108 protein-coding genes and 1 tRNA gene (2 of these 109 running past the window's edge) are annotated in these 111,525 nt (G+C 59.9%); 58 read left to right on the forward strand and 51 right to left on the reverse strand.

The genetic code is table 11. The features are described from left to right. On the reverse strand, positions 1–384 hold the 5' end (the start) of the coding sequence (locus BGE01nite_RS00375; RefSeq protein WP_170266493.1) for a carboxypeptidase regulatory-like domain-containing protein. The gene continues 4,974 nt to the left of window position 1, outside the view; only the first 384 of its 5,358 coding nucleotides appear in the window; the start codon lies at positions 382–384; its stop codon lies off the left edge, out of view. A gap of 148 nt (positions 385–532) precedes the next feature. Next, on the reverse strand, positions 533–1,132 hold the full coding sequence (locus BGE01nite_RS00380) for a hypothetical protein (protein ID WP_146848275.1): 600 nt from the start codon (positions 1,130–1,132) through the stop codon (positions 533–535). 111 nt (positions 1,133–1,243) lie between these two features. Here BGE01nite_RS00380 and ruvA point away from each other — a divergent pair, with 111 nt between their 5' ends. Beyond that, positions 1,244–1,858, forward strand: a complete 615-nt coding sequence (gene ruvA, locus BGE01nite_RS00385; protein ID WP_146848276.1) for a Holliday junction branch migration protein RuvA — start codon at positions 1,244–1,246, stop codon at positions 1,856–1,858. A 156-nt stretch (positions 1,859–2,014) separates the two neighbouring features. Here the strand turns inward: ruvA and BGE01nite_RS00390 are convergent, their stop codons facing one another. The 3 genes from BGE01nite_RS00390 to nuoB form a co-directional block, all read right to left on the reverse strand. After that, the gene (locus tag BGE01nite_RS00390) at positions 2,015–2,740 is read right to left on the reverse strand and encodes a hypothetical protein (protein ID WP_146848277.1); all 726 of its coding nucleotides are present in this window, start codon (positions 2,738–2,740) and stop codon (positions 2,015–2,017) included. A 115-nt stretch (positions 2,741–2,855) separates the two neighbouring features. Next, complete coding sequence (locus tag BGE01nite_RS00395) at positions 2,856–3,434, reverse strand: NADH-quinone oxidoreductase subunit C (RefSeq protein WP_146848278.1); 579 nt, start codon at positions 3,432–3,434, stop codon at positions 2,856–2,858. A 46-nt stretch (positions 3,435–3,480) separates the two neighbouring features. Beyond that, the gene (nuoB, locus tag BGE01nite_RS00400) at positions 3,481–4,014 is read right to left on the reverse strand and encodes an NADH-quinone oxidoreductase subunit NuoB (RefSeq protein WP_146848279.1); all 534 of its coding nucleotides are present in this window, start codon (positions 4,012–4,014) and stop codon (positions 3,481–3,483) included. Between the two features lie 213 nt (positions 4,015–4,227). Between nuoB and BGE01nite_RS00405 the strand changes: the two genes are divergently transcribed. The 12 genes from BGE01nite_RS00405 (at position 4,228) to BGE01nite_RS00460 (ending at position 12,160) form a co-directional block, all read left to right on the forward strand. Beyond that, complete coding sequence (locus tag BGE01nite_RS00405; RefSeq protein WP_146848280.1) at positions 4,228–4,605, forward strand: VOC family protein; 378 nt, start codon at positions 4,228–4,230, stop codon at positions 4,603–4,605. 169 nt (positions 4,606–4,774) lie between these two features. After that, the gene (locus BGE01nite_RS00410; protein ID WP_146848281.1) at positions 4,775–5,347 is read left to right on the forward strand and encodes a DUF4256 domain-containing protein; all 573 of its coding nucleotides are present in this window, start codon (positions 4,775–4,777) and stop codon (positions 5,345–5,347) included. 151 nt (positions 5,348–5,498) lie between these two features. Beyond that, on the forward strand, positions 5,499–5,966 hold the full coding sequence (locus BGE01nite_RS00415) for a hypothetical protein (RefSeq protein WP_146848282.1): 468 nt from the start codon (positions 5,499–5,501) through the stop codon (positions 5,964–5,966). Next, a complete protein-coding gene (locus BGE01nite_RS00420) occupies positions 5,950–7,026 on the forward strand; it encodes a hypothetical protein (RefSeq protein ID WP_146848283.1) in 1,077 nt (358 codons plus the stop codon). The genes BGE01nite_RS00415 and BGE01nite_RS00420 overlap by 17 nt, the downstream gene beginning before the upstream one ends. 92 nt (positions 7,027–7,118) lie before the next feature. Further along, positions 7,119–7,736, forward strand: a complete 618-nt coding sequence (locus BGE01nite_RS00425; RefSeq protein WP_146848284.1) for a hypothetical protein — start codon at positions 7,119–7,121, stop codon at positions 7,734–7,736. Between the two features lie 58 nt (positions 7,737–7,794). After that, entirely contained in the window at positions 7,795–8,202 is a 408-nt protein-coding gene (locus BGE01nite_RS00430; RefSeq protein WP_146848285.1) for a hypothetical protein, read from the forward strand. Positions 8,203–8,225: 23 nt separating this feature from the next. Further along, on the forward strand, positions 8,226–8,825 hold the full coding sequence (locus BGE01nite_RS00435; protein ID WP_146848286.1) for a glycerophosphodiester phosphodiesterase: 600 nt from the start codon (positions 8,226–8,228) through the stop codon (positions 8,823–8,825). A gap of 22 nt (positions 8,826–8,847) precedes the next feature. Continuing rightward, positions 8,848–9,156, forward strand: coding sequence for a hypothetical protein (locus BGE01nite_RS00440; protein WP_146848287.1), 309 nt, complete (start codon positions 8,848–8,850; stop codon positions 9,154–9,156). Between the two features lie 173 nt (positions 9,157–9,329). Continuing rightward, positions 9,330–10,706 (forward strand): dihydrolipoyl dehydrogenase, encoded by a 1,377-nt coding sequence (gene lpdA, locus BGE01nite_RS00445; protein ID WP_146848288.1) that lies wholly within the window; start codon positions 9,330–9,332, stop codon positions 10,704–10,706. 196 nt (positions 10,707–10,902) lie between these two features. After that, on the forward strand, positions 10,903–11,139 hold the full coding sequence (locus BGE01nite_RS00450) for a hypothetical protein (RefSeq protein ID WP_146848289.1): 237 nt from the start codon (positions 10,903–10,905) through the stop codon (positions 11,137–11,139). A 66-nt stretch (positions 11,140–11,205) separates the two neighbouring features. After that, the gene (locus BGE01nite_RS00455) at positions 11,206–11,799 is read left to right on the forward strand and encodes a hypothetical protein (RefSeq protein WP_146848290.1); all 594 of its coding nucleotides are present in this window, start codon (positions 11,206–11,208) and stop codon (positions 11,797–11,799) included. Beyond that, on the forward strand, positions 11,789–12,160 hold the full coding sequence (locus tag BGE01nite_RS00460; RefSeq protein ID WP_146848291.1) for a hypothetical protein: 372 nt from the start codon (positions 11,789–11,791) through the stop codon (positions 12,158–12,160). The genes BGE01nite_RS00455 and BGE01nite_RS00460 overlap by 11 nt, the downstream gene beginning before the upstream one ends. A 295-nt stretch (positions 12,161–12,455) precedes the next feature. Here the strand turns inward: BGE01nite_RS00460 and BGE01nite_RS00465 are convergent, their stop codons facing one another. After that, positions 12,456–13,601 carry a 6-phosphofructokinase gene (locus tag BGE01nite_RS00465; RefSeq protein ID WP_146848292.1) on the reverse strand — a complete coding sequence of 382 codons (1,146 nt, stop codon included), beginning with the start codon at positions 13,599–13,601 and terminating at the stop codon, positions 12,456–12,458. Between the two features lie 143 nt (positions 13,602–13,744). On the opposite strand from BGE01nite_RS00465, the gene BGE01nite_RS00475 reads away from it, so the two are divergent. The 6 genes from BGE01nite_RS00475 (at position 13,745) to BGE01nite_RS00500 (ending at position 21,953) form a co-directional block, all read left to right on the forward strand. Then, entirely contained in the window at positions 13,745–15,415 is a 1,671-nt protein-coding gene (locus BGE01nite_RS00475; RefSeq protein WP_170266494.1) for an FMN-binding protein, read from the forward strand. A 145-nt stretch (positions 15,416–15,560) separates the two neighbouring features. Next, positions 15,561–16,052: a hypothetical protein gene (locus BGE01nite_RS00480; RefSeq protein WP_146848295.1), complete on the forward strand. Its 492-nt coding sequence runs from the start codon at positions 15,561–15,563 to the stop codon at positions 16,050–16,052. A gap of 198 nt (positions 16,053–16,250) precedes the next feature. Beyond that, the gene (locus tag BGE01nite_RS00485; RefSeq protein ID WP_146848296.1) at positions 16,251–18,263 is read left to right on the forward strand and encodes an FAD:protein FMN transferase; all 2,013 of its coding nucleotides are present in this window, start codon (positions 16,251–16,253) and stop codon (positions 18,261–18,263) included. Further along, positions 18,260–18,832, forward strand: coding sequence for a YceI family protein (locus BGE01nite_RS00490; protein ID WP_146848297.1), 573 nt, complete (start codon positions 18,260–18,262; stop codon positions 18,830–18,832). Before BGE01nite_RS00485 ends, BGE01nite_RS00490 begins: the two co-directional genes overlap by 4 nt. Positions 18,833–18,834: 2 nt before the next feature. Further along, positions 18,835–19,992, forward strand: a complete 1,158-nt coding sequence (locus BGE01nite_RS00495; RefSeq protein WP_146848298.1) for a type III polyketide synthase — start codon at positions 18,835–18,837, stop codon at positions 19,990–19,992. Then, positions 19,989–21,953, forward strand: coding sequence for an FAD-dependent monooxygenase (locus BGE01nite_RS00500; protein ID WP_146848299.1), 1,965 nt, complete (start codon positions 19,989–19,991; stop codon positions 21,951–21,953). Before BGE01nite_RS00495 ends, BGE01nite_RS00500 begins: the two co-directional genes overlap by 4 nt. 196 nt (positions 21,954–22,149) lie before the next feature. On the opposite strand, the gene BGE01nite_RS00505 is transcribed toward BGE01nite_RS00500, so the two are convergent. Genes BGE01nite_RS00505 through BGE01nite_RS28835 form a run of 4 tightly spaced genes read right to left on the reverse strand, consistent with a single transcriptional unit; the run spans position 22,150 to position 24,451 of the window. Continuing rightward, positions 22,150–22,521, reverse strand: a complete 372-nt coding sequence (locus tag BGE01nite_RS00505) for a sulfite exporter TauE/SafE family protein (RefSeq protein ID WP_170266495.1) — start codon at positions 22,519–22,521, stop codon at positions 22,150–22,152. A 34-nt stretch (positions 22,522–22,555) separates the two neighbouring features. Then, the gene (locus BGE01nite_RS00510) at positions 22,556–23,083 is read right to left on the reverse strand and encodes a dihydrofolate reductase (protein WP_146848301.1); all 528 of its coding nucleotides are present in this window, start codon (positions 23,081–23,083) and stop codon (positions 22,556–22,558) included. A 44-nt stretch (positions 23,084–23,127) separates the two neighbouring features. Further along, positions 23,128–24,273, reverse strand: coding sequence for a GH32 C-terminal domain-containing protein (locus BGE01nite_RS00515; RefSeq protein ID WP_146848302.1), 1,146 nt, complete (start codon positions 24,271–24,273; stop codon positions 23,128–23,130). 10 nt (positions 24,274–24,283) lie between these two features. Further along, complete coding sequence (locus BGE01nite_RS28835) at positions 24,284–24,451, reverse strand: hypothetical protein (protein ID WP_170266496.1); 168 nt, start codon at positions 24,449–24,451, stop codon at positions 24,284–24,286. 114 nt (positions 24,452–24,565) lie between these two features. Here BGE01nite_RS28835 and thiH point away from each other — a divergent pair, with 114 nt between their 5' ends. Next, positions 24,566–25,705: a 2-iminoacetate synthase ThiH gene (thiH, locus tag BGE01nite_RS00520; RefSeq protein WP_246145626.1), complete on the forward strand. Its 1,140-nt coding sequence runs from the start codon at positions 24,566–24,568 to the stop codon at positions 25,703–25,705. A 413-nt stretch (positions 25,706–26,118) separates the two neighbouring features. On the opposite strand, the gene rnc is transcribed toward thiH, so the two are convergent. Together rnc and BGE01nite_RS00530 are read right to left on the reverse strand one after the other, a co-directional pair. Next, positions 26,119–26,859 (reverse strand): ribonuclease III, encoded by a 741-nt coding sequence (rnc, locus tag BGE01nite_RS00525; protein WP_146848303.1) that lies wholly within the window; start codon positions 26,857–26,859, stop codon positions 26,119–26,121. Positions 26,860–26,904: 45 nt separating this feature from the next. Beyond that, a tRNA-His gene (locus BGE01nite_RS00530) sits at positions 26,905–26,979 on the reverse strand. 517 nt (positions 26,980–27,496) lie between these two features. On the opposite strand from BGE01nite_RS00530, the gene infA reads away from it, so the two are divergent. Both infA and BGE01nite_RS00545 read left to right on the forward strand, forming a co-directional pair. Continuing rightward, positions 27,497–27,694 (forward strand): translation initiation factor IF-1, encoded by a 198-nt coding sequence (gene infA / locus BGE01nite_RS00540; protein WP_146848478.1) that lies wholly within the window; start codon positions 27,497–27,499, stop codon positions 27,692–27,694. A gap of 15 nt (positions 27,695–27,709) precedes the next feature. Then, complete coding sequence (locus BGE01nite_RS00545; protein WP_146848304.1) at positions 27,710–28,258, forward strand: ribonuclease H-like domain-containing protein; 549 nt, start codon at positions 27,710–27,712, stop codon at positions 28,256–28,258. A 4-nt stretch (positions 28,259–28,262) separates the two neighbouring features. Here BGE01nite_RS00545 and BGE01nite_RS00550 read toward each other — a convergent pair whose 3' ends face one another. Beyond that, positions 28,263–29,183, reverse strand: a complete 921-nt coding sequence (locus BGE01nite_RS00550; RefSeq protein ID WP_146848305.1) for an endonuclease/exonuclease/phosphatase family protein — start codon at positions 29,181–29,183, stop codon at positions 28,263–28,265. Positions 29,184–29,198: 15 nt separating this feature from the next. Then, a complete protein-coding gene (locus BGE01nite_RS00555; protein WP_146848306.1) occupies positions 29,199–30,191 on the reverse strand; it encodes a DUF5077 domain-containing protein in 993 nt (330 codons plus the stop codon). 128 nt (positions 30,192–30,319) lie between these two features. On the opposite strand from BGE01nite_RS00555, the gene BGE01nite_RS00560 reads away from it, so the two are divergent. Together BGE01nite_RS00560 and BGE01nite_RS00565 are read left to right on the forward strand one after the other, a co-directional pair. Continuing rightward, positions 30,320–31,084: a fibronectin type III domain-containing protein gene (locus tag BGE01nite_RS00560; RefSeq protein ID WP_146848307.1), complete on the forward strand. Its 765-nt coding sequence runs from the start codon at positions 30,320–30,322 to the stop codon at positions 31,082–31,084. An 8-nt stretch (positions 31,085–31,092) separates the two neighbouring features. Next, entirely contained in the window at positions 31,093–31,362 is a 270-nt protein-coding gene (locus BGE01nite_RS00565) for a hypothetical protein (protein WP_146848308.1), read from the forward strand. Positions 31,363–31,382: 20 nt separating this feature from the next. Here the strand turns inward: BGE01nite_RS00565 and BGE01nite_RS00570 are convergent, their stop codons facing one another. Beyond that, positions 31,383–32,147 (reverse strand): platelet-activating factor acetylhydrolase IB subunit, encoded by a 765-nt coding sequence (locus BGE01nite_RS00570; protein WP_146848309.1) that lies wholly within the window; start codon positions 32,145–32,147, stop codon positions 31,383–31,385. Between the two features lie 58 nt (positions 32,148–32,205). After that, the gene (locus BGE01nite_RS00575; RefSeq protein ID WP_170266497.1) at positions 32,206–32,865 is read right to left on the reverse strand and encodes a murein hydrolase activator EnvC family protein; all 660 of its coding nucleotides are present in this window, start codon (positions 32,863–32,865) and stop codon (positions 32,206–32,208) included. Positions 32,866–32,943: 78 nt separating this feature from the next. Between BGE01nite_RS00575 and BGE01nite_RS00580 the strand changes: the two genes are divergently transcribed. The 6 genes from BGE01nite_RS00580 to BGE01nite_RS00605 all read left to right on the forward strand — a co-directional run bounded on the left by BGE01nite_RS00580 (position 32,944) and on the right by BGE01nite_RS00605 (position 47,050). Beyond that, positions 32,944–35,172, forward strand: a complete 2,229-nt coding sequence (locus BGE01nite_RS00580) for a BamA/OMP85 family outer membrane protein (RefSeq protein ID WP_170266498.1) — start codon at positions 32,944–32,946, stop codon at positions 35,170–35,172. A 261-nt stretch (positions 35,173–35,433) separates the two neighbouring features. Further along, positions 35,434–35,886 carry a GatB/YqeY domain-containing protein gene (locus BGE01nite_RS00585; protein ID WP_246145627.1) on the forward strand — a complete coding sequence of 151 codons (453 nt, stop codon included), beginning with the start codon at positions 35,434–35,436 and terminating at the stop codon, positions 35,884–35,886. Positions 35,887–35,892: 6 nt separating this feature from the next. Beyond that, entirely contained in the window at positions 35,893–36,561 is a 669-nt protein-coding gene (ispD, locus tag BGE01nite_RS00590; RefSeq protein WP_146848312.1) for a 2-C-methyl-D-erythritol 4-phosphate cytidylyltransferase, read from the forward strand. Between the two features lie 123 nt (positions 36,562–36,684). Continuing rightward, positions 36,685–37,683, forward strand: a complete 999-nt coding sequence (locus tag BGE01nite_RS00595; RefSeq protein ID WP_146848313.1) for a YheT family hydrolase — start codon at positions 36,685–36,687, stop codon at positions 37,681–37,683. Positions 37,684–37,799: 116 nt separating this feature from the next. Next, positions 37,800–38,645: a sugar phosphate isomerase/epimerase family protein gene (locus tag BGE01nite_RS00600; protein ID WP_146848314.1), complete on the forward strand. Its 846-nt coding sequence runs from the start codon at positions 37,800–37,802 to the stop codon at positions 38,643–38,645. A gap of 278 nt (positions 38,646–38,923) precedes the next feature. Continuing rightward, positions 38,924–47,050, forward strand: a complete 8,127-nt coding sequence (locus BGE01nite_RS00605; protein ID WP_146848315.1) for an autotransporter-associated beta strand repeat-containing protein — start codon at positions 38,924–38,926, stop codon at positions 47,048–47,050. 178 nt (positions 47,051–47,228) lie between these two features. On the opposite strand, the gene BGE01nite_RS00610 is transcribed toward BGE01nite_RS00605, so the two are convergent. From BGE01nite_RS00610 to BGE01nite_RS00645, 8 genes are all read right to left on the reverse strand, one after another. Further along, positions 47,229–49,121, reverse strand: a complete 1,893-nt coding sequence (locus BGE01nite_RS00610; RefSeq protein WP_146848316.1) for a hypothetical protein — start codon at positions 49,119–49,121, stop codon at positions 47,229–47,231. A 21-nt stretch (positions 49,122–49,142) separates the two neighbouring features. Next, on the reverse strand, positions 49,143–50,120 hold the full coding sequence (locus tag BGE01nite_RS00615; protein WP_146848317.1) for a magnesium transporter CorA family protein: 978 nt from the start codon (positions 50,118–50,120) through the stop codon (positions 49,143–49,145). A 62-nt stretch (positions 50,121–50,182) separates the two neighbouring features. Then, positions 50,183–50,962 (reverse strand): polysaccharide deacetylase family protein, encoded by a 780-nt coding sequence (locus BGE01nite_RS00620; protein ID WP_170266499.1) that lies wholly within the window; start codon positions 50,960–50,962, stop codon positions 50,183–50,185. Positions 50,963–51,012: 50 nt separating this feature from the next. Further along, entirely contained in the window at positions 51,013–51,345 is a 333-nt protein-coding gene (locus BGE01nite_RS00625; RefSeq protein WP_146848319.1) for a hypothetical protein, read from the reverse strand. Continuing rightward, complete coding sequence (locus tag BGE01nite_RS29860) at positions 51,329–51,541, reverse strand: addiction module protein (protein WP_146848320.1); 213 nt, start codon at positions 51,539–51,541, stop codon at positions 51,329–51,331. The genes BGE01nite_RS00625 and BGE01nite_RS29860 overlap by 17 nt, the downstream gene beginning before the upstream one ends. 36 nt (positions 51,542–51,577) lie before the next feature. Continuing rightward, positions 51,578–52,516, reverse strand: coding sequence for an LpxL/LpxP family acyltransferase (locus BGE01nite_RS00635; RefSeq protein ID WP_146848321.1), 939 nt, complete (start codon positions 52,514–52,516; stop codon positions 51,578–51,580). A 199-nt stretch (positions 52,517–52,715) separates the two neighbouring features. Further along, positions 52,716–53,753 carry a Gfo/Idh/MocA family protein gene (locus BGE01nite_RS00640; protein ID WP_146848322.1) on the reverse strand — a complete coding sequence of 346 codons (1,038 nt, stop codon included), beginning with the start codon at positions 53,751–53,753 and terminating at the stop codon, positions 52,716–52,718. A 74-nt stretch (positions 53,754–53,827) separates the two neighbouring features. Further along, a complete protein-coding gene (locus tag BGE01nite_RS00645; RefSeq protein ID WP_146848323.1) occupies positions 53,828–54,109 on the reverse strand; it encodes a hypothetical protein in 282 nt (93 codons plus the stop codon). 33 nt (positions 54,110–54,142) lie between these two features. Here BGE01nite_RS00645 and BGE01nite_RS00650 point away from each other — a divergent pair, with 33 nt between their 5' ends. Next, entirely contained in the window at positions 54,143–55,120 is a 978-nt protein-coding gene (locus BGE01nite_RS00650; protein ID WP_146848324.1) for a CPBP family intramembrane glutamic endopeptidase, read from the forward strand. 83 nt (positions 55,121–55,203) lie between these two features. Here BGE01nite_RS00650 and BGE01nite_RS28840 read toward each other — a convergent pair whose 3' ends face one another. Both BGE01nite_RS28840 and cdaA read right to left on the reverse strand, forming a co-directional pair. Next, entirely contained in the window at positions 55,204–55,374 is a 171-nt protein-coding gene (locus BGE01nite_RS28840) for a hypothetical protein (RefSeq protein ID WP_170266500.1), read from the reverse strand. Beyond that, positions 55,355–56,146: a diadenylate cyclase CdaA gene (gene cdaA / locus BGE01nite_RS00655; RefSeq protein ID WP_170266501.1), complete on the reverse strand. Its 792-nt coding sequence runs from the start codon at positions 56,144–56,146 to the stop codon at positions 55,355–55,357. Before cdaA ends, BGE01nite_RS28840 begins: the two co-directional genes overlap by 20 nt. Before the next feature lie 258 nt (positions 56,147–56,404). Between cdaA and BGE01nite_RS00660 the strand changes: the two genes are divergently transcribed. From BGE01nite_RS00660 to BGE01nite_RS00670, 3 genes are all read left to right on the forward strand, one after another. Continuing rightward, positions 56,405–57,562 carry a Gfo/Idh/MocA family protein gene (locus BGE01nite_RS00660; protein ID WP_146848326.1) on the forward strand — a complete coding sequence of 386 codons (1,158 nt, stop codon included), beginning with the start codon at positions 56,405–56,407 and terminating at the stop codon, positions 57,560–57,562. Positions 57,563–57,695: 133 nt separating this feature from the next. Then, positions 57,696–58,613, forward strand: a complete 918-nt coding sequence (locus tag BGE01nite_RS00665; RefSeq protein ID WP_146848327.1) for a hypothetical protein — start codon at positions 57,696–57,698, stop codon at positions 58,611–58,613. Between the two features lie 643 nt (positions 58,614–59,256). Further along, the gene (locus BGE01nite_RS00670) at positions 59,257–61,176 is read left to right on the forward strand and encodes a tRNA uridine-5-carboxymethylaminomethyl modification enzyme MnmG/GidA (protein WP_146848328.1); all 1,920 of its coding nucleotides are present in this window, start codon (positions 59,257–59,259) and stop codon (positions 61,174–61,176) included. A gap of 4 nt (positions 61,177–61,180) precedes the next feature. Here the strand turns inward: BGE01nite_RS00670 and BGE01nite_RS00675 are convergent, their stop codons facing one another. Further along, the gene (locus tag BGE01nite_RS00675; RefSeq protein ID WP_146848329.1) at positions 61,181–62,266 is read right to left on the reverse strand and encodes a tetratricopeptide repeat protein; all 1,086 of its coding nucleotides are present in this window, start codon (positions 62,264–62,266) and stop codon (positions 61,181–61,183) included. On the opposite strand from BGE01nite_RS00675, the gene BGE01nite_RS00680 reads away from it, so the two are divergent. Beyond that, positions 62,265–63,014, forward strand: a complete 750-nt coding sequence (locus BGE01nite_RS00680; RefSeq protein ID WP_146848330.1) for a phosphodiester glycosidase family protein — start codon at positions 62,265–62,267, stop codon at positions 63,012–63,014. The genes BGE01nite_RS00675 and BGE01nite_RS00680 overlap by 2 nt on opposite strands. A 165-nt stretch (positions 63,015–63,179) precedes the next feature. Here the strand turns inward: BGE01nite_RS00680 and BGE01nite_RS00685 are convergent, their stop codons facing one another. Beyond that, positions 63,180–65,345, reverse strand: coding sequence for a RecQ family ATP-dependent DNA helicase (locus BGE01nite_RS00685; protein WP_246145628.1), 2,166 nt, complete (start codon positions 65,343–65,345; stop codon positions 63,180–63,182). A gap of 110 nt (positions 65,346–65,455) precedes the next feature. Here BGE01nite_RS00685 and BGE01nite_RS00690 point away from each other — a divergent pair, with 110 nt between their 5' ends. Beyond that, positions 65,456–66,328 carry a DUF3108 domain-containing protein gene (locus BGE01nite_RS00690; RefSeq protein ID WP_146848331.1) on the forward strand — a complete coding sequence of 291 codons (873 nt, stop codon included), beginning with the start codon at positions 65,456–65,458 and terminating at the stop codon, positions 66,326–66,328. 183 nt (positions 66,329–66,511) lie between these two features. On the opposite strand, the gene BGE01nite_RS00695 is transcribed toward BGE01nite_RS00690, so the two are convergent. The 4 genes from BGE01nite_RS00695 to leuC form a co-directional block, all read right to left on the reverse strand. Next, the gene (locus tag BGE01nite_RS00695) at positions 66,512–67,630 is read right to left on the reverse strand and encodes a hypothetical protein (protein ID WP_146848332.1); all 1,119 of its coding nucleotides are present in this window, start codon (positions 67,628–67,630) and stop codon (positions 66,512–66,514) included. A gap of 53 nt (positions 67,631–67,683) precedes the next feature. Next, positions 67,684–68,076 carry a hypothetical protein gene (locus BGE01nite_RS00700; RefSeq protein WP_146848333.1) on the reverse strand — a complete coding sequence of 131 codons (393 nt, stop codon included), beginning with the start codon at positions 68,074–68,076 and terminating at the stop codon, positions 67,684–67,686. Positions 68,077–68,078: 2 nt separating this feature from the next. Beyond that, positions 68,079–68,372: a hypothetical protein gene (locus BGE01nite_RS00705; protein WP_146848334.1), complete on the reverse strand. Its 294-nt coding sequence runs from the start codon at positions 68,370–68,372 to the stop codon at positions 68,079–68,081. A 77-nt stretch (positions 68,373–68,449) separates the two neighbouring features. Beyond that, on the reverse strand, positions 68,450–69,865 hold the full coding sequence (leuC, locus tag BGE01nite_RS00710; protein WP_146848335.1) for a 3-isopropylmalate dehydratase large subunit: 1,416 nt from the start codon (positions 69,863–69,865) through the stop codon (positions 68,450–68,452). A 217-nt stretch (positions 69,866–70,082) separates the two neighbouring features. On the opposite strand from leuC, the gene BGE01nite_RS00715 reads away from it, so the two are divergent. The 4 genes from BGE01nite_RS00715 (at position 70,083) to BGE01nite_RS29675 (ending at position 75,952) form a co-directional block, all read left to right on the forward strand. Then, a complete protein-coding gene (locus BGE01nite_RS00715; protein ID WP_146848336.1) occupies positions 70,083–71,102 on the forward strand; it encodes an AAA family ATPase in 1,020 nt (339 codons plus the stop codon). Next, the gene (locus tag BGE01nite_RS00720) at positions 71,099–72,916 is read left to right on the forward strand and encodes a hypothetical protein (protein ID WP_146848337.1); all 1,818 of its coding nucleotides are present in this window, start codon (positions 71,099–71,101) and stop codon (positions 72,914–72,916) included. The genes BGE01nite_RS00715 and BGE01nite_RS00720 overlap by 4 nt, the downstream gene beginning before the upstream one ends. A gap of 181 nt (positions 72,917–73,097) precedes the next feature. Beyond that, a complete protein-coding gene (locus BGE01nite_RS00725) occupies positions 73,098–74,165 on the forward strand; it encodes an ABC transporter ATP-binding protein (protein ID WP_218032855.1) in 1,068 nt (355 codons plus the stop codon). 236 nt (positions 74,166–74,401) lie between these two features. Continuing rightward, positions 74,402–75,952: a glycerol-3-phosphate dehydrogenase/oxidase gene (locus tag BGE01nite_RS29675; protein ID WP_146848338.1), complete on the forward strand. Its 1,551-nt coding sequence runs from the start codon at positions 74,402–74,404 to the stop codon at positions 75,950–75,952. Positions 75,953–76,068: 116 nt separating this feature from the next. Here BGE01nite_RS29675 and BGE01nite_RS00735 read toward each other — a convergent pair whose 3' ends face one another. Beyond that, a complete protein-coding gene (locus BGE01nite_RS00735) occupies positions 76,069–77,418 on the reverse strand; it encodes a hypothetical protein (protein WP_146848339.1) in 1,350 nt (449 codons plus the stop codon). A 166-nt stretch (positions 77,419–77,584) separates the two neighbouring features. Between BGE01nite_RS00735 and BGE01nite_RS00740 the strand changes: the two genes are divergently transcribed. The 3 genes from BGE01nite_RS00740 to BGE01nite_RS00750 all read left to right on the forward strand — a co-directional run bounded on the left by BGE01nite_RS00740 (position 77,585) and on the right by BGE01nite_RS00750 (position 79,135). After that, positions 77,585–78,187: a leucine-rich repeat domain-containing protein gene (locus BGE01nite_RS00740; protein ID WP_146848340.1), complete on the forward strand. Its 603-nt coding sequence runs from the start codon at positions 77,585–77,587 to the stop codon at positions 78,185–78,187. 71 nt (positions 78,188–78,258) lie between these two features. After that, positions 78,259–78,528 (forward strand): hypothetical protein, encoded by a 270-nt coding sequence (locus tag BGE01nite_RS00745; protein WP_146848341.1) that lies wholly within the window; start codon positions 78,259–78,261, stop codon positions 78,526–78,528. Positions 78,529–78,673: 145 nt separating this feature from the next. Beyond that, positions 78,674–79,135 (forward strand): hypothetical protein, encoded by a 462-nt coding sequence (locus BGE01nite_RS00750; protein WP_146848342.1) that lies wholly within the window; start codon positions 78,674–78,676, stop codon positions 79,133–79,135. 339 nt (positions 79,136–79,474) lie between these two features. On the opposite strand, the gene BGE01nite_RS00755 is transcribed toward BGE01nite_RS00750, so the two are convergent. From BGE01nite_RS00755 to BGE01nite_RS00770, 4 genes are all read right to left on the reverse strand, one after another. Continuing rightward, entirely contained in the window at positions 79,475–80,212 is a 738-nt protein-coding gene (locus tag BGE01nite_RS00755; protein ID WP_146848343.1) for a metallophosphoesterase family protein, read from the reverse strand. Positions 80,213–80,440: 228 nt separating this feature from the next. Then, positions 80,441–81,202 carry a hypothetical protein gene (locus BGE01nite_RS29240; protein ID WP_174770030.1) on the reverse strand — a complete coding sequence of 254 codons (762 nt, stop codon included), beginning with the start codon at positions 81,200–81,202 and terminating at the stop codon, positions 80,441–80,443. Between the two features lie 393 nt (positions 81,203–81,595). Next, the gene (gene hflX / locus BGE01nite_RS00765; protein ID WP_146848344.1) at positions 81,596–82,894 is read right to left on the reverse strand and encodes a GTPase HflX; all 1,299 of its coding nucleotides are present in this window, start codon (positions 82,892–82,894) and stop codon (positions 81,596–81,598) included. A 72-nt stretch (positions 82,895–82,966) separates the two neighbouring features. Next, positions 82,967–83,368 carry an outer membrane protein assembly factor BamE gene (locus BGE01nite_RS00770; RefSeq protein WP_146848345.1) on the reverse strand — a complete coding sequence of 134 codons (402 nt, stop codon included), beginning with the start codon at positions 83,366–83,368 and terminating at the stop codon, positions 82,967–82,969. A 190-nt stretch (positions 83,369–83,558) separates the two neighbouring features. On the opposite strand from BGE01nite_RS00770, the gene BGE01nite_RS00775 reads away from it, so the two are divergent. Continuing rightward, the gene (locus BGE01nite_RS00775; protein ID WP_170266503.1) at positions 83,559–84,485 is read left to right on the forward strand and encodes an SGNH/GDSL hydrolase family protein; all 927 of its coding nucleotides are present in this window, start codon (positions 83,559–83,561) and stop codon (positions 84,483–84,485) included. A 182-nt stretch (positions 84,486–84,667) separates the two neighbouring features. Here BGE01nite_RS00775 and BGE01nite_RS00780 read toward each other — a convergent pair whose 3' ends face one another. Both BGE01nite_RS00780 and BGE01nite_RS00785 read right to left on the reverse strand, forming a co-directional pair. Further along, on the reverse strand, positions 84,668–86,107 hold the full coding sequence (locus BGE01nite_RS00780; RefSeq protein WP_146848347.1) for a Gfo/Idh/MocA family protein: 1,440 nt from the start codon (positions 86,105–86,107) through the stop codon (positions 84,668–84,670). Between the two features lie 249 nt (positions 86,108–86,356). Continuing rightward, complete coding sequence (locus BGE01nite_RS00785) at positions 86,357–87,613, reverse strand: leucine-rich repeat domain-containing protein (RefSeq protein WP_146848348.1); 1,257 nt, start codon at positions 87,611–87,613, stop codon at positions 86,357–86,359. A gap of 246 nt (positions 87,614–87,859) precedes the next feature. Between BGE01nite_RS00785 and BGE01nite_RS00790 the strand changes: the two genes are divergently transcribed. The 3 genes from BGE01nite_RS00790 (at position 87,860) to BGE01nite_RS00800 (ending at position 90,189) form a co-directional block, all read left to right on the forward strand. Continuing rightward, on the forward strand, positions 87,860–88,261 hold the full coding sequence (locus BGE01nite_RS00790; RefSeq protein WP_146848349.1) for a hypothetical protein: 402 nt from the start codon (positions 87,860–87,862) through the stop codon (positions 88,259–88,261). Between the two features lie 57 nt (positions 88,262–88,318). Then, positions 88,319–89,218, forward strand: a complete 900-nt coding sequence (locus BGE01nite_RS00795) for a TIGR01777 family oxidoreductase (RefSeq protein WP_146848350.1) — start codon at positions 88,319–88,321, stop codon at positions 89,216–89,218. Between the two features lie 92 nt (positions 89,219–89,310). Continuing rightward, positions 89,311–90,189, forward strand: a complete 879-nt coding sequence (locus tag BGE01nite_RS00800) for an HAD family hydrolase (RefSeq protein ID WP_146848351.1) — start codon at positions 89,311–89,313, stop codon at positions 90,187–90,189. Positions 90,190–90,263: 74 nt separating this feature from the next. Here BGE01nite_RS00800 and BGE01nite_RS00805 read toward each other — a convergent pair whose 3' ends face one another. From BGE01nite_RS00805 to BGE01nite_RS00815, 3 genes are all read right to left on the reverse strand, one after another. Next, positions 90,264–90,764 carry a DUF7868 domain-containing protein gene (locus BGE01nite_RS00805; RefSeq protein ID WP_146848352.1) on the reverse strand — a complete coding sequence of 167 codons (501 nt, stop codon included), beginning with the start codon at positions 90,762–90,764 and terminating at the stop codon, positions 90,264–90,266. Positions 90,765–90,858: 94 nt separating this feature from the next. Then, positions 90,859–91,659, reverse strand: a complete 801-nt coding sequence (locus tag BGE01nite_RS00810) for a DUF2182 domain-containing protein (RefSeq protein WP_146848353.1) — start codon at positions 91,657–91,659, stop codon at positions 90,859–90,861. Positions 91,660–91,675: 16 nt separating this feature from the next. Further along, entirely contained in the window at positions 91,676–93,283 is a 1,608-nt protein-coding gene (locus BGE01nite_RS00815) for a DUF7868 domain-containing protein (protein WP_146848354.1), read from the reverse strand. Positions 93,284–93,624: 341 nt separating this feature from the next. Here BGE01nite_RS00815 and BGE01nite_RS00820 point away from each other — a divergent pair, with 341 nt between their 5' ends. The 3 genes from BGE01nite_RS00820 (at position 93,625) to BGE01nite_RS00830 (ending at position 95,960) form a co-directional block, all read left to right on the forward strand. Next, positions 93,625–94,650: an endonuclease/exonuclease/phosphatase family protein gene (locus tag BGE01nite_RS00820; RefSeq protein ID WP_170266504.1), complete on the forward strand. Its 1,026-nt coding sequence runs from the start codon at positions 93,625–93,627 to the stop codon at positions 94,648–94,650. A gap of 149 nt (positions 94,651–94,799) precedes the next feature. Then, complete coding sequence (locus tag BGE01nite_RS00825) at positions 94,800–95,069, forward strand: hypothetical protein (RefSeq protein WP_218032856.1); 270 nt, start codon at positions 94,800–94,802, stop codon at positions 95,067–95,069. Positions 95,070–95,384: 315 nt separating this feature from the next. Beyond that, positions 95,385–95,960 (forward strand): hypothetical protein, encoded by a 576-nt coding sequence (locus tag BGE01nite_RS00830; RefSeq protein ID WP_218032857.1) that lies wholly within the window; start codon positions 95,385–95,387, stop codon positions 95,958–95,960. Positions 95,961–96,595: 635 nt separating this feature from the next. Here BGE01nite_RS00830 and BGE01nite_RS00835 read toward each other — a convergent pair. From BGE01nite_RS00835 to BGE01nite_RS00845, 3 genes are read right to left on the reverse strand one after another with little or no spacing between them, the layout of a single operon-like run. Continuing rightward, a complete protein-coding gene (locus tag BGE01nite_RS00835; protein WP_146848357.1) occupies positions 96,596–97,672 on the reverse strand; it encodes an MlaD family protein in 1,077 nt (358 codons plus the stop codon). Between the two features lie 37 nt (positions 97,673–97,709). Next, on the reverse strand, positions 97,710–98,504 hold the full coding sequence (locus tag BGE01nite_RS00840; RefSeq protein WP_246145629.1) for an ABC transporter ATP-binding protein: 795 nt from the start codon (positions 98,502–98,504) through the stop codon (positions 97,710–97,712). 32 nt (positions 98,505–98,536) lie between these two features. Next, positions 98,537–99,340 (reverse strand): MlaE family ABC transporter permease, encoded by an 804-nt coding sequence (locus tag BGE01nite_RS00845; RefSeq protein WP_246145630.1) that lies wholly within the window; start codon positions 99,338–99,340, stop codon positions 98,537–98,539. Positions 99,341–99,590: 250 nt separating this feature from the next. Here BGE01nite_RS00845 and ahcY point away from each other — a divergent pair, with 250 nt between their 5' ends. From ahcY to BGE01nite_RS00860, 3 genes are all read left to right on the forward strand, one after another. Further along, entirely contained in the window at positions 99,591–100,994 is a 1,404-nt protein-coding gene (ahcY, locus tag BGE01nite_RS00850; protein ID WP_146848358.1) for an adenosylhomocysteinase, read from the forward strand. Between the two features lie 147 nt (positions 100,995–101,141). Continuing rightward, positions 101,142–101,360 (forward strand): addiction module protein, encoded by a 219-nt coding sequence (locus BGE01nite_RS00855; RefSeq protein ID WP_218032858.1) that lies wholly within the window; start codon positions 101,142–101,144, stop codon positions 101,358–101,360. After that, complete coding sequence (locus tag BGE01nite_RS00860; protein WP_146848359.1) at positions 101,357–101,656, forward strand: type II toxin-antitoxin system RelE/ParE family toxin; 300 nt, start codon at positions 101,357–101,359, stop codon at positions 101,654–101,656. Before BGE01nite_RS00855 ends, BGE01nite_RS00860 begins: the two co-directional genes overlap by 4 nt. A gap of 141 nt (positions 101,657–101,797) precedes the next feature. Here BGE01nite_RS00860 and trpS read toward each other — a convergent pair whose 3' ends face one another. From trpS to BGE01nite_RS00875, 3 genes are all read right to left on the reverse strand, one after another. Next, positions 101,798–102,763, reverse strand: a complete 966-nt coding sequence (trpS, locus tag BGE01nite_RS00865; protein ID WP_146848360.1) for a tryptophan--tRNA ligase — start codon at positions 102,761–102,763, stop codon at positions 101,798–101,800. A gap of 83 nt (positions 102,764–102,846) precedes the next feature. Next, positions 102,847–103,584, reverse strand: coding sequence for an ATPase (locus BGE01nite_RS00870; protein ID WP_146848361.1), 738 nt, complete (start codon positions 103,582–103,584; stop codon positions 102,847–102,849). Between the two features lie 45 nt (positions 103,585–103,629). After that, the gene (locus BGE01nite_RS00875; protein WP_146848362.1) at positions 103,630–104,373 is read right to left on the reverse strand and encodes an MIP/aquaporin family protein; all 744 of its coding nucleotides are present in this window, start codon (positions 104,371–104,373) and stop codon (positions 103,630–103,632) included. 164 nt (positions 104,374–104,537) lie between these two features. Between BGE01nite_RS00875 and BGE01nite_RS00880 the strand changes: the two genes are divergently transcribed. Further along, positions 104,538–105,086 (forward strand): DUF4339 domain-containing protein, encoded by a 549-nt coding sequence (locus tag BGE01nite_RS00880; RefSeq protein WP_146848363.1) that lies wholly within the window; start codon positions 104,538–104,540, stop codon positions 105,084–105,086. A 95-nt stretch (positions 105,087–105,181) separates the two neighbouring features. Continuing rightward, positions 105,182–106,267, forward strand: a complete 1,086-nt coding sequence (locus tag BGE01nite_RS00885; protein ID WP_146848364.1) for a YifB family Mg chelatase-like AAA ATPase — start codon at positions 105,182–105,184, stop codon at positions 106,265–106,267. Between the two features lie 59 nt (positions 106,268–106,326). Here BGE01nite_RS00885 and BGE01nite_RS00890 read toward each other — a convergent pair whose 3' ends face one another. Both BGE01nite_RS00890 and BGE01nite_RS00895 read right to left on the reverse strand, forming a co-directional pair. After that, positions 106,327–107,226: an ImmA/IrrE family metallo-endopeptidase gene (locus BGE01nite_RS00890; protein WP_146848365.1), complete on the reverse strand. Its 900-nt coding sequence runs from the start codon at positions 107,224–107,226 to the stop codon at positions 106,327–106,329. A gap of 47 nt (positions 107,227–107,273) precedes the next feature. Continuing rightward, positions 107,274–107,774, reverse strand: coding sequence for a helix-turn-helix domain-containing protein (locus tag BGE01nite_RS00895; RefSeq protein WP_146848366.1), 501 nt, complete (start codon positions 107,772–107,774; stop codon positions 107,274–107,276). Between the two features lie 11 nt (positions 107,775–107,785). Between BGE01nite_RS00895 and BGE01nite_RS00900 the strand changes: the two genes are divergently transcribed. The 3 genes from BGE01nite_RS00900 to BGE01nite_RS00915 all read left to right on the forward strand — a co-directional run bounded on the left by BGE01nite_RS00900 (position 107,786) and on the right by BGE01nite_RS00915 (position 111,115). After that, positions 107,786–108,031 carry a hypothetical protein gene (locus BGE01nite_RS00900; protein WP_146848367.1) on the forward strand — a complete coding sequence of 82 codons (246 nt, stop codon included), beginning with the start codon at positions 107,786–107,788 and terminating at the stop codon, positions 108,029–108,031. A gap of 321 nt (positions 108,032–108,352) precedes the next feature. Next, positions 108,353–110,164 carry a DUF2779 domain-containing protein gene (locus BGE01nite_RS00910; protein ID WP_146848369.1) on the forward strand — a complete coding sequence of 604 codons (1,812 nt, stop codon included), beginning with the start codon at positions 108,353–108,355 and terminating at the stop codon, positions 110,162–110,164. Positions 110,165–110,203: 39 nt separating this feature from the next. Continuing rightward, the gene (locus tag BGE01nite_RS00915; protein ID WP_146848370.1) at positions 110,204–111,115 is read left to right on the forward strand and encodes an SLATT domain-containing protein; all 912 of its coding nucleotides are present in this window, start codon (positions 110,204–110,206) and stop codon (positions 111,113–111,115) included. Between the two features lie 4 nt (positions 111,116–111,119). Here the strand turns inward: BGE01nite_RS00915 and BGE01nite_RS00920 are convergent, their stop codons facing one another. Then, a protein-coding gene (locus tag BGE01nite_RS00920; protein ID WP_218032859.1) for a family 16 glycosylhydrolase crosses the window boundary here: on the reverse strand, positions 111,120–111,525 show its 3' portion. 980 nt of this gene lie beyond the right edge of the window; the window shows 406 of its 1,386 coding nt (coding positions 981–1,386); its start codon lies beyond the right edge, outside the window; it ends in the stop codon at positions 111,120–111,122.

The following is a 111,525-nucleotide window of genomic DNA, read 5'->3' on the forward strand; positions in this document are numbered from 1 at the left end:
AAAGGTCAGGCGCCCAGCAGCCAGATAACCCGCCGGAATGGGGGTGGCCAGGGTGAAGTCCGGGGTGAACCCGGGCGTGACGGCCTGCACCGCCGTGATGAAGGCCGAGGTGGCCAGCAAAATACGCGCCCCAGAGCTGGCGACGCTCACATTGGTGCCCATATCCAGGACGGTCACGGGATTCGCGCCGGCCGCGTCCCAGGCGCGCACACGTGTGGAACTCACCAGGTTCTGACCCCCTGAGCGCATGCGCAGCTGAATGGCCTGCGCCGCCGTGTTGCCATTCACGGATCCGATGATCTGCTCCACCTGCATCAGGTGGAAGGAGGCATAGGCAGAGGGCACCAGGAAGGTCGCCGCGATGAACAGGAGAAACGCTTTCATGATTTTCATGACGCTTGAGGTTAGGCCGCCAGTGCTTCATGAGCATCGTCAAAGCTCATTTCAGCTCAACGGAGTCGTGCACTCAATGCCACGACAGGAGTGTGGCGGAACCCGGACATGAAGTCGAGCCTCTTCTTGGCGCGCTGTTCTACCGGGCAAAAGCCGCCACCACCCGTGGAGCCTCGCCCTTTTTCAGGGCAAAGATCTCCGGGCTCGCCGCGTGCGGGTTCTCTTGGTAGCGCTCCGCCAGATCCGCGATGAACTCCTCCACGACCTCCTTCTTCGCTGGAAAGACGAACAAAGAATGCCGGTCCGGCAGCGCCACCCAGATCTCCGCGCCAAACAGGTCCTCAAAGATCACCGGAAGCGAGGGCGCGATCATTAGCGAGGCCATCACCGGCCGCTCACCGCGATAGACCGCATACGCTGCCTTGCCATCCGCGCCCTTGATCACGTCTGGCTTGATCTCCGTGAGCAGCTTCTCCGCCGTCTTCTTTGACCGTTCGGCAAAGGTCTCCGGACTCAGCCCCAGCTTGGCAAAATCCTCCTTCGGATAGACCTCGATCCCCGGCACATCCGCGATCTCCCGCGCCGGTGTCAGCACCGTGGCCTGCGCACCTTCCGGCACCACCGACCGCTCCGTGCGCATCTCCTTCGGCTCCGGCAGCATCAGCAGCGTCTCCAGCTTCGGCTTCTCCTGGGCGGAGGCAGTGACGATGAGCAGAAAGAGAGCGAGGAGAGGTTTCATCCGCTCTGAAGATGGCATGAACTGCCGGGTGAAGCAATGCGGGCGGCTATGGAAGCGCTGCGAAGCTCTCAAACCCCTTGCGCCACCTCCTGACCCCGCCTTCATCACCTCATGATCGCATTCCTCCGGGGCAAGCTCGTCGAATCTATGCCGCACCAAGCCATCGTCGATGTCGGCGGCGTGGGTTATCTCACGAACATCCCGCTGACCACCTTTGACCGCCTCCCCCAGCAGGGTGGCGAGGTGACCCTGCTCACGCACTACCACGTGACGGACCGCGACCACACCCTCTTCGGCTTCTTCACAAATGATGAGCGCGATCTCTTCCGCCTCCTCATGGACCGCGTGTCCGGCATCGGCCCCAAAATGGCCCTCTCCGTCCTCAGCGGCATGCCCGTCCCCGCCTTCAAAGATGCCGTGATCCGCAACGACACCGCCGCCCTGGCCCGCATCAAGGGCGTGGGCAAAAAGACCGCCGAGCGCATCGTGCTCGAGCTGAAGGACAAAGTCGGTGTCGTCGATGCCTGGCAGGCCGCGAAGGTCGCCAAAGGCACCCACGATCCCAAGCAGGAAGCCATGAGCGATGCCGTCCTCGGCCTCATCGCCCTCGGTTACAAGCAGAGCGAGGCTCAGAAAGCCGTGAACGAAGTCGTCAAACAACCCGGCTTCGACACCGCCACCTCCTCCGACAAAATCATCCGCGAAGCTTTGCGCGAGCTGCAGTGACGTAGGACGAACGTGTCCCGCGAAGCGGGTCCGCTCGTCCCCCACAAGATGGCAAACTTCAAAGACCTGCGAACTCAGCCTTTGAGTTGATTCGCCAGTCTTGATGCGCATCACCTCCCTTGAGACGAGCGGGCTCCGCCACGTTCGTCCTACGTCTCAAAACCCAAACACCATCGGCCCAGGGATGATCTGCACCCCGCCGGAACCCAGGGGATTCCCCTTCGTTTCCTCGATGGTATCGACCACGTTGTCCTTCAGGTTCACGGCCAGACTTCCAGTCTCCACTTTGATGTAGGTCACGGTCTGAAAGGCACGGCCAAAAGCGTCCACGCTGGTGTTGTACTGCGGCACGCGCTCATAGATCACATACTCCAGTTTCTCCTCCTTGCCGCCAGCGCTCAGCTTGCTGGACTTGCGCGTCGGCTTGCCCATGGAGGCCGCCACTTCATCCCCCGTCATGCCGAGGGCGATCTGGTGCGCCACGATCAGCGCCTCCACCTTCGTCTGGCGCTCATGCAGCTTCTTCAGGTTCGTCACCAGATTCGGATCTGGATGCGCCACCGCTGCGGCCGGCAGCCAGCCGGAGGTATCCCCATGCCGGGCCTTCCCGCGCACGCGGAAACCCGTGTCAGACATGCCCACCAGCTTCACGATCGTCCCCGGAGCCATGGAGCCCGTGGCACGGTCCAGCTTGGACGTGGCGTAGATTGGCGAATCCTGCATCACCTTCATGAAGATGGCCTTGGGCAGGATGTCCTCCACATGGATGGTTCCGGGCTCAACTGCGAGACGCGAGGAGGGGCGCTTGGCCGTTTGGGCAGGGGCAGAAACCGCACTGATCGTGAACGCAGCAGCAGTCAGCAGCAAAAAGGTCGTTTTCATGGCGATGGGAGCAGATTACCAGATTACGACGCAACCGCCTCGAACTTTGTTCGACTTCGTTGAATCCCAAGCTCTGCCATCACTCGAAAGAGGCACTTTGCCTCAGTGGTGCTGCTTACTTCTCGTCTTCCGTGCGCTTCGCACGCGGCTCACGGGAGACCGTGTCCGCCGCACCCGCGCTGGTCACGAAAGGACCGTCCGCCATCGGCGCCACCTTCGTGAAGCCCACTTCCGGGAGATCGCTCGGCTTGCCAGCCAGCGGGAATTCCTTGCGCAGGGGGAAGAAGGGATAGCCCTCCCACATCAGGATGCGGCGCAGGTCCGGGTGACCGGAAAACTTCACGCCCATCATGTCCCAGGCCTCGCGCTCATGCCAGTTGGCACCTGCCCAGATATCACAGACAGACGGAGCATCCTCACCATCTGGGATCTTCGACCGCACGCGCAGATGCGCATGGTGGCCATACCCGTAAAGCTCATACACGACCTCAAAGCGGGGCTCCTCGCCCATGTGGTCCAGGGTGGAAAGGTCCACCAGGTAATCAAAAGCCAGCTCGTCGCGGCAGTACTTCAGCAGCGCCTTCACAGAGGCGATCGAGACATGCACCGTCTGCTCACCGCGGAACTCGGTCGTGCTCAGCACGGCTTCACCGAACTTTTCCTTCAGGGCATTGACCATCTGCGCGGCGTTCATGGGAAAATCTTATTCTTCTTGAGGTTCAAACCTGGGGCAGTGTCCGTCAACCGGCCATGTCGGCGATCATCGTCCTCTTCTGGTCCTCAATCGCGTGCTCGCCCTCGATCTTCTTTTGCAGGCGCATCAGGCCTTCCAGAAGGGCCTCCGGGCGTGGAGGGCAGCCGGAGATGTACACATCCACCGGGATGAGATTGTCGATCCCCTGGAGCACCGCGTAGCTGCGGTACATGCCGCCACTAGAGGCGCAGGCCCCCATGGCGATGCACCACTTCGGCTCCGGCATCTGGTCCCAGATGCGCTTCACAGCAAGAGCCATCTTATAAGTCACCGTGCCGGCCACGATCATCACGTCCGCCTGGCGGGGGGAAAAGCGCATAACCTCCATGCCGAAGCGGCTCAGGTCATAACGGCTGCAAGCCGCCGCCATCATCTCGATCGCGCAGCAGGCCAGGCCCATCGGCATCGGCCAGAGCGAGTTCTTCCGCATCCAATTCGCCGCCGCATCCAGCTTTGTGAAAACGATGTTACCCTCGATCTTCGAGTCGTAGGCGGCATGAGTTTCAGCAGGGGCGACCATGGTCTTGGGGGAGGGGCAGAGCTTTGCCAAAACGGATACGCCCCCGCCACCCCCCCGGCAACCCCTTTGTGAAAGTTTTCACAAGCTCGCCAAACCGCCCTTAAGGCGGCAAAAGACACTTAATTAGCTTCCCTCTAGGCTCTGTCGGCCTGGCTCAAAACCACCGCCAACCACTGTAAACAACCGCCAACCACCGCAAACGGCTCCCCTCCCATGCCCCCCTACGAAGCCAAAACCCTCAGCCCCATCCTCCCCGTGGCGGACATGCAGCGCAGCATCCGCTTCTACACCGAGGTCCTCGGCTTCGCCCCCGGCCTCCAGTCCGACACCTACTCCATCGTCACTCGGGGCGGTGCCTCCCTGCACCTCACCCTCGCCGCAGACGACTCCGTCCTCGAGCGCACCCGCGGCCACATGTCCTTCTACCTTGAGGTCGCCGGCATCGACTCCCTCTGGCCCCACGTCTCCCAGTTTAAAGACAGCTATAAAACCCGCGACCTCTTCGACCGCGACTACGGCATGCGCGAGTTCCACATCCTCGACCCCGATGACTGCCTCATTTTTGTGGGCGAGGAGATCCAGAAGGAATAGCAGGCTGTGGAAAGTCGAGGCCGTCTGCCGCTTCTTCTCACAAAAAAAACCGCCTGACGATCCTCAAGAGCAGAGCTCCTGTCCCAGACATCTGCGTCCCTCTGCGTTATCTGCGGTTAAATTCAGTGCTCGCCTAACCAAAAAGTTTCACTCAACTAGCCAACGTTCCATGAAAGCCTCCGAATCTAAAAAGAAGCTCGCTGCTGCCGACAAGAAGGAACTGCTCGCCACCCTGCAGGCGCGTTTTGAGAAGAACATGAAGCGTCACGAAGGCCTCAAGTGGGCGGACGTGCAGGCACGCCTGGAAGATCATCCCGCGAAGCTCGCCACCCTCCATGAGATGGAGCAGACCGGCGGCGAGCCCGATGTCGTCAGTCACGACAAAAAGAGCGGCGAATACATCTTCTTCGACTGCTCCCCCGAGACACCGAAAGGCCGCGTGAGTGTGTGCTATGACCGCGCCGGCTGGGAATCGCGCAAAGAGCATCGCCCCGCCAACACCGCCGTCGACATGGCCACCGAGATGGGCATCGACCTCCTCACCGAGGAGCAGTATGAGGATCTGCAGAAGCTCGGCAGCTTCGACACGAAAACCTCAAGCTGGATCAAAGCCCCCGCCGACATCCGCAAGCTCGGCGGCGCCCTCTACGGCGAAAAGCGCTACGGCCGCATCTTCCTCGGCCACAACGGCGCGCAGTCCTACTACGCCGCGCGTGGTTTTCGTGGGGTGTTGAAGGTTTGAACTGGCCTAACCACATCTAAAACCACAGAGAGCACAGAGGAACACAGAGTCCCCATCGAAGACCTCTGTGCTCCTCCGTGCCCTCTGCGGTGAATTCAATGGACATCCCTTCCTCGGATTGCACTTTGATTGGACCAGCGTCTCTCTAAGCATGGCTCACAGTGTTACAGCGATCATCGCAGCCTCTTCAGTGGCGGACCACCTTCTCAACGACCGCACTCTCGTCGCTGTGGATCTGCGGGATGGACATCGTCTCATCCCTTTGGAGGACGATGATCTCGATTCTCTCGGTCTCGATCTCAGCCAGTCCTTGGAAGGCTTTACTTACTTGTCGCCATCCCTGATCCAGTTCTGCGCCGAGCACTCGCATCACGGCCCACTGGTCTACCTGGAGACCGAATACTTCGGCGGCATGGGCACCCAGAGTGCCGCAGCATTTTCAAATGGAGCACTCATCGCACCCACACCGCTCGTTGGCATCGGCGCCATCAACACCGCCTTGAGAAGCATCGGCATCATCGCCACGTCGGCCCCGGATGAGTTTGATCACATCGGCCTTTCACGCCATCGTCACACCTTCAGATGGAAGGAAGCCGCCCTTAATGAACGACAACTCTGAAAACGAGATCATCTGGACCGGTGATCTCAACGATGACTGCACCGCCAGATGGGCAGGTCTCATGCTGCGTGCCGAATGGATGGATGGTCCCCACTGGTGGTGGGCCGTGTCCGACATGGCCACGGGCGAGCAGATCATCTCCTCCAACAACGATCCTCAAGAATGCACCTCAGGCACCAGTGCGCGTGAACGTGCGGAGAAAGCCGCCAGAGAATGGTATCCGCGCATGACGAACTGGAAGCCCGCAGTTCCAGAACTCCAGCATAGCTCTCCGCCTTTTTTGACCCACGGACTGCCCACAGAACTGACACGTGTGATGGCCGGGTACGGCTTTCGACCGGTCGCCGATCTCTCAGGGATTCCAGATGCTGTGCTGCTGCTTAAACGCCAGACATGGAACACGAATCGAGCCATTGTGGTTGTCTGTCCGGGTAGTCCACCCACCAGTTTACACGACTACATGAGACAACTCCGAAGTTCGGTTGCTTTTCGCTGCCGATTTCTCCCCGTCCTTTGGGGCATTGGCATTCAGGTTGTCCTCATATCACCCGGTTTGGCTCAAAGAGGAATCGACCCATCCCAGCACGTAGCACGCTTCGACAATCAATGGGCAATCGTGCAAAGCATCTTTCTCGTAGACCCTGACGCTGGCACCCACCAAGAGGCCCGGAGCTGGGGCCAGTATGTCACGGGCAAATTTCAGGACGCCATTTCCAAAATCTTGTTCCTCCGCCATGCCAAGGCGCTATTCATCCAAGCCGTTCGCGCAACAGCGCATCTACCCTCAATGCTTCGCGAGCGGGCAGCCGATGTCACCGGGTTGGAGATGCATAGTTTTGACGCATCCTATCTTGAATTTCTCGACACACAGATCCTCCTGAGTCCACGAGGTCCAGAGTGGACAGCGCTTCTTCGTGCTCGCCGTGCCGCGCTGCAGCCGTTCTGCGACATCTCTTTGCTGCGCGGCCGGGTGCATATCGGTGACACGGATTTCACCGTGCAGATTCATCCGCAGACAAAAGCCGTGGTTCATTGGGAGCAGCACGACAATGCTGCCTGAAGCATCCGAGAGGTCAGATCGGACTTCACGTCGGCTCATAAATGCCGCTCAAAGCTTGCTTCCATCAGTCCCTCGAACCAGACTCAATTCTCATGCGAAATCCCATTCGCCGAAGCAAAAAGATCGGCCTGACCCAAGGCGGTCGTGTTCGTGATGGTGACGCATCGCAGAAACGTAGTCGTGTCCGCCAGATCGATGCTATTTGGACAAAGCTCTCCGAGCGCCCGGATGATGGCGAGATCCTCTTCATCACAGAGAATCCTTCACGGGACTACTACCATCCATGCGATGAGAAGGACATTCGCAAGGTACTGGCTCATCTGCCCCGCAGACATTGGAGACATCTTCGTGCGGTGGTGTTTCGTCGTTCCAGCGCACGAGACCGGGCAAATGGCGTGGAAGCCCGCCGGCGGTATCTTTGTGTCATTCTCAATCCCTTCCCCGTTTCCAATGAAGTGGACTGGGGCATACGACCTCCTTCCTTGAAGGTGCGCAGTCACTATGCTCCATGGTGCGACCGCTGGGAGGTGCGGGACGGCCGCCATTTCCATGTGTGGACAGCGGAACAAGTGCGCCGGTACTATCGCTATCACCTTTTCCTTCATGAGATGGGCCATCTCAACCAGCCCGCCTTTCACAGCCTGATGCGTCGCGAAGATTTTGCCGAGGACTACGCCCTGACATGGGCGCGAAAGCTGGGTCAGCTATGATAAGACGTCGGCTGCTTGCGTGCTCGTATTCCATGCTATTCAACCATCATCTCTTCACATGACGTTTGACGAAAAATACGACCACATCGCAGACCGCTTTGAGGCTTTGGAAGGTAACTCCATTCACTCAACCTCGTGGAAGGAATGGCAAATCGACGGGCGCACGCTCTACTTCGTGCACGACGTTTACAACATCACGATCAATGCTGGCTTGCCGACCTGGATCTCTTATCATGGCCAGAGTTTTGAGCATGAAGATGTTCATGAAGCCATTGCCTCTTTCCGCCGCTTGCACCTTGATGACGCTGCGAACGCCATAGAGGCCTGCTTCAAAGTCTACAAGGAACACGGAAACCGATTTCACGACGACTTTGAAGGCTACGAATTCAGCGACGAGATCTGGGACCACGGAGAGGAGATTTACAACGCACTGTATGCTTACCTTCAAGAGTTTTCCGGTAGCTAGAACTAGCTGTATCACCACCATCCATGAAGATCATCGCCCATCGTGGAGGCATGCAGAGCGGGTTCCAAAACTCTCCCGAAGGCGTGCGCTTGGCGGCCCGGCATGGTGCGGATTTCGTGGAGCTTGATGTCGTCATGAGTGCCGAATGCACGTTTCATTGCGCGCATGGACTGGGCCGTCAGAACACTTTGCACGACTGCCTCGCGGAGATGCCCGACGGTTTGGGGTTGATCGCGCACCTCAAAGGTCCTTATGCGGAGGCAGAACTTCAGCAATTGATAGAAGCCATCACCTGCCATCTACCCCTCAGCCGGGTCATCTTTGCCTCGCATCGCTCCAGCGTGCTCATCGCGTTGCAGCGGACAGTTCCCGAGGCGCAATTGGCGCGGTTCGGTCTGTTTCCGGCCATCGTCGCGCTCTGGAAGCAGCAGCCCTGGAAGCACTGCCTGATCAACCAGTCCGTGCTGCTCAGGTGGCACGTCCTCAGACTTCAGCAGAAGGGCTATGTCGTCTTCGCCAGTTGTGTGTGGGAGTTTCGCAGCCGTCGCGCCGTCCAGGACCTCGGCGTCGACGGTGCCTTTGTGAATCTACATCAGACGCCAAAGAGCAGGGCAGCGGCGTAACCTAGGTGTCACCCCGCACACCATGCCAGGCGCCCTATCCATCATCATCGGCATCCTCGCCGTTGCGTTTTTCGTGTGGTTGTTCATCCCCACCAAGTCTACGGCTCCGCCGTCGGATGCCGCCGGAAACCCGCTGATCGATCCGGACGACTCCTACCAGATCGGCATGCTGGTGGGACTGACGGGCGGCTCTATTCCAGACGCGGCGGTCATGCGCTATGCCCTCAGCCGCTTCAAGGAGATCCACGGCAGACCCGCCACCACCCAGGACATCGGCATCGTCCTCGGCCTCATCTCCTCCCAGAACGGCGGAGATGGCACCGAGGTCTAGGCGGGGCCTCGCGGAACCTGTCCTTGAGGTCCTTTTTGTCCTTCCTCAGGGCATCGCTGTCATCCAAAGCCCCGTCTCACGCGCCCCTCCCCTGCGCACGGGGGCATTCTACGGTTGAACTGCCCCAGCCCCTGCGCTTTTCTCAGGCTGTCATTTCCCCCAACACACCTCACATGAACTACGACCTCATCGTCATCGGCGGCGGGCCTGCGGGCTACGTCGGAGCCATCCGCGCAGCGCAACTCGGCAAAAAAGTGGCCTGCGTTGAAAACGACCGCGCAGGGGGCACCTGCCTGAACTGGGGTTGCATTCCTACCAAGGCCCTGCTGAAGAACGCTGAGCTGTACCATACCCTCACGCATCGCGCGGACGAGTTTGGCCTGAAGATCAGCGGCCTGGAGTATGACTGGTCAAAAGTCATCGGCCGCAGCCGTGGCGTCTCTGACAAGCTGAACAAGGGTATCGAGTTCCTCTTCAAGAAAAACAAAGTCGACTACCTCAAGGGCACCGGCAGCATCCCTGCCGCTGGCAAGGTGGAAGTGACCGCTGCCGACGGTAAAAAGGAAACCCATGAGGCTGCGAACATCCTCATCACCACCGGTGCGAAGACCCGCCCCATGCCCGGCTTCCCCTTCAATGGCACCACCGTCATTGGCAGCAAAGAGGCCATGACCCTGGCGAAGCAGCCGAAGAGCATCATCGTCATCGGTGCCGGCGCCATCGGCATCGAGTTCGCCTACTTCTTCAATGCCTACGGCACCAAGGTGACCGTCGTCGAGATGATGCCTGACATCCTCCCGGTCGAGGACACCGAAGTCAGCAAGACCGTCGAGAAAAGCCTGACCAAGGCCGGCATCCGCATCCTGACCAACACCAAGGTCACCGGCACGTCTGAGGACGGCAAAGGCGTGAAGATCACCGTCGAAGGCGCCGCCAATGAAACCCTCGAGGCCGAAGTGGCCCTCGTCGCCATCGGCGTGGCCCCCGTGCTGCCCGGCGGCATGGAACTGAAGCTCAGCGATCGCGGCTGGCTGCAGACCGACGCCCGCTACCAGACCAACGTCAAAGGCATCTACGGTGCTGGCGATATCATCGGGCCGCCCTGGCTCGCCCACGTGGCCAGCTATGAGGCCGTGCAGGCGGTCGAAGGCATGTTCACCAAGCACACGCCGAAGAAGGTCGACGTCTTCCCAGGCTGCACCTACTGCCATCCGCAGGTGGCCAGCATCGGCCTCACCGAGCGCGCCGCGAAGGAAAAGGGCCTCAAGTACAAGGTGGGCAAGTTCCCTTACCAGGCCAGCGGCAAGGCCCTCGCAGCCGGCGAGCCGGAAGGCTTCGTGAAGATCATCTACGGCGAGCCGCATGGCGAGATCATCGGCGCCCACATGGTCGGCAGTGAGTGTACGGAAATGGTGGCCGAGATCGGCCTCGCCATGAACCTCGAAGCCACCTGGGACGAGATCGAAGCCACCATCCACGCCCATCCGACCCTGTCGGAAATGGTCAAGGAAGCCACCGAAGTGGCCAAGGGGCATCCGATCCACGTTTAATTCTCAGTTTAAAACCCTCCTCAAACGGCCTGACGGCATCCTGAACCATTCAGGGTGCCGTCAGTTTTTTTGGGGACCTATGCTTGAAGGTTGTTTCCGACGTTAAACCCATCATCGTGATGTCCGGTGCGGCAGACTGAAAACAGAAGCGGTTCGCACAGAACGGGTCTAACGTGCGCCCATCTCCACACTGCCCATGATCAGATTCGGCTCTGGCTACAGCAATCGCGAATTCTTCGAGTTCATCAAACTCCTGACCGCAGGATGGCGCTATATTTTGTCGGCTTCCTACCGCCGCGAGCAGCATGGTGAGTGGCGCAAACGTGGCGGTGGATTTGCGGTGATGTATGGTGTAATCTCCCGCTTTCTAGGCTTCGTGTTTTCCCTGCTACTGCTCGGCTTGTTGGCGTGGCTGGTTTGGGGCAAAGAATAGGGACTCGGTTCCTTGCAGTTCATGACGGCTTGACCCAGCCTTCCCATTTGAAGTAGGTGTGTGCCGATGATCGCTGCCTACAATCGTGCCCAAATCCTCAAAGCCATCGGTCTGATTGTCTTGAGCATTGTTTGTTATGGGATCGCCTGGCTGTTCTTTGCCTATGGCCTGGCTATTATCTTCCACATGCTGAGCCTTTCCGGAGCGTGGTTGTCCTGGGTGGCACCGGCCGCGATGCTGGTGATCACCTGGTCAGGCTACCGGCAATGGCAGAAGGGAGATGGCTTTAAAAGCTATGTCGAGTCGTCCCTCTTCCACGATCTGGGCGATGACAGTGGTAGTGCGGTTTGGACAGACATCTATGCCCACCGTGTCACCGGCCCCGCGTACGTCATCAGCCAGATCTGTTTGGGTGGACCTCTGTTTCTTCTCAAGGCCTGGAAACATCTCCAGCAGCGTCTCACGGCCGAATCTGGTTTGGAAACTCGCCTTCAGCAGGTGCTCACGACCCTACGAACCGCCAACAAATGGCAGTCCATCGATGAGTATCCCAGTGATCGACGCGAGATCTTGATGCTGGCCCAGATGAAGCAGATCGATTTCAGTGCTCACAAAGGAACCCCTCGCATCAAGGCCTCGCCTCCCGCTCATGGAGTTTGATTTCAGTCTTCGCCGAGTGCTGCTTGTAGCAGCGCTGTTAGGCATCTTCGCAGCCCTGGGCGGATTCACCGCGCCTCAGCCTCGCGAGGAGTACAGCACATCACGGGTCCGCAAGGCGTGGCTCATGTGCATTGTGCTCTTTGTCGGAGGCGCCGTATCCGCCACGGTCATCGAGCACACCGTCGGCCACATGGATCCGACGAATCTACGGCCTGCCTACATCTTCATCGGAGTCATCTTGATGATTGCCGGTGCTCTGTGGTTGAGGTCAATGAAGGAGGGCATAGAACCCGCGCCACGACGAACGGCCTGGCATCAAAGCAGCCTCGGAGAGGCGAAAGGAAATAGCGCACGGTTTTAACCGTGCGTCACGGCGTGATCCACCCGTGAATGACCCAGAGTCCCGGGAGGGACGAAAGAGGTTTTCTTCCGCCTTACAACAAGGTCATCGGTAAAGGGCCATGCCTTGATGAAGGTAAGATCAAGCTCGCCTGATGACGCTTCGCAAATCAAGGATGCATTCAACATCTCTTTCGTCCCTTCCGGGACTTTGAATCCAATGGGTGCATGCGCTGCGCTAACGCACGGCTGAAGCCGTGCGCTATTTCCTTTCGCCTCTGCCGAGGCTTCGATGACCAGCCAGCCTAACTAAAGCTCTACCAGTTCGCCAGATCATCATGCAGCGCATCCATCGCGCGGGAATGGATGGAGCGCTCGGGAAGGTCCGGACAACCAAACGGCACGATCTCCACCTTGTTGTAGCGCAGGGCGGTGATGCCGTTTTTGCCGTTCGAGTCCAGGAGGGACTTCCAGGCTTCCTCGGCGAAGCGTGCTGCGAGAATGCAGTCTCCCGGCGTGGCGTGACCACCGCGCTGAAGGTGACCGAGCACGGACGGACGGACTTCGAGATCCGGGAACGGAGCGCCGGCACGCTGGAAGTAGGCCTGGAATGCATCCCGCAGGATGTAGGCACCATTGCGCTTCTGCTCGGGCTCAAACTTCACACCTTCCGCGATAAGCACGATGGCATGCCCGCGGCCGCGGGTCATGGCGCCTTCGATCTTCTCAGCCAGACCGCGCATGCGGGATTCCGTCAAGGCGCCGCTTTCAGGCGTGATCACCATCTCCGCGCCGGAAGCCAGGGCGGCCATGCGGGCGAGATCGCCGCTCTCGCGGCCCATGGTTTCCAGCACCATCACGCGGCGATGGCTGCGCGCGGTGTCGATGAAATGATCGACCGCCCACACCAAAGTATGCACCGCTGTGTCGACGCCGAGAGACATCTCGGTGAACTGGAGATCGTTGTCGATCGTGGCCGGCACGCCGATGATGCGGAGATTGCTCTCCTCAGCCAGCAGGCGGGCACCGGTGAGGGAGCCATCACCACCGCTGATGATCAGGGAGCCGACGCCGAGCTTGCCCAGCAGGTCGATGACCTCGCGGCGCACCTCCGGCTTGTGGAAGTCCAGGCAGCGGGCGGAGCCCAGGATGGTGCCGCCTTTGCCCATGATGCCAGACACGCTGGCGTGGTCCATCTGGATGATGTTTTGCTGCGCATCAATGAGGCCGCGGTTGCCGATGTTGCGCTCGATCTCCTGCTTCAGGCGGACGAGGCCGTCGGTATCAGCATTGACCTGGCGGGCGGCGCGGACGAGGCCGCGATAGCCATCGCGGATGCCGAGAACGGGAACCTGATGCCGGTTCAGCCCCAGGCGCACCACGGCGCGCAGGAAGGCATTCATACCAGGGGCATCGCCGCCACTGCACAGGACGGCCACGGGACTTTCGGAAGAGAGGGACATGGTTGGGGGAACCGCAGGCGGGAAAATTCACGGGGTACCCATCCGGCGGGGGGCCAGTCATAGCGGGCCGCGCCCGGGTGGCAAGCCAACGCTTGCGACATCCATGCGTGACAGCAGTCCACTCCCTGCGCAAATTTAAGAACATGCTGCCCAAAACTGCCCGCGCCCTGTTCATCCGCCTCTGGCGGGTGGGCCTGCTCGTGGCGGCGGTGCTGGTCATACGGGACGCGGTGCAGACCCGGGAGCGCCTGGAGGCAGCGGCCGCGCTGACCCCGGAGCGGCTGCGGGATTTTTTTCCGGACATCGACCACCTCGGCGAACCCAACCCCAGCAATGGCTGGCGCACAGCTTTTGACCGGCGGGACAGGTCTCTGGGTTATGTGACAACCACCGCGCCGGAGTCTGACAAGATCATCGGATACTCAGGACCCAGCCACTGCCTGCTGGTTTTCGACATGAAGGGCCTGGTCACGGGTGTGCGGCTGCTGAAAAGCTACGATACCACCGAGCATGTGGCTGAAGTGGTGGCGGATCGGAAATTTTTCACGCAGTTCAAGGCCATGAAGCCGGGTGGCGAGATTCCCGAAAAGCTGCATGCGGTCACCGGTGCCACATTGACCAGCGCCGCGATCACGCAGGGTGTGCTGGCCAAACTGGGCCGCGCCTCCGGTACCTCGCTGCGTTTTCCCGAAGAGATCACCGTGGAGGAAGTGACCCGCCTGGAACCTGCCGCGAAGCGGCTCGAAATTTCCAAGCAGCATCCAGGAGGCTGGGATGTGCTGGATGAAGCGGGGAAAAAACTCGCCATCGCCGTGCGCACCTCACCCGTGGCGGACAGCATCGTCGGTTACAAGGGGCCGACAGACACCTTGATGCTTCTCGATGCCACCGGCACCACGCTGAAGCGCATCGCCATCCGCAAGAGCTATGAGACGAAGCGTTATCTGGCCTATGTCACGGGCGATGACTACTTCTTGAATCTCTTCAACGAAAAGACTCTGGAGAAACTGGCGGACATCGACTTCAAGGAAGCAAAGGTCGAGGGTGTCTCCGGCGCCACTGAGACGAGCTGGTCTGTGGCGGAGAGCCTGAAGCGCCGCGCGCAGAACCTGCTGGAGGCAAAGCCCTCCGGCTGGCTGCGGCAGATCCGCTGGCGCTGGCAGGACACCGGGCACGTGGTGGTCATCATCTCCGCGCTGCTCATGGCCTTCACTCATCTGCGCGGCATCAGTTGGATGCGCCATTTGCATCATCTTTTGTTAGTCCTTTACGGCGGTTTCATGGCGGGGGAGCTGCTTTCCCAAGGCCTGCTCACAGGCTGGGCCGCGCATGGCACACCCTGGAAGAGTGCTCCTGGCTTCCTGATCCTCGCGGCATTCGCGCTCTTGGGGCCTGTCTTCACCAGCAAGCATCTGTACTGCCATCACATCTGCGCGCATGGAGCCCTGCAGCAGCTTCTGGCGCGTCGTTTGAAGGTACGCTGGCATGTGTCACCACGCCTGGAACGCGTGCTGACGACTCTGCCCTTTGTTTTGCTCGCGTTGGTGCTGGTGAGCGTGGTTCTGGGATGGTCGGTGGATCTCAATTCGCTCGAGCCCTTTGATGCTTATGTCTTCCGCATCGCTGGTTGGGCCACGCTGACCATCGCCGTGGTCGGACTCATCGCCTCGCTGTTCCAGCCGCTGGCCTACTGCAAGTATGGCTGCCCCACGGGGGCCCTCTTCAAGCTGCTACGTTTCACCGGTGATGGTGATCGGTTAGGCCTGAAGGACTGGCTGGCCGCAGGCCTGCTGGCACTCGCGTTTCTAGTCTGAAAACGCACCGTTTATCTGCGCATGCAAGCACGTTGGATTGCGATGCAATCTCAGCACAGATCCTTCAAGATGAAACAATTGTCATGAATGAACAGGAGCGCGTAAAGAGTGCTCTATCCGCTCACATCTCTCTCTCCCTTTTCTCATGCGGCGCTCCCTGCTTCATCGTCTCACCGGCCTGTTCCTGTTGCTGGCTCATGCCATCGCCGGTACGTCTGCCCTGCCCGCGATCACGACGCTGGCCGCAGATCTGGAAGGCAGCCATGCGGTCATGGTGTCCCGCAGCGAGCAGGGCACCCAGGTCGTGCTTCACCATCGCGAGCATGAGTACACACCCGCCGTGGAAGACCATGCGAATGTGGTGGCGCGTGTCATCGTGCGGCTGTGCAGCAGCTCCCAGGAGGGAGATCACCGGCTCTCCACGGAAGCGCTGAGCTCCGGTCTCACCGAGGAGACGGTGAAGCAGGTCCGCGCGAAAAAGCAGGCAGAGTGTGACTCGTTCATGAGCTGCCAGCCTTGGATGCCCCAGGCATGCCTGCTGACCGCAAACACCTTTTCCAATGACATCCAAAGAAGTCATGTCGCCACGCTGCGGAGCATCCAGGTGATGCTGCGCAGTGTGCGTTTGATGGTCTGAAGAACAGCGGAGCCATGCTCCGCGACCTGAGTCCGGGAGGCTCACGCTGCGTGACAATACCGTCATGTAGAGCCTGCCCGCTTGCGGCCTGGAGGCCCTGAACCAACCTTACCTCCTGCCCTGGCCTCTCACTGCGCCTGCCGCTCATGCGGCTTTCAGAATGCGCTTCATTCCATCTCAGACTGCTTTCGATGCCTTATGTCAGACCTATCCAATAATGCTTTCATCCAGCCGGACCGCCGCGGCGTGAGAAGCTTTTCCATCCAGGCCCTGGGCACCCGGTGCCGCCTGCAATTTCGCTGCGCGGATGCAGCCACCGCCATGAAGCTGGTCGGCGCGGCCGCCGCCTGGCTCGGGGCCTTCGGGCGCCAATGTTCGCTTTCAAACTCCGATTCACACATCTCCCGCATCAATGACGCTGCGGGCGAGAGCTGGATCGATATCGATTCCGGGATGGAGCAGGTGTTGAAATCCGCAGACACCGCCTGCCAGCTCAGCGATGGCCTGCTTCATCCCGCCACTTTGCCACTCACAAAATTGTGGGAGACCCGCAAGGCCCAAGACAGCGCTCCGAGTGATGCGGAGATCCAGCAGGCTCTCGAGCTTTCGGATTGGAAAGCCATCCGGCGTGAGCCGGGGAAAATTTTTCTGCCGCGTGCGGGCATGGGTCTGGATCTCACCATCCTGAGCCGCAGGCATGCCGTGGACATGCTGGTGCAGCTTTTGCGCCAGCACGGGATCGAAGATGCCCTGGTGCAGCTAGGAACGGACCTCTTCGCCCTCGGTGGAGATGGCGAGCATGCATTCTGGATGATCGATGCCGGGCAGGGCCTTCCAGTGCCAGAGGGCGCAGGCGCGCTCAGGCTCTCGAACCAGGCGTTGTCCTGGGTCGGTGGGGATGATGGGATCATCGATCCTCGCTCGGGTCATCCTGTGCGCAATGATCTGCGCTCCGTGATCGTGGTGGCTGCCAGCAGCCTCACCGCCGGTGTGCATGCCTCAGCCATGATGCTGCTGGGCCAGCGTGAGGGCCTGCACTTCGCCGAAAGCACCGGTCTGGTGAATGCCTGCCTGCTCGATGACACCGGCACAGCGCTCACCACGCAGGCCTTTGCCGGTCATCTGGCTCCGCCGGAGGCTGAAAGCTCCAGCATCATTTCATTTCCCGCCGCCTCCTCGGCTGCCAGCCTCACCGCCGAACGAAAAGTGACGCAAAAGTGGCTGGCGCGTGATCTCATCCGCATGTGGCCCTGGCTGCTGCCCGTGGTGCTGCTGCTCATCACCTTCGGTCCTGCAGGTCTGCAGCATAGCGGGGCCGAGCCCGGGGCTGCCATCGCCTCTCTCGGCATGGTGTGGATGACCTTCCTCATCACCCGCAGGCTCTGGGGGCATTACCGCGCCCATGCCGCGGCCACGATGCTCATGTTCACGCTGGCCGTCTTCGCGGCGGGGCTGCTGCCCATGCCAGACCTCACGCTCTGCCTGCTGAACATGGCCGCCATCGCCGCGCTCGTGCATCAGCGTGCCTTGGGGTTCTTTGCCCTGCTGGCTCTGGGCTTCATGGTCAAAGGTCCGGTGGCCTCCCTTGTGCCTGCCGGTGCCGCCTTGGGCTGGTGGGCTGTCGGCGGCCGGAAAACCACACGCACATGGATCGTGGGCACAGGCGTCGCGCTGGCGGCCAGTCTGGCCGTGTCTTTCATGAAGGGAATGCCTGCCCCGGCGAACGTGCCGGAAGGGATGGAAGGATCCTGGTGGCGCTTTCTGCCCCTGCTGTTTGTGGCGCTCATGCCGTGGAGCTTCTGCACGCCGCGGGTGCTGCGCCAGGGCTGGCGCCGGATGCGCACGGGCACGCTGAAAGCGCGGCATGGGCTGCTGGCCGGGTGGCTGCTGCCCACTCTGGTGCTGACGCCGGATGGGCTCACCGCCAGCGCGCTGCTGCTGGTGCCTGCGCTGGTCATCACCTTCTGCCCGCCGCTGGCGGATGCGCGCCGTCTGTGGAAGATCGGCTCCGCAGCCCTCACACTCTGGCTGGCCTCCGGCCTGGTGCTGCCGATGCTGGATCAGGGCCGCGCAGGTGCTTCCATGGCCGGGGCGGAAGATCCGGCACAGACCCTGCGTGAGATGCCTCTTCAGACAAACCGCCAGCATCTCACCGCCCTGAGCCACAGCCTGTCTGTCTCACACACAGCCCCCCGCGCGTTTCAACGATGAAAACAGCCCCTCTTCTCCTCATCCTCGCCCTGCTTGGGCGGGCTGAGGTGCGGGCTGACACGACCCAAGACTGGGCGGGAGCAGCCGACATCACGTTTTCCGGCACCTCCACCCTGCACAACTGGGCGGGAAAGGTGACCGCGAAGCCCTTCACCACCAGCGTGACCCTGACTGACTCAGGCCAGCTCAAGAAGGTGAAGGCTGAGGTGACGGTGGAAGCCGCAGGCATGGACACCGCCGAGCCCAAGCGCGACGAAAACATGCGCAAGGCCATGAAAGCCACGGACTATCCGCTCATCAGGGCCGCCATCGATGCGTCCGCGGAGAGCATCACCAGCGATCCCAGGACGCCGGCCTTTCTGCCCATGACGCTGACTTTGTTAGGCAAGTCGCAGAAGATCACCGGTGTGATCAGCCACTTTCAAAAACAGAAGGACAAGGTCACCTTCGACCTCGACTTCCCGGTCTCCATGAAAACCAGCGGCATCAGTGTGCCTTCCGTGCTTCTCTTCATCCGGGTGGGTGATGAAGTGAAGATCCACGCCACTGTCACCTTGAAAGAGCCCTGATCATGTCTGCCTACATCCACCACATCGCCACCATCACGCCGGCCTACACCTATGCGCAGAGCTATGCGCGTGACCGTGTGAAGGAGTGGACACGCGATCCGAAGACGAAGCGCCTCATTCACGCCATCTACAACCGCAGCGGCATCGAGACACGCCACAGCGTCAGCGGTGATTTCGTGGCGGATGCCCATGCCTCCCTCTTCCGCACTGATGCGGAGGGCGCGATGATCTCTCCCTCCACCGCGGAGAGAAACCAGGCCTATGCGCGCTCCTCGCGCGAGCTCGCCGTGCAGCTCGCGCGCCGCGCCATTGCGGATGCCGAAGGTTTTCAGAAGGAGGACATCACGCACATCGTGTTCGCCTCCTGCACAGGCTTCGCCAATCCAGGGCCGGACTATCACATCATCCGCGAGCTGGGCCTGCGCCCGGACGTGGAGCGCTACACACTGGGCTTCATGGGCTGCTACGCGGCCTTTCCCGCGCTGCGCATGGCGGCGCAGTTTTGTGAGGCGAATTCTGATGCCGTGGTGCTGGTGATCTGCCTGGAGCTCTGCACCCTGCACATCCAGGTCAACGACCAGCCGGACAGCATTTTGGCGAACTCTTTGTTCGCCGATGGCGCTGCTGCGGCCATCGTCAGCGCGCGTGAGCCGCAGAAGGACAGGCCTGCGTATCGTCTCGACCGCTTTGAGTCCGCGCTGGTGCCCTCTGGTGAGGCAGAGATGGCCTGGGATATCGGCAACGAGGGTTTTAACATTGTGCTCTCGAGCTACGTGCCGGAGATCATCGGCAGCAATATCCGCCAGCTCCTCCACGGTGTGCTCCAGCGTCATGGGATGCAGATGGATGGCATCCATGAATGGGCTGTGCATCCCGGCGGACGCGCCATCTTGGACAAGGTGCAGGCAAGCCTGCAGCTGAAGCACGAAGCACTGGAGGCCAGCCGCACGATCCTGCGTGATTATGGGAACATGAGCAGCGCCACCATTCTCTTTGTGCTCAAGGAGATGCTCGACTCTGCGGAGACGGACCGGGCCGCGCTTTGCGCCATGGCCTTCGGCCCCGGTCTCACCATCGAAACCGCGGTGATGGAGCGCATCGGCTGCCCGGCGATGCCGCGACAACCTCAGGAACAAGGCACCGGCGCGCAGATGAGATGAACGAAGGCTCCACGGCTCACTACACCCCGGCTCAGCGCTACACCGCGCTGGCTTATGGACTCGTGAGTCATGCACTGTTTCTCGCCTCCGTGGTGGTGATGTTCTGGAGCCTCTACAACGGCCTGCACATGAGCCTCGTGCATTTGCACGGCGGCACAGCCGTGCTCATGGATGTGCTGCTCGTCGTTCAGTTTGCCGTGGGTCACACTTTGCTGCTCTCAGACCGTGGCCGCAAGTTCATGACCCGCCTGGCGCCGCTTGGCCTGGGTGCCGCACTTTCGACGACCGTCTTCGCGGCGCTGGCCTCGTTGCAACTGCTGGTTACCTTTTTGCTCTGGTCCTCCAGTGAGACCGTTTGGTGGATGCCTTCCGGTGGCTTGAAGCTGCTGCTCAGCGGCCTCTACGCACTCTCGTGGATCCTGCTGGCAAAGTCCATGAGTGATGCCGGCCTCGACACCCAGATCGGCAGCCTGGGCTGGCGGGCTGTCTGGCGGGGTGAACGGCCTAACTACAAGCCCTTCACGCGCACCGGCATGTTCCGCCACAGCAGGCAGCCCATCTATGCTTCCTTCACGCTCATCCTCTGGAGCGCGCCGGTGTGGACGCCGGATCACCTGGTCATCGCCAGTCTTTGGACGCTGTACTGTGTGCTGGCGCCGGTGCTGAAGGAGAAACGCTATCTTCGCTGGTATGGCGCGGCTTTTGCGCGTTATCAGCGGCGCGTGCCGTATTGGTTTCCTGGTCCTGTGCGCTCCATCAAATCCACCACCCTGAAACCCACGGACTACGATGTTGCCATCGTGGGCGCAGGGCCTGTGGGCTTGCTGCTCGCAGGTTTGCTTGGGCAAAGGGGACTGCGCGTGCTGGTCGTCGACAAACGCACGGAGCCCTTGATCCACTCGCAGGCCATTGGAATCACACCACCCTCGCTCGAGATCCTTTCCAAGCTGGGTCTGGAAGAAGAATTCGTGCAACAAGGTGTGAAGATCCGCGATTGCCAGGTGTTTGGCCACGAGCAGAAGCTCGGCTGCGCATCCTTTCGGGATATTCCTGGAGCACATCGTTACATCCTCTCGCTGCCACAGCAGAAGACCTTGGCGACTTTGGAATCGAAGGTTGCCTCGCTGCCCACGGTCACGCTACTGCGCGGCATGGAGATCACGCGTTTGGAGCAGGATGCAGAGATGGTGAGCTTGGGCGGGGAAAAAATTTTATTCACAGCCCGTTGGGTTATTGGGTGCGATGGTCACAAGAGCCGCGTGCGGGATTTGATCCAGATGCGCACGCGTGGAGGTCAATATGGTTGCCATTTCCTCATGGGAGACTTTGAGGATCATACTTCGTTAGGCCATGAAGCCCACCTCTGGTTTACCCGTGAGGGAGCTGTGGAGGCTTTTCCACTGCCAGACGGACGTCGACGCTGGATTGTGCAAACACCGCAGCCTGTCATCGGCAGCGATCACGGTCTCATCAGCGAGCTCGTGCGCCAGCGCGCCGGTCTGGATCTCGCGGTTCACGATCAGCTCAACCAAAGCCCCTTCTCACCGCGCTGGCTGCAGGCAGAGCAGTATCACGATGGCCGCGTCATCCTCTGCGGTGATGCCGCGCATCTCATGAGCCCCATCGGCGGACAGGGCATGAACACCGGCTGGGCCGATGCCGAGTTTTTGGCGGAGGTGCTCATCGCCATCGAGCAGCGAGATCAGCCAGCGCTGCCGCTTCTGGAGGCCTACGATCGCTGCCGCCGCTGCGCCTCCACCGTGGCCACGCAACGCGCCGCCCGCGGCATGTGGCTCGGCACGCGCACGGGTGTCGTCTCATCCTGGCTGCGAGACACTTTTATGCGCGAGTGCCTCTTCAAAGGACCTTTGGCCAAACACATCGGACCCTACTTTGCCATGCTGACGATCCCGTACAACACGATCAAAAGCGTGCCGGAGAAGGTGTTTGCATTGAGGTGACTCCGCAGTCGCGGTAGCGTCCCGGAGTGCGGTGGCAAGCGCTCAAGCGCGACACCGCTATGTGCGCAGAGAACGTCTTCGTTGTTGGGTAAGTGCCCTGTGCGCACGAGAGCGGTGTCGGCGATGCTCGGTGGCCCGTGCATCTCTGCCACCGCACTCCGGGACGCTTCGCGACTGCGCATGTCCCTCCCACCTTTCACGCCTTCCCCAGCCACAGCATCCGCGTGCCGAAAATGACAAGGATGGTGCCAAAGACTCGGGTCAGGGTGGTGTTGCTCAGGGTCTTCATCCAGTCAGCACCGAAATAGGCGAAGAGCGAGGCAGACACCGCCGTCACGGCGGCGACTTTCCAGTCCACGAAGCCATTTTTGGCGTTCTGCGTGGTGGCCATGGCCGCGGTGGGAATGATGATGGCCAGGCTGGTGGCGACCGCCGTCTTCTGCGGCATGGCCAGCAGCGAGACAAAGGCCGGTACCATAACCACTCCGCCGCCCACGCCACAGAGCGCGGCGATGACGCCCGCGAGAATGCCGATGCCGAGACAGGTGATCAGTGTGGTGGTGCTCATGCTGCCGACTCCTTGGCCGCGACTGCCAGCGAGATCAAGCCGCGAGGTCATAACCCCGGCGCACCACGTGATGATAAGTCACGATCTCAAAGGACTGCGCATGCTCCTCGTCCGCCGGATGCGAGCGGCGCATGACCGGCTCCCACTCACGCGGTGAGATGACGGGAAAGGGCAGGCCGCCGCCGAGGATCTCATGCACATGCGTGATGATGAGCCGGTGTCCATGAGGCATGGACGCCGCGTAGATCTCTGAACCTCCGAGGCAGAAGATTTCCGCCTCGCCCGCATCTGTGGCGAGGTGGACGGCCTGAGTCACCGATGCCACCGTCTGCCCGCGGGGCACGCGCAGGGAGGCATCATGCGTGAGCACCATGGGGTGATGCCCGGGCGTGAACCAGCCCTTCATCTCCTCAAAGGTGCGGCGTCCCAGCAGCAGCCACTTGTCCGCGGTCTGCTCACGGAAATGAGTCTTGTCCGCCGGCAGATCCCAGGGCACACCGCTGCCGCGTGAGATGAAGCCATCTGCGGACACTGCGGCGATGAGTGTGAGGCGCGCGCTCATGGAGGTTCAAAGTAGGTCGGGTTTCAAAACTGGCAATGTCTGCGTCAGGGAGGCGGCGCCCATTCCGCAAAGCGTATGTGGGTGATCGTGGCAGAGCCGTCTTTGGATGTGAGCTCGAAGGGCGCGGCGGATTTCGGCGCGGGCAGCCGCGCCGCCAGCGAATAGCGGTCTGCCACAAAGAGCTCGACCATGTCACCATCCATGAACAGGCGCACGCTGACAGCCTGTGTCTCCGCCGTGCTGAGATCAGCCGCGAGTTCGCTCCAGCATTCGCCGGCAGCATCCAGGATGCGCAACCGGTCCCGCTGGAAGACGATCTCGCCGAGAGGCGTGATGCGCACACGGGTCTCCTTCATCTCTTCAGGCAAGGTAAGCCTGAAATCCGCGATCACACTTTTCCAGACGCCGATCTCTGGCTGCCACGCGAGGTCTTCGAAATTTTTCGCGAGCTTCGCGGGCAGGCGCGTGCCGAGTTTTCCATCAGGCAGTGCGTGCACCTCACGCGGCAGCGCGAGGTGGCCGCCCCAGGTCTGCTTACCAGGGCGCGCAGGCTTCAAGGGAATCCAGCCGAACAAAAAGGGTGTTTGATTCTCCAACGCGATCTGCGCGGCGCAGAGGTCCTTGCCATCGAGCATGCCGTCCGGTTCTTTTTTCCAGGGGCCGAGAGGCGAGGAGCTACTCCAATAAACGGGCTGGCCCACAGCGCGGTCATAGATGCTGGCCAGCAGATGCCATTTTTGGCCTAACCAAAACATTTGCGGGCACTCCGGCTCGCCGATGGTGCCAGGATCCAGGATGGGGCCGTGATCTTTCCACTGCTTCAGATCCGGCGAGGTGGCCAGGCTCACGGCGCCGCCGGTTTCCTTCGGCCGGCCCTTCATCCAGGTGGTCATGACGCAGCCATACTGCTTCATCTCAGGAATCCAGAAGACAAAGGGATCACGACGACGCTGGTAGTAGTCTGCAGGCGGCACGTGAAACTCCTTCGGCGCGCAGGACCAGTGCAGGAGATCCCGGCTCACGGAGCTGACCATGCGGCCTTCGTTGTGACCGTATAAGCTGCGAAAGAGGCCTGTGGAGGCATCATGCCACACACCGAGCACGAAGTAGGGCCTCATCCAGTCTTCCGGCTTCACGGGATCATGGGTGATTGGTGCTTCGGTCCAGTGCAGCCAGTCTCGCGACCGCATGAGGGCGGATTCAAATTTTTCCGCCGGGTTTCAGGTAATAGAGGAAGCATTCACCCTCATGGAAGAAGGGGTGCACGTCACCCAGCGCATGGTCACGCGGCTGGACGTGCGCGCTCTGCGCCTGCACGAAGGTCGAGAGCAGGAAGTACAGCGGGAGGAGAGGGAACAGCGGACGCATGCAGAGCGGATGCCACACAACGTCCCAGGCAGCACCCATCGTTCCGGGTTCAGCCAGCTACCTCGTTGCGCAAAAGCCCGGGTGCCCGTATAACTAAGGTTCCCGCTTCCGCCTGTGTCCACGCCCTCTGCCTTCCTGCCCGTCCTCGATGCCCTCCCCGCGCGCAAATCGCCGCTGATGGAGAGATTTGCGTCGTTGCTGGAGGTCAAGACACCCGCCCAACTGGAGGCGATGGCCCGCGAAGCCCGCACCCTGACCCGGCGTAACTTTGGCCGGACCATGCGCATGTTTGCACCGCTCTATGTCTCCAATGAGTGCGTGAACAACTGCTCCTACTGCGGTTTTTCCCGGGACAACACCAGCATCATGCGGGTGACTTTGACCATCGACCAGGTGGTGAAAGAGGCCCGGCACCTTGTGGACCAGGGATTCCGCAACATCCTGCTGGTGGCCGGCGAGCACCCGAAATTTGTCAGCAACGGCTACCTGGAGGAGTGCATCCGCGCCATCCGGGACTTTGTGCCCACCATCGGCATCGAGGTCGGACCCATGGAAGCGCCTGAATATGAACGCATGGTGCAGGCTGGCTGCGAGGGGCTGGTGGTCTACCAGGAGACCTATGACCGCGAGATCTACAAGGACATGCACACCGCTGGTCCGAAGAAGGATTTTGACTGGCGCATCGCCTGTCCGGAGCGCGGTTATGAGGGCGGCTTCCGCCGCATCGGCATCGGCGCGCTCTTTGGCCTCAGTGACTGGCGCCTGGAGGCCCTGAGACTGGCTGCGCACCTGGAGCACCTGAACAAGCACTGCTGGAAGGCCTGGTTCACTGTGGCTTTCCCCCGTCTGCGACCTGCAGCAGGCGGCTTCCAGCCAATGACAGATTTCCCGGACTGGGCCCTGGTGCAGACCATCTGCGCCTTCCGCCTGGTCTTCCCTGAGGTGGGCATCGTGCTCAGCACCCGCGAACCCGCCCCACTGCGGGATGCGCTGGCCCCGCTGGGCATCACCAGCATGAGCGCTGGCAGCCACACCGAACCCGGCGGCTACACCGGCGCTGGCAGTGACGATCTCCACCAGACCGTCAAAGGCCGCCGCGTGGACCTCACCGAGCGCGATGACAAGGCCAAGGCTGAAGGCCAGTTCGGCATCGCCGATGAGCGTAGCCCCGCTGAGGTGGCCGCCATGCTCTCCAAACAGGGCCTGGACGCTGTCTGGAAGGACTGGGACGCCTCCATCCTCTCGGCTGCCTAAAAGGCTCGCCAAACGAAAGCGCAAACATCTCAAGCGTGGGAGTCCATGGATCCACAGCAAGAGGTCATGCTCAAGATTCCAGCCTTCTCTGCTCACGCATGCCTATATGGGCTTTGAGCAGACTGCTTTCACCGAAGACCTTTTTGGACGTTCGTCATTCCGCATTCGGATTTCGTCATTCCAGCTCGGCTGGTGAGTTATCCCACTTCTTCCCAGCCTATATGATTGGGGATGAAGTCGAGCTTAGCTTACTCTCAGTCTTATAGGGTGGGTATAAGTGGAACAAGCGTGTTCCTGGTTTGAAAATGGCGGGTTCCACAGCCGAAAACGTTGCGGACAATTTTGGGCATAGGCTGTGAGTGGTCGCCAACAAGTCTCACTTATGGAAGCTGTTCTCAGAGTTGAGGTGAGTTTTACCCAACGTTCTCACATGTTGTGTTGGAAATTCTAGTGGTTGTATAATCGGCCGCAGACTCGGTCGGAGGACCCGCTTCCAGAGCCACGCGTGCGGCTTCGACCTCTGCTTCCTTCTTGCTGCGGCCATGGCCACGACCCAGCTCACGACCATCCCACTGCACGATCGCGACGAAGGACTTGGCGTGATCAGGACCGCTCTCATGGATGATGCGGTAGCTGGGTGACTGCGGGCTGATGGCCTGGAGCATCTCCTGAAGCTGGCCTTTGGGATTCTGATCAACCGGGCTGGCACCCAGGCTCTCGATCTCCGCCGTGAAAAGACGTTTGGCCATGTGGCGGGCGGCCTCCATGCCTCCATCGATGAACACCGCTCCGGCGACCGCCTCCAGCGCATCCGCGAGGGAAGAGTCACGCTCGCGGCCACCATGGCTCTCTTCTCCACGCCCCATTAAAAGGAAGCCGCCGAGCTGGATGCCGCGCGCCACCTTGGCCAGGGCCTTGGTGGAGACGAGTTGCGCGCGAGTCTTCGTCAGCAGGCCTTCATCGGCATCTTTGTAGCGGTCGAAGAGGATCTCCGAGAGCAGCAGCTGGAGCACGGCATCTCCCAGGAATTCCAGACGCTGGTTGTCAGGCTGGGTGCGCTGGGTCTCATATCCCAGGCTGGCGTGTGTGAGTGCTTCAGTGAGCAGAGAGCGGTCTCGAAAAGAATGACCGAGGACGGATTCCAGGTGTTCCATGAAGCGCAGTCGGGAGCTGTGGCGCGTGTCCGGGGCGAGTGAAGATGGGGTGATCGACGGGATTCGAACCCGCAACAACCAGAATCACAATCTGGGGCTCTACCATTGAGCTACGACCACCATCTCGCGGGCGCGACAGTAGTACATTCAACCGAGTGCGCCAGCGGTTTTTTCAGTTGTCAACGTGCCGGGTCTCCAGCACTCTCCACTTTCCATGAGTTCTCCCCCTAATAGAGGCAATTCTTCACGTCCCGGCGGCGGTGGCGGCGGTTATCGTCCCGGCGGCCCGCCACGTCCGGGTGGTCCCCCACGTCCAGGTGGCGGCGGTCCCCCACGTCCGGGAGGTGGCGGCCCTCCACGTCCAGGTGGCACCGGTGCCGGCGGTCCTCCGCGACCCGGTGGTGGTGGCGGAACAGGCGGTCCCCCACGTCCAGGTGGCGGCGGTGGCCCTGGCGGTCCTCCGCGTCCAGGTGGTGGTGGTCCTCCACGTCCGGGCGGCCCTCCTCGCCCAGGTGGCGGTGGTGGTCCGCGCCCAGGTGGTTACCGTGGCGGCGGCCGTGGCCGTGGTCGCGGCGGTCCCCCGCAGCGTCGTCCAGAGCCACCTCCAGATGATGATACAAAGCAGAAGGAAGAAGCCATCGAGCTGGAAGGTGTGATCACCGCCGTGCTCGCGGGCACCATGTTCCGTGTGAAGTTGAAAAACGAACACGAAGTGCTGGCTCACATCTCGGGCAAGATGCGCAAGAAGTTCATCCGTCTCGTCATCGGTGATGGCGTGAAGCTGGAAATGTCACCCTATGACATGGACAAGGCGCGCATTGTTTATCGCCTCTGATTTGGATTCTCTCTGATGGCCAAGGACATCGTCTACTTTGATTTGGAAACCCGCCGCACCGCGAATGACGTGGGCGGCTGGGGGAACAAGCATAAGATGGGCATCTCCATCGCGGTGACTTACAGCACCCGGCTGGGTGAGTACCTGTTCTATGAGGAAGAGGAAGCGAACGACCTGATCAACCAGCTCGTTCGTGCGGATGTGGTGGTGGGCTTCAATCACATCAGCTTCGACTATGATGTGCTGATGGGTCACACCATCTTTGATTTCCGTGATCAAGTGCGCAGCTTTGACCTGCTGGTGGATCTGGAAAAGCAGCTCGGTCACCGCATCAAGCTTGAGGACGTGGCCGCGGCCACGCTCGGCACCGGCAAAACTGCCGATGGGCTGCAAGCTCTGCGCTGGTGGCAGCAGGGCAAGCTCCTCGAGATCGCCGAATACTGCGCCTATGACGTGAAGGTCACCAAGTGTGTGCACGAATACGGCGCGAAGAACGGCCACGTGAAATACAACGACCGCAACGGCCGCGAACAAAAAGTGTCGGTGCAGTGGTCGCTGGAGTAGAACACTACCTCCTCCTCAGCCGAACAAAAAGTGCGGCATGATCGCTGCCCGTGAGGCGCCAGATCTTGCGCGTCTCCACGACCTCCCAGGCCTTTCCCACCCAGATGTGGTCAATGCTCAGCAGCGGCAGACCCACGGGCCAGGTCTCGCGAAACCCACTGCCAGCCCCAGTAAAGGCATGTGTGAAGCGCGTGCGCCAGACATCGAAGTACACGGACTCGAAAGGCGTGTTGAAGTCACCGACAAAGATGGTGTCATCACGATCCTGTGACTGCGCCAGCACCTCCTTCAACTGCTGCTCGCGAGAGTGCATCAGGCTTGGATGCACGTCCGCCACCACGACCTGGAACGGCGGGCCCGGCTCATACACTTCAAAACGCGCATAAGCTCCGAGTCCGTCAAGCTTGCCGCGCTCGCGATAGCGTGAAGGCAGCCGCGAAAGCCAGAGCACACCGCGTGGCATCCAGGCGGCGGTGTAACCAGGCAGCTCTTTTTCATAAGCCGGCAGATGCTTCGTGAGCTCGGGGCCAGGCTCCACAAAAGCAGCGATCTGCGGATTCAGCTCGCGCACCAGTTCCAGCGCCTCCTGATCCACCGCCTTCGGACGACACAAGTTCCAGTAGAGCACCGTGATTTCATCCTTGGTTAGGTCAGCGGACGGCGCCGCGGGTGCGGCTGGACCGGATGACCAGGAGAGAGACAGCCACCAGCCGAGCAGCACGAGGGTGAGCGCGCCTGCCACCAGCCTTTTCCAAAGCCCTGGAGACAACAGGGTGAGCACCAGCGCCAGGCCCGCGAGGCAGGGCTTCGGCATCCCATAGAAAAACACCGCCCAGCTGACATGGCGGTCCTTCAGCCAAAGCTGGAGAAGGAGCCCGGCCAGCAAGGCGAGCCAGCCGAGCACGCGAAAAGCACGAAGAAGCATGCGGCAGCGCTTACATCAGCCTGCCGGAGTGAGCACCACTTTCTGCACGTCCAGCGCTGCAGCCTTGGCCTTGGTCACGGGATCGATCACCAGGCGCTGCTGGCCTGCGACAGTGATCTCGATCTCACCCAGCGGCACCTCCTGCCATTTCTGGAAGCCGCCGGTGTCCTTCGTGGTCCACTTCAGGGATTGCGTGCCCTGCTTCAGCTCCACTTCGCTGCCCTCATTGCCACCACCGCAGCCGTAGCTGACGGTGACCTTGTACTTGCCGGGCTTGGTGACATCAAATTCCCATTCGGCGAAGTCGTCCGCCTCCGTCCAGTAACCCAGGCAGTTCTTCTCGGGCTTCGGCTCAAAGCGCATGTTCTCGGACCAGGTCGTGGCGTCTTTGGCCAGCAGGGTGATGCTGCCATCGGCGGCCTGCTTGATCTCGTCACCTTCAGCGGTCGGAACGAGGGCGATCTCGATCAGATTGAAGCTGCCGTCATCCGTGGGCGGGGTGAGCATGGCGAACGGGAAATCTCCCTCCTGTTTGATGTAGACCTCGCCGAGAGACAACTTGGTCGGGGCCATGGAGGACTGCAGCGTCTTCTTCACCACCAGATCACCCATGCGGAACTGCAGGCCCAGAGAGGAGCGGCGGAGGGTGTAGGTGAGGCGGACCTGATATTTGCCCCAGCGCTTGGCCTTGAACTTCGTCCACACATAGTTCTCCCAGTGGGCGCCGTTCGAGTGGTCATGCGCCTCGGGTCCGAAGGCGATGATGCCGCGGCTCGGCAGGTCTTTGCGCTCCAGCGGCTCGGTGCTGGCGAAGTCGCTCATGTCCACGAGGTTCGTTGGCTCGGGCGCTTTTGCAGCAGGCGCCGGTGCCGCTGCTGGGGCTGGTGCGGCCGCGACGGGCTTGGTCTCAGGTGCTGGCTTCGGTGCAGAAGCCTCCTGCTTTTTGCCGCAGGAGCACAGGGCGAAAGCCAGGACGAGGGTGGCCGAGGTCAGAAAGGGGCGGATCATGGGTGAGATGGGGGCGCGGAACGGGCGGTGGGCTGCAAGAGCAGCACGTTAAAACGGTTTCGCAGGCGTTTCGTTAGCGGAGATTCCTGCGCTTGGCATTTCGAGCTGCGCTGTCTAGTTTCAGTCCCATGACTCGATTTGTCCTCACGGCCCTGGTTTGGATCACTGCCCAGGCTGCCCAGGCTGTGGAGCTAGTTTCAGGACCCACGGTGGCGCAGAGTGCCACGGGGGCGGTCGTCTCCTGGCGCACAGACGTGGCCTGCGGCACGCGGCTGAGCTATGGCACCTCGCTGACAAAGCTGGATCAGAAGCTGGAAGGTCCCGTGGGTGCCGAGCACAATGTCACTCTTCCAGGCCTGACGAAGGGCACGACCTACTACTACGAGGTCGGCAGTGCCCGGCAGAAGCTGGGCGAGGGGAATTTTACCCTGGGCGCTCCTGCCAAAACCAGCGCCGAAACGCCACCCAAGGCCACTCCGCCGAAGTCCATGCTGGAGAAGGTGATGGATGCCATCAAACCGGACGCCCCGAAGCCTAAACCAGACACCACCGCACCCACGGCAGCCCGTGCTCCACCCACCCGGCAGACCTGGGGCCGTATTGATTCCCTGCAGGATCACTTCGACCGCCACGGCGCGGATTTTCAGAGCAAGAGCCCGGATGACTATGCTGCGCAGGCCTGGCTCTTCCTCCAGCGGGCCAAAGCCGGCGGGCTGCCCATGAAGTGGGATGACTCAGATCAGAGCCTGCGGGTCTACGATCCAAAAACACGGGCCTTCGCAGCCTACAATCGTGACGGCACCACGAAGACCTATTTCCGTCCAAACAGCCCGACCTATTGGGACCGCCAGCCAGGCAAGCTCATCCAACCCGCGCAGCTCCCCTTCAAATAAGCCAGCCGATGAAAGTCTCCACCCACACCTGTCCCGTTTGCGGATTTGACCAGCTCAAGGAAGCCCCGCGCAGCAAGTCTGGCAGCGCCTCCTTTGAGATCTGCCCGGCCTGCGGCTTCCAGTTCGGCGTCAGTGATGATGACGATGGCCTAACCTATGATGAGTGGCGTGAGGACTGGATCACGCGTGGCATGGAGTGGAGCAGCCGGGGCATAAAAACGCCTCGCGGCTGGAAACCGGAGGCGCTCTTAAAGTCAGTGCTGAAAAAGAAGAAGTGAGGCCCTGAGAGCCCGCCTTCTTACTTCATGAGTTCAGCCAGCTTTGGCGTGATGGCGTCTGCCCAGATCTGGTAGCCGGCGGCGGAGAGGTGCAGGAAGTCCGGCATGATCTCCTTCGTCAGGCTGCCATCGGGCTGAAGGAATTTGTCACCGATGTCCAGGAAGTGGATGTTCTTGCCGTCATCGAGCTTGGCGATGATCGCATTGACCTGCTTCAGCTTGTCGCGGCCTGGATTCGGGCTGGCCTTCTCCCCCCGTGGGAACACGGCGAGCAGGAGGATCTTTGCCTGCGGCTGCTTCGCACGCACGGTCTCCACGATCTTGGTCACACCGTTGGCGATGCCTTCCGCAGGATCCGAACCGGAGTTGTTCGTGCCGATCATGATCACCACGGCCTTGGGCTTGATGGTTTCAAGCTCGCCGTTCTCGATGCGCCAGAGCACATGCTGGGTGCGGTCACCGCCGATGCCGAAGTTCGCGGGAGTGTATTGGCCGAAGGCTTTGTCCCAGATGTCCTTCTTGCTGCCCCAGCCAGCGGTGATGGAGTCACCGAGGAAGACAAGCTGTGCCTTGCCCTCTTTGGCAATGCCGACGAATTTCTCATGGGAGGCCATGAAGCCAGTGTTCGGCTTGCCATCAGGGCCGAGCTTCGGCGCGGCGACATCGGGTGCCTGCGCGGGCAGCTTCACCGCAGGAGCGGCGGGTTTGGCAGGAGCCGGTGTCTGCGCCTGAAGGGCAACAGAAAGGAGGAGGAGTGAGGTGGTGGCGAGGGCAAGAATTTTCATGCGGCACGCATGGTGATGAAACGCCTCTATGGAGACAATGCCAAAATCACTGGTCTCTTCACTTCACCATCGGCGCCGGATTCAGCAGGTCCTCCCCTGCCCCGCGATGCTCGGCCAGGAAGCGCTCGGGTGAGATGCGGTTCAGCGCGGCATCCGCATAGCCCACGCCGGGATTGATGTAGGGGCCCTCACGCACCTCGAAGTGCAGGTGCGCCAGATACTGACCGTCCCCGGTGCCGACGGTGCCGATCTGCTGTCCGCGCCTGACCACGGCATCAGGTGCCACTAGAATCTGGTCCAGGTGGGCATACACGGTTTGGATGACGTGCGTATTCACGGCCCCATGCACACGATGCGCCAGGATGATCATCTTTCCCCAGCCGGGTCCGGGCACACCGGCGTAGACCACGCGGCCGAACCCGGAGGCGAAGACGGGATCCCCAAGATCCGAGTTCTGCCCGCCGATGCCGTTGAGGTCATCTCCCAGGTGCCGGTTGATGCGGAAGGGCTGCGCATTGTAGGTCAGCGCACCGTGCTCCGAGCCCATCGGCGCGTCGAACCGCGTGGCGAGCGGCAGCCGGGAGATTTCGACTGGCGTCAGGCGCAGAAAGGCCGGGTCGAAAGGCACCGGGCCAGTCTCTCGCGCCCGCCACACAGCCACGGCGATCAGCAGCAGCGTTAGAAGTGCGGCGAGGAGTCCTGGTAGGCGTGATCTCATCCCCATACGATGGCATAAAGCATGCGAGAAAGCCCGGCCAGATTGACAAAAGCAGCTTCAAAGGCGAGACGCCGGGGGATGTCTCGCCGTCGCTACCCACGCCGTAGCCTCTCCAGTCCCCAGGCTGAACGGGTGACTGCGGAGGATGCTGGTGCTGGACTCACAGGGAGGTCGGATAAGGAGAGCACATTCTCACCTCCAGATGTTCGCAGGCTTTCCCGCTATGCACCGGTCGTCGCGGGGGTGCTGATCTCCTGCCTGGGTCTGGCGCAGATCCCCATGCCTGCCGTCCTGGACCATGTGGTGCAGGAGGGGGGCGTGAGGGTGCAGGTGCAAAACATCGAGGCCGCTGAGTGGGAACATTTGGAACCGATGCTGAAGGACCAGCTCACGCTTTCCGGCGCGGGCAGTGCGAACGAACCGCTGGCAGATGACCTGGCCTTCTTCACGCGCCAGCATCTGATCCGCGAGGGCTGGCCGCAGGCGGAGGTGCGCTGGGAGATTCAGGGCGGGACCATCGTGCTGGCCGTGCAAAGCGGAGTGCAGGTGAAGGTGGGCAATATCGTTTGGAAAGGCGACACCCACGTGTTGCCACCGGAGGAGATGCGCCGCTTCCTGCTGCGGGCAAGCCTGGAAAAGGAGAACGCGGACAAGCTGAATCCGCTCTGGGTCGATGGGGAGCTCACCGCTGGCGCGGCCCTGGTGCAGCGTCGCCTGCGCGCGGAGGGCTATCTGGAGTCCACCGTGACTCTGCAACCCTCCGCCGATATCAGCCCCGAAGGTCTGCGGGATCTGACCGTGGAGATCAAGGTGGGGCCGCAGTTCCAGTTCGGTACCGTCGCTTTCAATGGTGCTCCACCCGAGATTGAGAAGAAGGCCCTGGAGATCGTCGCCAGCGTGAAGGGCGGCCCCTTCAATGAGGCGAAGGTGCAGCAGATCGAAACCCGCCTCAGCAGCCTGGCTCAAGAGGCTGGCTGGCTGGATGCGCAGGCCACCTCGAACTATGATCTGGGCAAACAAGGCGGCACGGTGGATGTGGATTTCTTCCTGAGCACAGGCGCGAGATATCGTGTGGGCCAGGTGCAGCCGCATGAGGACTTCAGCAAGGGCTCGAAGCGAGTGTTGAAAGCCGGCTTCCGCGAGCTGGAAGGCCGCTACTACTCCGCCGAGGACCTGGACGTGGCCTTCCGTCGCGCGCTGGACACAAGCATGTTTGCCCGGCTGGATGTGGATCCGAAGAAGATGGGCAAGGCGGTGGATCCCAACACCATCGCCTCAGCCGCCTCAGCGCCGGTCGCTGATCTAGTGATCACTGGTGAGGAGACCAAGCCGAAGACCCTGGGCTTCGAGGTGGGTTTTGATACCTTCTTGGGTCCGCAGGCTGGTGTGACCTGGAGAAACACCAATCTTTGGGACACGGGCAACACGCTGGCTGCGGATCTGAGCTGGAGCAATGCGGGTCCGCTGGGATCTTTAAGCCTCAAGAATCCGGCCTTCCTGAACTCGCCCTTCTCAGCTTCCGCGAGGCTGGCGGTAGAGACCTTTGACCTCTTCGAGTACACCCGCTACGGCACCAGCCTGAACCTGGAGCTGGCGCGCCGTGTGAACCGCCATTTTTCCTATACTTTGTTCGGCGGTGCTTCGATCAACAGTGTCGACACCGACAAGCTCACGAAAGAGGAGATCGGCCCGGATCTCTACACGCTGACCTCTTTAGGCCTCAGTGCGCTGCTCGACTACCGCGACAGCACGGTCCTGCCAAAGAAGGGCTGGTTTCTCAGCGCGCGGCTGGAAAGCACTTCCGATGTCATGGGCTCCGGCGTGAGTTATCTGCGCACGGATCTGCGTGGAGCGTGGTATCGGCCCATCACGAAGAAGCTGCGCTTTGCCGCCGGTGGAGCGCTGCTGAACATCCAGGGCGCGCCTGCGGAGGACATCCCGATCGATTCGCGTGTGTTCAACGGCGGCCCGAACAGCGTGCGTGCCTTTGCCGAGCGTGAGCTGGGACCGAAGACCAAGGGCGGCACACCGCTGGGCGGCACCTCGGCCCTCATCACGAATGCGGAGCTGAGCTACGAGATCTACAACAACCTCGAGCTCGCCGTCTTTACGGACGTGGGCAGCCTGGGCCGCGGCAACAACAGCAGCCCCTTTGACTACTCCTCCGACTTCCGCACCACCATCGGTGCCGGTTTGCGCTATCACCTGCCCTTTGGCCCGATCCGCATCGACTACGGCCACAACACATCCCGCCGTGAAGGTGAGGGCGGTGGCATGCTGCATGTGACCGTCGGCTTTGCGTTTTAACGAGACGCTGATCGAAGCGATGAGTGGCTTGCAATCAGGCGCCGGAAGGTCCTGGCCTAGGTCTCTTGCGTTATTCTTTTCTCTCGCGGTGTTCTTTGAAGAGCACCGCAAGAGGAAGGAATAACGCAAGAGACCAGAAGCCTGGAAACAGACGACTCTGTGGTTTGATCCATGCTTCCCGAACCTGTGAAGTGTGCTTGTGGACAAGCCGCGCACGCTGGGGCAGACTCGTTGTCCTCAACGAACCAACCTCATCTGATCATGCCCATCTCCGCTCAAATCGTCGAAGACATGAAAACGGCCATGAAGGCCAAGGACACCGTCGCCCTCAATGTGGTGCGCGGCCTGAAGTCCGCCATCAAGTATGCTGCCATCGAGAAATTCGGCGCGGATGGCGAGCTGGACGATACCGACTCCATCGCCGTGGTGCGCAAGGAGATCAAGAAGCGCCAGGACAGTGTGACCAGCTATGAAGCGGCTGCACGCCAGGATCTGGCCGACACCGAAAAGGCCGAGATCGCCGTGCTCGAAAAATATCTGCCAGCCGCCATGAGCCAGGCGGATCTGGTGAAGCTCGTCGAGACCGTCATCGCCGAGCTCGGTGCCACCTCGAAGAAGGACATGGGCAGTGTGATGAAGGTGCTGCAGGAGCGCTCCGAAGGCCGTGCCGACAACCGCGTGCTGTCCGGTGAAGTGGCGAAGCGCCTTCAGTAATCGCTCATGACCTCCGCCATCATCGTCGCCGCCGGAAGCAGCCGACGCATGGGCTTTAACAAGCTCCTCGCGCCGCTGGCTGGTGTGCCGGTGCTGCGGAGGACGCTGGAACAGTTTCAGGCCTGTGATGACGTGGACGAGATCCTGGTCGTCACGGGTGATGAAGTGGCGGAGCAGATCGAGCTCTGGCGCGCCAAGGGTGGCCTAACCAAATTAGTGGCTGTGATTCCTGGTGGTGCGGAAAGGCATTTCTCCGTGTGGGCAGGCATCCGGGCCTGCTCACCCCAAGCGCAGATCATCGCCGTGCATGATGGCGCGCGTCCGCTCATCAGCCCGATGCAGATCAGCAAGTGCATTGCCTCCGCACGTGAGAAGCAGGCGGTGGCCTGCGCACGTCCGATGACAGAGACGATCAAGCGCGCGGATGCTAGTGGCAAGATCACCGAGTCTCTGGATCGCAATGGCGTATGGGTCATGGAGACACCGCAGGTGTTTACGAAGGAGCTGCTCGTCAGTGCCTATGAAGCCGTGATCCGTGATGCAGCCCTGGTCACCGATGAAGTCTCCGCCGTGCAGCATGTGGGCACGGAGGTCTTTGTGGTGGAGAACACCTCTCCGAACCCCAAGATCACCTTCCCGGCTGATCTCACCCAGGCTGAGAGATTCCTGCCGTGAAAGCTTGTCCGTGTTTTCGAATACATTGTTAACCACTAATGGACACTAATTGGCACTGATACTGACCAGACCTCTGATGGCTTGGCCATTAGTGGTTAAAAGAGTCTGCTTATCCTTGAGTGTATGCCTCTCCTCACTTCTTGTTATGCTGCGCCGCGCTGGCTGAGGGGTGGCCATGTGCAGACAATCCTGCCGGTGCTGCTGCCGCGACGTCTGCCGCGCTGGGACAAGGCTGAGAGACTTGAATTGGAAGATGGTGATTTTCTGGAGCTGCGCTGGATGCAGGCGCAGAACCGTGAAGCACGTCCGCTGGCCATTCTCTCGCATGGACTCGAAGGTTCGGTGGATGCGATCTACATCCGCAGCATGGCGGGATCGCTCATGCGCGCAGGTTGGGATGTGCTGGCCTGGAACTATCGGGGGTGCGGTGGCATTGAGAACCGTCTGCGGCGCTTTTATCACAGTGGCGAGACCGGTGATCTGCATCTGCTCATTGAGCATGCGAGCAAGAGCTATGCGCGCATCGCTCTCATCGGCTTCAGCCTTGGAGCGAATGTCAGCCTGAAGTGTGTGGGCGAGGTCGCAGCCCATGCTTCGGTGCAAGCCGTGGTGGGCATTTCAGGGCCGGTGGATCTGGCCTCGAGTGCGAAGGCGATCGATCTGAAACCGGGGAACCGTGTGTATCAGCAGCGCTTCCTGCAATCCCTGAAGGACAAGGTCATCCGCAAGTCGAAGCGCTATCCGGAACTGCATGAAATGCTGGCTGGGAGCGATGGCATCCAGGGTGTGAGCAGCCTGAAGGAATTTGATGAGCGCATCACGGCCAAGCTGCATGGGTTCGCGGATGCGGAGGATTACTGGGCCCGGGCGAGTTCCCTGCCCCACCTGCCGCAAATCCGTGTGCCGACGCTGCTGCTGAATGCACGCAATGACCCGCTGCTGACTGAGGCCTCCTTCCCTGAAGAACTGGCCAGCAGCAGCGAGTATGTGCACCTGGAAGCGCCGAGCCATGGCGGCCACGTGGGCTTTCATGACTTCCGTGCCGGCTTGCAGCCCTGGTCGGAAAGGCGAGTGCTGGAGTTTCTCAGAGACGTAGTGCCTCATTCCCATGGGGCTCCGTGACGAGCGCGTGCAAGGTTTCATGCGGTTCGAGTGATTCGGGCGGCACCTGTTGGTGTTTGTCGGTGCGCCGTGTAAGGACGTCTGCGCGGCACCCGTTGAAATCCGCCCTCCAAACCATGAAAAAAGCTTTGCTTCTTCTCTCCTTCCTCGCGGCGACCTGCTTCGCCGCCGAGATCCCTGAATCCGCCAAAGTCGGTGAGTTCTTCGCCGGCTGCCAGGCCTACAGCTTCCGCCTGTACTCGGTCTTCGAAGCCATCGACAAAACCGCGGAAGCCGGTGGCAAGACCATCGAGTTCTATCCTGGCCAGAAATATGACGACAAGGCCAAGTGGGACCAGAACGCCACGCCGGAGATGATCGAGAAAGTGAAGGCCAAGCTGGCTGAAAAAGGCATCACCGCCGTGGGTTTCGGCGTGGTGAAGCTGGGCAAGGACGCCGCGGCTGACCGCAAGGTGTTCGAGTTCGCGAAGACCATGGGCATCAGCATCGTGGTGAGCGAGCCCGATGTGGCCGGTCTCGATGGCATCGAGAAGCTGGTGAAGGAGTTCGACATCAAGATGGCGATCCACAACCATCCGAAGCGCCCGCTGGACCGCGCTTACCTCTTCTGGGATCCGAACTACGTGCTGGGCCTGGTGAAGGATCGCGATCCGCGCATGGGTTCCTGTGCTGACGTGGGCCACTGGGTGCGCAGCGGACTGGATCCAGTCGACTGCATCAAGATCCTCAAGGGCCGCATCTTTGACAGCCATCTGAAGGACCTCACCGCCTTTGGTGACGTTAAAGCTCACGATCTTCCTTTCGGCACTGGCAAGAGCAACATCGCCGGCATCCTCGCGGAATACCATGCGCAGGGTTTTCATGGCCCGGTGCATTGCGAGTATGAGCACAACTGGGAAACCAGCGTGCCTGAGATCAAGCAGAGCCTGGAGTTCGTGAAGAACTGGAAGCCTGCGAAGTAAGGCTTAACGCATCTCTCCTCTCACTCACAGGCCTGTGGACTACGGTTCACAGGCCTTTTTGTAGAGTGGTGTCATGCTTGTTTGAAGAGTGCCGCAAAGCAGCAGCGCAGGCGTGATAAAAGCATCAAAACAAGAGATGCAGATGAGGCCAGTGTGGCACTGACACTGCTATTCAAGAGGGAGTCATCGTTGCTTCAGAGTCGGCATACCGTGCACCCGTAAGGGTGGCTGAGTCTGGGGGAACAACCACTTCGCTGAACAAGTCCTTCCCCCCAGACATGTTCATCTCCACCACACGCCAGACCGGCGTCATTGCCGGTCTTCTCCTTCTTTTTGTCTCCACGCTTCCGGCCTCGGGTCAGACACTGACCTGGGATGTCGGGGGTGCCACCGGTGCTCAGAATGGTCTGGGCACGTGGAACACGAACACCAGCAACACCAATTGGTGGAATGGTTCTACCAACGACTACTGGACGAACTCCACGACTGCCATCGCCCACATCGGCGTGATCAGTGCGACGACGGTGAGCCAGCAGGTCATCACGGTCGGTTCAGACATCCAGCTCGCCCAACTTGTCTTCCGGGCAATCTCCGCGACCACACCGACGACCAATCATCAATACAGCCTCAATGGTGATGTGGCCGGGCGCGTGCTGGACTTTGGTGCCAACGGGCTGGTCCGGATTGAAAGTGGTGCCTCGGGCGGCTCGCAGTTCCTCGGCCTCGGCGCGAACCTGCGCTTGAAGGGCTCCAACCTGCGCTTTGAGAAATACGATGCCGGAACTGCTTTCCAGTTCATCAACCTGAGCATGACCACGAACGCGGAGCTGACGGAGTCTTTGTCTGTCGGCGGCAGTGTGTATCTCGGCCTCGCCAGCCCTGGTACACTGGGTCTTGTGAACAAGGTGATCGTTGAAGCCGGCGGCACGGTGGTCAGCGCAGGCGCGGGAACGACCTACACGAATGCCTTTGAACTGGCGGGCATGGGCAACAGCCTGGCCTTCAGCAGCACCGCCTATGGAGCCATCCGCATGACGTCCAGCAACCAGATCTATTCAGGTGGCATCCTGCTGAAGGCAGACGCTGGCATCAACACCTCCAGCAGCGGCAGCAACTCGACGAACAATGCCATCACGGCACCCATCACCGATGAAGGCCCCACAGGCTTTGCCTTTCACCGCTTCTCTTTCAATGGAGATGGCACGCTGCTGCTCCAGGCGGCGAACACCTACCGTGGCGCCACGGTGCTGGGCAGGGCCTCACTGGGTAATAACGGCAGTGTCACCATCCTGGACTTCACGGCCGCGACATCACCGCAGGATGACATTCTTTATCACAATGTACCGGCACCCGGAGGGCTGTCCCTCTACGGAGGCGCCTCCCCCACGGTGCTCAGGCTTCAGGGTGAGACAGGAGAGACGCACATCCAGCGTCTGGGCAATGTCACCGTGGCTGGCACGCAGTCCTCGGTGGAGCTGGTGGCAGGTGCGGGTGGAGCCATCAATGTCTCCATGGGCACCATCACGCAGGGTGATGCCACGGGCGCGGTTGTCTTCAATGCAGGCACGGGTGGCAGCTTCACCACCTCTGGAATGAGCGAGGGACTCGTGGGCTCCTTTGCTGCTTACACTTCGTCCAGCGGACAGCGAAGCTGGGCACGTGTGGGGGCTGGCGGTGTTCTCTCGGCAGGTTACTTTGGAGACACGTTCTACACGACAGGCAGCAGCCTGGCGACCGCACCGGCGACCACCAACCTAGGCCTAACTGGAAGTTCCATCGGGGCTGCGACCACGGGTGTCACCACGACCAACCTGAACACACTCTCCATGGCGGACTTCACCGCCGACCGCACGGTGCAGACAACGACTGGCCAGACACTGAGGCTCGGCGTGACCGGCGGTGTACAGCTCGTGAATGGCGCGGGTAATCTCACGGTCGGAGCTTCCGGCAGTTCTCTCTCCGCCGGAGGTTCAGTGACGAACACCGCAGGCACGCTCTTCCTTTCCAATCACTCGCCCGCTTCCTCTCTAGTGATCAACTCAGGCATCACCAACAATGGCACCAGCGGTGTGGTCAGTCTTGTGGTGAACGGTGCGCCAGGCTCCCGCACCACGCTGACTGGTGCGGGCAGTTTCACAGGCGGTACGCGTATCTCCAGCGGGACCCTGGTGATGCAACACGCGAGCGCGCTCGGCACGTCCGGCACCATCAGCATCGTGGAAAACTCCGGCACGCTGGGTCTGGCAGGGGGCATCACGGTCACCCGTGTCATTGCCTCCGTGGCGGGTTATGGCGATGGCGGCCTCGGAGCAATCCGCAACATCTCCGGCAGCAACACGATTTCCGGCCTCACCACGCTGGTGACGAATGCCACGATCACGGCTGACCGCGACAGCACGCTCACTTTTTCCTCGGCTGCTCCGGCGACGAGCACCATCACGGGTGCCTACAATCTCATCCTCGGCGGCGAAGGCACGATCAACGTTAACGGCAGACTGAATCTCAACGCTTCAGCTTCGACCCTAACCAAGATTGGTTCAGGAGTATTGGTGCTGGCGGGTGACAACGTCCACGCTGGAGCCACCACGGTCAGCGCAGGCACTTTGCGCCTCGCTCATGCCAATGCCCTTGCCACCACCTCTGCGGTTACCATCGCCACCGGGGCCAGCCTGGATGTGAACGGCCAGCCGCTCACCCGCAACGTCACGCTGGGTGGGGCTGGAGCCGGTGTGGCAGGAGCCCTGCAAAACAGCAGCGGGTCCCTTTCCACTCTCACGGGTACTGTGGCGATGAGCGCTGCCACGTTGATCAATAACAACGGAGCCATCACCATCGACAACGCCGGAGGCATCACGGGCGCAGTTCTTCTCACCAAAACGGGTGCAGGCACGCTGATGATCAACAGCACCACCACCAGCACCCGCAGTGGCGCGAACCAGATCGATGCCGGAACGCTGCGTCTCCAGTCAGCGAGCGCCACGGCCATCGCCAGCCTGGGCACGGGGGCCTATGTGGCGAATGGCGGCACCCTGGCGCTGGCCTATGATGTGACAAATGCTGCGAACACCGGTGCATTCAATGTGATGAGCTCCTCTGGCCTCGTCGCGGATCGGGCCACGGCAGGTGCAGGTGGCATCACTCATTCGCTCGGCGCAACAGGCATCGGAGGCAGCACACTCACCGTCAGCGCAGGCTCGAATGTGACCTCAGGGACCATCGGCATGACATTGGGTGGCGTGACCATCGGCGGCACGGGTTTGATTCCAGGAAATCCCACCTTTGATGTGCGCAGCACAAGCACCGCGACCTTGGTCTTCACGCCAGGAGCCTTTCATGACCAGGCCATCGCACCGCGCACGATCAGCTTCATGAATGGTGGCACCGCAGCCAGCACCGTCGTGCTCGGCACTGCGGCCACGAGTCTGGTGGATGGCACGGCCGTTCAGATCGGCAGCGTCGGAGGTGGGGCGGTGAACCTGAATCTAAATAGCGCCACAGCCGTCGGCTCTCTCGCACAGGTAAATGTGGCCACGGGCAGCACGCTCACACTCGGAGCCGCGCCCACCTTTGGCTCGCTGGCTGGCGGCGGCACGGTGACAGGCACGCAAAACCTCATCTTGGGCAATGCGGCGAATGCTACTAACTACACGAGTTCCTTCACCGGTGTGCTCGACATCGGCACCGGCACTCTAACCAAGAGCGGTAAAGGCACCCAAACCCTCGGCGGTAGCGTGAGCAATACTTTCACCGGCCTAACCACGATTAATGCAGGCACGCTCATCCTTGCAAAGACGGGCGGCGCATTGGCGATTCCAGGGAGCCTCACCGTCGGTGTCGCAGCCGGGAGCAGCCAGGGACCAGCCACGTTGAAGTTGGAGGGGAATGAGCAGATCGCGAACAATGGAACGCTCATCTTGAATGGCGGCTCGACCTTCGACCTGAACGGTTACACACAGACCATCGGCACCACGTCCACGATGTTTGGCACCACCATCACCGGCGGTGGCAAACTGATCCTGCCTGGCACCGCCATCTCCACCGTCACGGGCATCAGCAGCATCGCTTCGGGTCTGCAGATCGGCACGGATGTCACGGCCACGCGAACCATCACGCTTTCCTCCTCCTGGGACCGCACCACCATCAGCGGTGTCATCAGCCAGGGCAGCGCTGCGGGGCTTCTCACCAAGGCGGGCAACGGCCAGCTCATCCTCACTGGCGACAACACTTATGAAGGACTGACCACGCTGAGCGCGGGTGTGCTGAACATCCGCCATGCGAATGCGCTGGGCTCCACGGTGGCAGGCACCGTGGTCAGCGCTGGCACGCTACAGCTTGAGGGTGGCATCACCACGGCTGCAGAGCCGCTCACGCTGAACGGTAGCGGTTTCGGCGGCGCGGCCTCGTATGGCATCCAAAACGGCGCGCTGGCCAATGTCAGCGGCACCAACACCTACGCGGGCCTCGTCACACTCGCCACGGCATCCACCATCTCCTCAGACAGTGGAAGTCTCACGTTGTCACACGCAGGCACCATCACCGGAGCCTTCACGCTCACGTTGACGGGCGCGGCCGAGGGCAGGATCGACAGTGTCATTGGAACAGGCGCGGGTGCGGTGACCAAGACAGGAGCTGGCACTTGGACACTCACAGGAGCCAACACCAGCACGGGCACGCTGACGATGTCCAACGGCACTCTCCGCCTTGGCAATGGAACGAGCGGGAGCTGGACCACCACGCCAGCCGTGACCTTCAACGGCCTCAGCACTTTTGATTATCGCAGTCTGAACACGGGCAGCACGCAGGGGCTGGGCGCACTGACCTTCTCCGCAGGTGAAGGCACCGTGCAGAGCACCTATGGCGGCAGCGGCACAAGCGCTCTCACCTTCAGTTCTTTGGTCGCACGCACCGCAGGGGCCACGGGGAACTTCATCGTCTCAGGCGGTGAAAACGGAGTCAGCAATCGCATCAGCCTCACGGGAGTGACGGCGAATGCTTTCATCAACCAAGGTCTGTTCTTCAATGGCGCCGCCTTTGTCTGGAATGACAGCGGCGGCTTTGTGCGTGCCATGGCCTATGGCAGCGATGCTGGCGCGGTGACCAGCGGAGGCACCGCCAGCCTCGCGAGTTCCACACATCAGCAGATCACCGGACCGCTCACTGCGCAGAACGCCGCCACCTTCACGACGCTGAACATCGCGGGCAATCACAACATCACGCTGAACGCTGGTCAGACACTCACGGTGAACGGGCTTCTCATGACGGGAAACACCGCTGGTGGTGCCATCATCAGTGGTAGTGCTGGCAGTGCCATCCGTGCCGGTTCCGGTGCTGAGCTGGTCTTCCGCACGGCTGGTGAGAATGACATGCTCACGCTCCAGGTGCCTATTGTTGCCAATGGTGCCAACGCTGTGACGAAGAGCGGTCCTGGCCTGCTCATCCTTGGTTCAGGAAACACTTACACGGGAGCCACCAATGTCTCGGGCGGCACGCTGCGCATCAGCTCGGGCGGCACGCTGACCAGCTCCGCCATCAACGTGCGCACAGGTGGCGCGCTGGATGTGAATGGTCAGGCGATCACAAATGGTGTGACGGTGAACGGCAATGGTCCGAAAGGCGATGGCGCGCTGATCAACAGCTCCTCCACGGCGGCGCAGGTCGGTGTCATCACCATGGGCTCCACGACGACCCTCGGTGGTTCGGGTGACATCACCTCCACCGGTGCTCTGACAGGCGCCTTCCGCATGATCAAGAGTGGTGCAGGCACCCTGACACTGAACGTCGACAGCGTGCGCACCGTGCCTAACCAACTGGATGGTGGGACGGTGCGGGTGCTGACTGCCGCAGGTCTCGGCACCTCCGCCGCGCCAGTGATTCTGAACGGAGGCACGCTCAGTCTCGGCAGCACGGTGACTGCGGCGGCCTACAGTCCTTTCGTCAGCGCGAACTCCGCCATCATCGTGGATCCTTCCACCGCTGGGGCAGGAGTGTCCCACGTGCTCGGCGGCCTCGTCATGAACACCAGCACGCTTGTGATCGGTGCGGGGACGAATGTGACGACAGCGGCCACCAATGCAGGCGTGTCCTTCAGCTCCCTCACCTTGCATGGAAACCCGACCTTTGACGTGCGCAGCCCGGTCAATGCGGCAGGAGGCACCACCACCCTCACGCTGGCGGCCATCAATGACCTCGGCGTGGCGCGGACACTGACCTTCACCAACAACGGTGCCAGCACCACGAACAGCCAGGTCATCCTCACGGCGAATGCCAGCAGCCTCCTGGATGGCACGGTGATCAACCTGGTCAGCGGTGCGAATGCCGGGGTGACGGTGAACCTCGGCACCGCCAGTGCTGCGAGCAACACCATGGGCCTGCTTCCGCGTGTCAGCATCAGCGCCGGATCGATCTTGAACGTCTTCAATGGTTCGCCCATTCTCGGCGGCCTCTCAGGGGCGGGCACGGTGACCACAGCGGGCACGTTTACCCTCACCATCGGCAGCCTGAACAATGCGGCGGCGATCGACAGTACTTTCAGCGGCTCTCTCAGCAATGGCACCGGCACGCTGGCCATCCTCAAAGGTGGTCTGGGCACTTTGACTCTGAGCGGCGACAACACCTACACAGGACTCACGACGGTCTCCGCTGGCATTCTGAAGCTGGCGAGCGCTACTGCTCTCACCAACACCAGCTCTGTCACGGTGAGCGCCGGGGGCACGCTGGACCTCAACGGGCAGCCGCTCGCGCGCAATATCAGCTTTGCCGGCACCGGTCACGCCGGAATGGGTGCGTTGGTTAACTCCAACACCAATATGACAGCGACGATCACCGGCACCGCTGTCCTCGGTGGCTCCGCCAAGGTCGGCGGCGCTGGCAACATCACAGTGAGCAACGCCACTGGCCTAACTGGAAATGTGTTACTGACCAAGGTCGGCGCAGGAACGCTGACCTTCATCTCGACGGTAGCGAGCGCACGCAGCGGGGCCAACCAGATTGATGAAGGCACGCTGCGGCTGCAGAACAGCACGGCGCTCAACGTCATCGGTGGCGGCATCATGGCTCTCAATGGTGGCAAGCTCAGCCTCGGCTTTGATGCAGGCGGCACGGTCGGTGGATCGGTCAACCTGCTCTCCAGTTCCACCATCGAGGTGGATCGAGCCACGGTCGGCGACAGCAGTCACACACTGACGCTCGGTGCGCTTGGCATCGGAGGCGGAACCTTGACCGTCAAGGCAGGTCCCAATGTCACCAGCGGCACGGCTGCGCTCACTCTTGGGGCCACGACGATTGGTGGACTCCAGCTTGCACCGGGGAATCCGGTCTTCGATGTGCAGGGCAGTGCCACAGCCGCCATGACGCTGACGCTTGGAGCTCTCAGTGACCAGGCCATCGCTGCTCGCAGCATCACCTTTCAAAACACGGGCATGGGGAGTGCCACGGTCAACCTAACGGCGAATGCAACCAGCATGCTTCCGGGCACGGTGATCAACCTCAGTGCAGCACCTGGGGCCAGCCTGACGGTGAACTCTCCCACAGCGACTGCGCTTGGAGCCTTCAGCCAGTTGAACATGAGCGGGGCTTCCACGCTCAACCTCGGGACCAGCCAGAGCTTTGCATCTCTGAGCGGCACCGGCACGATCACCTCCGCGGGCAACACGGTTTTGACCGTGGGCAATGTACCGGGAGGCACGCCACCGAGCACGGCTTTCAACGGTGTGATCAGCGGCGCGAATGTGGCTCTCACCAAGATCAGCAACAGCTCGCTCGCCCTGGGTGGAGCCAGCACCTATGGTGGCGGCACGAGCCTCAATGGTGGCTCCTTGGTCCTGGCGAACAGCACGGGCTCGGCCACTGGCACGGGATCTGTGACCACGCTGCTCGGCACGACTCTTGGTGGCAGCGGGAGCATCATGGCGGGATCAGACAAGTCCGTGCTGATCGGCGGCACGCTGAGCGTGGGGAGCGGTACTATCGCAAGCAAGATCACCATCACGACGAGCGGCAGCGGCCTGCTTCGTCTCGACACCAACAGCGCGGTCATGATCGACCTGCTCACGGGTGCAGGCCTTGGGGACAACACCCTGCAAGCCAGTGCTGCGGACATGCTCAGCGTGGGCGGGCAGATCAGCATTCTCAGCGGATCCCGGCTGGTCATTGGAAATCCCAACAGCATGACCTCTTGGACATATGGCGACAAATGGCGACTCTTTGACTGGAGCAACCTGACCGGGCCGGTGTCCGGTACCTTTGACCGTCTGGAGCTGCCCAGCCTGATGCCTAACCAAGTGTGGGATCTGTCCGATCTCTACATCGGCGGCACCGTCATGATCATTCCCGAGCCCGGACGTGTGATGCTCCTCGGCATGGGCATGCTGATGCTCATGGGCAGGCGTATGCGGGTGGCATGCTGAGCGTTGAAGTCGCGGTAGCGTCGTGGAGTGCGGTGGGAAGCTCTCAAGCGCGACACCGCTGTGTGCGCAGAGAATGCTTTTTGATGAGAAAGCGTAGTGCGCGCACGAGAGCGGTGTCGACGATGCACGGTGGCCCGTGCATCTTTGCCACCGCACTCCGGGACGCTTTGCGACTTCCTCACTTCCCGCGCATCTCGCGGAAAGCATGTTCCCAAGAGGGTATGCGCTTCACCTCGATCTCCGGTGGCCACGTAAGGTTGGGATGATCCGTGGCGAGATAGACACGCTTCAACTCAGGAGCGAATGACTTCGCAAGCGCGACAAGCTCGTTGGCGAGACCTTGGAACTCCTCTGTCGTGCGCACGCGACCTTGAGCGCTCTTGCGGCCCATGGCGCTTTGCAGGATCCAGCTGTATTTGCCGGACGCGGCCTCGCCTTTGAGCACGAGGCTGATCCAGGCAGCTTCGGCCATCTCCGGACGTTCACGCAGTTCCGAGGCAATGGACCAGAGCTCGACGGCGCGCTGATGTTCCAGGGACTGGAAGAGCTTGGGCTCGGCATCGAGCGCCTGGACCAAGGCGGAAGGACGGCGCGGGCTGGAGGTGTGCTCCGCGGCGAGGGCACGCAGGTCTTCAGGAAGGCAGCGCAGCAGGGTGGCTTCCCGATCAAGCAATGTCTCATGCAGGAAGAAGAGCGCTTCTTCATCCTGGAGGGCATCGTTCTCAAGGCGTCCCCAGGCGGTGCGGAGGCAGTCCGTGGTGCGGCGCCACTCTGCCCAGTCACGCAGCACGGGAAGGCGGCGCTGGCTTTCGCGAAGGGTGCGGTTCAGCTCCAGGACGGCAGCGGCGGATTCCGGATATTCGGCACGGATGCGAGCCAGTGTGCCTAATGAATGATGCTTCAAAGCCAGGCGTACCGCGGCTTGCAGAAGGTCATGCTGCTTCTTCAGCGCATAAGACTGCGCGCGCTTGCCCACCCAGGCCAGGGCCGCCAGTGGATGATGAAGAGCGATGCCGGCGGCGCGCAGCTTCTGCCAGTCAGCATCGGCTTCGACCTCGCTGAGGAGGTGCGTTTGAAAGAGGTCCGCCTCGTCACGAAAGAGCCGCGTGGCTTCCTGACCCTTGTCCGTTGTCGGTGCATCACCCGGAAATGGCAGGTCATCCAAATTCACACGCAAAGAGGCCGGTGCCTCGATGCCTGACTCTGTGAGGAACCATGCGGCCACGCGTGCACGCTGGCGCAGCGGCTCAGGAGAACGATCTGGCAGCAAAGGCAGCGCGAGGGCGGTGAGGCGCAGGGCCTCCGGATGATGACCGGCGATGCGTGCCGCCGAGGCAGCCGCCATGAGCAGCTCCCATTCAGCGGGCCGGATGAGCGCGCCATCCGGCCGCAGGCTGCGCATGAGACGCCAGGCGGTGTGCAGCCATTTCGCATCTTTCGTTAGGCTGCGAAGAGCCGTGACGAGCCAGCGAATGATGACGCGAGGCAGCACCGGCAGCCAGTCCGCCTGCGGCAGAGCGACGGCACGCCCCTGCTTCCAGGCAGGATCCAGCGAGGTGAAAAGGACGCTCAGATCCGTCAGAAGCGCCGCATGATCCGGGCGCACAAGGCTCTGGGCCAGCCAGCGCACGAGCTCGCCCGAAGGATCAGCCTTCAGGCTCTTGTCAAAGCGTGGAAGGGTTTCCTGCAGAAGCGAACGCACTTTTGGTTCGGCAGCACCAGCCTTGCCCTCGAGAAGCCAGCCAGTGACGAGCAGGATGGCAGGCAGCACGACGTGGGCTTCGCGGGCTTTCAGGGCCTTCGTGGCGAGCTCAGCGATGTCCTGGCGCTTTTCCGGAAGCGCATCCGGGCAATGCAGATGGCGCCAGAGCAGGTAATCAGGACGCGGGCCATGCTTGGCATCCAGCGGACGCCAGTAGTGGCGCTGCGCTCCATGGCTCGGCTTGCCCGGCTGTGCTTTTCGCCAAGCCTCAAACTCATGCGCGATCTCCCCCAGCGGTGTGCTGGAAACAGCGGGTGCAGGTGCAGGGCGATGACGTGAAGGCGGACGGCGTCCGTTTGGGGGGCGCATGGTGGTGGTTGGGCACCTGGATTAAAGCAGCTTCTTGCGCTTAAACCACCAGATGGGAATCAAGGCAGAGATGACGAGCGCGCAGATGACCAGCGGATAGGCGAAGGGCTGCTTCAGCTCGGGCATGTAATCGAAATTCATGCCGTAGATGCTGGCGATCAGCGTCGGCGGCATGAAGAGCACGCTGGCGATGGTGAAGATCTTGATGATCTGGTTCTGCTGGATGTTGATGAGACCCAGCGTGGACTCGAGCAGGAAGGTCATCTCCTGCGTCTGCTGGTTGGTGTACTCATCGAGTGACTTCACGTCACGCATCACGGAGCGGAACTGCGCGGCGAGGTCACCACGCATCCAGGTGGCGGCATTGCTGAGGAAGAACTGCAGCATGCGGCTGACGCTGAGCAGGCTCTCGCGAAGATTCGCCACGAGCGCGCTGCGACGGCCGAGGGTCTTCACGACGTCACCGAGGTCCTTTTCCACCGCGGCATTCGCGCGATGTGGATCAAGACGGAAAACTTCACGCGCGAGCTTCTTCAAATCACTCTCGATCATCTGCAGGGCATCCGCGATGCGGGCGACGATCAACTCACAGAGCGCAAGGAAGACAGCGTCACTGCTCATCGGGCAGGGGCACTGGCGCTTCACCTGATCCACCAGGATGCGGAAAGCCATGGGATCCGCATAACGCACGGTGGTCAGGCAGTCCGGCGCGAGCACGAAGGAGATGGCGGTGTTGTCTGGCTCGGGAGTGTCCAGGCCCACGGGAATCCACGCGGTCATGTAGAGCGCGCCCTTTTCCGCATAGAGCCGGCTGGACTCCTCAATCTCCTGCATCTCTTCACGAGTGGGCAGGGTGTACTCCAGCCAGCTCTCCGCCTCCAGCTCCTCGGCGCGCGAAGGATTCAGCAGATCGAGGAAGACAAGGTTGTCCGGGAAAGGACGAACCTTCTCGTCATTCCAGCCGATGAGCTGACCTTGTTGGGTGAGGAGACGAACCATGCGTGGGGGTGGAGCCGGAACAGTAACGGCAGCTTTTTTTCATGCCACGGAAAAGGCAGTCGTCACGCGGCTTTCGCTGACAATTCTGCGGGGAGAACCACGGGCAGGCCGAGATCACGCACGCGCTGCAGAGTTCCGCGCAGAACTTCGGCACAAATGGGGTTCACATCATGCAGCAAAACGATGGCTCCCGGACGCAGGTCAGGCTCGATGCAGCGCAGGATGACGGCCACATCACGCCTCACACCATCAAACCCGCGGCAGTTCCAGATCATCATGCTTAGCCCCAGCGCCCGCAGGATGGAGGCGAGGAAAAGATTGTGATGTCCTACCGGCGGACGAAACCACGTAGGTGCCTGGCCGAGGATGCCGCGCAGGGTTTCCTGACAGCCTGCGACCTCCCGCCAGAGGTTCCAGGGGCGCAGCAGCCAAAACGTGCCCGCAGGATGAGTCTGCGAGTGATTGCCAATGAGGTGCCCCCGTCTGGCGATCTCGCGAACCAGTTCCGGATGCTGCTGTGCGCGATCTCCGATGAGAAAGAACACGGCCTTCGCTCCATGCTCATCCAGCACATCGAGCAAGGCTGGTGTGGTGTCTGGATGCGGGCCGTCATCAATGGTGATGCAGACACCTTTTGTGCCCTCAGGCAGGCGAGTGATCAGAGGCCCGAAAAGCCTGCACTTCGGCAAGATGGTGCCCACCGAGATGACGATGAAAGTGAGGCCAAAAATCCACGCCGCGAACTCATAGAACCCGGTGATCACGGCCAGCACCACGGCTGTGGCCGGAGCCACACTCACCACGAAGGCACGCCTGCTCTCACGACGGCAGGCGGGTGGCATGGGCGGGATCATCTGGAAGGTGGAGTTTTCTGCGTTTCGAGCGCGCAGGTTCACGGACTTCGATGCCGCCGCCGGAGCATCTGTAAAATGGTTCTTGGATGTCTTTTGCCGCTGACCACAGCGAGGATGAGCCGTTGTCCGTCGTCGACCGAGTCAAAGTAGACTTTGTGAGAGAAGCGACGCAGTTTTACCCAGCGGAGAGTGCTGCCTGAGGTGTATAGATGTGTCGAGCTTCGTCCGCTGGCCAGTCCACGCAGAGCCGTTCGAAAATCATCCTCAAAGAGCTTGGCCAGATCAGGATCAATCTCATTGAAATAGGCTTTTGCGTCCAAGTAGTCGATCGACGCCTTGGGATGGTGGATGAGCTCAAAGCGAAAAGCCATAAGCCTCTTCAGTGCTCAGGCCGCGAACTTTCCCCGATTGCAGCTCATGAGAGCGCTTTTTCAGTTCTTTGAGGAGGGCAGGATCCACTCCGGAGTCTGCGGTCACACTCTCGATCAAGAGAGCTGCCAGTCCCAGGCGCTTTCGAGCGGGTAACTTGAGGGCACGCTGGCGAAGAGGCAGTTTGGTCGCAGGCATGGTCTGAGGCTAATCTTTGAGCCGTAGAGTTCAAGCTCACTTCTCCAAGGTCACCAGCGGCTCAAACACGAACCACTGGTCCCAGTGATTTTGCAGATGACGATGCAGGATGGGCAGCCAGCGTTTGCCGATGTCATCTGCACGCAGGCGTGAGGTGCCATCGCTAAAGCATTCGCCGACATGGATGCGGTAGCGGAGGCAGCCGGTGCGCTCGAGGATGATGGGGTAGCAGGGTGCCTTGGAGATCTCCGCGAGTACCAGCGGCCCGCGTGGGATCTGATAGGTGCGGCCCTCGCAGCTCATGGCCACGGGTGAGACAGCGGAGAGCACGCGGTCTCCCTGCACGGCCACGGCATCTCCGTCCATGAGCACGCGAGTGAGTTCGAGGCCGAGATGGTTGTCACCATAGTTGTAGTGCACATGCAGCAGCGGGCTTTGCTGCTCAGTGCGGCGGAGCTCCTGCTCACGTAATTTTTGCAGCTGCTCGGTCTGCTCCGGAGCACGCACGGTGTGCAGACGACGGCCAAACTTCTGCGCGAAGAGCGTGGCGCCGATATCGTAATTGCCGCTGTGGATGGTGAAGACGATCACGCCCCCGGGATGGGCGCGCAGCTGCTCAAAACGTTCCATGTGGGAGACCTCCCAGGAGACCTCTTTTTTGAAGTACATGCACCACAGCCGGTCCAGGTAGGTGAGGGCAAAGTTCACGAACACCAGGCAGCCCGACCACCAGCGCAGCACGGGTCCTTGCTCGGGCTTGAGCGCAGCGAGATTGCTGAGGATGGCCCGGCGCTGAGGCCGGGCGAGCATGTAGATGATGGCGGTGACCGGCCAGACGAGGATCAGCGCCAGCCGCATGGGCACGAAGCGCAGAAGCTTCAGCAGGCAGCGTGTCCAGAAGGCCCCATGCAGCCCCGTGTTCCGCAGCGGCGGACTGGCGGGAGCAGCGTGTGGGATGGTGGCTTCGGGAGTCATCAGCGAATCTGGCGGGTGCGGTGCCCTCTCTCAGAAAAGCCAGGACCGCACGTGCAGCACATGCTTTGCCCCAGACCATCGGTCGAGTCAAAAACATGAACGCAGCAGCCACTTTCCGCGGCCTTCCCCCAACGGGCAAAAAAGAAGGGCGGGCTGTGTGACAGCCCGCCCTCAGCAGATATTAGCCAGACACCTGGGATCAGCCCAGATCGCTGATCTTCACCGGCACACCGCCGAGCTCGGCGCTGCGGTCGGCCGCGAAGATGACCTCAAAGCTGCGCAAGCTTTCCGAGAAACTGGTGAGGGGCATGTCCTTGCCCTCGTCCAAGGCATCGAAGAAGGCCTGGAACTGGGTGGTGTAGGGATGATCCGCCACGTCACCGCTGTCCAGCATGTGCATGGAGAGATTGCTCCAGCTCTTCTTGTCTGTGTGCAGCTTGTGGGAGTGGAATTTGTTATCCAGAAGGCTGCCTTGGCTGCCAACGAGATGGGTGTGGAAGTAGTAGGGCTGCAGGCAGTCCACCACGGCGGCGCATTTGCCGACCGCACCGTTCTTGAACTTCACCAGGGTGCAGCTGGTGGTGTCGTATTCATAAGGAGCGAAGATGTCACTCTTCGACTTGGTGCTAAAGCTGGTGACACTCTCGACCTCGTTGCCCATGACCATGAGCAGGGCATCTAGCGCATGACAGCCGGCGGTGAGCAGGGCGCTGCCGCCGTCTTTCTTACCAGTGTTCCAGCGGAACTGGCCATACCAGGGGCCGATGCCGTGATAGTAGTCCACCTCACCATAGTGAAGGTCGCCGAGGAGGCCCTGATCGAGCACTGATTTCGTGACGGTGAACTGGCCGGAGAAGCGGCACTCAAAACACACGCAACCCTTCACGCCATTGCTCTTCGCCGCAGCGACGATCTCACGCACTTCCTGCAGCGAGTTGGCCATGGGCTTCTCGAGGATGATGTGCTTCTTCGCGTTCGCGGCGGCGATGGCCTGATTCCGGTGCTGGCTGGGGTAACTGGTGATGTCCACCACATGGATTTCGGGATCGGCCAGCATCGCATCGATGCTCTGGTAGGCCTTGATGGTGCCGCCGTGCTTGGCGCTAAGCTCTGCGCTGTCCAGAGGACGGGAGGAGTAGATGGCGGTGACTTGAGCCTGCTTGGAGGCGTTGATCGCGTCAATGTGCGCGGTCGCCGCCCAGCCATATCCGATGATGCCGACGTTGTATTTTTTCATGGTGAGGAAGGAGAGAAACGGAGTGCGAGGATGCTTTTCAATATCGTAAAGACATACCGGAGTGACGTGGTGGATCACTCCTCTGCAGCGTCTACCTTGATGCCGAGTTCCTCGAGGGTGGCATCCAGACCCACCAGCATGCGGTAGGGCACGCGGCGGCGCTGATACTTGCGGAAGACGACATCCCGCAGTGCCACCCAGATCTCCACGGTGGGCGTGATGTCCACCCAGGCTTCGTCCTCGGGCTCGGCTTTGCGGAACATCCAGGCACGGCTGTTCCAGTGGGCGCGGTAGTAGCGCTTCTTCCCATCTTCTGCACGATTCTCGTGCCATTCATGGACTTGGTTTTTGGTCATTGAGAGTGCTCAGGATGCGCTAGTATCGCGAGCATGCAAGCCGACAAGCCCCGACCTACCTCCGCCCTGCCCAAGCTGCTGCTGTACCTGCTTGTCGTTATGGTAGGTGGAGCACTGCTGGCCCCGCTGGTCTTTGACCTGGGTCGGGACGGGGTGGCGTGGATCAAAGGTTCGTCCTTCGCAGAAACCGGTGTCGCGAAGTGGCTGACCACCACCGTGGAGCGGGCGCATTTCACCCGTTTCTTCAACCGCGCGGTGCTCATCTGCGCGCTGGTTTTCATCTGGCCGTTTTTGAAGAGTATGAAGTTAGACCGCAGCCTGCTGCCAGCCTGGAAGCCTTATGGATCGGGGCTTGGGCAGGCAGTGATCGGTTTTGGTATGGCGGCAGGTTTGCTGCTGATCATGGGCTCGATCTTCTTTCGTCTGGGGGCTTACCAGTTCCGCACGGAACCGGGCTGGTGGAAGCTCGGCGAGCCCATCACCGCCGCCCTCGGCGCAAGCATCGTGGAGGAGTTTTTCTTCCGCGCGCTGCTCATGGGACTGCTACTCCGGACCATGACCACGAAGACCGCCATCTTCTGGGGAACCTTCGTTTTTGCCATTGTGCACTTCCTAAAGCCCCCGGAGGGCTGGAAGATCCCGGACGACCAGGTGACCTGGGACAGCGGTTTTGTGGTGCTGGGTCAGATCGCCCGCGGTTTCGGTGACATAAACTTCCTGCTGGCAGAGTTTGCCACGCTCTTCGCCGTGGGTCTGGTGCTCACGCTGGCGCGCATGCAGACAGGCGCGCTGTGGGCGGGCATCGGCCTGCATGCAGGCTGGGTCTTTGGGCTGAAGTGGTTCACGGGCTTAATGTCTTATCAAAAAGGCTGGCTGCCATGGATCGGCCCGAATCTGAAGATCGGCCTGGCGCCGTTGGTGACGGTGCTGATCACGGGCGCGCTGGTGTTGTGGCTGCTGCACGGCATCGCTTCGGCTGCGAAGACGAAAGGATTGGAAAAGAAGAGGTGACCTCGGGAGGTCAATGCTCCCCCGTGCTCTGGCCCCGCATGCGGAGCGCTTGCCGCACAACCTAACTAAAAGTGCGTTTTGAATCAAAACCTCGACGTTGGCCTGACACTTCGTTCCGTGCCCCAGCCGTAGGGCATGTTGCTGCGGCCTGCCTGGCCTTTGATCATGAACCAGAAGAGGATGGCCAGCACCAGGGCGAGCAGCTTTTCCTTCCAGTTCCGGGCGAAAAGATTTTTAAACCGTTCCCAGCTCACGTGGCGGATCCTCCGATGGGGGTTCATTTTTCACGCTGCCGAAGGTCAGGATCTCGTTCAGCCGATCCCGCACTTCCTCGGGCTCCAGGTCATGCTCCAGCTTGCCACGATAAGCCAGGGAGAGGGCGCCGCTTTCCTCGCTGACGATAAGGGCGATGGCGTCTGTCTCCTCAGTGACTCCCATGGCGGCGCGATGACGCAGGCCGATGGCGCGGTCACGAACCTCTTTCTGGCTCACGGGGAACACACAGCCGGCGGCCTGGATGCGGCCCTGGTCAATGATGGCGCCGCCATCGTGCAGCGCGGTCTTCGGGTGGAAGATGGTGGTGATGAGCTCCACGCTCATGGCGGCATCTACCTCGACTCCGGTTTCCACAAACTGCTTCAGGTCGATGCCGCGCTTCAGAGCGAAGAGCGCGCCGCAGCGGCGGGAAGAAAGTTTCTGCATGGCCTCGAGCAGTACATCCAGAGACTCGGGGTCAGGACGGTTGAAGGAGAACATGCGGTGGCTGCCGAGTTCCGCGAGCACGCGACGGAGCTCCGGCTGGAACAGCACGACGAGCGCGATAGCGAGGAAGACGGAGATGCGCTGGAGCAGCCAGTTGATCACCTCGAGCTCAAGGAGCTGGGAGATCAGCGCCAGACTCAGCAGCAGGATGAGCAAGCCGGTGAGAATGCGCGCACCACGAGTGGCCCGGAAGAACAGATAACCATGATAGGCCAGCGCGGCGAGGATGATGATCTCCACGCCATCGCGCCAATGCTCTGTCACGAAGTCCCACATACAGCCTGTGTTTCTCCATGCCCAAACGAAGGCGCGGGCGCAAGAGTTTCCTCAACTTCCGCGAAAGGAAATTGGTACTCAGGTTATCCCGTTTAAAGAGCCCCGAACTCCGCCAGAGCTTGCCTAACAGATTCATGACATACTTATTGTTAGGCTTTGCCCGTCCCGAAAGCATCAAAGCCCAGCCTTGCCAGCCTGCTTTCGCAGCCTAACCTCACGGTCCCCAATCACCACCTCAACTCATCTATGGACACCGTCAGACTCGGCATCGTTGGACTCGGCAACATGGGCAAAGCCCACCTCGGAAACATTCGCGCCGGCAAGGTGCCCGGAATGAAGGTCACCGCTCTTTGTGAGAGCCATGGCACCATCCCGCCACTCCAGGAGGGCGAGACCTCCTTCACGGATGTTTCCAAGATGATCTCCAGCGGACTCATCGATGCCATCCTGATCTGCACCCCGCACTTCAGCCATACTACCATTGGCATCGAAGCCCTCGGAGCTGGTCTCCACGTGCTGGTCGAAAAACCGATCTCCGTTCATAAGGCCGACTGCGAGCGCCTCATCGCTGCCCACACAGACAAGACGAAGATTTTCGCGGCCATGTTCAACATGCGCACGAATGCCTGCTTCAAAAAGGTGAAGGATCTCATCGACAGTGGCGAACTCGGCGCGATCCGCCGCGTGCACTGGGAAGTCACCAACTGGTTCCGCACGAACTACTATTATGCGACCGGCGGCTGGCGCGGCACCTGGAAGGGTGAGGGCGGCGGCGTGCTGATGAACCAGTGCCCGCACAACCTGGACCTCTTCCAGTGGATGTTCGGCATGCCGCAGAAAGTCCGCGGTTTCTGCCAGTTCGGCCGTTTCCATGAGATCGAGGTCGAGGACGATGTGACCGCCGTGCTTCAGTATGACAACGGCACCACCGCCACCTTTGTGACCAGCACCGGTGAAGCCCCCGGCGTGAACAAGCTGGAAATCACTGGCGAGCAGGGTCGCCTGACCGTGACGAATGGCACGACGATCCACTTCCAGCGCAACCGCGTTCCGATGAGCAAGTTCTGCATGGAGGCCGACGCAGCCTTCGCCATGCCAGAATCTTGGCACATGGACATCCCGGTCGCCGAGAGCGGTGGCCAGCACATCGAGATCCTGCAGAATTTCACCAACGCCATCCTCAAGGGAGAAAAGCTTCTCTCCCCGGCGGAAGAAGGCACCCGCAGTGTCGAACTCGCGAATGCCATCCTCCTCTCCACTTGGCAGGACAAGGCCATCGAACTTCCGATGAGCAGTGCCGACTACGAGCGCATCCTCATCGAGAAGGGCGAGAAGAGCACCTTCCAGAAAACCAAGGTCGTGGCCAAAGCCACCTCCGACGACTTCGCGAAGAGCTTCCGCTGATCCCGTTTCGAGATCGCTTCCCTCCCCTGCCCCGAGGCGCCGAAAGGTCTTCGGGGTTTTTTGTGGTCTGGAGTCAGAACTTGTCATTTGGGACTTTCCTTCCCTGGCTCAATGGAATCATCATTGTCGCGAGATGAGTCTTTCTGGGAAAGTCGGGACAACCTTTCGATGGGCATTTGGGACAACCCTGCCCCTGTTCGCTTTTGGGTTTGAATTTCTGACCCACGGCTTCAGCGGCGGACTTTATGATATCATGCCCACACCATGGCATGCATTGCTGTGGCTATGCATCCCCGCTGGCTTTGTTTTGGCTGAGCTTCAGCTGGGGCAACGATCCAGCTCCCTTAAATGGATCTCCAGTTTTCTCAACGGTGTGATCCTGCCTGTGATCCTGCTTCACTTGGTGGCTGTCGGCGGCATCGCTGTGTCGGCCTTTCTGATGCTCGGTCTGATCCTGATCCACTTCGTCATCCTGTCATTTGACGTGGCATTGGATCTACTCCGCTCTTTTGCTGCCAACAGTCTGATCGCATTGACGCCTCTCATGCTCTTGAGTCTGTGGATTTGGAATTGCCGTCAGCATGTTCCCTCAAGGCCGGTCAATGCGTCACTTTTATGCGCAGGCGCTGGCCTCTTGGGAAGCGCTCTATTCTTGGCATTCCTTGAGATGTCGGCTGTTCAGACTCGTGGCGTGATCCTTTCGACTATACATCAGATTGAAAATGGTCGTGAACCCTCGCCTCACGAACTGAATTTGTTATGCACTCTTCACTCTCAACAGGCCATCGCAAGACTGGTTTACTCGGGCCACCAGTTCAGCAGTGCTAGTGAATTGTATGCGGTTGGCCCGGTCGATATTTTCGGTCCACTAGCTTTCATCTTGGACGGACGTCGCGTGCCGACCTATGCCTCGGACAGATTGGTGATGAAGCAGTCACAGATGCTTCGGCTTTTCAAGCTCACGCATCCCGGCGATCCATCGGCCAAGCCAGCCCCTTGGTCTTGGCGTGGGCTCTCCCCCGGAGAAAGGGCACGGCTGAAAAGCGAGTGACCCCTTTTGAAATCCATTCCCCGGGACGTTGGATCTGGATTGGCTGAGATCGCCTTTGTCCCTTACCCAATATCCTCAACCTTTCTCCAACGGGTCAGACGCGAGTGATGGAGAGGCTGCACATGCCGGGTTAGCCATGAACTGGTCATGCCCGTGGGGCATTCGGATGGCAGATCGGAGTGGTGGCGGGGATAGTTGTGATGCTACGCGGCGACCTATTGGAGTCCACTCTGCCAACTGGACCAATGGCGAATGCCGCGTTTGGGGTTCTGTTTTGGGTGTCGGTGCTGGCTTGCCAGTGTTCTCGTTGGCTGCTTTATCCTATGCTTCATTCCTCACGTTCCGGGCCTTCTTCCAACCGGAGAGCCGAAGATGGCGGTGGTATGGTCTGGCCATTAACCTTCTGGCCTGGGGTGTGGGAGGGGTGCCGTCCCTGATGTTCCTGGCCTTGGCTATAGAGGAATCCGTTTCGTAACGCTCCAAAACGTTCCACATGGAACATTTTCACCCCTCTGGAGGGTCATTTCGGGCGTTGTCGGAGAGGTTTTTGGGGCTATCTTGCCTATCCAGCCCCGTATTGACACTCTTGGCCAGCGCCCCCTCCGGGCACCTGGAATGTCCCCCATTGCCTTCTTCCCTGTTCATGTCTTCCCTGTTTACCTACCCCAAGCACTACGATGTCATCGTCTGTGGAGCCGGTCATGCCGGGGTGGAGGCAGCCATGGCAGCCGCCCGGTTGGGGTGCCAGACAGCCATCTTGACCCAGAACCTGGACACCATTTCCCAAATGTCCTGCAACCCTGCCATTGGTGGGTTGGCCAAGGGGAACGTGGTCCGGGAGATCGATGCCCTGGGCGGTGTGATGGGTCTGAACACGGACGCCACGGGGGTCCAGTTCCGGATGTTGAATGCCAAGAAAGGCCCCAGTGTCCAGTCCCCTCGCGCGCAGTGCGACAAGAAGGCTTACCAGTTTCGCATGAAATGGCTGATCGAAAACCAGCCCAATCTGGACCTCCACCAGGGTAATGCGGCGGAGATTTTGGTCGAGGGTGATGCCGTGGTGGGCATCCGAACCAGCCTCGGAATGGTCTACAGGACCAAGTCTGTGGTCATTTCCTCCGGCACTTTCATGCGCGGACTGCTCCATGTGGGTCTCCAAAACCAAGCCGGAGGTCGCATGGGGGACAGTATTTCCACCCTGTCTGACAGTCTCCGCCATTTGGGCTTTGAAGTGAAGCGCTTCAAGACCGGCACCCCCTGCCGTCTCAATGGTCGCAGTATCGACTTCACCAAGTGCGAGGCCCAGCCCGGTGACGAGCCAGCCCCAGCCTTTAGCTACCTTTCCGGAGTGGTCGATACAGAGGAGTTGGCCTGGCAAGGAGCCTCCCGGACGCCTGTTTCGGCTAGCTCCCCTTCCCTTCCTCGCCATCCCTTCACCCTGAACAATTGGAACAAGGAGTCGTTCCACGTGGAACAAATCCCCTGCTGGATCACTTACACGAATACGAAGACCCACGATGTGATCCGGGCGAACCTCGATAAGTCGCCCATGTATTGCGGTCGGATCGAGGGTGTGGGGCCGCGCTATTGCCCTTCCGTTGAAGACAAAGTGGTGCGCTTTGCCGAGAAGGATCGCCATCAAGTTTTCCTGGAACCCGAAGGTCATCACACGAACGAGTATTACATCAACGGGGTCTCCACCTCCCTTCCCTACGAGGTGCAGTTCGAATTCATCCGCTCCATCTCCGGCCTGGAGAAGGCGGAGATTGTCCGCCCTGGCTACGCCGTGGAGTATGACTACTGCCCACCGACCCAGCTCTATCCCACCCTCGAAACCAAGCTGGTTGCAGGTCTCTACTTCGCGGGCCAGATCAATGGCACCTCTGGCTATGAGGAGGCCGCTGGTCAGGGTCTGCTTGCCGGGGCCAATGCAGCCCTCAAAGTTCAGGGCCGTCCTGCCTTTATCCTTCCCCGCAGTGAAGCCTACCTCGGCGTGCTGATCGATGACCTTGTGACCAAGGGCGTGACCGAGCCTTATCGCCTCTTCACCTCCCGCGCTGAGTATCGCCTGCTCCTTCGCCAAGATAACTGCGACCTTCGCCTCACCCCTCGCGCGATTGAGCTTGGTCTCACCTGCCCGACTCGTGCCCAGGTCACCCAGGAGAAAATCGCCCAGCTGGCCGAGGCCATGACCTTCGTTCAGAACACCAGCTATGAGTCTATGCGACTGAATGCCTGGATCAAGCGCACCGAGAACGATCACACTTCCCTGCCCCAGGACATCCGCGCCAAGTTCCCGGACAGCATCTGGCAACTCCTCGAGAACGACATCAAATACGAGGGTTATGTCCAGCGCCAGGAAGTCATGATCGAGAAGACCTCCCGCATGGAGGAAAAGGAGATCCCGGCCAGCTTCGACTACACCAAGATTCATGGCCTGAAAAAAGAGGCCTACATGCGCCTCTCCCAGATCCGCCCCGCCACTCTCGGTCAGGCCACCCGCATCCAAGGGGTCACTCCGGCAGATATTGCGCTGCTGGCGGTAATGCTGAGGAAGGGGTGACGCTTTATTGCACCATCTCCAAAGCCTGCTGAACTGCCATGGTGGTGGAGTGCTGTGGGCCGAGATGGATCCTGGACAGTTCGGCAGTCGAGCGCAGGAGCTTTATCGCCTCCTCTTTGTTGCCATTTAGAAATTCGATGGTCGCCAGGTCGAAGCAAGACTTGAGAGTGCGCGGATGATTCTGACCCAGGGCCTGCACAGACTTCTCCCAGACCTTCCGAAGAATGGGCAGGGAGTCATCCAGCCGTTTCTGGTCGCGGAGGCAGTTCCCAAGCCAGGACTCAACATTCAGTGTGTCGGGGTGATCGGGTCCGTCACGCTTGATCCGGACTTCCAGGATACTACGAAGCTCCTTTTCACCTATCTCAAGAAGACCTTGGTTCACGTAGTCTGCAGCTAGGTTCGTTCGTGTCGCCAGGACACTGTCCCAGGTGTCCCCCATATTCCTCTGGCGTTGAAGCTCGAGGAGGATGGTTCCCTCTTTGATGGCTTCGCTATATCGGCCACTCTCCGAAAGCACCACGGTCAGTGCCTGGCGGGCACTCATAGCGTCTGGTCCATCGGCTCCGAAATCCTCCACACACTCCTTTAAAGCCTTCCGGCAAAGTGCCTCCGCTTCCTCATACGCCTTGTCTGCCCGGAGACAGGCGGCCAGTTGGAGACGAGCTGTCTGTAGGGACAGACTTCGTTCACCATAAGCTCGGAAGCAGATGATGACCTGAGTCCGGGAGACCTCAGTGGCTTCTTTGAGATGTCCGGCAAGTCGCAGATACTCCGAGAGTCTGCCACGGCAGTCGATGGTCTCTCCTGCATCTGAACCCAGCAGTTTAAAGAATTCATCAAAGGCTCTGCGTGCATAGCTGACCGCATCGTCATACCGGCCCGCATTATACCGCATGTTAGCAGTGCGCAGCAGTCGATCGGCCTCATCCAAACGGTCTTGCCGTCCGTTGCAGCTCACGAGCGAAAGGATTAAGGCAAGCCAGAGACTCAGGTGGTGGGGCATCATGCTCACACTCTTGATGATGGTGATTGACTGTAAAGAGCAGCTTGTGTGACATGAAGATTGATCGTGTCTTGTCGAGCCCATGCGAGTTCTGCCGCCCCTTCTCCTTCTTGTCCTGACTCTGCTTTCATCGCGGGTGAGTGCCGAGACTTTGGAGTTCGAAGGCGCTCTCTATCACCTCCAACGCATTCCCCGGCCTCGGCAGTCGAAACTGCATCTGCGCTGGCTCGATGATGCTGGGAAGCCACTTTCGAACTTTGGGGGTCTTCAGCAGCAGATCCGCCGCGAAGGCGGGGAGATCGCCTTTGCGACGAATGCCGGGATCTATGAGCATGGTCCCAAGCCCTGTGGCCTAACAATAAGTGATGCAAAGACGCTGGTGTCACTGAACCTCCGGGATGATTATGGGAACTTTTACCTGAAGCCAAATGGTGTGTTCTATCTCGATGACGCCACCGGGCCTGGCATCGTGGAATCGAAAGAGTATCAGAGCCTGACCGTTCGCCCACGTCTGGCGAACCAGTCCGGTCCGCTGATCCTGCGCAAGGGAGTGCCGCACCCGGCTTTCCGGGAAGACTCACCTAACAAGAAGCAGCGAAGCGCTGTCGGCGTGGTGAAGGCGACCCAGGAGGTCATCTTTGTCATGAGTGATCGCGAGGATCGGGTGAAGGGTCGTGTGACCTTTTACCAGCTCGTGAAGCTCTTCCGGCACCTCGGTTGCGAGGACGCTTTGTTCCTGGATGGTGACATCTCCGAGATGATCTTCTCCCCTGCCCCGAACACCGAATTCTCACCCAACACTTTTGCTGCGATGTTTGTGCTGCTGAAGTAGGCTTCTCAGCCCAAGCATTTTTAACCGCTAATGAGACGCTGATAGGACGCTAATATAAAAGCAGGTTTGGTATTAGCGTCTAATCAGCGTCCTATTAGCGGTTAAAGATCTGTTCCCCAAAAGCGATCGGTCATCGACAATGATCCTGTCTCTTCGATTTGGACCTCACCCATGTTTCCGGATCACCTGGATGAACTCGGGCAGGTAGGTCTGGGCTTTCTTTTCGCCGACGCCGCGGATCTTGAGGCCTTCTTCGAGACTCTTGGGTTTGAGGCGGGTGAGGAACTCCAGGGTCTGATTGCTGAAGATCACATAAGCGGGCACGCCTTCAGATTGGGCCAGGGCGTTGCGGTGGCGCTTGAGTTTCTCGAAGAGCACGTCGTCAAAACCGAGCTCGCTGGTGGAGACTTCAGGGATGGGCAGTCTGGCTCCGGGCTTGAGCGGCTGGGTGGCTTTGGAGGCGGTGTCCGGCCAGAGCATGCGGACATTGCTGCCTTTGCGCATGGTCTCAGCGCCTTTGGGGGTGAGGGACACCAGCGGATACTCGCCGGTGCCTGTCACGATCAAACCCTGCTTTTCCATCTCGATAAAGAGAGGGTGGAGGCCACTCGTTCCCACACTTTTGAGTAGGCCATAAGTGGTGAGCTGGTCCAGACCGGCATCCACGATCTCTTTGGACTTACTGCCGGTGAGCATCTGGATGATGCGCCCCTTGCCGTAGCGGCCTTCCCAGGTGCCATCGCCGCGCTTCGTGGACATGCGGGCGATGCCGCTGAGCGCCTGTCGCAGCATGGTCAGTTCATCGGCCGTGCCTTCGCGGGCGGTCTGTACACCCTTGCGGCGGCAGATATCGCAGGTGCCACAAGGCTGGCTCTCCGCCTCGCCGAAGTAAGCGAGGATCTGCTCCTGCCGGCAGCGCTGCTCATCATAGCAGAGATCGATCATCGACTTCAGCTTGGAGCGATCTCGTTTCTCCTTCTCGCGCAGTGCATTGGCATCGATCTTCAGATCGCGCGTGAGCACATTGGGCTGCAGGAGTCGCGTGCCGCGGATGCGCTTCCCGGGGATGTCGAACCTCTCGATGTAGCCCGCACGACCGAGATGACCGAGCGAGGAGCTGACCGCCATGCTGTTTTTCAAACCCGCGTAGTCCGTGAGATCATCGATGCTCGCCTCGACCTCGTGCTGGCCGTTGGCGTGGTTGAGCAGTGCTTGGTAGATGCTCTGAATGGTGTCGATGCCTGGGTTCGCACCATCGAGGAAAAACTCCTGCGTCTTGGTATCGGCAAAGTTGAAGAACAGCTCGCACCAGGAAGGCTCGCCATCGCGGCCTGCGCGACCAGCTTCCTGATAGTAAGCCTCCACACTTCCAGGCACATCATAGTGAACGACGAAGCGCACATCACTGCGGTCGATGCCCATGCCAAAGGCATTCGTCGCCACGGCGATATCGCGCTCACGGCTGATGAACTGGTTCTGCCGTGACTCGCGCTCCTTGTCATCGAGACCGCCGTGATACTCCACCGCTTTGATGTTCATCTCGGCCAGCGCAGCACCCACTTCATCCACCTTCTTGCGCGTGGCGCAGTAGATGATGCCCTTCTTGTGCTCGCGGATGATCTGTTTCAGCCGCGCATACTTGTCGTCCGCCTTCTTCGTGTGAAGCACATTCAAACTGAGGTTAGGCCGCTGAAATCCACGGATCGTGGTGTAGGGATCCCGCAGCGTGAGCACTTTTAAAATGTCCGCACGCACCTCAGGAGTGGCCGTGGCCGTGAGCGCCACGACCTGCGGCCGGCCGAGCTGCTCCAGCGCCTCGCCTAACCGAAAGTAATCCGGGCGGAAGTCATGTCCCCATTGCGAAAGGCAGTGTGCCTCGTCCACGGCGAAGAGGGCGATCTCCACCTGTCGCATCGTGTTCGTGAACATGCGGCTGCGGAAGCGCTCCGGTGCCACATAGACGAGTTTGTATTCGCCGCGCCTCAGCGCATCCACACGCTGCTGCTGTTCGGAGAGTGTGAGCGTGCTGTTGATCAGCGTGGCGCGAATGCCGCGGCGCTCCAGCGCATCCACCTGGTCCTTCATCAGAGCGATGAGCGGACTGACGACGATGGTCACGCCTTCCATGACCATGGCCGGAAGCTGGTAGCAAAGGGACTTGCCGCCGCCGGTCGGCATGATGACCAGTGTGTCTCGACCGCTCAGGATCTGCGCCATCACCTCCTCTTGGCCATCGAGGAACTCGCGAAAACCAAAGTACTTCCGCAGCGCTTCACGGGCATCGTGAATCGGCGTTGAGCTGGCGTCGGGGATGGTGGCTTCGTTGTCCAAGGGCACCTACTTCATGGGGAGAAAGGCGGTGGTGTGCAAGCAGGCTTCCAAGTCATGATGGGATCGTTGAGCGGCTGCCAAGCGTTAATGTCTATGCTACCCTCCCTCCCATGAAAGCCGCCTTGTTCATGCTTGCTCTCTGCCCTGCCCTGCTCTGGGGCCAGGCCAAGGCACCGACGCCTGCCAGCGTGGTCAAGCCTACCTGGGCCAGCACTCTGACCAAGACTCCGGTCGGTTCTTTCCCACTGCTCGCACCTTGCCGGGTGACTTATGATCTGAGCTGGAACAACCTGATGTCCGCGGGTTCGGCGAAGGTGACGATGCAGGAGTCGGGACCGTATCAGGTGGCGAAGGCCGAGGCGGGGACCTCAGCGCTGGCACGGGCGCTGTGGAGCTATGATTGCGTGATGACCTCGGTCATGGAGCGTAGCTCATTGAGGTCACTCCACATGGAACATTCAGAAACGGATTCGCGTGAGACGGTGGCGTACTGGGTGAACTTTGGAGCTTCGCAGATCAGCACGCTGACGAAGCTCTCGCCCAAGAAAGGAGCGGTGACGACGAGCACGAACATCTGCCCCTATGGACCTGCGGATGATCTGCAGTCCGCCATCCTGTATGTGCGCAGCCAGCCGCTGAAGCAGGGAGACTCGATCACGCGTGTGGTGCAGCCTTTTGACCGGCCTTATCTCACCACCTTCACGGTGGTAGGGCGCGAGCAGAAAAAAGTGGAGGGCGTGGCCTATCCAACGATCAAACTGGACATCAAAATCCGCAAGCTGGACCGCAAGACTTTGGTGCCTGGCAGCTTCAAGAAAGTGAAGACCGCGACTATCTGGGTGAGTGATGATGCCTGGCGCTTGCCGGTGGAGGCGCACGCGGAGATTTTTGTGGGCTTTATCTCGGCGACGATGACGAAGCGCGAGGAGCTAAAGGGGCGGCAGGCTCAGGGGGCGCTGCCGACGGGGTTTGGGAAGCCGTGAAACAGGAGACTGGGGTCGTGAATCGTTTCCAGATTTCTTGGACTCCTCCGATCCACCCCATTGGAATGGGGGTGGTACGACGGGGCCGGATGTACAACCCCATTCCAATGGGGTTGGGTTTGCGTATCATGGAGAGGGAATGAGCGTGCCACTGAAGCGTGAACACGTACATCTCGTCGTGGCCTAACGAAGGATGATGAATGAACCATCGGGAAGAGCGTAGGAGGTGGCAAAGCTCCAGACGGGGAGTTTGTCGCCGTCCTGGCTGTCGATGACTTTGCCAGAGGTATCGCGCAGTTCCCAGTGGAGGCGGCCGGGCTTCATCCAGCCTGAGCCGGTGATGCAGGTGAGCAGGGTGCTGCCATCTTTGTTTGTGATCACGGAGGGATGCTTGGCGCTTGGCGGGCCCAGCGTCTGCCCGCTGTTAGGCGGGGCATCAAGCATGGAGGTGACGAGACGTCCGTTGTTCTCCCAAGCGGCCTGCACATGGCCTGTGATCTCCTGGACGCTGATGCTGCTCATCGGGCACATGGCGATATGCCAGTCGTCCAAGGCGGTGATGCTGGCCTTGCCGCCCTTTGCTTCGCGGATCAATGCCATGCCACGTTCATCGGGCTTCATCGCGGCGCGGTAGATCACATTCAGCGCGCCCTGTGCGTCGAGGTGGGCTTTGAGAGAGCAGCATGGACACACTCCTGGTTGGGCCGAATTCAGTTCGCGGGGCTCGGAGAAGGTCGCTCCATCATCGGAGGAATCACGCACGAAGACATAGCGAGCCCCCTCCCTGAGACCAAATTCCTTGGCCGCATGCCAGACGAGGCAGACACGGCCTTCGGCATTGGCTGCGACGGAAGCTCCGCCATCGAGAGCCACGGTATCACCCAGCCAGTCGCGCTGTTTTTCAAAGGTGGTGGCATCAGCCAGCTTGCGCGCATGGTACAGCGGCGAGCGCTGCTGCTTCTCGCTCAACTTCGTTGGCACGCCGTTCCACACGACCTGCACGCTGTTGCCACGTCCGAGAGCGAGTTGCGCGCCACGGATCGTGCCGATGGCCACGGCTGAACCAGGAATGCTGTTCACCGTGATCGGATTCGCCCAGGTCGTGTCCGTGACCGCGCGGTGGGTGTAGCGGATGTCACAGGCCTTGGGATCGCCTTTGAGATAGACGAGATGCACAGTGCCCTTCGCATCCACAAGCACCTGCGGTTGAATGCCTCCCTCAGGCACGGACTCCACCTTCACCTGAGCCTGGGAGGCCTGAAGGAGTGAGAGAAAGAAGAGAGCGATGGCGGCTAGTTTCATGGACTAGCCTAACGATGCCTGTGGCATGCATCTTATCAGGGCTTCACCTCACCTCACGCTTCCGGCGAAGGCCCGCGGCTGGCACGACGACGATGCGCAAAGAGCAACGCCGCATTCAGCAGCACGGGTACGAAAGGCACGAAGAGAGACTTCAAGAGCGATGGGCTGCCTGTGCTCTCAGCAGCCCCGACGGTGGGCTGGAAGTCCACATGCCGCACCTGCCAGGCGAAGCTGAACGAGATCAGCGCGAGCACCAATCCTGCGGCGGCAATCACCGAGCCCAGCGCGTGCCGATGCTCGGCGAAGAGCTTCAATCCTGCGCTGATCAGCAGGCAAAGGCCTGAGAAGGCAAAGCAGAGGGCGGCGGTCTGGGAAAAGGGCGGGACCGCCTTCTCAGCAACAACGGCTGCTGCTTCGGCAGCGAGCAAAAGAGTGATACTGCTCATGCTTACCTCGATGCAGGATAGCTCTTGGTTTCAATGAAGAAGCCAGCGATGCCCCAGGCGAGATCTTCACGAGGCAGGATGCCATCGCCGCCGATGTAGAAGCGGCTGGCGATGACGAAATTGTCCCTCTGAATGCCGCCCTTCTTGCCACCGGAGACGAGGTCCGCCACGGCCATGCCGAGCGTGCCGGCGATGCCTTCCTTCTTGCGGATGTGCTCGCGGAAGGCTGCCTCGTTCGGGTTGGTGATGGCCAGCACTACCGCGACAGCGGCGAGAAGGAAGATGGGCTTTTTCATGTGGGGAGAAAGGTGGGGCAAGCATCGTGCTTGCCCGCTTTCGTTACGTGAGAGCAACCGGGATGGTTGCTCCACCATCAGCCAGCGATGGAGAACACCTCGCGGGCATCCGCGATGCTGCCGGTGAGGGCGGCGGCGGCGACCATGACGGGGCTCATGAGGACGGTGCGGCCCGTGGGGCTGCCCTGGCGGCCTTTGAAGTTGCGGTTCGAGGAGGAAGCGCAGAGCTGGTCGCCGACGAGCTTGTCAGGGTTCATGGCGAGGCACATGGAGCAGCCTGCATTGCGCCATTCGAAACCGGCTTCGTTGAAGATCTTGTCCAGACCTTCCTGACGAGCGATGACGTCCACCACCTGGCTGCCAGGAACGACGATGGCTTTTACGCCTGGGGCGACCTTCTTGCCCTTCACAAACTTGGCCACCTCGCGAAAGTCGCTGATGCGGCCGTTGGTGCAGGAGCCGATGAAGGCCACGTCGATCTTCGTGCCCTTGATCGGCTGTCCGGCTGGCAGCTTCATGTAGTCCAGAGCTTCCTGGATGGAGATGCGGCCGGGTTCGGTGGTGGCGCTCTCAGGCGTCGGCACGTTTTCGGTCACGGAGATGGCCTGATCAGGGCTGGTGCCCCAGGTCACAGTCGGCGGCACGTCTTCGGCGCGGATGTTCACCACGTCATCATAGACAGCGTCCTTGTCGGAAGCCACGGCGCGCCACTGGTCCACAGCGGTGTTCCAGGCGTCACCTTTCGGGGAGTAGTTGCGGCCTTTGAGATACTCAAAAGTCTTCTCGTCCGGATTCACGTAACCGCAGCGGGCACCGCCTTCGATGCTCATGTTGCAGACGGTCATGCGCTCTTCCATCGTGAAGCCGTCAAAGGTGCTGCCGCCATATTCATAGGCGTAGCCGATGCCGCCATTGGCTCCAAGCAGGCGGATGATGTGAAGGGCGACATCCTTCGAATACACACCGGGGCGGAGCTGGCCGTCCACATTGATGCGGCGGACCTTCATGGGGCTCATGGCCATGGTCTGGGTGGCCAGGAGGTCACGCACCTGCGTGGTGCCGATGCCGAAAGCGATGGCGCCAAAGGCACCGTGCGTGGCGGTATGGGAGTCGCCACAGGCGATGGTGCCGCCAGGCTGGGTGATGCCCTGCTCAGGTCCCACGACGTGGACGATGCCCTGCTTGCCGCTGCTCAGGCTGAAATAGGTGATGCCGAACTCCTTGGCGTTCTTATTTAGCTCCTGGATCATGGCCTCGGCCAGCGGATCGGAGAAAGGAGAGACCTGGCTGTCGGTCGGGACGATGTGGTCCACGGTCGCGAAGGTGCGGTGCGGATACGCCACCTTCAGGTTCAGATCACGGAGCATGCCGAAGGCCTGGGGGCTCGTCACTTCATGGACGAGGTGCGTGTCGATGAGCAGCTGTGTCTGCCCGTTCGCGAGTTTCCCGATGGAGTGTGATTCCCAGACTTTGGCGAAAAGTGTCTTGCCCATGATGTGTTCGTTCGATTGTGGAGGAGGGGGAAGAGATTAGCAGAGTACCAGATTTGCGCAAGGCGCAGGGAGGGCACCCACGAAGGTGAGGACGAGTCTCAAAAAGCTAGCCCAGAATGGCTTGGGGCAGTGCTGGCCAGAGTCCCCTAGCCCGTTCTTTTACGAGTCCGCTTTTCCACTCGACGCCACGGCGGGGTTCCTGCTTAATTCGCCGCCGATGTCCGCTGACGCGTTTGCCTCTGAATCCGAGCTTCTCTCCGCCTCGAAACCCATTGCCGCGCTGCGGCAGGCCCTTAACGAGGTGCTTTTCGGGCAGGGCGAGCTGATCGAGCTCACCCTCTGCGGGGTCATTGCCCGCGGCCATGTGCTGCTGGAGGGTCTTCCCGGCCTGGGCAAGACCGAGCTCGTGAAGGGCCTCGCGAAGGCGCTGAACCTCACCACCCGCCGCGTGCAGTTCACCCCGGACCTGCTTCCTGGTGACATTACCGGCAACCCTGTGCTGCAGGAGGTGGATGGAAGGCGCGAGTTCGTGTTTCAGCCCGGACCTATCTTTACCAATCTGCTGCTGGCGGATGAGATCAACCGCGCCTCGCCGAAGACGCAGTCCGCTTTGCTGGAGGCCATGCAGGAGCGGCGTGTGACCGTGCTGGGGCAAACCCACATTCTGCCAGAGCCGTTCTTCGTGCTGGCCACGCAGAACCCGATCGAGCTCGAGGGCACTTATCCCCTGCCTGAGGCGCAGGTGGACCGCTTCCTCTTCAAGCTGGAGGTGCTGCGCAACAGCGCGGAGACGCTGGCGCGCATCGTGACACATCGTGAGTTAGGCGTGGAGCCGCAGGTTTCGGCCATCACCACGCGTGAGGAGTTTGCGCACATCCAGGCCGTGGCGCGGCGGGTGTATCTGCCGGAGATCGTGGCGGACTACATCGCGCGCATTGTGGATGCCACGCATCCGGGACAATCCAAAGCGGCGGACGGCGTGCGGTTTGGCGCCAGCCCGCGTGCGGCGCTGAGCCTCGCTTCCGCAGCCAAGGCACGTGCTCTGATGCATGGCAGGCCGAATGCAAGCTTTGAAGATGTGCAGTCTCTGGCGCTTCCCGTGCTGAACCACCGCATCCTCCTGGACTACACGGCCCGCATGGACGGCCGTACCAGTGCCAGCGTGGTCCGCGCCATCCTGGCGGAGGTGCCGGTGCAAAATCTCGGCATGCCGAAGACACTGAAGGAGGCGGCATGAAGATCCGGGCTTCTCAAATCATTTTTTGGTTAGGCCTGATGGCCTCTCCTGCCCTGGCACAGAAGAGCCTAACCAATGGTGCGATCACGGATGACGGCCGCCTGACGCTGGAGATGCGCAGTGTCTTTGATCCCATGCCTCCCTCCGGCTGCGCCCCGCTGCGCATCGTGGCCACGAATTCGGGAGAGGGTGACACGCGCTGGGATTTCTCTTTTGTCTCGCAGACGCGGACGTATCGCCAGGAGGGTGATCACCGCAGCCAGTTCATCCTGGCCGTGCCTGCGCACAGCACTCAGTCCGCCACCTTCCTGGTACCTATGGCGGTGAAGTATGGAGATCCCAGCGGCGGCTACTGGGACAACAATCATGAGTTTCTGATCGAGGTCACGGCAGGTGGCGCTTCCTTCAAGAAGAACGAGTATCATGAGCGGGCTGATGACTTCCCTGCCATCGCCATCAGCAAAGGTCTGGCGGATGCGAACCACTCAAAGCTCAAGGATGAGGTGGAAAAGCGCTCGGGCCGCACCGGCAGCTCGAAGTCGTTCTTTGGCAGCACCTTCGCTCCAGCGGATCTGCCGGAGGACTGGCGCGGCCTCAGCGGCTTTGACTTCCTCATGATCTCCGGCAGTGAGTGGCAGATGCTGAAGCCGGGCCAGCAGCTCGCGGTCATGCAGTGGGTGCGCTTTTACGGCAAGCTTCATGTCTACAATGCGAACTCCAGCGCCACGCCTGCCGGGCTGGGCCTGCCGGAAGGTTTTGAGAATAACAAAAAGGATCACTCCATGGGCAAGCTCCAGATCATCCCGTGGGATGGCAAAAGCCTGGACGCGGTTGAGACGGTCTCGCGCTACCACGGCATGGGAAACCGGGTCAAGGAGCTGACGGCGGAGTACTCCTATCGTGCATCAGGTGCCGCGAGTGAACCCACTTGGGGCCTTTTGAATGCGCTGGGTGAGCGCAGCTTCGCCTCCTGGCAGGTGATCGTGTTTCTGGTGATCTTTGGCATCCTCGTGGGGCCGGTGAATCTCTTCGTGCTCGCGCCTTCGGGGCGTCGGCATCGTTTGTTCGTCACCACACCGCTGCTGTCCGTGGGTGCCAGCGTGCTCATGGTGGGCGTGATCTTGATGCAGGACGGAGTCGGGGGTGCAGGTGCGCGGCTTGTGGTGATCGATATCGAGCCTGAAGAGGCTCTGGCCTATGTGACGCAGGAGCAGGTCAGCCGCACGGGTGTGCTGCTGGGTGGCGGATTTGAAGTGAAGCAGCCCGCTCTCATTGAGCCCCTGGCACTGCCAGATTCTCCCTGGGTGAAGCTGAAGAGCAACAGCGCCACGCAGCCGGCGCAGCTCTCGCAAAACGGCAGCCTGCGCAGTGGCAACTTCTTCCAGAGCCGTGCGGAGCAGGGGCAGATCCTGCGCACCGCCGTGTCCACACGCGCACGTTTGGAACTCAAAGCAGGTCTGCCCGCTGATGCCGCGCCTGAGGTCATCTCCGCGCTCGGATTCACGCTCGAGGAGTTGTTCTATGTGGATGCCAACGGCATGGTCTGGCGCTCCAGCACCGCGGTGGCCACGGGCAAGCAGGTGAAGCTCGTCAAATCTGATGCGGCCGCTCTCCGGAGCAGCCTGCACAAACTCGCCGAGCTTTCGGACGGTGCCCAGCGCTCGGGCCTGAGCCGTCTCATGAATGGCACGCTGCCTCGCCAGACCTTCCTCGCCTCCGCCGAGGCCGCGCCGGGCTTCACCCTGGACACGCTCTCCTCCATCCGCTGGCAGGAGGACCAGGTGCTGGTCCTCGGGCCTTTGAAGCAACAATAGTTAGGTGGAGAATGACGAATTTTCTAATGACGAAAGAACGCCATAATCACAAATCCGAACGGACGCAAAGCGGGCATCTGCTTGGACTTTCGCCATGTATGCTTGGTCATCCATTCGTCATGCAGTTTTAGTCATTCGGCATTCTCCTCCGCCAACACTCTGACCCCACTTTCTCCCTTTCATGTCCGCCCCTGAGATCGACACTTCCCAGCCCGCCATTCTGGTGGAGGATCTGAAGCGCAGCTTTGGCTCGCTGAAGGCGGTGGATGGTGTGTCCTTCAGCATCAATCATGGAAGCGTGGTCGGCTTTGTGGGTGCCAATGGTGCTGGCAAGACGACGACGATGCGCATCCTCGCCACGCTAGACTATCCCAGCTCCGGCCAGGTGAAGGTGGGCGGGCATAATGTGGTACACTATCCCGCGAAGGTGCGCCGCCTGCTCGGCTGGATGCCGGACTCCTTTGGCACGTATGAGCACATGACGGTGCTCGAGTATCTGGACTTCTATGCGCGCGCGCTGGGTTACAAAGGTGCGGAGCGTGTGCAGCGCATCCAGGAGGTCATGGACTTCACGGATCTCACGCCGTTGGCGGACCGGCTGAGCAACAAGATGTCCAAAGGCCAGACGCAGCGTCTGTGTCTGGGTCGCGCTTTGCTGCATGATCCGCAGATCCTCATCATGGATGAGCCTGCCGCGGGCCTGGATCCGAAGGCGCGTGTGGAATTGAAGCGCCTCATCCGCATCCTCGCGGACGAGGGAAAGACCATCCTCATCAGCTCCCACATCCTCAGTGAGCTGGGGGAGATGTGTGACAGTCTGCTCTTCATCGACAAAGGCCGCATCGTGCATCATGGCGATGCCGAGTCCATGACGCGTGCCAGCGCCACGCCAGAGACGATCGTGAATGTGCAGATCGCGGGCGAGCCTGCGAAGCTGGTCGAGTGGGCGCTCACCGCACCGCTGGTGAAGGTGATGGACGAGACCAAGCGCGGCGCGCGGCTTTGCATCGAGTCCACGGATGAGATGGTGCTCGCTGGCGTGCTCAAGCGCATGATCACGGACGGTTTGCTGGTCACGGATTATCATCGTGAAGAGCGCAAGCTCGAGGACGCCTTCATCGACATGCTGGGTCAAATCGATCAAGGCAAGTTCCAGTCGAATGGGGGGCCGGTGATGTCCACCCCACCTCCGCTGCCGCAGATGCCGCCGGCCGTGGTGAGCGGGCCGGTGATGGGTGCGCAGGAGTGAGGTATCGAAGTCGCGGCAGCGTCCCGGAGTGCGGTGGCAGAGATGCACGGGCCACCGTGCATCGTCGACACCGCTCTCGTGCGCACACCATGCCTTCCTATCTCGAGAATGTTCTCTGCGCACCTAGCGGTGTCGCGCTTTAGCGCTTGCCACCGCACTCCGGGACGCTCCGCGACGTTCGCGAACACACTGTACTTCGTACTTCCCTTTCGCGCACCGAGTCTGAGAATCAGCGCATGAACCGCGCTGACTTCCTTTCCGCCGCCACCAGCGGCACGTCGTTTGACATCGTGATCGTCGGTGGTGGGGCCACGGGGCTCGGGGCGGCGGTGGATGCAGCCACGCGTGGTCACAGCGTGCTGCTTGTGGAGCAGTCAGACTTTGCCAAAGGCACCTCGAGTCGCAGCACGAAGCTGGTGCATGGGGGGGTGCGCTATCTGAAGCAGGGGAATGTTTCTCTCGTGCTCGAGGCTTTGCGTGAGCGCGGGCTGCTGGTGCGCAATGCGCCGCATCTGGCGCACAGCCTGCCGTTCATCATCCCGAACTACCATTGGTGGGAAGGACCCTTCTACGGCATCGGCATGAAGGTCTATGATGGGCTGGCCGGGAAGCTGGGTCTGGAGCCTTCGCGCTGGCTTTCGCGGGATGATGTGATCGAGCTGCTGCCCAACATCGAACCGGAAGGTCTCAATGGTGGCATCATCTATCACGACGGGCAATTTGATGACTCGCGCCTGGCCATCAACCTCGCGCAAACCGCAGCGGAGAAGGGCGCGGTGCTGCTGAACTATGTGCGCTGCTGCGGTCTCATCAAAGAAGGCCAGCATGTGGCCGGCGTGCAGTTGCGGGATGAGGAGAGTGGTCGCGAGTTTGAGGTGCGCACGAAGGTCGTGATCAATGCGACCGGCGTTTTTGCCGATTCGGTGAGGCGCATGGATGATGCGCAGACGAAGTCGATGCTCAGCCCGAGCCAGGGCATTCACTTTGTGCTGCCGCGTGAATTCCTGCCGGGTGACTCCGCCATCATGATTCCGAAGACGGATGATGGCCGCGTGCTCTTTGCCGTGCCGTGGCATGGGCGGATCGTGGTGGGCACCACGGACACGCCGGTGAGTGAGTCTTCGCTTGAGCCGCGGGCCTTGCCGGAGGAGATCGAGTTCATCTTCACGCAGATGAATCGCTACCTGACCCGTGATCCAGGTCGTGATGATGTGCTCAGTGTATTCGCGGGGCTGCGACCGCTCATCAAGGCCGAGGCAGGCAGCACGGCGGCTCTTTCGCGGGATCATCTCATCACCATTTCAGATTCCGGATTGATCACCATCGCGGGTGGAAAGTGGACCACGTATCGCAAGATGGCGGAAGATGTGATCGATCATGCAGAGATGATCGGCGCACTGGATCATCGCCTTTGTGCCACGCAGAACCTGCCGATTCATGGTCATGAAGGCAGCGCGGGTGATAAGAGTCATCTCAGCACCTATGGCAGTGATGCAGCGGGTATTCGCGCGCTGGCGGATGCCGATGCTTCGCTGGGTGAATTGTTGCATGCCAAGCTTGAGTTCCTCAAGGCCGAGGTGGTCTGGCAGGCGCGGCACGAGATGGCACGGACGGTGGAGGATGTGCTGTCACGTCGCACGCGTGCGCTGCTGCTGGATGCGCGCACGAGCATGGAGGCCGCACCGGTGGTGGCGGAGATCCTGGCGCGTGAGATCGGCAAGGATGCTGCGTGGGCGCAGGGTCAGGTGACGGCCTACCAAACTTTGGCGAAAGGGTATCTGCTCTGAAGATTGTAGAAAGATTAAGGTAGAAAAATTCTCTGAAATCTTTCTACCCTAATTTTTCTACATTATTGGTTTGGCATCAGCGCTGACGAGCACATTGAGCCAGGAGATCGCTCACCTCACTGGAACACCCGCTTCAGTACGGCTTTCTCTTCGGGGGTCAATGACTCGCGCCAGACTTGTTCGCCGCCCTGGCCTTGGTTGTTGACGGTGCCGGCGGCGGTGGGGCCGGTGGAGGTTTTGTCGACCTCGTGCTTGCCGTCCTGGGTGCCGAGGGTGGTGCCGAGCTGGGCTTTGGAGAAGTCGTCGTTCTGCACGCCTTCGATCTTGTTGGTGCCAAAGTTGTTTTCGTCTTTGGAGAGCGTGAGAGGTGCGGTGCCGGGACCGCGATCAACGCCGCCATTGCCAGGGCCTTCCTTTTGCGGGCCGGTGGCCATGTCATCGAGGGACTTGAGACCGGCATCGTCTTCGCCCTGGCCGTCGCCGAGGAAGCCTTTGTTCTGGCCGAAACCCTGACCGGGGTTTTCACAGGTGCCGCTCTTGTTTTTGAGGGCATCGCGGAGCTGGTCGAGCTGCTCCTTGGACATGGACTTGAGGTTCTTCGGGTCGATCTGCGAGAGCTCCTTCAGCAGTGAGGGATCCAGCGCGAGGGTGTTGGACTTCAGGCTCTGCATCGCTTCATCGAACTCCTTCAGCATCTGCTCCTTGGCCTGCTCGGAGAGCTTGTCGCCATAGTTCTGCAGGGCGTTCAGGCTGCGTTCAGCATCGGAGAGATTGCGGCCCATGTTGGCGATCTCGCGCTGGAGCTGCTGCTTCAGGGTGTCACTGGCATTCAGGCTCTCGTGGCTGAACCATTTTTCCTGGGGCTGGTTGCGCAAGGCATCGAGCTTCGCGTCCTGCTCGGCCTCGGACTCCGGGGTGATAACCTTTTCGTCCTTCAACTTCTCCAGCCACTCATCCATTTGCTGCCACGCTTGTGGTTGGGCATCCGGAATCACGGCCTGGGCCTTCGGCGTGATCGGCAGGTAAAAAGCGGCGAGCAGACACACGGCACATACGACAAAAGGACCGCTGACACGCTCCCAGCGCCAGCGCAGACCATCCAGCACGGACTCCGGCACTTTCGGCCAGGTGCCGCGACCGAGGCGTGCGACCGTGAGCGCGTTGTGCAGCCTGAGCTGGGACTCGAGCCGGACCATGGCCGTCTCGGTGTTGATAAACTGTTTCCGCGCCCATAGGAGCGCCGCGCCTGTGAGCAGCACCGCCGCCCCCGACCACCAGGGCCAGAGCGCCACGAAGTCCATGACATGCCCGCGTGACCTCAACCAGACGATGCTGGCAAACCCTGCTGCTCCTGCGCCGACGAGCCAGGGGGTGAGCCGTTCCACTAACCAGGCTGTGTTCACCTTCCAAGCAGTGCGCTTCGCCAGCGCGTGCCAGCGTGCAGAGAGGACGGCTTGGTCTGTCATGTCAGTGGGGAGTGCGTGTTTGACACCCGACCCAGGTTTATAGCAGAAAATAGGCGGATGGGAAAATGAAAGTCGGGGGCTGAATCCCAGAGCTTGTGAAGATGCAGTTGATCGATGGAAAGGATCGCTTCTCGTAAAACCCCCGGCTCGTCCACACTCCGCCACCATGTTCTGGTACAAGAAATTTGGCTCTCTTGAAGGAGCTTCCGCCAACCCAGCTTCTGTTGGAGGCTTGTATCTCATCAAGCCAGGAGTCGATTTTAGCGCCTTCGCTACCCTTCTGCCGAAGTTGATCAATCTACGCGAGATCGAGGTGGGCTGGCAGTCATGGACGGAGCTGCCTGAAGCCTTGGCAGGTTTACAGAAGCTCCGAAAATTCTGTGTCCTCAACATGCCAATTCAAACCTTTCCCGCCTTTCTAGCTTCTTGCCCACGTCTCACTGAGTTGGTCTTGCGAGGGACTGACATCACTCACATCCCGCCGTCGGTTCAGGAGTTCAAGCATCTGCGTCGACTCGATTTTTCCAACCACCCATCACCAGAAGTTCCGCCCCAGCTCGGGCAATTGTCCGAGCTTCGAGAGCTTCAGTTACATGACATCGGATTGACCTCACTGCCAGATTCCATCGCGGGATTGCGGCGCTTGCGTAGACTTATTATCGTCGGAAATCCTATCCGCGAAGTTGAGGTATCACGGATTCGAAGCTGGTTTCGTCCGGGGGTTGTCTCCGCGTGGAGCGTGGAAGAACAGGAGGCTGCACAGCAGTAGTGAGGGGTGCCTACTCGGGTGCAGGGCACAACAGCGTTGACCTGTTTGATGGAATCCGTTTTCATCGTGTCGTGGACTTTTCAGACTTCATCTTTCTGGACAGCGATGGCGCTGACGAGGTGCCTGTGGACACCTTTGGCGGCCTTGTGGCGTTCGATTGTTACCAATGCGGGCATCCCGTGATCTGCTCATCGGCGGAGAATGAACGCGGCCATGACGAGGAACACCCGAGCGCCTGCAAAGGTTGTGGCACTCCCTACTACCTAGATGTGCGGTATCATAACCAGAAGATGTACATCCATACCCCCTGGAGAGACCCGGATGATCCGAATGCCTTTTGATGCGACACTCCTTTGGTCACCACCGAGGGCACGGAGGAGCACAGAGGTCAGAAATGGAAACTCTGTGGCCCTCCGTGCTCTCTGTGGTTAAGCCTTGGTGTTTCTTCACACTTCAAGTTGCCCCACCTTGCATCCGCGCGAATCCATGAACACAACCTTCCCTGTCGATTGGAAACAGGTCTTCAAGTCGTTGTCGGTCTTCATGACGGTGGCCATCCTTGTGCCTGTGACGCTAATGATCGGCGTGCGCTATGTGTCCTCGGGGTTCAACTATGAAAAGACGTTTGAGCATGTCTCCATGCCGGTTTTCTTGCTGATCCTTGCCTGTGTCCCCTTGGTCTCTGTGGTGATGGCATTTTTGGTTGGGCAGTGGTTCCGGCTTGCCACGATCACCCTCTCCGAAGGCATGATCCACGGTCGCAACTTCTGGGGCCGCAAGAACAAGATCCCGCTAAGCGAGATCACCCGGCTGACACCCTTCAGCAACAACGGCATCAAGGCCATCGTGGTGCACAGCAAGTATCACGGGCAGATTTACATCTCCGACAAGACGGAACGAATGGCCGAACTGCTTGAGTTTTTGAACGACCATCTTTCCAAAGATTGAAGGATCGTCGGCGGTCTTTATTCAGGAGCAGGGAGTTCTTAGATTTTCCACGAAGCTACTTCACATGATACCAGCGGGTCTGCTATGATCATCTCAAACGATGGCCGGTGGCTTTCTATCCAAACCTTCTGTTAGGCAAGTCCTGACGACGTCGTTCTGGACGTTGTTCGTGATGATTGTGGGTCTCGAGGTGATGCAGGAGTGCCAATTTAGAGATGGTCCGCTCAGGGGTACTTTTCTGGATCCTTATCGCATGTCCAAAGCGGACGAGGATGAGGTGTTGAAGGTGCTTTGTAAGATTGCCATTCTGGCGTTTGCTTCTCTGTGGCTTGTATCCCGTCATCTGCACGGCTGGCACACCTGGTTGTGGCTGTTGATCTTGCTCCTGGAGCTCTTCTCGCTGGCTGTGCCAAGGTAGTCGCAATCGATGTTAGGTTGGGAGGCGGTTTGCCCCTCAGGCACTTGCACAATTACCGGTGGATTCGTGACTTCGAGGTCGCGGCCGGTGACGACGGCGGTGTTGAGGTAGAGGGTGTTGGCTTCCTCATGACGGCCGTGGCTGTGGTGGATGTGGCCGAAGGCGTGGATACGAGGACGGATGCGGGTGAGCTCCTCACGGAGGTGCGGGCAGCCAACGTGGGTTTCGCTACCGTAGGGGAGATCGAGGATGCCGTGGGGCGGGGTGTGGGTGATGAGGATGTCCGTGTCTGACGGGATGCGGCTCCAGGTTTCGATCAACTGGGGCTCGGTGCGGTGGTAGGCGAAGAAGGGGAGGTCGGGGCACCACGGCGAACCAAAAATGCGGAGGCCGCAGTACTCGAAGGTGGTGTCCTCCAGGAGGTGAGCGTGAGTGAAGCGGAACTCGCGACGCTGGAGCATGAAGTCATGGTTGCCGCCGATGCAGAGGATTTGTTTCGCGGGGGCTTCGGCGAACCAAGCATCGACATCCTCGAGGTTGGCGCGGTCATCGCGCTCGAAGTAACCAAAATCGCCGCAGTGGATGAGGAGGTCACAGGGCGGGATGGTGACCTGGCGGTGCTTGCGGTGGGTGTCTGCGATGATGCAGAGGGTGATCATGGGGGAGCGCTAGGATTTGCAGCGCGAGAGGGTGGCGCAGATCTTGTGCGCAAAGGTAGTTAGGTCAAGGGGAGGTGCGGGGTGCGCACGCTAGCGGTGTCGACGAGGCACGATGGCCCGTGCCTCTCTGCCACCGCACTCCGGGACGCTTCGCGACTTTGGCGATGATGGTGATCTCGTGACTCGGGAGACTTTGGTTCCGCACAGAGGACTGTGAGGACCACCTTGTCAGCGGATGATGAGCTTGAAGGCGGCCTGACCCTGGCGTTCGTCGTCGTCGGAGATGAGGAGCTGGCCGAGGTGGTGGCCGCTGCGCCAGGGGGCGCCGGTGATGGGCTTGGTCTGCAGCAGGTAGGCTCCGGTGCCGGCGTTGCGGAAGGAGGTGATGTTGTTGCTGAACTGGGTGCCCTGGCCGGGGACCTCAAAGTGCTCCATGAGAGTGAAGTGATCCTTGCTCAGTTCCACGACGGGCACGCCGGCGCAGGTGACGATGACGAGGATGTTCGCCGGATGGGTGTTGCCCGCAGCGGCGGCACCCTGGGAGGTCTGGACGCTGATGGTCAGCGCTGTGGCGACTGGAGCGACGGGCTTGGCGGCCGGCGCTGCTTTGACTGGGGCAGGCGCAGGTGCTGGGGTCGGAGTGGGGGCGGGAGCGGGCGCTGCGACAGGAGCGGGAGGTGGTGGAGGCGGAGCCTTGGCCACAGGGGCTGGGGCCGGGTCTGGCTTCGGCGCGGCAGCGGCTGCTTTCGGGGCTGGAGCGGGAGCCGGTGCAGGTTTGGCGGCCGGTTTTGGGCTAGGCTTGGGCGCTGGTTTGGCAGCGGGGGCCTTGATTGGAGCTTTCGCGGGCGCCTTTGCCGCTGGTTTAGGAGCGGGTTTTTTTGCCGGAGCAGGCTTGGCCTTGCTGGCGGGTTTGGCAGGAGCGGGCTTCTTTTTCGCCACGGGGGCTGGCTTCTTGACGGCGGCTTTTTTGGAAGTCGGTTTGCTGGCCATGGCGTGTATTAATTGGGCAGAATTAACGCAGGCTAACCAAGTTTAGGGGAGACTGTCGAGGTTTGTCTTTGGCACGTTAGGAGAATCCTCGGGCAGCGGACGGGCTGATTTTCTGAGGGTTCCAGCCGATTTTGCCGTGTCGGGGACCGGGGATGAGACGGGGAGATTGCGGACCGTTGGTGTCTCGCCCCGTTGGGGCTCTGAGGATGCGGGGATCTGCGGTTTGAGGGGGCTGACGGAACTCCGTTGGAGTTCATCGGCGAAGGGGACTTGGATGTCTGCGTTCCCAGGGTAGCGCTTCGCGCAACCTTGGGCTGAATGACGTAAGGCCCGTTGGCCTTGGAAGCATTTTTCTCTCCTCCGTGCTGATCTGTGACCAGGGAACTGGAGATCCTACTCCTTCACGAGGAAGTCTTTGAACTTGGACTCGAAGCGTTTGGGGACGACGCACTGGACGTCGGCGACGCCGCGCTCGTAGTCTTCCTTGAGGACTTTTCCCTGTTCGTGGAGGAAGGCGACGAGGTCCATGCGGTTCAGCGGAATGCTGAGGTCCATGCGCACGACACGGTCGATGAGCATGTCGTGGATGCGGTGGAAGAGGTCGTCCATGCCCTGGCCGGTGTGCACGGAGATGGGCACGGCTTCGGGGAACAGGCGCTTCAGCTCCATGAGGCGGGTGTCATCCACCAGATCGATCTTGTTCAGGGCCAGGAGCACGCGCTTTTCACCCGCGCCGAGTTCTCCGAGGACTTTGGTGGTCGTCTGGTAGAACTCGTGGGCCTGGGTGGAGCTGGCATCCACAACATGGATGAGGAAGTCGGCGAGCACAGACTCCTCCAAGGTGGCGCGGAAGCTCTGCACAAGATCGTGCGGCAGGTTGCGGACGAAGCCGACGGTGTCTGTGAGCAGCATGGCCTGGCCGTCCGGCAGGTCCAGGCGGCGGGTGGTGGTGTCCAGGGTGGCGAAGAGCTTGTCCTCAGCCAGCACGTTGGCGCTGGTGAGATGGTTCAGGAGGGAGGACTTGCCGGCATTGGTATAACCAACGATGGCGGCGTGGGGCAGCGGCACACGGCTGCGCTCCTTGCGCATGGTATCGCGCTGCTTCTTCACTTCCTCGAGCTCGGCCTTCACGCGGTCACGGCGTTTGTAGACGAGGCGGCGGTCGACTTCGAGCTGGGTTTCACCCTCACCACGAGCGGCTCCGGCACCGCCCATGCCACCACCGGCTCCCCCGCCCTGACGGTCAAGGTGAGCCCACATGCGGGTGAGGCGCGGGATGGAGTATTCGAGGCGGGCGAGCTCGACCTGCAGGCGTGCCTCGCGGGTCTGGGCGCGCATGTTGAAGATGTCCAGGATGACCTCATGCCGGTCGATGACGGCCAGTTTGGAGTCGCCCTCCCAGGCGCGCTGCTGGGCCGGGCTGAGCTCGTTGTCGAAGACGATGCAGTCGGCCTCCATGTTCTTCGCGGCCTCCATGAGCTCGGCGGCCTTGCCCTTGCCGAGGAGCACGCGCGGGTTGATCTCGCGGACAAAGACGAGCTCGGTGGCGACGACCTCGATGCCGAGGGTCTCGACGAGGTCCTTCAGCTCGATGAGCAGTTCGCGTGATTCTTCTTCATTCCGACGGTCAAAGTAGGCACCAATGAGGAAGGCTTTGTCAACTTGCTGGGGCTTATCCCGGATATCAAACATCGCCCATGATTACGCATGGGCGATGTGCTTTGCCAACCTTATCAGCAGCTAAGAAGGAAGAGATGAGGGCTCTCAGTTCGTGCCGAAGGCGCGGCGCCAGGGTTCCTGGAAGGAATTGCCGTAGTCTTCGGTGCCGCTTTTGATCATGCGGCCGTCTGCGCCGAAGAGGACGAACTGCTCCTCCACATGGGCAAAGGCGCCGTAGCCGGGGACGTGGCGCTTCCAGCCCTGGTTCGCATAGCGCCAGACCTCGCCCTGGGGGGTGGTTTTCTTGGACGAAGGCTCGCCCCACTTGGCCTCGACCTGGGCCTTGGTCATGCCGGCGGTCAGGGTGGTGTCCTCCTCGCCGCTGGCGGGGGCAGCCGCTGCTGGGCTGGAGGGAGATGAGGCGGCGGGGGTGCTGGAGTCCGAGCTGGCGCACTGGCTGAGCAGCACGGCGGCGGTGGCGAGGGAGAGGAGACGGAGTGGTTTCATAAGGTGATAAATCTCAACAAGTGAGGCACTTATGCTGACAAAGTGCCTCCCTGCCTGCAAGACAAGTTCTGTGAACGCCATGACAGAAGCCCCAGTCTGAAAACCGCGCCCGATGAGGTGGTCAGGGCGAATTCTGATGAATTTCCCGGAGGCAAATCTGTCTAAACTTATTCCAATCCCCCCACGACCCATGAAACTGAAACTCTTCCAGATTGCAGCCGCGCTGCTGCTGACTGCCTCGCTACGAGCGGAGCAGTGTCTCGTGATCGGCGACAGCCTTTCGAAGGAATACGAAGTCGAGTTCCCTGCCCTCTACCCGCAAAACCCTGCCTCCTGGGACACGCGGAACTGGGCGGAGATCCTGCACACCAAGCGCAAGACATGGTTTGATCTCGGCAAATGGAACGGCTTTTACGATCCGCGCTTGGTTGGTCATGAGCACAACTGGGCTTTCCCAGGAACCACAAGCGCTCAGATCCGGCAGCAACTGAGCTCCTTTTACAACATCTGGTGGACCCGTGATTTGCAGGCCCAGATCCGCGGCTCTGCGGAGCGTGTGGTGATCTTTGTCGGCGGCAATGACGTGGATAACTACTACGGCGCTCTGTACAATGGCGGTGTCGCCACGAAGTACATCAATCCTACGCGGGATAACATCATGTGGATCGTGGACTATGTGCGGAAGGTGAAGGGCACCATCCCGATGGTGCTGGTCTCCGTACCGCATGTGGGCTGCACGCCGGACATCCTACGCGCCTATCCGAATGATCCCGTGAAGACGAAGCGCGTGACCCTGGCGCTGGATTCCCTGAACGCGCAGCTCTCGCTCTTCGCGAAGCAGCGGAACATCGGGTTTGTGCCGGGCGTGTATGATCTGACGAAGGTCCTGATCACGCAGCCGCTGGTCATCGACGGCCGGGCCTTCATCAAGGGCGCGGACATGGATGCGCGGCCTGAGTATGAGTTTTCCGGTGATGGCTTCCACCCGGGTATGGCGCCGCAGGCGAAGATCGCGCAGCTGATTGTGGATGCGTTTCGCGTGAAGTATCCTCTTTCACCCATCACGCCGTTGACGGATGCGGAGATTTTGACCGGGGTGCTGGGATTGGCCCCATGATGTGAAAGGTATTTTGGTGGGGACGCTGGCTTCCAGCGCCCCTCCGGGACGCGTCTTTTGTTAGGTGACGTGCCTTGTCGGACCGGTGGTTCTCATTCGCTTACGCTCATTTCACCACCGGCTACAGGCCAGCGAGCCTCCGGCTCGATCAATCTATTTGTCGGCAGACATGCGAATTGGCGTCACACCATGTCAGGCACCTCGAAACCGGCGCGGTATTCGCGCTTCAATAAAGCGAGGGCCTCGGGTGTGGCGCTGTCGCCGATGAAGGTTTCCTTCGCGGCATCGATCTCGAGCATCTTGCCGACTTTGATGTCACCGGCTTTCAGTGTAATATCATTCGCAGTTAGGTGAGCGGGTTCATCGGAGAGCATTTCCTGCCAGGGTTCGAACTCTTTGAGCGCGGCCTTGGCTTGATCGAGATCACCGGCCTGACCGAGACGGTAGGAGATGTTGCCGAGATGGCACCAGGCGCTGGAGTAGTGGATCTTTTCGATCTCGCCCTTGAGGTCTTCTTTCTTCCGGCTGCGGATGGCGGAGATGAAATTCGCCGCGTGCGTGCCACCGCCATCACCTTTGAATTTCTTCACGACCTTGCCGCTGGCATCATGTGCGGAACCACCGCCACGACCGCCTTCATAGTAGCCGTTTTCACACTCGATGATCATGAAGGCGCTGGTGCGGCGGCGCAGATAGACATCCGAAGCCTTCATGCCGGCTTTGCGCGGCAGATTGTGCACATCCATGACCACGGGGATGTCACCAGTGTCAAAGTAGATGAAGTGCGTGTTTGGAGTTTCGCCCGCGTCATTCCAGCCGAGACGGCCGCCACCAGCGAGCACGCGTTTTGGAAGCGCGATCTTGTCACGGAAGACCACACTGCGGAGGTCATCGAGGATGTGTGGACCCCAGTTGCCGAGTTCGCCGTTACCGGTGTTCCAGACCCAATGCCAGTCGTACTGAAGTCTTTCCCGCATGATCGGGATGTCCTGGGCCGGGCCTAACCAAAGGTTATAATCGACATGGGTCGGAGGCGCGAGCGGTGTCTCTCGTTTGCCGATGCTGGCGCGCTGGCCGTAGTGGTTGCAGCGGACGTACTTGATCTTGCCGAGTTCGCCGGAGTCGAGATAAGCCTTCAGCTCATCATGGAAGGGATCACTGCGCTGCTGCGTGCCGCCCTGGACAATGCGGTTGTACTTGCGCGCGGCCTCGACGAGCTTGCGGCCTTCCCAGATGTTGTGGGAGACGGGCTTCTCCACATACACGTCCTTGCCAGCCTGGCAGGCCCAGATGGAGGCCAGCACATGCCAGTGATTGCCGGTGGAGACGACGACGGCATCGATGGTCGGGTCTTCCATGACCTTGCGCATGTCTTGCGTGGTCTTGGCGTTTGGATACTTCAGCTTGGCCTTGTCGAGAGCCACCGTGTCGGCATCACAGAGGTAGGCGATTTCAACTCCTGGCACCTTGGCCATGCGTCCGGCATTGCCACTTCCCTGCCCGCCGAGGCCGATGGAGGCGATGCGGATCTTGTCATTCGCACCGAGCACGCGCGAGGCGGAGAGGGCGGTGGTGGCCAGCGCAGTCTGGCGCAGGAAGGAGCGGCGGGTTGGGGTGTGCATCGGTGGAGGCAGGTTGGGTTTAGATCATATATGAAAGCAGGTTGGGGGGTGAGTTGGCAAGCACGTTCGTTGGGTGACCGTGGCGCAACCCGGTCTTCCTCCGGGCGGTGGGAGCGCATTCAGAGACCGCGAATGATCCAGGCATGGGAGTTCGCAGATGATTGGAGCTGTCCAGCACGTGGGGGACGAGCAGACTTCGTCACGCTTGTCCTACGAAGCCAGAAAACAGGTTGGAAAACCTGTTCTACGTTAGGGGGTGATCCGCGCTCCAGCTTTTTTCAGCTCGTCGACGAGCTTTTTGGACTCGTCGTTGAGGGGGCATTCGGTGAGGTAGATCTGGCAGTAGGGAGCCCACTCGCGGGCTCCTTCGTTGTCTTTTTTCCAGGCGCGATGCAGGGGAGTGATGTCGGCGACGGGGTTTTTATCCAGGAAAAGGAACTGCAGGTCGGAAAGGGTTTCCAACGGGGTGAGGTCGGTGACCTGGTTGCCCTTCAGGGAGAGCATGGAGAGCCACTTGAGCTGGCCGATGCCGTCGAGCTTCGCGACCTTGTTGCCATCGAGGTAGAGGGTCCAGACTTTCGGCAGCTTGAAGAGGGCGCTGACGTCGGTGATCTGGTTGCCGGCAAGGTAAAGGGAGTTCAGGGCGACGATGCCGCCGAGCGGTGAGACATCCGTGACCTTGTTATTGGTGAGCTCGACGTATTGAAGGGCCTTGCAGTCAGCGAGCGGGGAGATGTCGGCGATCTGGTTGTTCCCCACGTCCAGGAACTGCAGACGTTCCAGACCCTTGATAGGAGCCAGACTGGTGATCTTGTTTTCCGGCAGGGTCAGGGAGGCCAGGGCGGTGCATTTCTCCAGACCGCTGAGATCGGTGATGCCGAGGCCCTTGCCATCGATGATGGACACGGTGACCACGTCCTCGGCAGTGATGACTTCCTGGTTGTCACGCTTGGCGAAGACCTGCTTCCGCACGGCACCTTCCAGGGCTTTGTCTTTAAAGACGGCCACTGGTGCGGGTTTCGGCGGAGGTGGAGGAGCGGCAGGCTTGGCCTCAGGTTTCGTTTCGGCCGGTTTCGGAGCTGGGGCTGGGGCGGGCTTGGTTTCGGCAGCCTTCGGTGCCGGGGCCGGTGCTGGCGCAGGCTTGGCTGGCTCCGTTTTCGGAGTCTCAGGCTTGGCAGGAGCCGGGGTGGCCGGAGGTGTGGCAGGTTTTGGAGCCGGGGGAGGCGTGGTGGCCGCCGGTTTGGTGGCAGGTGCAGGTGTAGGGGCTGGAGTTGCGGCGGGTTTGGCGGGGGTCTCGACTTTGGCGGGTGCTGCTGGAGCGGGCGCTGGTGCTGGCTTCGGGGCCTCGGTCTTGGCTGGAACCGGTGCCGCAGGCTGGGTGGGTGTTGGGACTGCTGGCTTGGGAGCTTCCGCAGGTTTGGCAGGCGCTGGATCGGCAGGTTTGGCTTCTTGAGCCGCGAGTGCCGTGGCAGACAGGAGGAGGAGCAGAGTCGAGAGGGACTTCATGTCTGTGAAGGGTGGTTGAGATCAGATAGCAGTTACGGCTCTAGACGGGCACATGTTTAGGGTAATTGCAGCGGAACCCGTGTCATCAGTCTATAACAAGTGTTAAAAGTTAATGTATCTTAATTTATTAAAATTTACTCCTATGTTGCTTTATAATTTTGAAATTTTTATTCAATCTGGTTAAATTGCCCCAACATGATTTTGCCACCTATCCCAGAGCTTCCAGTCAATTCGCCCCTGCATAGCATGCAGCAGAAACTGTTGAGCCTGCGCCAGACTCTAGAACTGGCCTGCCAGGATCTCGATGAGCAAATCGCCGCGCTAGGTTCCGAACCGCCGCCAGCACCGGTGAAGCCCGCCAAGGTTTCCACGAAACCCAAGCCCTCCCAGGCGCATCTCGATGCTGCGGCCGAGTTCACCCGTCGCCTGTTTGAGGCAGATCCCAAGCCAGTATCCCCGGAGCCTGAGAGGCTTGCGTTTGAGGAAAGGAAAGAGGCCGTTGCACAGCGTCATCCTACCTCCGTGCGGGTGATTGAGGCGATCCCTGAAGTGGATCTGGATCCGACACTTGAGCAAGCGACTTTGGAAGAGCTCAATACCGCCCTTTCCGCCGCCTTTGAGCAGATCGCGAAAAATCGCATCTGGTAACGAATCTGGCGCAAAAGACACAGGATCACCACGGCAGGCCCTGCCGTATCCTTTGATATGCAAATCGGCATCACAGGCGCCACGGGCATGGTGGGGCGCGCAGTCGGCACCCTGGCTCTGGGCACAGGGCATGAGGTCATCGGCTACTCGCGACAGGCCTCGAGTCCGCAGCCGCATGTGAGCCGGACGCTGATCTCCACGAAGGAGAATCCCCTGCCTGAGACGAAGCTGGATGCGCTCATCCACCTGGCGGGTGAAAACCTCTTCGGCGTGTGGACGAAGGCCAAGCTGGAACGCATCTGGAAGAGCCGGGTGGATCTCACACGGCAGATCGTGACCCAACTACGCACCTGGAAGCCTGAAAACCGGCCGAAGGTGCTGCTCTGCGCCTCCGCCGTGGGCTTCTATGGTGACAGGGGCGACGAGGTGCTGGAGGAAAACAGTCCCGCCGGCAGTGGCTATCTGGCAGGACTTTGCAAGGAGTGGGAAGCTGCGGCTAAGCAGGCCTCCGCCATGGGCACCCGCGTGGTGCTGCTGCGCACGGGCGTGGTGCTCGGACGGGAAGGCGGAGCTTACCCGCTGATGCGCCGAGTGTTCTCTTTGGGGCTCGGCGGCCGCATGGGATCTGGCAAGCAGTGGATGCCGTGGATTCACGAGCAGGACGAGGCCACGCTCATCCTCTGGGCTTTGGAAAACGAGAGCGTGGTGGGGCCGCTGAACCTGTGCGCGCCGCATCCCGTGACGAATGCGGAATACACGCGCAGGCTGGCTGCTCATCTGAAGCGGCCTGCCTTCTTCCACGTGCCGGCTTTTGCCATGCGCCTGGCGCCGAAACGCATGGCGGATGAGATGCTGCTGATCAGCCAGCGCGCCTTTCCTCGCGTTGCCACAGATCTGGGCTATCGTTTCGCCTATCCGCAGCTCGATGATGCTCTCACCGAACTCGGAGGTTCATAAGGGTCTGCCGCTTGCTGTGGTCTAACCAACCGTAGTCAACGGGGTTCGATCACCGAACCGTTGTCCTCTTCCCTCCCGCTCCGCTCCCGTCCATGTCCGCCGCCCAGACCACCATCGCCGTCATCTACGATTACGACCAGACGCTCAGCCCCACCTACATGCAGGATGAGACGCTGTTCCCGCACTTCGGCATCAATGCGAACCAGTTCTGGAAGAAGAGCCGCGAGCTGGTGGACCAGCAAGGTTATGATGGCGAGCTGGCCTATCTGAAATGCATGCTCGACTACCTTGAGATGGACCGCCCGACGAATGATGAGCTGGTGAAGCTGGGCGCCCAGCTGCGCTACTACAAAGGCGTGCCCGAGGTTTTTGACGAACTGAACGGCACACTGAGCCAGCAGCATCGTTCGTTAGGCATCAAGATCGAGCACTACATCGTCTCCTCCGGCTTGAAGGCGCTGCTGGACGGCAGTTCGCTCGCACCCTCGGTGAAGCGCATTTTCGGCTGTGAGTTCGGCACGGACAAGGACGGACGCATCAGTTTCCCGAAGCGTGTGATCAGCCACACCACGAAGACGCAGTATCTCTTCCGCATCAACAAAGGCATGCTGGAGCCGCATGAGGATGTGAATGATCACATGGACCCTGAGCTGCGGCCCATCCCGTTTCAAAACATGATCTACATCGGCGATGGTCCCACGGACGTGCCCTGCTTCACCCTCATGAAGCGCTACGGTGGTCATGCCATCGCCGTGTACAACGCGGAGGAGACCAGCCGCGCCAGCTTCCGCAAATGCTACCAGCTCAATGCGCTGGCCGACCGTGTGAAGCACATCGCCCCTGCGGACTACCGCGCTGGCAGCCACCTGCGCCTGCTGCTGGAGGAGATGATCCTGGATATTGCGGACAGCATCGTGCGGAAGAAGAAGCTGGAGATCGAGGAAGGCACCGTGTCCGCGCCGCATTTTTGAGGCCAGACCTGGCAGGTCGCGGAGAAGGACCCTGCGTATGCCTAACCAAAAGAGTATTCTCTATGGGGGGCTGTCTAATGTTCCTGCGCGTGGAGTAGATGGATCTTCCCGATGATGATCCGGCCCTTCTCGGGCAGGGGCCGTTTGGGTATGACGTCAACGCGGATGCCTGATGGCACCGGCGGACCTGCCAGCCGCAGGCGCTTGAAGAGGCAGGTGGCGTCGAGTGAAAACCCCATGCCCTGGCCACCTCCACCATGCTTGTCCTTCATGGAGGACTGGACCAAACCGTAGAGGCCAACGGTGCCGAGATGATGCTCCGGATGTGCCGCCGCTGCCGCGCCTTCGGGAACGGACAGATAGACGTCCAGCAATGTGGGTTGATCCCCGGTGATGCCTTCCAGCCGTAGATACACCTCGCCTCGGGGGTCGGCTCCAGACTTTGTCTCCAGCGCGGCTGCCAATGCACGGCATGCCTCTGGCTGCACCGGCAGCACCACGGAGGCACCGGTGGGAGCAAGCTGGAGCGCCTGAGTGGTGCTTCCAACCGTGCTTGCTTGTGAGGGATCAGACATGGACCGTGTGCGGATGAGAGCGGGTTAAACGTGCTGCCCAAAACAGGCATTGAAGGGTTTGCCACTCCCGCTGACAGGCTTTGACACCGGAAGTCTAAGTGGTGTTGGAAGCGTGCCAAGGAGCTTCCGCAACGGCTGGCTGGCGGCCGGGCAAGACTCTGGGGTGCCAGCCGCGAAAGCGCCTCTCCAACCAAAGAAACGAGGTGCGGAAACCGCGCCACCGCCACGACGGACGTGCCGCAGGATCCATGCGCTCACAAAACATCAGCACCGTGACGGCTGCCATGGCGGCATGGTGGCCGCTGGGGAGCACCATGGGGAAGAGCATGGCGACCCAGCAGGATCCCGCGCACCACAGGCCATGCACCAGCCCCATTTGGAAGGCATCTCTTCCGGCGGCGAAACCAAACGCAGCGAGCGGGCGATGACTCTGGCACCGGTTCAGACAGATCTGCTTAGCGGGAGATGCCTGCCAAATCAGCGCCACCAGACCCACGACCATGGCGGGCAACCATGACCATGATGGCGGAGCCAGAGATCTGGCGAGGAGCTCGGCCCCGGTGAGCCCTGCCCCGACCAGCAGCCACACCAAGCCAAAGCCTGTGAAAAACAGTGCGACAAGGGCCACCCGGACCCGGGTGAAACTGCTCTGCCAAATGAAGAACACGGGTGGCACCAGTGTGGGGAGCATCATCGCCAGCAGCATGAGCACCCAGTTCGTTGCCTGATGTCCCGGACCGGCAGATTCCATGAGCTGGCTCGCAGTGCCCCCGCACATGGTCGACGAAAGCATGGATGGACCCGCGCTCCTGGTGAGGAGCGCGATCCACCCTGCCAGACTGACGAGAAGCACGCCCGTGAAGAGCCGGGCGTGCTGCTTGCGTTGTAGTGTCATGGGAATGTCCCGTGTGTTAATGCGTCACGCGATACACACTGACGCGTCCCACCTTGATGTCCGTTCCTGCGGGAAGTGGACGATAGGGCACCAGGAGCACGTCCAGGGAGCCGGCATCCAGGGTTTTTCCCAGATGCAGGTCATCCACGATGGAGGTGATATCGAGTGAGAAGGTCAGGCCCGAGCCTCCATGCTTGCCATTTTTGTCGCTGGCCTGCTTCAGCCCGAAGAGCCCCACGCTGCCTGCCTTCTGCTGCGGGTTTTCGGCGGGATTCGCTCCTGCAGGCAGGTTCACGAAGACATCCAGCACGGTGGCGCCGCGGGTGCCTGTGATGCCTTCCAGTTTGAGAAACACCTGGTCCGGCTGATCCGGGGTGGATTCCAGGCTCAGGCTGGACATGAGCTTCTTGTTGACGGTCGAGTCCAGCTTCACGGAGGCACGGCTGACGCCGCCGTTCACGATCAGGCTGCTGGTGCTCGCGCCCAAAAGCTCCGCAGCACGTGGCGGTGCCACGATCTGGGGGCGCGCTGCGGCTTCGAGGGCAGGTGCTCCCAGATGGGCCAGCCGGGCCGCGAGAGCCACAGGCTGGGCTTTCGGGCTGGGGAAGCCCGATGCCGCTGCCAGGGCAGTGTTCTGCAGCATGTCGTAGGTGTAGTTCAGCACCTGAATATTGCCGACGTCCCCGGGAGTGTATTTCCAGGGCTGGCTCTGCGGCCAAGGCATGGCAAACTCAGGGGTCGGACCATTGACCCAGGCAGGGTCTGAGGGGTTGGAACGGCCCAGGGCCACGTTCCAGTATGCCCACAGCAGGTCGATCAGGCAGTGGTGCATGTAGAAGATCGGGTCCAGCGCTGCCAGGTTCGGGTCGATCATCAGACCTTCCTCGGTGTAGTCACCGGAATTGTTCTTGGTGCTGCCGACGATCACGTGGACGTTGTTGTGGGGATTGCTCTCCAGCCCGCCCGTGAGCCCGCTGAAGTGCGAGAAAGTGGTGATGCCACCTCCGAAGCCGCCGTTCGCACTCGTGCCCGTGTAGGTCGAATCGTTCAGGCAGTCGGCGCTGATCCCGCCTTGGGGAATGTAGATGTTTCCATCACCATCCGGGCCGTAGCGGTCCGTGACATACAGCGGATTTGTCTGGCCGCCCAGACCGGCAGGAAAGGGGCTGCCATCCGGCAGAGTCGCGGGAAGCGTCGTTGCCGCGAAATCCCCGGGCATCTGCGGGTTTTGGAAATAGTTCCAATAGGGCAGAGCCCAGGTGGCGGGACCGCCTGCAGCGACGATGTCCTGCCGGAGCTGAGCTTCCAAAGCCATGAGGTAGCCCCGGTGCCAGGGCACAAAATACCAGGTCCCATGCTGGCATTGATCCCACAGGCTGGTGTCGCTGGGGACTGGTGAGGTCGGCACGTCCGGTGGCGGATTCACCTGGGCCCAGGACCGGGAAGTCGGGTCGGTCTGGGTCACCCATTGGCCGTGGATAGCGGCGAAGTACCACCAGCTGGCGGGATCGCTAAGAGATCTCTGCATCATCGCATGCACGCCCACGGCGTACCAGACCACGTTTGGATCACTGAAGTTCCCGCCGGAATCGGAGATGTCGTTTCGAGTGTATTGCTGTCCCATGATCGGTGTCCTGTTGTGTTAGTTTGTTGTTCGGAAACCACGCACGTTGGCGGGAATTGGACCGACGCTGCCTGATTCATTTACAAATATCAACTACATATTTAAAACAATGTGTTTGCCTTAATTCTTGCCTGTAATCACCAAGTAAATCAGCAAAAGCTCAGTAAACCTAAGAATCAAGTCCATGTAATATTGTTCAATCGAACTTATGCAACGCCTAAATAACAGGCCCGACCTCTGTCTCCCCTTGTCTCCTACCGGCAAGGCGGCAAAATCATCCCGATGATCTTGCAGCATCGATGACGGGTGGTCTGTCACACAGGGCGCTGCATCCTCTCCTCATGACTCAAAGCCGCCCGTTTGTCTCCGCCTCGGTCCGTCTCGATGGCATCCTGGATGTGCTCATCCTGCTGGCCTTGTCAGGCTCTTGGTTAGGCGTGTTCGGACACTGGCACTGGGCTTTGGACGTCTTTGCGCACTTCCGCTGGCAGTATCTGATCTTCTGCTGGATCGCGGTGGGCTGGAGCCTTTGGCGCCGGCGCAAATACGTGGCCTGGATCAGTGGGGCGACCCTGGCGCTCAATGCGGCGATGATCGGAAGCTTGCTGTTCACACTGCCCAGTCCGACGGGCACGGAGGTGCCGGACTTCAAGCTGCGTGTTGTGAGCCTGAACGTCCTCACGGAGAACCGCCGCCATCAGGACGTGCTGGACTTCCTCCGCAAGGCTGATGCAGACGTCATCTTCCTCATGGAGATCGACCATGTGTGGGCGGAAGCGATGAAGCCTCTGGAGCAGAGCCATCCTCATCATCAGGTGTATCCTCGCGAGGATAATTTTGGTGTCGCCTTCTACAGCCGCCTGCCGCTCAAGGATGTGCATGTCACGCATCGCTTTGAGCACGGTCTGAATCTGGACTCCGACCCACCCCCGACCATCGAAGCGCGGTTGAGCATCGGTGCGCGTGAGCTGGTGATGTATGGCGTGCACACGCTGCCACCAGGTGGTGCGATGCAGTGGCGCAGTCGAAACTTCTTGTTAGAGGACATCGGTCTCCAGGCCGCCGCGCTGAAGGAGCCGGTGCTTGTGTTCGGAGATCTCAATGCCACGCCCTGGTGTGAAGGCATGCGCTGCCTGCTGCGGGCAGGCCGTCTGGGCTTTCATATGACGACACCTCCATGGGCACCGACCTGGCGCGTGACCTCACCGTTTGCCATTCCGATCGATCACGCGCTCTGCACACCGCCTCTCGCGATCCAGCGTCGTGAGATCAGTGGTAATCTAGGGTCTGATCATCGCGCACAAATTTTGGACATTCGCTGGATGGACGGGGCGGCGTGCTGTGAGGTGGGTGCGGGGGGCCATTGAAGCACCCAGAAGCGAGGATAACGAACTTTAGATTCTCGGCCAGGATGACACTATCAGAGTCGTTGATCCAATATTGGAATGGGTGGCCACCGAACCATGAAAGCTGTCAATTTTTTGCACACTGACCCCATTTTGCCCCTAAGCTACGAGTGAATAACCACTTTCCCATTCAAAGAATGACACATGAAATACAAATCGGAGTAAAAGGAAGAATCCTTGAAGGTGATGAGGCCGGTCATTTTATCCTCGTGCAGAATGATGAGGAGAACACTGGTGGGTTCTTGATCCTAACTGCATCTGATGAAGAAATGATCGAGGGGCACGATGCATGGGTTGAAGATTACAAACAATTAGAGGCATACTTTGATGAATCACATTGGAAGATCGATTGGCGGAACAGGACTGCGGCAACTAGCTGAGCGACGATGGAAAAACCTACAGCCACACAAAAGTTCGCGTAAAACGGGGTCAGTGTGCAAAAATTGACAGACTGATGTGGGCGCGTTCAGCCATCAAACTTCCACGCAGCCTCCGCATCGAGTCCGTCCGGGCGTGTTGCCATGTCAGGAAGTTCGCAGTGTCCAAAGGGTCCGCTTGGGTCGCTTCCAGGCTGGCGTGAAAGTGTGGACAGTCCTTCGCCAAGGTTACGGACTGCAAAGGCGATCTTGAGATCTGTCGGCGCGAATGGAAAGAACTCCAAGACTCACACCCCCATGACGAAGATGAAACCACAGATGCTTCTGCTGATCCTGGTTGTCATAGGTGGCGTTTTCGGCTGGATGCTGAGCAGGCCGCAGAGTTTTCTGAAACCGGTATCAGAAAGCCTGGCGAAAGAAGGGGCGGCAAGGAATGAAACTGTTAACACCCAGCCCTCGCCGGTGTTTGGGACGCCTACTGATCCCAAGCTAGTTTCACTTCGCCACCACCTGCTTCGGCCTTGGACCGAGGTGAAAACAGAAGTGGATGCCTTTCGTCAGCAGACAGCCATGGTGGATCTTTCCGAAATGAGAACGGTGGAAGCAACCACGGTCATGGCCGAACTGTTGTTCGCAGATACCAAAACCTTTTTCGACACGAAGGTGATGGCGAATGGCTTGAAAAGCAAAACCACCAGCTATTCCGTCATGATCTACCTTTACAAAATTTTAGAGGGGGCACCGATGCCGCTCGACGGATTTAACTATGGTAACGCAGACCTGCCAGTATGGCAGGAATGGTGGGGTTTGAATCACGAGAAACTAAGGTTCCGCGAACTTGGCAAACCAGCACCTCTCCCGTCAGGATCCCTTCCTGAAGGTTCAAAGAAATAGCAGGAACGAAGTTGGCCACTTGGGCGATCCAGGTGGATCGCGGTAGATCGCGGTCCTTTTTACAGGAGGATGGGAGTTTTGGAGAGAGAGGGAGGGTTGGCAGGCAGCTCTGAGCTGATCCAGGTGAATCCAAGCAGATCCAGGGTGTTTTTTTGAGGTTCGTTGGATAGGCGAATAGGACGGCTCAAGGGCGGTCGTGGTGGATCCAGGTAGATCGCGGTAGATCCAGGTTGGTTGAGTTCGCGGGACGGGTTCCTCGTTCTGGCGAACGAGCCTACGATGCCGATCCAAGGGAGCCGTTTGCAGTTGCTTGCCGTAGTTTGCGATTGTTTACGGTGGTTTCCAAGACGGTCGATCCGAGTCAATCCGACTGGATCCGACCTGAAGATGGGTATTGAAGAGGGGACTCAACTTTCGGAGAAAGTTGGCCACTTTGGAGGTGATCCAGGTGGATCGCGGTAGATCCAGCCTGGTTGAGTTCGCGGGATGGGTTCCTCGTTCTGGCGAACCACCTACGATGTGCACGTGCGGTGCTTCATTTGCCACAAGACGCTCTGACACGCTGAAGCGTGAACAACGTGCTTGTGGGGCGGATTCGTTTCTCCTGTCGAGCCTTTGGCTCGGCAAACTCTTGGTTAGCGGCCGAAGAGGGGTTTGCGCTTGGGCTCGGCGGGCGGACTCTGGGTGCTGGAGGGCTGGGAGGGGACGAGCTTTTGCTGCTGGGCTTTCTCTTTCTCGGCGCTGTCGCGGTAGAAGATGATGCCGTTGCGCTTGATGTTGGAGATGAGGCCGGAGAACTCGTCCTTCAGGCTGGCATCGTGGATGAGGGCGCCGAGGAGGCCTTTGCCGGTGCTGATGTTACGCGCGGCCTGGGCGAAGCTGTCTGCAGCCTTCTTGATGGACACGAGGGCTTCATCCGCATTGGCCATGACCTTGTCGGCCTTGGCGATGGCGGGGTCGAGCTTGTCAAACATGGGGCCGATCTTCTTGGTGGCTTCGTCGAGGTTTTTGGAGCTCGATTTGAAGTTGGCGGCGGCGTCTTTGAGATCGGCGATAGCGGCCTTGATCTGGGCGGCATTTTCATCGCCGAAGACTTTGTCATCCACGCGCTCCATGGTGTGATGCAGATGCTCGATGCTCTTCTTGAAGTCACCAATCGTGGCATCACCCAGGGCGCCTTTATTGATCTTCTCAAAGGAGGTTCGAATGTCCCCGAGAGCCAGGCGCACGTCATCGAGCACGACGTCGACTTTCTTGGCGACCTTCTCGGCCTGGCCCTGCAGATCGGAGAGACCGCCGGACTGGTTGCCTTCGATGATCTCGGGGTAGTCATGCGGGATGAACTTGTCCGTGGCTTTGCCGGTGGGCTTGATCTCGACCAGTGCATCACCCATGAGGCCGGCGGAGCCGATGGAGATGGTGGCGTCTTCAGGAACCATGACTTCTCTGAAGAGCTCGATGTCGATGATGACGCCAGTGAAGGTGGCGTTGAGGCGGGGCTTGTCCTTCACCTTGCCGACACGTGAGCCGCCGAGGAAAACCGGTGAACCATCTTTGATACCCGAGGCATTCGGGAAAGCGACGCGCAGGGTGTAGGTGTCTTTGAAGACCTCCCGCACACGGCCGAACTGGAGGACGAGGCCGCCGAGAAGCAGCAGGCCGACGAACACGAAGAGTCCGACGAGCATCTCGGTTTTTCTATTGCTGTCCATGATGAGGAGAAGGGGTGGGGATGAGGGGGAAAGGAGACTAGCAGGTCACGTCGGAACGGCCATTGATGAAGTCCTGCACGAGCTTGTCGGGGGAGTTGCGCAGTTCTTCGGGTGTGCCGAGGAAGTGGATCTTGCCGCGGTAGAGCATGGCCACGCGGGTGGCGATCTTGAACACGCTGCGCATGTCATGCGTGACGACGATGGATGTCACGCCATAGCGCTTTTGCATGCGCTGGATCATCTGGTCGATGATGTCAGAGCCGATGGGGTCGAGGCCGGAGTTCGGCTCATCGTAGAGGATGCACTCACTGCGGTCGATGATGGCGCGGGCGATGCCGGTGCGCTTCTTCATGCCGCCGGAGAGATTGGTGGGGTACTTGTGCGCGTGCTCGTCGAGGTCCACGGCTTCGAGAGCGGCCATGACGCGGCGTTTGACCTCGGCCTTGTCTTTGAGGCCGCGCTCAAGCAGCGGGAAGGCCACGTTTTCCTCGACGGTGAGGTAGTCAAAAAGAGCGGCGCCCTGGAAGAGCATGCTGACCTTCTGGCGCACGGCAGCCATCTGGCGCTCTTTGAGCACATTCACATGCATGCCGGCCACGTAGACATCGCCCTCATCGGGATGGATGAGGCCGATGACGTGCTTCATGGTCACGGTCTTGCCTTCGCCGCTGGGGCCGATGAGGCAGATCGTCTCGCCATGCTTGATCTGGAGATCGATGCCATCCAGCACCTGCTGGCTGCCGAAGCGCTTCCTCAAACCACGCAGGTCAATGAAGATCTCATCCGGGCCGTGAATGGTCCGGGGGATCATGGTGGTGAGGGTGGGGTTCATGGGACGAAGCAAGTGCGCTGTTCAGCCATCAATCAGGTGGCACCGATGGGGAAGACGTAGTTCAGCGCGATCGAGAGGAAGAAGTTCACGATCAGGAGCACCAGGGAGGAGATCACGACCGCACGTGTGGTGCCAGCACCCACGCCCACGGCGCCGTTTTCGGCCGCGAGGCCCTGGTGGCAGGAGATGAGGGTGATGAGCATGCCGAAGACGAAGCCTTTGATCATGCCGATGGAGAGGTCCTCCATGTTCGTGTGGTCCACCATGTGGGTCATGTACCAGGTGGCGGGCATGTCATAACCCACACTGGTTACGAGGTAGGAGGCGAAGAGGCCGAAGGACACGCTCTCCGCCACCAGGAAGGGCATGGAGATCATCATGGCCAGGAAGCGCGGCAGGACGAGGTAGTCCACGGGGTGCACACCCATGACGCGGAGAGCGTCCACCTGCTCCGTGACCTTCATGGTGCCGATGTCAGCTGCCATGGCCGCGCCCACACGGCCAGCGACCATGAGGCCTGCCAGCACGGGGCCCAGCTCACGGCAGAGAGCCACGGAAACGACGGCCCCCACGGTGGTCTCGATGCCGAACTCCTTGAACTTCGCGTAGCTCTGAAAGGTGAAAACGGCCCCGGTGAAGGCCCCGGTCACGATGACCACGCCCTGGGAGCCGTAACCGATGGCCACAATCTGCTGGGCCACCAGCCGCAGGCGCCAGACCCCGGAGCGCAGGGCGATGAGCAGCTCCTTCGCCAGTTCCGCCACCTGACCTAGGTAGGTCAGAAAGTGCAGGGCGATTTGGCCTATGAAGGCCAGAATGTTCAGGGGGAAACTCATCGGCGGGGGATCATGGCACCTGATGAGTCAAAGGCAATCGACCTCATGCTGCAGATGTGCGGGGGGCATACGTCTGTCTGAGGAGAGCCGACGAGATGGTGACAAAGAAGTTTCGGAAGGCACGCAGCCAGAGCCCCGCTGCCTCACCCAAATCCCCATTTGACTTTCGGCCTCTCTACCAGAACATATCAACGCATCCTGATACGTTGATTTGATCGTTTTACCCCAAACCTGAAACCACACCACGACCATGAGCGACTACAAAGTCAAAGACATCGCCCTCGCCGACTTCGGCCGTAAAGAACTCGACATCGCCGAGAGCGAAATGCCAGGCCTCATGGCCACGCGCGAGAAGTACGGCCCGAAGAAGCCCCTCGCTGGCGTCCGCATCACCGGCTCCCTGCACATGACCATCCAGACCGGCGTGCTCATTGAGACGCTGAAGGAACTGGGCGCTGACGTGCGCTGGGCCTCCTGCAATATCTTCTCCACCCAGGACCACGCTGCCGCTGGCATCGCCGCCACGGGCACGCCTGTGTTCGCCTGGAAGGGCGAGACCCTGGAAGAATACTGGTGGTGCACATGGAAGGCCATCATCTTCCCCGGTAACAAAGGCCCGGAACTCATCGTCGACGACGGTGGTGACGTGACCCTCCTCATCCACAAGGGTTATGAGATGGAAAACGGTGACAAGTGGGTCGACACCCCTTCCGACAACCACGAAGTGAAGGTCATCAAGGACCTGCTCAAGCAGATCGCCAAGGAAACCCCCGGCATCTTCCACACGATCGTCAAAGATCTGAAGGGCGTCTCTGAAGAGACCACCACCGGCGTGCATCGCCTCTATGAAATGGCGAAGGCTGGCAAGCTGCTCTTCCCTGCCATCAACGTGAACGACAGCGTCACGAAGTCCAAGTTCGACAACCTCTACGGCTGCCGCGAGTCCCTCCTGGACGGCATCAAGCGCGCCACGGACGTCATGATCGCCGGCAAGGTCGGCGTGGTCTGCGGTTACGGCGATGTGGGCAAGGGTTGCGCCGCTGCTCTCCGCGGCATGGGCGCGCAGGTCATCGTCACCGAAATCGACCCTGTGTGTGCCCTTCAGGCCGCCATGGAAGGCTACCGCGTGATGCCGATCGAAGACACCCTCGGCACCGGCGACATCTACGTCACCACCACCGGCAACAAGGACATCATCACTCTCGAGCACATGGAGAAGATGAAGGACCAGGCCATCGTTTGTAACATCGGTCACTTCGACAACGAGATCCAGGTGGACAAGCTCAACGCCCGTCAGGACGTGAAGCGCCTCAACATCAAGCCCCAGGTGGACAAGTACACCTTCCCGGCTGGCAACAGCATCTTCATGCTGGCGGAAGGCCGCCTTGTGAACCTCGGCTGCGCCACCGGCCACCCGAGCTTCGTGATGAGCAACAGCTTCACCAACCAGACGCTGGCTCAGATCGAACTTTGGGCCACCAAGGACAGCCGCCCGATCGGCGTCACCGTCCTGCCGAAGAAGCTCGACGAAGAAGTCGCCCGTCTGCACCTCGCCAAGATCGGCGTGAAGCTGACCGTGCTCTCCAAGGACCAGGCTGATTACATCGGCGTGCCAGTTGAAGGCCCTTACAAGACGGACCACTACCGTTATTGATCGGATCGTAGAACGAGTTTTCCAACTCGTTCTGCAACCCACCCTTTACCCCCAAAACCTGAAACGCGTCCGGTCGAAAGGCCGGGCGCGTTTTTGGTTGGGTGAGATTGGGTTGGCAAATCGATCCCTTATCCCGTAAGTTATGGTATGATCTCGCTTCAGGCCCTGCATGACATGCCCTTGAAAGAGAAGCTCTTCGTCATGGAAGCGCTTTGGGATGATATTTCGACGGCAGAGGCTGATCTTTCCGTTCCGAAGTGGCAACAGGATTTGCTCGACGAACGTGAATCGGCAGTCACCGCCGGTACCGCCAAGTTCATTGATTGGGAAGATGCGAAGCGAGAGATTCTTGAAGCTGTTCGATGAGAATCCAGATCCTCGATCTCGCCAAAGAAGATCTCGTTGCTGGTTACCGCTTTTATGAAAAGCAGGAAGCTGGTCTGGGTGCCTATTTCCTTCGTCACCTATACACTGACATTGATGGGCTGGCGATCACCGCAGGGACGCATCTGAAGCCGTATCGTCACTTTCATCGAGCTCTGTCAAAGCGCTTTCCTTTCGCCATCTTCTACACCGTTGAAGACAAGGTGGTCAAGGTGCGCGCCATCACCGATTGCTGCCGCCGCCCTTCATGGATCAGGCGTCACTTGCGAGGGGCGTGAGGCCAAGCAAGCATCGCGGATGTCCGATGAGGGCATGATGGCCTCTGATGATCATCACGCAGAGTTCCGTGGCGCAGCATCACGTAGCGCGAGCACCATCACTCGCGGACTTCATGCTTTCCTAACCAAAGATGCAATCGATCATCCCAAGCCCACGGCATCACGCACGCGGGCCAGGGTCTTGCGGGCCACGGCGCGGGCTTTCTCGGCACCTTCGGCGAGCACGCGGTCCACGTACTTCGGATCGGCGATGATCTCGGCGCGGCGCTCGCGGAAGGGGGCGAAGTGCTCGGTCATGGCTTGAAGCAGGCGCTTCTTGAAGTCGCCGTAGCCGACGCCGCCTTTCTCATGATCGGCCACCATGGTGTCATAGTCAGCCTGGGAGGCCACGAGCTTGTAGAGCGCGAGGATGCTGCTGCCTTCGATGGACTTGGGAGACTCCACGGGTGTGGAGTCGGTCTTGATGCCCATGATCTTCTTCTTCAGCGCAGGCAGTTCTTCAAAGAGCTGGATCGTGTTGTCATAGCTCTTGCTCATCTTCTGGCCGTCGAGACCTGGCACCACAGCGGTCTGCTCGTTGATGCGTGGCATAGGCAGCTTGAAGAGGCCTTCACCAAAGGTCTCGTTCATCTTGATGGCGATGTCGCGCGTGACCTCCACATGCTGCTTTTGGTCGCGGCCCACGGGCACCACGTCACTGTCATAGATCAGAATGTCTGCGGCCATGAGCACGGGATAGGCAAAGAGGCCGTGGGAAGGTTTGATGCCGTGCGCCACCTTGTCCTTGTAGCTGTGGCAGCGCTCCAGCAGGCCCATGGGGGTCACGGTGCTGAGGATCCAGGAAAGCTCGGCATGCTCCGGCAGATCACTCTGACGGAAGAAGACGCTCTTGGCGGGGTCGAGGCCGCAGGCCAGGAAGTCGATCGCCAGATTGCGCACATGGTCGCGCAGCAGCTTGCCATCCTGAACCGTGTTCAGCGAGTGGTAGTCCGCGATGAAGTAATAGGCATCGCCCTCGTGCTGGAGCTTCAGAGCTGCCTCCATCATGCCAAAGTAATTGCCGATGTGGAGACGTCCGCTGGGTTGGAGGCCGGAAAGGATGCGCATAAGAAAGGGGCGCTAGAGATGGCGGCGTTCCGCCCGGGATCAAGCCCGGCGGAAGGGAAAGTCAGGAATGCCGACGCCTGATCTTACCAGAGGTCGAAGGGCTTGAAACTCGGCGGTGGCGAGTCAGGGGCCAGGGTGATCTCCGGGGTCACCTTGATCCCCATGCATTCGTAGAGGTGCATCATCTTCTCCGTGGCCACGCGGCTGGCTTCGAGGACGATCTTGTCCATTTCCGAATACTTTATCGGCTCAGGCTCCTGGAGTATCGAGGATGGGATCATGTCGATGGCCTCCTGTTTGGTGTGGGTGAGATCGCCCGCGATCTTGACCGCTGGCGGTAGGGCATTGTCCCACAAACCCCACTCATCGGCAAGGGGCAGGTAGTCCTGCGCAAAGTGCTTCACACTGCGGTCGTAGCGGCGGCGGATGTCCTCCTCCGGCACGTGGTGACCGCCTGTGAGCACACGGAACTTCACGCGGGCGACGGCCTGGCTGGCGGAGGAGATGAGGATGTAGTGCAGCAGCACCTTGAAGCCTTTCTCCTTCGCCTGCTGGAGCAGTTTGACATAGGTCTTGCCGCTGAGGGTGGACTCGATGGCGAAGCTGCTCCCTGCGGCGATGAGGCTCTGTGCCTCTTCCAGGAGGCGCCGACCTGCGCTGAAGGCGGCGAGGCTCGGGTCTCTCGGCGAGAGGCCTTTCGCGATGAGGTCCGCATTCAGGAAACGCGGAATGCCCAAGCGCGGGAGCAATTCACGGGCGAGCGTGCTTTTCCCGGCGCCGTTGCAGCCGCCGATGATGCAGAGGGTGGGTGGAGTGACCATCGCGGGAAAGTCATAACCCTCCCGCTGCGCCCCTGCCAAGTGAGATTAAGCCGCCGCAGGCATGACCCAGAGGGCCACGTAGATCACCGCGCCGAGCAGGCCACCGATGATCGGCCCCACCACGGGAATCCAGGAGTAGCCCCAGTCGCTGCCGCCCTTGCCCGGAATGGGCAGGAGGAAGTGGGCAATGCGCGGGCCGAGGTCGCGGGCTGGGTTGATGGCATAACCGGTGGGTCCGCCGAGCGAGAGGCCGATGGACCACACAATCAAACCGACCAGCGCAGGTCCGAGACCCGTGGAGAAGCCCGTCTTGGGGTCCAGGTTCACCGGTGAAAGGATGGCCAGCACCCCGAGCACCAGAACGATGGTGCCGATGATCTCGCAGATCAGGTTCGAGGCCGTGTGACGGATCGCCGGAGCGGTGCAGAACACACCCAGCTTCGAGGCTTTGTCCTCCGTGACCTTCCAGTGCGGCAGGTAGGCCAGCCAGACCAGCACTGCCCCGAGGAAGCCGCCTGCCACCTGGCCGCCCACATAGCCCGGCACCTCGGCCCAGGGCAGCTTGCCGAGGTAGGCCATGGCCACCGTCACGGCAGGGTTCAGATGCGCGCCGCTGATGGCCGCCGTGCAGTAGACCCCCACCGTCACCGCCATGGCCCAGCCAGTGGTGATGACGATCCATCCGCTGTTGTTTCCTTTCGTTCCTTTGAGCACCACGTTGGCGACGACTCCGTCACCGAGCAGGACAAGGATCATGGTTCCGAACAGTTCCGCGAGGGGAGCATTCATGGCTGGGTCAGGTGGTTGATTGAGGTTGGAATTCCGCGCGAGGCTATCGGGTTGCCCGTTTGGCGGCAAGACTGTAGATAGCGGTCGTTTTTTCTCGCGGAAAAAAGTTAGGTAACTTGACATCCTGCCTGCTCTCCGCGTGAACGTAGGTCCTCCCGAAACCCGTGTCCCAGTTTCAGTATTACATCTCCAAAGGTGGCAAGACCGTCGGCCCCTGCACTCTCGATGACCTGCGCAGCTATCTCGCGTATGGTTCCGTGCAGGTGCATGATCTCGCCCTGCGTGATGGCGAGACGGATTGGCGGCCGCTCCTCCAGCTCGATGAACTGCGCTTGCATGAGGGCGCGGACTTTGTGCAGGATATCACCCGCCGGCAGCGCGTGGCGCGCTATCGCGAATATGAAAAGGTGCCTCTGCCAAAGCGCAGCGGCTGGGTGCTGCGGGAGATGCTTATCGGCTTTTTCTTTTTCCCGCCGAAGCTCTGGCGCGCGTCCGCCTCCGTGCTACAGGGCCGTGTTTACCGTCCCGAGGCCAATGCTGACGGCTTTCTCAAGCACTGGCCGCGCTGGGTGGAGTTTTTCGTGCAGTTCATGCTCATCGTGAATGCCGCCGTGTGGATCCTGCTGCTCTGGGTCATCACGATGAATGCCATGCCCCTCGTGCGTGAGATGGTGGACCTGGCGAAGACCGGGGCTGCGGATTTGAAGAACTGAGCGCACGCATCACTTCTGAATCAGACCCACATCCAATAAGGGCGGTGCAAAAACCATGCTTGCGGCGTTGGTGATGGTTGGGATAGTTCATTTGAATGGTCGCCAGAACGTATTCAGCCACCCTTGTCGGCGTCGATGCTGTCGAGGTCGAGATCGAGTCCCATGATGGGGGTGGAAATCCCAAGATGTTTATTGTGGGTTTGCCCGATGCCTCGGTGAAGGAAAGTCGCGAGCGTGTCACCGCGGCCATCGCCTCCTGCGGCTTTGCCATGAATGATGGTGTCACCACGGTGAATCTCGCGCCTGCGGATCTGCGCAAGGAGGGGCCGGGTTTTGACCTGCCCATCGCCATCTCATTGATCGCCCACCGCTCCAAAATCCCCATCAAGGTTCTCGCGGAGACAGCCATGATCGGTGAACTGGCCTTGAACGGCGAACTCCGTCCCGTGCGCGGCCTGCTGGCGGTGGCGCTGGAAGCACGGCGGAAAGGTCGCAAGCGCCTGCTTGTGCCGAAGCGCGCGGCGGTGGAGGCCAGCGTGGTCGCTGGCATCGACATCATCGGCGTGCAGCATCTGCGTGAGGTGGTCGAGTACTTGAAAGGTGACATTGAGCTGACGCCAGAGCCCTGCAGGGCGGCTGAGTTTTTCATGGGCGCCTCTGTTTACGATATCGATTTTGCGGATGTGAAAGGCCAGGGCTATGCGAAGCGCGCCATCGAGGTGGCCGTGGCCGGCGGTCACAATCTTTTGATGGTGGGCCCGCCTGGAACAGGCAAGTCGATGATCGCGAAGCGGATCGGCACCATCATGCCGCCGATGACTGAGGAGGAGGCGATCGAGACCACGAAGATTCACAGCGCCAGCGGCCTTCTGACCGAGGAGCGCTCGTTTGTGGCCACGCGGCCATTTCGTTCTCCCCACCACACCATCAGTGATGCGGGCCTGCTCGGTGGCGGAAGCAATCCCGGCCCCGGAGAAGTATCGCTCGCCCACAATGGCGTGTTGTTCCTGGATGAACTGCCGGAGTTTCGCCGCAGTACTTTGGAGGTGATGCGCCAGCCGCTGGAGGATGGCAAAGTCACCATCTCCCGCGCCGCAGGCACCATGACCTTTCCTGCCACGGCTCTCCTGGTCGCCGCCATGAATCCTTGTCCATACGGGTTCGAGCGACTGCGGCGCTGAGCACGAATATAGTGTGAGCCCCCGCCCCCTTTTTTCCCGCCCGAAAACTAACTGGCTTGTTATATACAAAGGCTTCCGCCCTTGTAGCTCAAGGGAAGAAGGATGACGACGAGTTTTGGATAGTCGGGATTCGCCACAGTTGGCAATTTGACTGCCTCTGCCATATAGCTTCTGGGGGAGCCATCGATCCACCAAGTCTCTCTCACAGGCCCGACGCTTTGGGATTGCTCAGCGTAGCATATTGTCGCCACGGAATCTTTAGGAGGGCGCTCTCCTCCTTTGATATAGCCCTTGAAGAGTTTGTTCCCCGACGAATGTTTTACCCACAGAGGACCACCTCCGCTGAAGCTGCCTCGTTGGTCGGTCATGAATGCGAACGAGACAGGGATAGCCGAGATTAGTTCCGCCATTCTGTAACATGTGGCATCCAATGAGCCTCCGTATCGCTGCTGGAGCCGAAGCAACTCTGGGAAATGGAGCCGACCAATGCCTTTCAGATCATCGGTGAATTCGTCACTGGGGAACAGCATTTCAGCCGCTGCGGTATCACAGAGGCTTTCGAACTCTTTCTCTTCCGGACTACTCTGTGCTGCGGCATGGTGGAGAGGCAAGAAGTCGCAATAGTCGGGGAACAAGGTATGCGCAAATTCGTGAAAAATTGTGAAGGCCTGGCGTTCCTTCATTCGACCCGCAGCATATTCAATCTTCGGCCGGCCGTTCGCGCCGAGTAGGATGCGCCCGTCCCCATCGATATCGTGTTCGACTTCAAAGCATCGGATGCCAAACAAACTACATAGTTGGCGCGGGCAAAAGGCGGGCCCAGACCATCCATGCCTTTTCGCGTAGCTCACCTTTTCTTGGGCAAGCCGTCGTATAAGGGCTTTTGGTTTCTTTTCCCCAAAATGTTTCAAGAGAGCCTCCACCGAAGGGTGGCGGTCTTTAGTCGTAGCTGCTGACATGGGATGGCGGACCTGTTTAGGCAATGGCTAAACATATATCCAACCGCTTAAGCCCGAAAACTGTTTTCTATGCTTTGGTAAACGAACTTCCAGTGCTCTAGGTCTCGGTGCACTTTGGCTTTACGGTTCCTCAGCACGTACATGGCATCAAGGATGGCAGGATCAGGCTCCTTTCCCACAGATTTCAGGAAGCGAACAAGTCCATCTAACCATTCTGGCTTTTTTTCCGGTATCACTCGTTTAATTTGTGCCTGCTCTGTCTCTAAAAGATCCGCTAGAGTCGCATCAAGTGCCTCGGCAATTTTGAAGAGAGTATCGATAGATGGATTACTTTCCTCATCGTTCTCCAATTTTGAAACAAGCCCCTTCGACACCTGAGCCATCTCGGCTAGCTGAGGAAGAGTGAGGTTTTTTTCGGTCCGAAGGGCTCGAAGGCGGGGGCCGAGGTTTCGCATAATGAAAATTATGGGCTCGAAGTTCAAAATAGCAAGACCTTTACCCTTGACCGGTTCATTATATTGAACAACATGGACACCGTTAGCAATCAAGTTGAACTCACATGAAGAACACCAAAGTTACCTCTCCTTCGTTGGCATCTCAGGCAGGACGCATCCTGGCCGATTCCAGCGCCTCTGAAACAGCCAAGAGCTTGGCGGCTAGCGCGCTCGCGCAGCGGTCTTCTGGACACCAGACCGGAGCTGATATCGAAGCGCTCGCAGGCCGGGTTCTGGATAGCAAGAAGTATAGCGATGAAACCAAATCCCTCGCTGGATCGGTTCTGTCGCAATCAAACAAAGCTCGTTAACCTCCTTATTATCCCTGCGAACTATGGACAAATACTTTGTCAACGACACTGCCCAGCCGAATGGCGATCACGAAGTTCATAAATCGACATGTTCTTGGTTGGCTCTTGCCATCAGAAAGACAGATTTGGGCTATCACGCTGACTGCTCTGGAGCTGTGCAGAAGGCACGCAATCATCATCGACAAGTGAATGGCTGCGCATTCTGCAGCCCGCGTTGTCATACCAGTTAAGGGTTGGCCGCCCAATGTTTAATGATCTCACTATGCTAACAGCGAATCTCCATTGCGTGGTTTGCGGTTAGGCCGACAACCCCAAATTGCTATGTATCTTACGAAGTCTGACTTTAAAGTTGCTAGTGCCTGCCCAACCAAACTCTATTACAGGAAGCTTCAATATCCTTCGCTTCTTGATGCCGATCCCTTCTTGGAGTTTCTCGCTGACGGAGGATACATGATCGAAAAGATGGCTAAGCTCCTCTATCCTGAGGGCATTGAGATGGGCCAGTCTACAGGCCATGAGAGTGCATTCAAAGATACCACGGACAGACTACAAGAAGCCGATATTGTGTTGTTCGAACCTACGGTTCTTGCCGGGAATCTCTTGGCTCGAATCGACATTTTAGTAAAGAAGGCGAACCACGTTAAAATCATCGAAGTCAAATCTTCCTCAGTCGATGCAATCGAAGGAGGTCCCAACCCGTTTCGAGGTTCCAAAGGAGGTATTCTGGCGAAGTGGCGTCCTTACCTTGAGGACGTCACCTTCCAAGCATTGGTTTTTAACCGAGCATTTCCCCAGCTCACTGTTGAACCGATGCTGTGTATTGTGGACAAATCGGCTGCGGCCAATGAGGCCTGCACCTTGGACAAGTTCAATTTGAGGAAGGGGAGTGGTAGAAGGATGGCAGCCGATGTTGAGTATTCAGGAGATCTTGCAGCCTTGAAAGATGCCCATGTGCTTGCATTCTACAACGTGGCGGGAGAGGTCGGCGAACTGACCACTGAGGTGGAAGCAGCTGCCGATGGCCTTGCTGCAACTTTGCGAGGTGAAGTACCCACTCGATCTACCCCGACGATCAATATGGGGTGCAAAAAGTGCGAATATCGAACTGATCCAAATAGCGGCCCGAGTGGCTTCACAGATTGTTGGGGCTCGCTTGCAAAGGTGCAACCTCATCTCTTTGACTTCGTAAGGTTAGACGGCTTGCGGCCGCCCGGGAAGAATGACCCTGTGTCTTTGTTGACAGGTCAGGGGACAGCCAGCTTGCTGGATATTCCAGAAGCTTGGTTGAGCGGAGCGTATGCGCCACGCCAACGGATTCAACTTACTCACACCTCACCGCCTCGGGAGTATCTGGACGAGAGTTTAAGAGCGAAGCTTCGTACCCATGACTATCCATTACATTTTATCGACTTTGAAGCTAGTCGAGTTGCGCTGCCTTATCATACGGGTATGCACCCCTATCAACAGGTGGCATTTCAGTGGAGTTGCCACACCATCCGCCAGCCAGGGGCTCCAGTCGAGCATTCCGAATGGATTAATCTAGAGCGTAGGTTTCCCAATTTTGGATTTGCCAAAACACTGCATAACGTTCTCGGGAACGAAGGTACGATCTACGTGTGGTCTCACTTCGAGATGACAGCGCTCAAGGAGATTCGCAGCCATATGACGACGCTTTGTTTTGAAGATCCTGCATTGGCGACCTGGCTTGAAGTAATCACTGATCCCGATAATCCGCGTGTCATCGACATGGAGAAACTGGCTGCGAAACATTATTTCCATCCACGGATGGGAGGGAGAACTTCAATCAAAGTGGTCCTTCCTGCCGTATGGGAGAATGACCCAACACTTTGGCGGGATCCATTCTTTTCCAGATATTACAAAGTCGATGCCGATGGTAAAGTTCTTGATCCTTATAAAACTTTGACACCGCTCCCAGTAAGTGACGTGGGCGAAGACCTTGGCGTCGTGATAGAGGGAACGGCTGCTATCAGGGCCTATCAGGATCTTGTGTTTGGTAGAGGCTCAATAGACGAGCGTGCTCGGGAAGGGCTCAAAAAGCTTCTTCTTCAATACTGTGAACTCGACACGGCGGCGATGGTCATGATCTGGAAGCATTGGATTAGAGACAACTAAACTTTCCACAACGCATAATGCTTCTCGTCTTGAACCGCGATGAAATCCTGGGTCAAACTTCAAATCCTCAAAATAAAGCTTGGTCGGAAGAATTCCGGTCTGTGCCGAGCTGTCCGGCGACAATTCAGTCGTCGCCGTCGCTTACTGAAAACCGCTGCGCAGCGAGAAAACGAGCGAGAATTTCGCGTGCGGCTGCGAAACCAACGTCAGCAAAAAAGCGATCTCCCACCTTACCTCACCAAGAACAATTGGGAACAAGAGTTGAACTACAAGCTATGGATTACCAAGGGTGCACGCTTTGCGGCAGCACGCCGCTGTGAAGATCTGGACGCTGCTGGACTCTGGGCGACGACAATCCTTTCCGCCTATCTGATCATTGTGGGGCTCATTCCGTATATTCCACATCCCATTTTCAAGGACATCTCACAAGACTTGCTGAGCTTCGGAACAGCCGCGCTTTCCATTATTCTAATGGCAGTCACTCTTCTAATCTCAATGCGTCAGTATCCACTTCAAGCGAGAGCGTTTCACGAATGTTCGCTAAAGATAGGAGTTCTCTATGATCGCCTGCGTCAAGCGAAGGAAATTGAAAATGAGGAGGCGAAGCGGGCGCAAATCGCCGCAGTGACGCGAGACTATGAAGAACTGCTTCCAAAATACGCCAACCACCAGCCGATTGACCTTGATATGTTTAAGACGCTGAAGGCTGAATACTTCAAGGTCGGCTGGTGGTGGTGTGTGCGGTGTAACTTCAGGTATTATAGACTAACGAAAGCTATGCTGCATTCGGTCATCGCAGGTGGTGTGTTAATGGTTGTCATCATCGCCTTCAGAATAGACGCCATGGAAGGTTCATCTGCGTTGCCGCAAACGGCGAAGCCGAATGCCTCACTCGATGGCAAGATGGACCCCTACGCGGTTAACCGTATGTCAATTCTGCCTGGGAAATGATTGTTCACTCACCCTGAATTCTCCAGATCGACACATTCCTGAAGCTCGCCGTTGCTGGTAGGACACTTTCATCAAGGCGACCGGCTAATTCCTCGGAACGAGGCGCCCATAAGTTTGCGTTTAAGTGCATAGGAAGGTGTGGAAGCGGAGTGGGGTCCCATCCAACCCGTTGGTGGACGACTTTGTCGTCAACGGACCACGAAATAAGGCCCGGCCGCCACTCAATGGCGTAAAGATGATAGTCTTGAGTAGCATCAAAACCTAGTTCGATACGACAAGGTGAGCCTCGATAGCCAAAACCGATCGCTACCCCTTCGTCCCCTGGGTTGAAATAGACGTTCACCAACATACGGTGGGGGTCATCACCGGTTAGCTCGATATCGATCTCTTGACGTGGGCAATCTCGATAA

The organism is Prosthecobacter gellanilyticus, assembly GCF_007992435.1.
GTDB classification, from domain to species: domain Bacteria; phylum Verrucomicrobiota; class Verrucomicrobiia; order Verrucomicrobiales; family Verrucomicrobiaceae; genus Prosthecobacter; species Prosthecobacter gellanilyticus.

Coding starts and splice junctions, on each gene's coding strand:
- BGE01nite_RS00380 (WP_146848275.1), bottom strand. CDS start 1,132: ATGAAACCTCTCCTCGCTCTCTTTCTGCTCATCGTCACTGCCTCCGCC.
- ruvA (WP_146848276.1), top strand. CDS start 1,244: ATGATCGCATTCCTCCGGGGCAAGCTCGTCGAATCTATGCCGCACCAA.
- BGE01nite_RS00390 (WP_146848277.1), bottom strand. CDS start 2,740: ATGAAAACGACCTTTTTGCTGCTGACTGCTGCTGCGTTCACGATCAGT.
- BGE01nite_RS00395 (WP_146848278.1), bottom strand. CDS start 3,434: ATGAACGCCGCGCAGATGGTCAATGCCCTGAAGGAAAAGTTCGGTGAA.
- nuoB (WP_146848279.1), bottom strand. CDS start 4,014: ATGGTCGCCCCTGCTGAAACTCATGCCGCCTACGACTCGAAGATCGAG.
- BGE01nite_RS00405 (WP_146848280.1), top strand. CDS start 4,228: ATGCCCCCCTACGAAGCCAAAACCCTCAGCCCCATCCTCCCCGTGGCG.
- BGE01nite_RS00410 (WP_146848281.1), top strand. CDS start 4,775: ATGAAAGCCTCCGAATCTAAAAAGAAGCTCGCTGCTGCCGACAAGAAG.
- BGE01nite_RS00415 (WP_146848282.1), top strand. CDS start 5,499: ATGGCTCACAGTGTTACAGCGATCATCGCAGCCTCTTCAGTGGCGGAC.
- BGE01nite_RS00420 (WP_146848283.1), top strand. CDS start 5,950: ATGAACGACAACTCTGAAAACGAGATCATCTGGACCGGTGATCTCAAC.
- BGE01nite_RS00425 (WP_146848284.1), top strand. CDS start 7,119: ATGCGAAATCCCATTCGCCGAAGCAAAAAGATCGGCCTGACCCAAGGC.
- BGE01nite_RS00430 (WP_146848285.1), top strand. CDS start 7,795: ATGACGTTTGACGAAAAATACGACCACATCGCAGACCGCTTTGAGGCT.
- BGE01nite_RS00435 (WP_146848286.1), top strand. CDS start 8,226: ATGAAGATCATCGCCCATCGTGGAGGCATGCAGAGCGGGTTCCAAAAC.
- BGE01nite_RS00440 (WP_146848287.1), top strand. CDS start 8,848: ATGCCAGGCGCCCTATCCATCATCATCGGCATCCTCGCCGTTGCGTTT.
- lpdA (WP_146848288.1), top strand. CDS start 9,330: ATGAACTACGACCTCATCGTCATCGGCGGCGGGCCTGCGGGCTACGTC.
- BGE01nite_RS00450 (WP_146848289.1), top strand. CDS start 10,903: ATGATCAGATTCGGCTCTGGCTACAGCAATCGCGAATTCTTCGAGTTC.
- BGE01nite_RS00455 (WP_146848290.1), top strand. CDS start 11,206: ATGATCGCTGCCTACAATCGTGCCCAAATCCTCAAAGCCATCGGTCTG.
- BGE01nite_RS00460 (WP_146848291.1), top strand. CDS start 11,789: ATGGAGTTTGATTTCAGTCTTCGCCGAGTGCTGCTTGTAGCAGCGCTG.
- BGE01nite_RS00465 (WP_146848292.1), bottom strand. CDS start 13,601: ATGTCCCTCTCTTCCGAAAGTCCCGTGGCCGTCCTGTGCAGTGGCGGC.
- BGE01nite_RS00475 (WP_170266494.1), top strand. CDS start 13,745: ATGCTGCCCAAAACTGCCCGCGCCCTGTTCATCCGCCTCTGGCGGGTG.
- BGE01nite_RS00480 (WP_146848295.1), top strand. CDS start 15,561: ATGCGGCGCTCCCTGCTTCATCGTCTCACCGGCCTGTTCCTGTTGCTG.
- BGE01nite_RS00485 (WP_146848296.1), top strand. CDS start 16,251: ATGTCAGACCTATCCAATAATGCTTTCATCCAGCCGGACCGCCGCGGC.
- BGE01nite_RS00490 (WP_146848297.1), top strand. CDS start 18,260: ATGAAAACAGCCCCTCTTCTCCTCATCCTCGCCCTGCTTGGGCGGGCT.
- BGE01nite_RS00495 (WP_146848298.1), top strand. CDS start 18,835: ATGTCTGCCTACATCCACCACATCGCCACCATCACGCCGGCCTACACC.
- BGE01nite_RS00500 (WP_146848299.1), top strand. CDS start 19,989: ATGAACGAAGGCTCCACGGCTCACTACACCCCGGCTCAGCGCTACACC.
- BGE01nite_RS00505 (WP_170266495.1), bottom strand. CDS start 22,521: ATGAGCACCACCACACTGATCACCTGTCTCGGCATCGGCATTCTCGCG.
- BGE01nite_RS00510 (WP_146848301.1), bottom strand. CDS start 23,083: ATGAGCGCGCGCCTCACACTCATCGCCGCAGTGTCCGCAGATGGCTTC.
- BGE01nite_RS00515 (WP_146848302.1), bottom strand. CDS start 24,273: ATGCGGTCGCGAGACTGGCTGCACTGGACCGAAGCACCAATCACCCAT.
- BGE01nite_RS28835 (WP_170266496.1), bottom strand. CDS start 24,451: ATGCGTCCGCTGTTCCCTCTCCTCCCGCTGTACTTCCTGCTCTCGACC.
- rnc (WP_146848303.1), bottom strand. CDS start 26,859: ATGGAACACCTGGAATCCGTCCTCGGTCATTCTTTTCGAGACCGCTCT.
- BGE01nite_RS00545 (WP_146848304.1), top strand. CDS start 27,710: ATGGCCAAGGACATCGTCTACTTTGATTTGGAAACCCGCCGCACCGCG.
- BGE01nite_RS00550 (WP_146848305.1), bottom strand. CDS start 29,183: ATGCTTCTTCGTGCTTTTCGCGTGCTCGGCTGGCTCGCCTTGCTGGCC.
- BGE01nite_RS00555 (WP_146848306.1), bottom strand. CDS start 30,191: ATGATCCGCCCCTTTCTGACCTCGGCCACCCTCGTCCTGGCTTTCGCC.
- BGE01nite_RS00560 (WP_146848307.1), top strand. CDS start 30,320: ATGACTCGATTTGTCCTCACGGCCCTGGTTTGGATCACTGCCCAGGCT.
- BGE01nite_RS00565 (WP_146848308.1), top strand. CDS start 31,093: ATGAAAGTCTCCACCCACACCTGTCCCGTTTGCGGATTTGACCAGCTC.
- BGE01nite_RS00570 (WP_146848309.1), bottom strand. CDS start 32,147: ATGAAAATTCTTGCCCTCGCCACCACCTCACTCCTCCTCCTTTCTGTT.
- BGE01nite_RS00575 (WP_170266497.1), bottom strand. CDS start 32,865: ATGAGATCACGCCTACCAGGACTCCTCGCCGCACTTCTAACGCTGCTG.
- BGE01nite_RS00580 (WP_170266498.1), top strand. CDS start 32,944: ATGTCTCGCCGTCGCTACCCACGCCGTAGCCTCTCCAGTCCCCAGGCT.
- BGE01nite_RS00585 (WP_246145627.1), top strand. CDS start 35,434: ATGCCCATCTCCGCTCAAATCGTCGAAGACATGAAAACGGCCATGAAG.
- ispD (WP_146848312.1), top strand. CDS start 35,893: ATGACCTCCGCCATCATCGTCGCCGCCGGAAGCAGCCGACGCATGGGC.
- BGE01nite_RS00595 (WP_146848313.1), top strand. CDS start 36,685: ATGCCTCTCCTCACTTCTTGTTATGCTGCGCCGCGCTGGCTGAGGGGT.
- BGE01nite_RS00600 (WP_146848314.1), top strand. CDS start 37,800: ATGAAAAAAGCTTTGCTTCTTCTCTCCTTCCTCGCGGCGACCTGCTTC.
- BGE01nite_RS00605 (WP_146848315.1), top strand. CDS start 38,924: ATGTTCATCTCCACCACACGCCAGACCGGCGTCATTGCCGGTCTTCTC.
- BGE01nite_RS00610 (WP_146848316.1), bottom strand. CDS start 49,121: ATGCGCCCCCCAAACGGACGCCGTCCGCCTTCACGTCATCGCCCTGCA.
- BGE01nite_RS00615 (WP_146848317.1), bottom strand. CDS start 50,120: ATGGTTCGTCTCCTCACCCAACAAGGTCAGCTCATCGGCTGGAATGAC.
- BGE01nite_RS00620 (WP_170266499.1), bottom strand. CDS start 50,962: ATGCCACCCGCCTGCCGTCGTGAGAGCAGGCGTGCCTTCGTGGTGAGT.
- BGE01nite_RS00625 (WP_146848319.1), bottom strand. CDS start 51,345: ATGGCTTTTCGCTTTGAGCTCATCCACCATCCCAAGGCGTCGATCGAC.
- BGE01nite_RS29860 (WP_146848320.1), bottom strand. CDS start 51,541: ATGCCTGCGACCAAACTGCCTCTTCGCCAGCGTGCCCTCAAGTTACCC.
- BGE01nite_RS00635 (WP_146848321.1), bottom strand. CDS start 52,516: ATGACTCCCGAAGCCACCATCCCACACGCTGCTCCCGCCAGTCCGCCG.
- BGE01nite_RS00640 (WP_146848322.1), bottom strand. CDS start 53,753: ATGAAAAAATACAACGTCGGCATCATCGGATATGGCTGGGCGGCGACC.
- BGE01nite_RS00645 (WP_146848323.1), bottom strand. CDS start 54,109: ATGACCAAAAACCAAGTCCATGAATGGCACGAGAATCGTGCAGAAGAT.
- BGE01nite_RS00650 (WP_146848324.1), top strand. CDS start 54,143: ATGCAAGCCGACAAGCCCCGACCTACCTCCGCCCTGCCCAAGCTGCTG.
- BGE01nite_RS00660 (WP_146848326.1), top strand. CDS start 56,405: ATGGACACCGTCAGACTCGGCATCGTTGGACTCGGCAACATGGGCAAA.
- BGE01nite_RS00665 (WP_146848327.1), top strand. CDS start 57,696: ATGAGTCTTTCTGGGAAAGTCGGGACAACCTTTCGATGGGCATTTGGG.
- BGE01nite_RS00670 (WP_146848328.1), top strand. CDS start 59,257: ATGTCTTCCCTGTTTACCTACCCCAAGCACTACGATGTCATCGTCTGT.
- BGE01nite_RS00680 (WP_146848330.1), top strand. CDS start 62,265: ATGCGAGTTCTGCCGCCCCTTCTCCTTCTTGTCCTGACTCTGCTTTCA.
- BGE01nite_RS00675 (WP_146848329.1), bottom strand. CDS start 62,266: ATGGGCTCGACAAGACACGATCAATCTTCATGTCACACAAGCTGCTCT.
- BGE01nite_RS00690 (WP_146848331.1), top strand. CDS start 65,456: ATGAAAGCCGCCTTGTTCATGCTTGCTCTCTGCCCTGCCCTGCTCTGG.
- BGE01nite_RS00695 (WP_146848332.1), bottom strand. CDS start 67,630: ATGAAACTAGCCGCCATCGCTCTCTTCTTTCTCTCACTCCTTCAGGCC.
- BGE01nite_RS00700 (WP_146848333.1), bottom strand. CDS start 68,076: ATGAGCAGTATCACTCTTTTGCTCGCTGCCGAAGCAGCAGCCGTTGTT.
- BGE01nite_RS00705 (WP_146848334.1), bottom strand. CDS start 68,372: ATGAAAAAGCCCATCTTCCTTCTCGCCGCTGTCGCGGTAGTGCTGGCC.
- leuC (WP_146848335.1), bottom strand. CDS start 69,865: ATGGGCAAGACACTTTTCGCCAAAGTCTGGGAATCACACTCCATCGGG.
- BGE01nite_RS00715 (WP_146848336.1), top strand. CDS start 70,083: ATGTCCGCTGACGCGTTTGCCTCTGAATCCGAGCTTCTCTCCGCCTCG.
- BGE01nite_RS00720 (WP_146848337.1), top strand. CDS start 71,099: ATGAAGATCCGGGCTTCTCAAATCATTTTTTGGTTAGGCCTGATGGCC.
- BGE01nite_RS00725 (WP_218032855.1), top strand. CDS start 73,098: ATGTCCGCCCCTGAGATCGACACTTCCCAGCCCGCCATTCTGGTGGAG.
- BGE01nite_RS29675 (WP_146848338.1), top strand. CDS start 74,402: ATGAACCGCGCTGACTTCCTTTCCGCCGCCACCAGCGGCACGTCGTTT.
- BGE01nite_RS00735 (WP_146848339.1), bottom strand. CDS start 77,418: ATGACAGACCAAGCCGTCCTCTCTGCACGCTGGCACGCGCTGGCGAAG.
- BGE01nite_RS00740 (WP_146848340.1), top strand. CDS start 77,585: ATGTTCTGGTACAAGAAATTTGGCTCTCTTGAAGGAGCTTCCGCCAAC.
- BGE01nite_RS00750 (WP_146848342.1), top strand. CDS start 78,674: ATGAACACAACCTTCCCTGTCGATTGGAAACAGGTCTTCAAGTCGTTG.
- BGE01nite_RS00755 (WP_146848343.1), bottom strand. CDS start 80,212: ATGATCACCCTCTGCATCATCGCAGACACCCACCGCAAGCACCGCCAG.
- BGE01nite_RS29240 (WP_174770030.1), bottom strand. CDS start 81,202: ATGGCCAGCAAACCGACTTCCAAAAAAGCCGCCGTCAAGAAGCCAGCC.
- hflX (WP_146848344.1), bottom strand. CDS start 82,894: ATGTTTGATATCCGGGATAAGCCCCAGCAAGTTGACAAAGCCTTCCTC.
- BGE01nite_RS00770 (WP_146848345.1), bottom strand. CDS start 83,368: ATGAAACCACTCCGTCTCCTCTCCCTCGCCACCGCCGCCGTGCTGCTC.
- BGE01nite_RS00775 (WP_170266503.1), top strand. CDS start 83,559: ATGAAACTGAAACTCTTCCAGATTGCAGCCGCGCTGCTGCTGACTGCC.
- BGE01nite_RS00780 (WP_146848347.1), bottom strand. CDS start 86,107: ATGCACACCCCAACCCGCCGCTCCTTCCTGCGCCAGACTGCGCTGGCC.
- BGE01nite_RS00785 (WP_146848348.1), bottom strand. CDS start 87,613: ATGAAGTCCCTCTCGACTCTGCTCCTCCTCCTGTCTGCCACGGCACTC.
- BGE01nite_RS00790 (WP_146848349.1), top strand. CDS start 87,860: ATGCAGCAGAAACTGTTGAGCCTGCGCCAGACTCTAGAACTGGCCTGC.
- BGE01nite_RS00795 (WP_146848350.1), top strand. CDS start 88,319: ATGCAAATCGGCATCACAGGCGCCACGGGCATGGTGGGGCGCGCAGTC.
- BGE01nite_RS00800 (WP_146848351.1), top strand. CDS start 89,311: ATGTCCGCCGCCCAGACCACCATCGCCGTCATCTACGATTACGACCAG.
- BGE01nite_RS00805 (WP_146848352.1), bottom strand. CDS start 90,764: ATGTCTGATCCCTCACAAGCAAGCACGGTTGGAAGCACCACTCAGGCG.
- BGE01nite_RS00810 (WP_146848353.1), bottom strand. CDS start 91,659: ATGACACTACAACGCAAGCAGCACGCCCGGCTCTTCACGGGCGTGCTT.
- BGE01nite_RS00815 (WP_146848354.1), bottom strand. CDS start 93,283: ATGGGACAGCAATACACTCGAAACGACATCTCCGATTCCGGCGGGAAC.
- BGE01nite_RS00820 (WP_170266504.1), top strand. CDS start 93,625: ATGACTCAAAGCCGCCCGTTTGTCTCCGCCTCGGTCCGTCTCGATGGC.
- BGE01nite_RS00830 (WP_218032857.1), top strand. CDS start 95,385: ATGCTTCTGCTGATCCTGGTTGTCATAGGTGGCGTTTTCGGCTGGATG.
- BGE01nite_RS00835 (WP_146848357.1), bottom strand. CDS start 97,672: ATGGACAGCAATAGAAAAACCGAGATGCTCGTCGGACTCTTCGTGTTC.
- BGE01nite_RS00840 (WP_246145629.1), bottom strand. CDS start 98,504: ATGAACCCCACCCTCACCACCATGATCCCCCGGACCATTCACGGCCCG.
- BGE01nite_RS00845 (WP_246145630.1), bottom strand. CDS start 99,340: ATGAGTTTCCCCCTGAACATTCTGGCCTTCATAGGCCAAATCGCCCTG.
- ahcY (WP_146848358.1), top strand. CDS start 99,591: ATGAGCGACTACAAAGTCAAAGACATCGCCCTCGCCGACTTCGGCCGT.
- BGE01nite_RS00855 (WP_218032858.1), top strand. CDS start 101,142: ATGATCTCGCTTCAGGCCCTGCATGACATGCCCTTGAAAGAGAAGCTC.
- BGE01nite_RS00860 (WP_146848359.1), top strand. CDS start 101,357: ATGAGAATCCAGATCCTCGATCTCGCCAAAGAAGATCTCGTTGCTGGT.
- trpS (WP_146848360.1), bottom strand. CDS start 102,763: ATGCGCATCCTTTCCGGCCTCCAACCCAGCGGACGTCTCCACATCGGC.
- BGE01nite_RS00870 (WP_146848361.1), bottom strand. CDS start 103,584: ATGGTCACTCCACCCACCCTCTGCATCATCGGCGGCTGCAACGGCGCC.
- BGE01nite_RS00875 (WP_146848362.1), bottom strand. CDS start 104,373: ATGAATGCTCCCCTCGCGGAACTGTTCGGAACCATGATCCTTGTCCTG.
- BGE01nite_RS00885 (WP_146848364.1), top strand. CDS start 105,182: ATGGTCGCCAGAACGTATTCAGCCACCCTTGTCGGCGTCGATGCTGTC.
- BGE01nite_RS00890 (WP_146848365.1), bottom strand. CDS start 107,226: ATGTCAGCAGCTACGACTAAAGACCGCCACCCTTCGGTGGAGGCTCTC.
- BGE01nite_RS00900 (WP_146848367.1), top strand. CDS start 107,786: ATGAAGAACACCAAAGTTACCTCTCCTTCGTTGGCATCTCAGGCAGGA.
- BGE01nite_RS00910 (WP_146848369.1), top strand. CDS start 108,353: ATGTATCTTACGAAGTCTGACTTTAAAGTTGCTAGTGCCTGCCCAACC.
- BGE01nite_RS00915 (WP_146848370.1), top strand. CDS start 110,204: ATGAAATCCTGGGTCAAACTTCAAATCCTCAAAATAAAGCTTGGTCGG.